The sequence below is a fragment of the Streptomyces sp. NPDC005303 genome, assembly GCF_040607335.1.
Taxonomy (GTDB): Bacteria; Actinomycetota; Actinomycetes; order Streptomycetales; family Streptomycetaceae; genus Streptomyces.
The window spans coordinates 206,124-309,668 of the sequence record NZ_JBEXGM010000008.1 but is presented as its reverse complement, the minus strand read 5'-3'; the positions used below and the strand labels follow the sequence as shown (position 1 = coordinate 309,668).

The 103,545-nt window shown below is 71.1% G+C and carries 86 protein-coding genes and 1 pseudogene (1 of these 87 cut by a window edge); 34 read left to right on the top strand and 53 right to left on the bottom strand.

Annotated elements, in window-relative coordinates; all coding sequences use genetic code 11:
- Window positions 1-222: 222 nt before the first annotated feature.
- The gene (locus tag ABZT93_RS15630; protein WP_356104238.1) at window positions 223-3,012 is read right to left on the bottom strand and encodes a BTAD domain-containing putative transcriptional regulator; all 2,790 of its coding nucleotides are present in this window, start codon (window positions 3,010-3,012) and stop codon (window positions 223-225) included.
- 976 nt (window positions 3,013-3,988) lie between these two features.
- Here ABZT93_RS15630 and ABZT93_RS15625 point away from each other — a divergent pair.
- Window positions 3,989-5,362, top strand: coding sequence for an alpha/beta hydrolase (locus ABZT93_RS15625; protein ID WP_356104236.1), 1,374 nt, complete (start codon window positions 3,989-3,991; stop codon window positions 5,360-5,362).
- Between the two features lie 66 nt (window positions 5,363-5,428).
- On the opposite strand, the gene ABZT93_RS15620 is transcribed toward ABZT93_RS15625, so the two are convergent.
- Window positions 5,429-5,896 (bottom strand): MarR family winged helix-turn-helix transcriptional regulator, encoded by a 468-nt coding sequence (locus ABZT93_RS15620; RefSeq protein ID WP_356104233.1) that lies wholly within the window; start codon window positions 5,894-5,896, stop codon window positions 5,429-5,431.
- A gap of 208 nt (window positions 5,897-6,104) precedes the next feature.
- Here ABZT93_RS15620 and ABZT93_RS15615 point away from each other — a divergent pair, with 208 nt between their 5' ends.
- Entirely contained in the window at window positions 6,105-7,589 is a 1,485-nt protein-coding gene (locus ABZT93_RS15615) for a ricin-type beta-trefoil lectin domain protein (protein WP_356104230.1), read from the top strand.
- 314 nt (window positions 7,590-7,903) lie between these two features.
- Here ABZT93_RS15615 and ABZT93_RS15610 read toward each other — a convergent pair whose 3' ends face one another.
- A complete protein-coding gene (locus tag ABZT93_RS15610; RefSeq protein ID WP_356104227.1) occupies window positions 7,904-8,650 on the bottom strand; it encodes a hypothetical protein in 747 nt (248 codons plus the stop codon).
- Between the two features lie 183 nt (window positions 8,651-8,833).
- On the opposite strand from ABZT93_RS15610, the gene ABZT93_RS15605 reads away from it, so the two are divergent.
- Entirely contained in the window at window positions 8,834-9,541 is a 708-nt protein-coding gene (locus ABZT93_RS15605) for a response regulator transcription factor (protein WP_356104225.1), read from the top strand.
- On the top strand, window positions 9,522-10,967 hold the full coding sequence (locus tag ABZT93_RS15600) for an ATP-binding protein (protein ID WP_356104223.1): 1,446 nt from the start codon (window positions 9,522-9,524) through the stop codon (window positions 10,965-10,967). Before ABZT93_RS15605 ends, ABZT93_RS15600 begins: the two co-directional genes overlap by 20 nt.
- A 58-nt stretch (window positions 10,968-11,025) precedes the next feature.
- On the opposite strand, the gene ABZT93_RS15595 is transcribed toward ABZT93_RS15600, so the two are convergent.
- The 3 genes from ABZT93_RS15595 to ABZT93_RS15585 all read right to left on the bottom strand — a co-directional run bounded on the left by ABZT93_RS15595 (window position 11,026) and on the right by ABZT93_RS15585 (window position 17,662).
- Complete coding sequence (locus ABZT93_RS15595; protein ID WP_356104220.1) at window positions 11,026-14,769, bottom strand: hypothetical protein; 3,744 nt, start codon at window positions 14,767-14,769, stop codon at window positions 11,026-11,028.
- Window positions 14,766-15,068 (bottom strand): trypco2 family protein, encoded by a 303-nt coding sequence (locus ABZT93_RS15590; protein WP_356104217.1) that lies wholly within the window; start codon window positions 15,066-15,068, stop codon window positions 14,766-14,768. The genes ABZT93_RS15595 and ABZT93_RS15590 overlap by 4 nt, the downstream gene beginning before the upstream one ends.
- A 125-nt stretch (window positions 15,069-15,193) precedes the next feature.
- Entirely contained in the window at window positions 15,194-17,662 is a 2,469-nt protein-coding gene (locus ABZT93_RS15585) for a SpoIIE family protein phosphatase (protein WP_356104215.1), read from the bottom strand.
- 132 nt (window positions 17,663-17,794) lie between these two features.
- Between ABZT93_RS15585 and ABZT93_RS15580 the strand changes: the two genes are divergently transcribed.
- Window positions 17,795-19,258, top strand: coding sequence for an aldehyde dehydrogenase family protein (locus ABZT93_RS15580; protein WP_356104212.1), 1,464 nt, complete (start codon window positions 17,795-17,797; stop codon window positions 19,256-19,258).
- A gap of 80 nt (window positions 19,259-19,338) precedes the next feature.
- Here the strand turns inward: ABZT93_RS15580 and ABZT93_RS15575 are convergent, their stop codons facing one another.
- A complete protein-coding gene (locus ABZT93_RS15575) occupies window positions 19,339-19,743 on the bottom strand; it encodes a hypothetical protein (RefSeq protein WP_356104209.1) in 405 nt (134 codons plus the stop codon).
- A 553-nt stretch (window positions 19,744-20,296) separates the two neighbouring features.
- On the opposite strand from ABZT93_RS15575, the gene ABZT93_RS15570 reads away from it, so the two are divergent.
- Window positions 20,297-21,706: a PLP-dependent aminotransferase family protein gene (locus ABZT93_RS15570; protein WP_356104206.1), complete on the top strand. Its 1,410-nt coding sequence runs from the start codon at window positions 20,297-20,299 to the stop codon at window positions 21,704-21,706.
- Window positions 21,707-21,990: 284 nt separating this feature from the next.
- Here ABZT93_RS15570 and ABZT93_RS15565 read toward each other — a convergent pair.
- The 5 genes and pseudogenes from ABZT93_RS15565 to ABZT93_RS15545 form a co-directional block, all read right to left on the bottom strand.
- A pseudogene (locus tag ABZT93_RS15565) lies at window positions 21,991-22,330 on the bottom strand (LysR substrate-binding domain-containing protein); the annotation flags it as partial.
- Between the two features lie 174 nt (window positions 22,331-22,504).
- Window positions 22,505-23,341, bottom strand: coding sequence for a hypothetical protein (locus tag ABZT93_RS15560; RefSeq protein WP_356104204.1), 837 nt, complete (start codon window positions 23,339-23,341; stop codon window positions 22,505-22,507).
- 155 nt (window positions 23,342-23,496) lie between these two features.
- On the bottom strand, window positions 23,497-24,513 hold the full coding sequence (locus tag ABZT93_RS15555) for an FAD-dependent monooxygenase (protein WP_356104202.1): 1,017 nt from the start codon (window positions 24,511-24,513) through the stop codon (window positions 23,497-23,499).
- Window positions 24,510-25,049: an isoprenylcysteine carboxylmethyltransferase family protein gene (locus ABZT93_RS15550; protein ID WP_356104200.1), complete on the bottom strand. Its 540-nt coding sequence runs from the start codon at window positions 25,047-25,049 to the stop codon at window positions 24,510-24,512. The genes ABZT93_RS15555 and ABZT93_RS15550 overlap by 4 nt, the downstream gene beginning before the upstream one ends.
- Window positions 25,050-25,073: 24 nt before the next feature.
- Window positions 25,074-26,150: a 3-oxoacyl-[acyl-carrier-protein] synthase III C-terminal domain-containing protein gene (locus ABZT93_RS15545; RefSeq protein ID WP_356104198.1), complete on the bottom strand. Its 1,077-nt coding sequence runs from the start codon at window positions 26,148-26,150 to the stop codon at window positions 25,074-25,076.
- Window positions 26,151-26,298: 148 nt separating this feature from the next.
- Here ABZT93_RS15545 and ABZT93_RS15540 point away from each other — a divergent pair, with 148 nt between their 5' ends.
- On the top strand, window positions 26,299-27,165 hold the full coding sequence (locus tag ABZT93_RS15540) for a UbiA family prenyltransferase (protein ID WP_356104195.1): 867 nt from the start codon (window positions 26,299-26,301) through the stop codon (window positions 27,163-27,165).
- A 155-nt stretch (window positions 27,166-27,320) separates the two neighbouring features.
- On the opposite strand, the gene ABZT93_RS15535 is transcribed toward ABZT93_RS15540, so the two are convergent.
- Window positions 27,321-27,494, bottom strand: coding sequence for a hypothetical protein (locus ABZT93_RS15535; protein WP_356104192.1), 174 nt, complete (start codon window positions 27,492-27,494; stop codon window positions 27,321-27,323).
- Between the two features lie 30 nt (window positions 27,495-27,524).
- The gene (locus tag ABZT93_RS15530) at window positions 27,525-27,881 is read right to left on the bottom strand and encodes a PRC-barrel domain-containing protein (RefSeq protein ID WP_356104189.1); all 357 of its coding nucleotides are present in this window, start codon (window positions 27,879-27,881) and stop codon (window positions 27,525-27,527) included.
- 199 nt (window positions 27,882-28,080) lie between these two features.
- Between ABZT93_RS15530 and ABZT93_RS15525 the strand changes: the two genes are divergently transcribed.
- Window positions 28,081-28,629 (top strand): SigE family RNA polymerase sigma factor, encoded by a 549-nt coding sequence (locus tag ABZT93_RS15525; RefSeq protein ID WP_356104186.1) that lies wholly within the window; start codon window positions 28,081-28,083, stop codon window positions 28,627-28,629.
- Window positions 28,626-29,318 (top strand): hypothetical protein, encoded by a 693-nt coding sequence (locus tag ABZT93_RS15520; protein WP_356104184.1) that lies wholly within the window; start codon window positions 28,626-28,628, stop codon window positions 29,316-29,318. Before ABZT93_RS15525 ends, ABZT93_RS15520 begins: the two co-directional genes overlap by 4 nt.
- Before the next feature lie 14 nt (window positions 29,319-29,332).
- Here the strand turns inward: ABZT93_RS15520 and ABZT93_RS15515 are convergent, their stop codons facing one another.
- The 3 genes from ABZT93_RS15515 to ABZT93_RS15505 form a co-directional block, all read right to left on the bottom strand.
- Complete coding sequence (locus ABZT93_RS15515; protein ID WP_356104181.1) at window positions 29,333-30,865, bottom strand: APC family permease; 1,533 nt, start codon at window positions 30,863-30,865, stop codon at window positions 29,333-29,335.
- A gap of 163 nt (window positions 30,866-31,028) precedes the next feature.
- Window positions 31,029-31,607 (bottom strand): hypothetical protein, encoded by a 579-nt coding sequence (locus tag ABZT93_RS15510; RefSeq protein ID WP_356104178.1) that lies wholly within the window; start codon window positions 31,605-31,607, stop codon window positions 31,029-31,031.
- Window positions 31,608-32,181: 574 nt separating this feature from the next.
- Entirely contained in the window at window positions 32,182-32,853 is a 672-nt protein-coding gene (locus ABZT93_RS15505; protein WP_356104176.1) for an ANTAR domain-containing protein, read from the bottom strand.
- 343 nt (window positions 32,854-33,196) lie between these two features.
- Between ABZT93_RS15505 and ABZT93_RS15500 the strand changes: the two genes are divergently transcribed.
- Window positions 33,197-34,126, top strand: coding sequence for an anti-sigma factor RsbA family regulatory protein (locus tag ABZT93_RS15500; protein ID WP_356104173.1), 930 nt, complete (start codon window positions 33,197-33,199; stop codon window positions 34,124-34,126).
- A 276-nt stretch (window positions 34,127-34,402) separates the two neighbouring features.
- Here ABZT93_RS15500 and ABZT93_RS15495 read toward each other — a convergent pair whose 3' ends face one another.
- Window positions 34,403-35,497: a Gfo/Idh/MocA family oxidoreductase gene (locus ABZT93_RS15495; RefSeq protein ID WP_356104170.1), complete on the bottom strand. Its 1,095-nt coding sequence runs from the start codon at window positions 35,495-35,497 to the stop codon at window positions 34,403-34,405.
- 643 nt (window positions 35,498-36,140) lie between these two features.
- On the opposite strand from ABZT93_RS15495, the gene ABZT93_RS15490 reads away from it, so the two are divergent.
- Together ABZT93_RS15490 and ABZT93_RS15485 are read left to right on the top strand one after the other, a co-directional pair.
- Window positions 36,141-36,785, top strand: coding sequence for a ScbR family autoregulator-binding transcription factor (locus tag ABZT93_RS15490; RefSeq protein WP_356104167.1), 645 nt, complete (start codon window positions 36,141-36,143; stop codon window positions 36,783-36,785).
- A 276-nt stretch (window positions 36,786-37,061) separates the two neighbouring features.
- A complete protein-coding gene (locus ABZT93_RS15485; protein WP_356104165.1) occupies window positions 37,062-37,940 on the top strand; it encodes an alpha/beta hydrolase in 879 nt (292 codons plus the stop codon).
- Window positions 37,941-38,460: 520 nt separating this feature from the next.
- On the opposite strand, the gene fxsT is transcribed toward ABZT93_RS15485, so the two are convergent.
- From fxsT to ABZT93_RS15460, 5 genes are all read right to left on the bottom strand, one after another.
- The gene (gene fxsT / locus ABZT93_RS15480) at window positions 38,461-42,381 is read right to left on the bottom strand and encodes an FxSxx-COOH system tetratricopeptide repeat protein (RefSeq protein WP_356104161.1); all 3,921 of its coding nucleotides are present in this window, start codon (window positions 42,379-42,381) and stop codon (window positions 38,461-38,463) included.
- The gene (locus ABZT93_RS15475; protein ID WP_356104158.1) at window positions 42,378-43,706 is read right to left on the bottom strand and encodes a TIR-like protein FxsC; all 1,329 of its coding nucleotides are present in this window, start codon (window positions 43,704-43,706) and stop codon (window positions 42,378-42,380) included. The genes fxsT and ABZT93_RS15475 overlap by 4 nt, the downstream gene beginning before the upstream one ends.
- An 89-nt stretch (window positions 43,707-43,795) precedes the next feature.
- Entirely contained in the window at window positions 43,796-44,647 is an 852-nt protein-coding gene (locus tag ABZT93_RS15470) for an AAC(3) family N-acetyltransferase (RefSeq protein ID WP_356104155.1), read from the bottom strand.
- Entirely contained in the window at window positions 44,644-46,833 is a 2,190-nt protein-coding gene (gene fxsB, locus ABZT93_RS15465) for a radical SAM/SPASM protein FxsB, inactivated metallohydrolase extension form (RefSeq protein WP_356104153.1), read from the bottom strand. The genes ABZT93_RS15470 and fxsB overlap by 4 nt, the downstream gene beginning before the upstream one ends.
- Window positions 46,834-46,987: 154 nt before the next feature.
- The gene (locus ABZT93_RS15460) at window positions 46,988-47,140 is read right to left on the bottom strand and encodes a hypothetical protein (protein WP_356104150.1); all 153 of its coding nucleotides are present in this window, start codon (window positions 47,138-47,140) and stop codon (window positions 46,988-46,990) included.
- A 205-nt stretch (window positions 47,141-47,345) separates the two neighbouring features.
- Between ABZT93_RS15460 and ABZT93_RS15455 the strand changes: the two genes are divergently transcribed.
- Window positions 47,346-48,260, top strand: a complete 915-nt coding sequence (locus ABZT93_RS15455) for a DUF4231 domain-containing protein (RefSeq protein WP_356104147.1) — start codon at window positions 47,346-47,348, stop codon at window positions 48,258-48,260.
- Between the two features lie 358 nt (window positions 48,261-48,618).
- On the opposite strand, the gene ABZT93_RS15450 is transcribed toward ABZT93_RS15455, so the two are convergent.
- From ABZT93_RS15450 to ABZT93_RS15380, 15 genes are all read right to left on the bottom strand, one after another.
- Entirely contained in the window at window positions 48,619-49,116 is a 498-nt protein-coding gene (locus ABZT93_RS15450) for a hypothetical protein (protein WP_356104266.1), read from the bottom strand.
- 167 nt (window positions 49,117-49,283) lie between these two features.
- On the bottom strand, window positions 49,284-50,321 hold the full coding sequence (locus ABZT93_RS15445) for a rod shape-determining protein (RefSeq protein WP_356104145.1): 1,038 nt from the start codon (window positions 50,319-50,321) through the stop codon (window positions 49,284-49,286).
- A gap of 177 nt (window positions 50,322-50,498) precedes the next feature.
- On the bottom strand, window positions 50,499-52,046 hold the full coding sequence (locus ABZT93_RS15440; RefSeq protein ID WP_356104143.1) for a carboxyl transferase domain-containing protein: 1,548 nt from the start codon (window positions 52,044-52,046) through the stop codon (window positions 50,499-50,501).
- Complete coding sequence (locus ABZT93_RS15435; RefSeq protein WP_356104141.1) at window positions 52,039-53,487, bottom strand: acyl-CoA synthetase; 1,449 nt, start codon at window positions 53,485-53,487, stop codon at window positions 52,039-52,041. Before ABZT93_RS15435 ends, ABZT93_RS15440 begins: the two co-directional genes overlap by 8 nt.
- A gap of 76 nt (window positions 53,488-53,563) precedes the next feature.
- Window positions 53,564-54,436 (bottom strand): hypothetical protein, encoded by an 873-nt coding sequence (locus ABZT93_RS15430; protein ID WP_356104139.1) that lies wholly within the window; start codon window positions 54,434-54,436, stop codon window positions 53,564-53,566.
- Between the two features lie 86 nt (window positions 54,437-54,522).
- Complete coding sequence (locus ABZT93_RS15425; RefSeq protein WP_356104137.1) at window positions 54,523-55,122, bottom strand: hypothetical protein; 600 nt, start codon at window positions 55,120-55,122, stop codon at window positions 54,523-54,525.
- On the bottom strand, window positions 55,088-55,921 hold the full coding sequence (locus ABZT93_RS15420; protein ID WP_356104135.1) for an FkbM family methyltransferase: 834 nt from the start codon (window positions 55,919-55,921) through the stop codon (window positions 55,088-55,090). Before ABZT93_RS15420 ends, ABZT93_RS15425 begins: the two co-directional genes overlap by 35 nt.
- Complete coding sequence (locus ABZT93_RS15415; RefSeq protein WP_356104134.1) at window positions 55,918-56,175, bottom strand: Trm112 family protein; 258 nt, start codon at window positions 56,173-56,175, stop codon at window positions 55,918-55,920. Before ABZT93_RS15415 ends, ABZT93_RS15420 begins: the two co-directional genes overlap by 4 nt.
- Complete coding sequence (locus tag ABZT93_RS15410) at window positions 56,172-57,077, bottom strand: hypothetical protein (protein WP_356104264.1); 906 nt, start codon at window positions 57,075-57,077, stop codon at window positions 56,172-56,174. Before ABZT93_RS15410 ends, ABZT93_RS15415 begins: the two co-directional genes overlap by 4 nt.
- 24 nt (window positions 57,078-57,101) lie before the next feature.
- Entirely contained in the window at window positions 57,102-57,839 is a 738-nt protein-coding gene (locus tag ABZT93_RS15405) for a class I SAM-dependent methyltransferase (RefSeq protein ID WP_356104132.1), read from the bottom strand.
- Entirely contained in the window at window positions 57,836-59,227 is a 1,392-nt protein-coding gene (locus tag ABZT93_RS15400; RefSeq protein WP_356104130.1) for a condensation protein, read from the bottom strand. The genes ABZT93_RS15405 and ABZT93_RS15400 overlap by 4 nt, the downstream gene beginning before the upstream one ends.
- On the bottom strand, window positions 59,224-63,423 hold the full coding sequence (locus ABZT93_RS15395; protein ID WP_356104261.1) for an alpha-(1->3)-arabinofuranosyltransferase family protein: 4,200 nt from the start codon (window positions 63,421-63,423) through the stop codon (window positions 59,224-59,226). The genes ABZT93_RS15400 and ABZT93_RS15395 overlap by 4 nt, the downstream gene beginning before the upstream one ends.
- A complete protein-coding gene (locus ABZT93_RS15390; RefSeq protein WP_356104128.1) occupies window positions 63,420-64,145 on the bottom strand; it encodes a class I SAM-dependent methyltransferase in 726 nt (241 codons plus the stop codon). Before ABZT93_RS15390 ends, ABZT93_RS15395 begins: the two co-directional genes overlap by 4 nt.
- 11 nt (window positions 64,146-64,156) lie before the next feature.
- On the bottom strand, window positions 64,157-65,341 hold the full coding sequence (locus ABZT93_RS15385; RefSeq protein WP_356104126.1) for a glycosyltransferase family 4 protein: 1,185 nt from the start codon (window positions 65,339-65,341) through the stop codon (window positions 64,157-64,159).
- A 193-nt stretch (window positions 65,342-65,534) separates the two neighbouring features.
- Entirely contained in the window at window positions 65,535-66,524 is a 990-nt protein-coding gene (locus ABZT93_RS15380) for a DUF3068 domain-containing protein (RefSeq protein WP_356104124.1), read from the bottom strand.
- Between the two features lie 221 nt (window positions 66,525-66,745).
- Here ABZT93_RS15380 and ABZT93_RS15375 point away from each other — a divergent pair, with 221 nt between their 5' ends.
- The 4 genes from ABZT93_RS15375 (at window position 66,746) to ABZT93_RS15360 (ending at window position 69,898) form a co-directional block, all read left to right on the top strand.
- Window positions 66,746-66,898, top strand: coding sequence for a hypothetical protein (locus ABZT93_RS15375; RefSeq protein ID WP_185092818.1), 153 nt, complete (start codon window positions 66,746-66,748; stop codon window positions 66,896-66,898).
- A 3-nt stretch (window positions 66,899-66,901) separates the two neighbouring features.
- On the top strand, window positions 66,902-68,125 hold the full coding sequence (locus tag ABZT93_RS15370) for a helix-turn-helix domain-containing protein (protein ID WP_356104122.1): 1,224 nt from the start codon (window positions 66,902-66,904) through the stop codon (window positions 68,123-68,125).
- Between the two features lie 154 nt (window positions 68,126-68,279).
- Window positions 68,280-69,053, top strand: a complete 774-nt coding sequence (locus ABZT93_RS15365; RefSeq protein WP_356104120.1) for an IclR family transcriptional regulator — start codon at window positions 68,280-68,282, stop codon at window positions 69,051-69,053.
- On the top strand, window positions 69,050-69,898 hold the full coding sequence (locus ABZT93_RS15360) for an SMP-30/gluconolactonase/LRE family protein (protein ID WP_356104118.1): 849 nt from the start codon (window positions 69,050-69,052) through the stop codon (window positions 69,896-69,898). The genes ABZT93_RS15365 and ABZT93_RS15360 overlap by 4 nt, the downstream gene beginning before the upstream one ends.
- Here ABZT93_RS15360 and ABZT93_RS15355 read toward each other — a convergent pair whose 3' ends face one another.
- The 3 genes from ABZT93_RS15355 to ABZT93_RS15345 are packed head-to-tail and all read right to left on the bottom strand — an operon-like array spanning window position 69,899 to window position 73,117.
- The gene (locus ABZT93_RS15355) at window positions 69,899-71,302 is read right to left on the bottom strand and encodes an FAD-dependent oxidoreductase (RefSeq protein ID WP_356104116.1); all 1,404 of its coding nucleotides are present in this window, start codon (window positions 71,300-71,302) and stop codon (window positions 69,899-69,901) included. It lies immediately after the preceding gene.
- On the bottom strand, window positions 71,295-72,527 hold the full coding sequence (locus ABZT93_RS15350; protein WP_356104113.1) for an MAB_1171c family putative transporter: 1,233 nt from the start codon (window positions 72,525-72,527) through the stop codon (window positions 71,295-71,297). Before ABZT93_RS15350 ends, ABZT93_RS15355 begins: the two co-directional genes overlap by 8 nt.
- Window positions 72,524-73,117, bottom strand: a complete 594-nt coding sequence (locus ABZT93_RS15345; protein WP_356104112.1) for a toxin-antitoxin system, toxin component family protein — start codon at window positions 73,115-73,117, stop codon at window positions 72,524-72,526. Before ABZT93_RS15345 ends, ABZT93_RS15350 begins: the two co-directional genes overlap by 4 nt.
- A 179-nt stretch (window positions 73,118-73,296) precedes the next feature.
- On the opposite strand from ABZT93_RS15345, the gene ABZT93_RS15340 reads away from it, so the two are divergent.
- The 5 genes from ABZT93_RS15340 to ABZT93_RS15320 all read left to right on the top strand — a co-directional run bounded on the left by ABZT93_RS15340 (window position 73,297) and on the right by ABZT93_RS15320 (window position 79,787).
- Window positions 73,297-74,646: an extracellular solute-binding protein gene (locus tag ABZT93_RS15340; protein ID WP_356104110.1), complete on the top strand. Its 1,350-nt coding sequence runs from the start codon at window positions 73,297-73,299 to the stop codon at window positions 74,644-74,646.
- The gene (locus tag ABZT93_RS15335; protein ID WP_356104108.1) at window positions 74,643-75,593 is read left to right on the top strand and encodes a sugar ABC transporter permease; all 951 of its coding nucleotides are present in this window, start codon (window positions 74,643-74,645) and stop codon (window positions 75,591-75,593) included. Before ABZT93_RS15340 ends, ABZT93_RS15335 begins: the two co-directional genes overlap by 4 nt.
- The gene (locus ABZT93_RS15330; RefSeq protein WP_356104106.1) at window positions 75,590-76,450 is read left to right on the top strand and encodes a carbohydrate ABC transporter permease; all 861 of its coding nucleotides are present in this window, start codon (window positions 75,590-75,592) and stop codon (window positions 76,448-76,450) included. Before ABZT93_RS15335 ends, ABZT93_RS15330 begins: the two co-directional genes overlap by 4 nt.
- 832 nt (window positions 76,451-77,282) lie before the next feature.
- Window positions 77,283-78,248 (top strand): arabinan endo-1,5-alpha-L-arabinosidase, encoded by a 966-nt coding sequence (locus ABZT93_RS15325; RefSeq protein ID WP_356104104.1) that lies wholly within the window; start codon window positions 77,283-77,285, stop codon window positions 78,246-78,248.
- 21 nt (window positions 78,249-78,269) lie between these two features.
- Window positions 78,270-79,787, top strand: coding sequence for an alpha-N-arabinofuranosidase (locus tag ABZT93_RS15320; protein WP_356104102.1), 1,518 nt, complete (start codon window positions 78,270-78,272; stop codon window positions 79,785-79,787).
- An 18-nt stretch (window positions 79,788-79,805) separates the two neighbouring features.
- Here the strand turns inward: ABZT93_RS15320 and ABZT93_RS15315 are convergent, their stop codons facing one another.
- Together ABZT93_RS15315 and ABZT93_RS15310 are read right to left on the bottom strand one after the other, a co-directional pair.
- Complete coding sequence (locus ABZT93_RS15315; protein ID WP_356104100.1) at window positions 79,806-81,656, bottom strand: endo alpha-1,4 polygalactosaminidase; 1,851 nt, start codon at window positions 81,654-81,656, stop codon at window positions 79,806-79,808.
- 51 nt (window positions 81,657-81,707) lie between these two features.
- Window positions 81,708-84,695 carry a beta-galactosidase gene (locus tag ABZT93_RS15310; protein ID WP_356104099.1) on the bottom strand — a complete coding sequence of 996 codons (2,988 nt, stop codon included), beginning with the start codon at window positions 84,693-84,695 and terminating at the stop codon, window positions 81,708-81,710.
- Between the two features lie 110 nt (window positions 84,696-84,805).
- Here ABZT93_RS15310 and ABZT93_RS15305 point away from each other — a divergent pair, with 110 nt between their 5' ends.
- Both ABZT93_RS15305 and ABZT93_RS15300 read left to right on the top strand, forming a co-directional pair.
- Window positions 84,806-85,264 carry an Rrf2 family transcriptional regulator gene (locus ABZT93_RS15305; RefSeq protein WP_356104097.1) on the top strand — a complete coding sequence of 153 codons (459 nt, stop codon included), beginning with the start codon at window positions 84,806-84,808 and terminating at the stop codon, window positions 85,262-85,264.
- Between the two features lie 194 nt (window positions 85,265-85,458).
- Window positions 85,459-86,109: a DUF4360 domain-containing protein gene (locus ABZT93_RS15300; RefSeq protein ID WP_356104095.1), complete on the top strand. Its 651-nt coding sequence runs from the start codon at window positions 85,459-85,461 to the stop codon at window positions 86,107-86,109.
- A gap of 44 nt (window positions 86,110-86,153) precedes the next feature.
- Here ABZT93_RS15300 and ABZT93_RS15295 read toward each other — a convergent pair whose 3' ends face one another.
- Window positions 86,154-86,939 carry an intradiol ring-cleavage dioxygenase gene (locus ABZT93_RS15295; RefSeq protein WP_356104092.1) on the bottom strand — a complete coding sequence of 262 codons (786 nt, stop codon included), beginning with the start codon at window positions 86,937-86,939 and terminating at the stop codon, window positions 86,154-86,156.
- A 186-nt stretch (window positions 86,940-87,125) separates the two neighbouring features.
- Between ABZT93_RS15295 and ABZT93_RS15290 the strand changes: the two genes are divergently transcribed.
- Together ABZT93_RS15290 and ABZT93_RS15285 are read left to right on the top strand one after the other, a co-directional pair.
- Entirely contained in the window at window positions 87,126-87,431 is a 306-nt protein-coding gene (locus ABZT93_RS15290) for a hypothetical protein (RefSeq protein ID WP_356104089.1), read from the top strand.
- A gap of 188 nt (window positions 87,432-87,619) precedes the next feature.
- On the top strand, window positions 87,620-88,165 hold the full coding sequence (locus tag ABZT93_RS15285; protein WP_356104258.1) for an N-acetyltransferase: 546 nt from the start codon (window positions 87,620-87,622) through the stop codon (window positions 88,163-88,165).
- Window positions 88,166-88,170: 5 nt separating this feature from the next.
- On the opposite strand, the gene ABZT93_RS15280 is transcribed toward ABZT93_RS15285, so the two are convergent.
- Both ABZT93_RS15280 and ABZT93_RS15275 read right to left on the bottom strand, forming a co-directional pair.
- Entirely contained in the window at window positions 88,171-88,353 is a 183-nt protein-coding gene (locus tag ABZT93_RS15280) for a DUF397 domain-containing protein (RefSeq protein WP_356104086.1), read from the bottom strand.
- Entirely contained in the window at window positions 88,350-89,135 is a 786-nt protein-coding gene (locus ABZT93_RS15275; RefSeq protein WP_356104083.1) for a helix-turn-helix transcriptional regulator, read from the bottom strand. Before ABZT93_RS15275 ends, ABZT93_RS15280 begins: the two co-directional genes overlap by 4 nt.
- Before the next feature lie 169 nt (window positions 89,136-89,304).
- Between ABZT93_RS15275 and ABZT93_RS15270 the strand changes: the two genes are divergently transcribed.
- From ABZT93_RS15270 to ABZT93_RS15235, 8 genes are all read left to right on the top strand, one after another.
- Window positions 89,305-89,805 carry an ATP-binding protein gene (locus tag ABZT93_RS15270; protein WP_356104079.1) on the top strand — a complete coding sequence of 167 codons (501 nt, stop codon included), beginning with the start codon at window positions 89,305-89,307 and terminating at the stop codon, window positions 89,803-89,805.
- A gap of 511 nt (window positions 89,806-90,316) precedes the next feature.
- Window positions 90,317-90,661, top strand: a complete 345-nt coding sequence (locus tag ABZT93_RS15265) for a DUF1330 domain-containing protein (RefSeq protein ID WP_356104076.1) — start codon at window positions 90,317-90,319, stop codon at window positions 90,659-90,661.
- Window positions 90,662-90,738: 77 nt separating this feature from the next.
- Window positions 90,739-91,266, top strand: coding sequence for a hypothetical protein (locus ABZT93_RS15260; protein ID WP_356104074.1), 528 nt, complete (start codon window positions 90,739-90,741; stop codon window positions 91,264-91,266).
- A 137-nt stretch (window positions 91,267-91,403) separates the two neighbouring features.
- Window positions 91,404-92,099: a hypothetical protein gene (locus ABZT93_RS15255; protein WP_356104071.1), complete on the top strand. Its 696-nt coding sequence runs from the start codon at window positions 91,404-91,406 to the stop codon at window positions 92,097-92,099.
- On the top strand, window positions 92,096-92,905 hold the full coding sequence (locus tag ABZT93_RS15250) for a hypothetical protein (protein WP_356104069.1): 810 nt from the start codon (window positions 92,096-92,098) through the stop codon (window positions 92,903-92,905). Before ABZT93_RS15255 ends, ABZT93_RS15250 begins: the two co-directional genes overlap by 4 nt.
- Entirely contained in the window at window positions 92,898-93,452 is a 555-nt protein-coding gene (locus ABZT93_RS15245) for a hypothetical protein (protein WP_356104066.1), read from the top strand. Before ABZT93_RS15250 ends, ABZT93_RS15245 begins: the two co-directional genes overlap by 8 nt.
- A 48-nt stretch (window positions 93,453-93,500) precedes the next feature.
- Window positions 93,501-94,031 carry an SUKH-4 family immunity protein gene (locus ABZT93_RS15240; RefSeq protein WP_356104064.1) on the top strand — a complete coding sequence of 177 codons (531 nt, stop codon included), beginning with the start codon at window positions 93,501-93,503 and terminating at the stop codon, window positions 94,029-94,031.
- Between the two features lie 190 nt (window positions 94,032-94,221).
- The gene (locus tag ABZT93_RS15235; RefSeq protein WP_356104061.1) at window positions 94,222-95,178 is read left to right on the top strand and encodes an arabinan endo-1,5-alpha-L-arabinosidase; all 957 of its coding nucleotides are present in this window, start codon (window positions 94,222-94,224) and stop codon (window positions 95,176-95,178) included.
- A gap of 19 nt (window positions 95,179-95,197) precedes the next feature.
- Here the strand turns inward: ABZT93_RS15235 and ABZT93_RS15230 are convergent, their stop codons facing one another.
- From ABZT93_RS15230 to ABZT93_RS15200, 7 genes are all read right to left on the bottom strand, one after another.
- The gene (locus ABZT93_RS15230; RefSeq protein WP_356104059.1) at window positions 95,198-96,913 is read right to left on the bottom strand and encodes a histidinol-phosphate transaminase; all 1,716 of its coding nucleotides are present in this window, start codon (window positions 96,911-96,913) and stop codon (window positions 95,198-95,200) included.
- Window positions 96,914-97,088: 175 nt separating this feature from the next.
- Entirely contained in the window at window positions 97,089-98,237 is a 1,149-nt protein-coding gene (locus ABZT93_RS15225; protein WP_356104056.1) for an aldose epimerase family protein, read from the bottom strand.
- Window positions 98,238-98,298: 61 nt separating this feature from the next.
- The gene (gene mmsB / locus ABZT93_RS15220) at window positions 98,299-99,543 is read right to left on the bottom strand and encodes a multiple monosaccharide ABC transporter permease (RefSeq protein WP_356104053.1); all 1,245 of its coding nucleotides are present in this window, start codon (window positions 99,541-99,543) and stop codon (window positions 98,299-98,301) included.
- Window positions 99,540-101,090, bottom strand: coding sequence for a multiple monosaccharide ABC transporter ATP-binding protein (gene mmsA / locus ABZT93_RS15215; protein WP_356104051.1), 1,551 nt, complete (start codon window positions 101,088-101,090; stop codon window positions 99,540-99,542). The genes mmsB and mmsA overlap by 4 nt, the downstream gene beginning before the upstream one ends.
- 46 nt (window positions 101,091-101,136) lie before the next feature.
- Window positions 101,137-102,243, bottom strand: coding sequence for a multiple monosaccharide ABC transporter substrate-binding protein (chvE, locus tag ABZT93_RS15210; protein ID WP_356104049.1), 1,107 nt, complete (start codon window positions 102,241-102,243; stop codon window positions 101,137-101,139).
- Between the two features lie 144 nt (window positions 102,244-102,387).
- Window positions 102,388-103,359, bottom strand: coding sequence for a hypothetical protein (locus tag ABZT93_RS15205; protein WP_356104046.1), 972 nt, complete (start codon window positions 103,357-103,359; stop codon window positions 102,388-102,390).
- Window positions 103,360-103,468: 109 nt separating this feature from the next.
- Window positions 103,469-103,545 carry the end of an alcohol dehydrogenase catalytic domain-containing protein gene (locus tag ABZT93_RS15200; RefSeq protein ID WP_356104043.1) on the bottom strand. It continues 928 nt past the right edge of the window, so only the last 77 of its 1,005 coding nucleotides appear in the window; its start codon lies beyond the right edge, outside the window; it ends in the stop codon at window positions 103,469-103,471.

Here is a 103,545-nt window from a genome sequence, read left to right as displayed (position 1 = left end):
CCCCGCCGGGGGGCCCGCCGTGCGGACACGCTGCCTGTCGTACGCAGGCCGAGGGCCGGGCCGGGCGACCCCGGCCCGGTCCACGCGGAGGCCCTGGCCGAAGGGGCCGGGCGGGAGCCTTCCTTCGGAACCACTGGGCCCACGGCCGGCCGTGAAAAGATCCGGGCGTTCGCGCAGGCCCGTCGGTCGGCTGTCGGCTCAGAGGATGCCGAGGGGGACCTGTCAGGGGCCGGCCGGCAGGCCGAGGCGGCGCAGCCGGGCGCGGATGCCGTCCGAGTCCGGGACGCCGAGTTCGTCGAGGATGTCCGCGGCGCGCCGGGCGGCCCGCCGTGCCGCGTCGGCCTCGCCGGCGGCCCGGTTGCTCTCGCTGAGGTGGGCGAGTACGTCGGCCTCGTAGTAGCGGTCCCCGAGACCGTGGAACAGCGCGACGGCGTTGTCGTAGCAGGCCGCGGCCCGGCGGTGGTCGCCGAGGTGGTGGTGAGCGTAGCCGAGGCTGTCCCAGGTGTCCGCCTGCCCGTCGCGGACGCCGAGTTCGGTGAAGAGCTCCAGCGCCTGCCCGCAGAACGCGAGGCACTGGCGGTGGTCGCCGAGCTGCGAGTGGTACCAGCCGACCGAGTTCAGGGCCCGGGCCTGTCCGGTCCGATGGCCCAAGGAGGTGTACTGGTCCAGGGCCTCCTGGGCACAGGCCAGGGCTTCGGGGTAGGTGTCCCGTCGGGCGTGCAGGCGGGCCAGGTCGAGGTGGGTGTGGGCCAGCTCGGTGCGGTTGCCGAGGGCTTGGTGGAGATCCAGGGCGCGGGCGAGGTGGGTGAGCGCGTCGTCCAGTCGCATCAGGCGGGTGCAGGCACGGCCGAGGCCGCTGCGGGCCTCGGCCTCCCCGGCCTCGGCCTCCCCGGCCGGGGAGGCCGAGCGCAGTGCGGCGTCCAGCGCGGCCTCCTGGGCCGTGGCCCAGTCGGACCAGTGGCCGCGGCGCTGTAGAAACGTGGTCAGGGCGCGGGTCAGCTGCCAGGTCGGGGCATCCGGCCCCTGCGTGGTGATGCCCGACCGGTGCGCCACCGCGAGGAGCACGGGGTGCTCGGCTGTGAACCAGGCAAGGGCCTCTCCGTGGTCCGCGGCGTGTTCGGGGGAGACGCCGGGGACCGGGGGCGGCAGCGCGATCGGGTCGCGGTGCGGATCCAGCATGCGGTCCGCGGAGTGGGCGGAGTGCAGATAGTGGCCGAACAAGCGGTCTTCCGCCGCTTGCGTCTCGTCCGCGGCGTTCGCGGTGCCGGCGAGTTCGGCGGCGTACATCCGCAGCAGGTCGTGGAGTACGTATCTGCCGCGCGAGTGCTCCGTGACCAGACAGCTGTCGGCCAGTACGGTCAGCAGTCGGCCCGCGTGCCGGACGGGGAGCCCGGCCAGGCTCGCGGCGGCGGGCACGCTGATGTCCGGGCCGGGGTGTACGCCGAGCAGCCGGAACACCCGGGCGGCCTGAGCGCTCAGGGTGCCGTACGACCAGGAGAACACGGCCCGTATGTCCGCCCGCGTGTCCTCGTTGCCAAAGCTGTCCAGCCCGTCGGGGGAGTCCTGGGCGTCCCGGAGTTCGGCGGCGAGCCGTGCCAGGCCGAGCCCCGGCTCGATCGCCGCGCGGGCCGCCACGACCACCAGGGCCAGCGGCAGCCGCGCGCAGCGGCTCACGATCTCGTCCACCGCCAGCGGTTCGGACATCACGCGCTCGGCCCCTGTCCGGCGAGCGAGCAGCCGCCGGCACTCCGTCGCGGGCAGCACATCCAGGACAAGACTCCGGGCGCCTTCCAGGGCGATCAGGCCGGAGAGCCGATTCCGGCTGGTCACCAGGGTGAAGCACCCCGGACTGCCGGGCAGGAACGCCCGTACCTGTTCGGCGTCCCGTGCGTTGTCGAGCATCACCAGCATCCGTCGTCCCGCCAGCAGGCTCCGGTACAGCCCGGCCTGCGCCTCCGGGCTGACCGGCATGTGCTGTGGGAGCACGCCCAACGTCTCCAGCAGCCGGGGCAGCGCCTCCGCCGGGGTCACGGGTGGCCGCGAAGGCTCGAAACCATGGAGGTTCACGTAGATCTGGCCGTCCTCGAACCAGTCGGCCACCCGGTGTGCCCAGTGGACGGCCAGAGCCGTCTTCCCTACACCCGCGGTCCCGGAGAGGGTCGAGACCACCGCCCCCGCAGGGCTGCCCAAGCCCTCCGCGAGGATCTTGTCGAGCTGGGCCAGCTCCTCCTCCCGGCCGGTGAAAGCGGGTACGTCCATGGGCAGACGCGCCAGAACAGGCGCGGACCGCGGACGTGTTGAGGGCGGCGGATCCGTGACCTCGGCCGGCTCGGGGGCACCCCGCAGGATCGACCGGTGGAGTCGCCGGAGCTCGGTCCCCGGATCGGCGCCCAGTTCATCGGCCAGCCGCTTCCGGGTCTCGGCGAAGCACTCCAGAGCCTCGGAACCGCGCCCCGCCTCGTACAGTGCCCGCATCAACACGGCCACCAGCGGCTCCACGAGCGGGTGTTGGTCGATCAGCTCGGGCACCCGGTCGATCACCACCGCGTGGTTGCCCACTGCCGTCTCCGCGTTGGCCCACGCCGTGACCGCGTCCAGCCGCTGCCGTTGCCAGGTGTCGCGCATCCGCGACACCCACTCCCCGGACAGTCCCGCGAGCGGCTCCCCGCGCCACAGGTCCAAGGCCTCGCGGAGTATCGTCACCTGTTCGGCGTCGCCCCGGCCGGCTCTGCGGGCATCGGCGACCAAGCGGTGAAACCGGTGGAGGTCCACGTCTTCGGAGTCGATGTCCAGCAGGTAACCGCCGTTCCGCCGAAGCAGGCCCGGCGTGCGAACGGCCCCGGTGGCTGCCAACACCCGTCGGATACGGGCCACATGTGCGTACAGCGCCTGACGGGCCCCCTCCGGCGGATCCTCACCCCACACACGCCTCATCAGTGTCTCAAGCGGCACTGCCCGGCCGGCGTCCACCGCGAGCGCCGCCATCACGCTCCGCCGCTGCGGAGGACCCACGTCGATCGGGCCTCGGCCCCATAACTCGACGGGCCCGAGAAGTCTGAACGTCACCACGACAACCCCCGGTGATCAGACGCGCAACGCGCTCCGCACCTTCGCCTGGCGGGTCAGCCCCTTCACCGATGTCGCCCTGGCGACACCTCACAGGCACCAGGCCACGACACACGCTACGCGCGCGGAAGACAGCCCCACAAGGTTCGGCCCACCCAGGTCTTCTCCAAAACCGGGCAGGCCCACGACCCTCAAGTCGGCGTCGGTCGCACCGGAAATTCGTCGGCGGTGGGCAGCGACTTCGTAGGGATCTCGTCCGCGCTCTTCGTGCCACGTTTCGGAGCGAGAGGCCGGGTGGCGCCGCTGTGCTTTCGGGGCCCGACCCGTGGGCGGGTGCGCTGTCGTGATCCGGCGGAGCAGGAGCACGACCGGTTCCGCCGACTGCTGTCGCGGCGTTCGGTCCCGGCCGGATGGAGCGTCTGCGTCCGGCCGTGGGGGCGGTGGTGACACGGTGCCTGGAGGAGCTGGGCGCCGCGGACCGGCTCGCGGACGGGGCCGCCGGCGCGATCAGCGGGTACGGCGGCCCGCGCGGCGGACGCTGCACGGACCGGGCGGGCCGCCCTGCTGGAGTACCTCGCCTCCTTGGTGGAGCAGCGGTCCGGCGATCTCGGTCCGGACAGTCGGTCTCCTTGTGGGAGACGCCGGTCAGGACGCGGATCCCCGGTCGTCGGGGAGCAGGCCGGACGGAGGGGACCGGGGTGGGATCCGTACCGGGCTGGAGCCTGTCGACCTCGTCCGGGCCAATTCCGGCGCCTCCATCGGCCGCCGTCTTCGGATCATGTCGCATGCCCGCCATGGCCGGTGTCGCTGCGGCCAAAAATGCACAGGAATCCTGTACATCTCTGTTGATGGTGTGTCACGGTGGCCGCGGTCTCATCGGCACGCGGGGCGCGTACAGCGGCTCGCCGGAAGGGAGTTGTCCATGCGACGGTTGGGTTCGCGATGGGCGAGGGCGGCGTGCGTCACGGCCGTCGTCGGGGGCGTGGTGTCGCCGGCCGGGGCGGCTCAGGCCGACACGGCGCCCCAGAGCTACAGCGGCACGTTGGCCGACGGCGCCACCTGGGTGGCCGATGTCCCGGCCAACTGGAACGGCACCATGATCCTGTTCAGCCACGGCTACTCCTCGATGGTGGCGCAGAACGCCCCGAACCCTGCCACCAAGAAGGACCTCCTCGCCGCGGGCTACGCGATGGTCGGGTCTTCCTACTCGGGCCCTTCGCTGTGGGCCCTGTCCTCCGCGGTCGACGACCAGTTCGGGTCCCTGGAGGCCATCGGAAAGATCGTCGGCGAGCCGCGTCGCACGATCGCGTGGGGGCAGTCGATGGGCGGCCTGGTCAGCGCGCTGGAGACCCAGAAGGCCCACGGCCGGATCGACGGCACGCTGACCACCTGCGGCCTGGTGGCCGGCGCGCTGAACCTCAACAACTACCAACTCGCCGGTGAGTACGCGGCATCGCGTCTGCTGTCCCCGAAGCCGATCCAGCTGGTCGACTACAAGAACGCCGACGACGCCACCGCCGCAGTCGCCGCCCTCAACCAGGTCACCACCGACGCTCAGAAGACCCCGCAAGGGCGTGCCCGGATCGCCCTGGCCGCCGCCCTCGTCAACGAGCCGACCTGGTACACCGGCGCCGCCGCGCCCGGTCCCCGCGACTACGAGGCCCAGGAGGTTCAGCAGCAGCAGGCCCTGGTCGGCCCCGGGTGGAGCCGCTACGAGGGCGCCCGGCCGCAGATCGAGCTGGCCGCCGGCGGCAACAGCTCCTGGACCGCCGGTGTGGACTTCGCCGCGGCCCTGGCGAGCAGCACGCACGCCGACCAGGTGCGGGCCCTCTACCGGGCGGCAGGACTGGACCTGCGCGCGGACCTGGCGACCCTGACCCGGGACGCCGACATCCACGCCGACCCGAAGGCGGTGGCCACGCTGGCCCGCACGTCGATGGTGACCGGGCACCTGGCCGTGCCCGAGCTGAACATCCACACCATCCATGACCAGTTGGTGCCGGTCGAGCAGGAGAACTGGTACGCCCGACAGGTCAAGCGGGCCGGAAGCGGGAGTCTGCTCCGGCAGGCCTACATCAACGGCACCGGCCACTGCGCGTTCCAGCCGGCCGAGACCATCACGGCCCTGCACGCGCTGGAGCACCGTCTGGACACCGGCCGTTGGGGCGACATCACGGCCCCGGCCGAGCTGAACGCCGCGGCAGCCTCGCTGGACCTGGCCGACAGCACCGCTGCCCGCTACGTGCCCTTCGCCGTGCCGCGCCTGGTCGGGGGACTGGGCGAGCCCGGCCGGTGACACTCCTTCCGAGCCGGCCGCGGGTGGCGGGCGGACGACAGCCCGCCCGTCACCCGTCCGGGACGGTCACTGCGGAGGCGTGCTGGACAACGCGGACCGGCAGAGGGTGACGTAGCGGCGCAGATCCGTGTGTTCGTCCGCGGTGAGTGGGGAGAGCATCGCCGCCTCGACGCCCTCCACGTCCTCGCGCACCTGGTCGAGCAGTTCCCGTCCCGCGCCGGTCAGCCGCAGGACACGTCGGCGGCGGTCCCGCGGGTCGGGTACGCGTGTGACGAGGCCGCGCTCCTCGATCACGGCGACCATGTCCGCCGCGCTCTGATCGGTGACGAAGGAGTTGCGGGCGAGCTCCGCGGTGCTGAGATCGGAGCGGCGCTCGAGGACGGTCAGGGCCGCGTACTGCGGCGGCGTGATCGACACCGGCCGCAACACCTCGTCCAGCCGCGCGCGTACGGCCAGTTCCAACTGCTTGACCAGATACAGCGTGGTCGGCGGCGCGGGGGCGTCGACCTCGTGGGACGCGGCAGACCTTGTCATGCAGGCCATCTTCCACTGTCAGGGGTCTTGTCACTCGCGGGGGCGCTGTGCCAATCTCCGCCATGGTTACGTAAACATGGCCGGTTCTGACGGGGTCCAGGTCTGCACCCGGACCCAGGTTCATCAGGTTCATCAAATTCATCAGTGCCTCGGCTCAGGTGACGAACCCGCACTCCGCCCTCCACGTTTTCCCGTCACTGGAGACGACATGACAAAGACCCCGACGAGGTCGAGAAGACTGGCCACCGTCCTCATGGCCGGCCTCGGCGCGACACTCATGCTGCTGACCACCCCCGGCCCCGCCCTCGCCCAGCAGGCTCCCGAGACCCAGGCCGCCTCGCCCGCGTCGGTGCAGCCCACGTCGAAGGGCGGCACCAGTGACTTCCGCGGAGTGAACTGGGCCGACCCGCGCGACAACTACGCCAGTGACGCCGTGGTGCCGAGCGGGCTGTCGGTGACCGACGACTACCGCACCGTGTACCGCACCACGGACAGGATGGTGCGCGGCTTCAAGAAGAACCTGGGCGCCAACACGCTGCGACTGCCGATCAACCCGGCCACCGTGGGCACCACCTGGTGGAAGTCGTACCGGGCGACGATCGACTCGGCCACGGCGCACGGCGACAAGGTCATCGTCAGCTACTGGGAGGCCGACTCCAGCAAGGACGGCCTGGTGGACGACCCGGCCGCCTGGAAGACGATGTGGAACACCGTGGTGCGGGAGTACAAGCACAACCCACGGGTCTACTTCGAGCCCATGAACGAGCCGCACGGCTACACCCTGGACCAGTGGGTGTCCGTCACCGGCGGCTGGCTGGCCCAGCACAAGGACGTCCCGCGCGGCCGTGTCGTGATCAGCGGTACCGGCTACAACGACAACGTCACCGGCGTCGGCGCGGCACGCGAACTGCGCGGAACCCTGCTGTCGTTGCACTTCTACGGGTTCTGGAACAGCTACACCCAGCAGTCCGACTGGACCGCCGACCTCGAAGCCCGGATCGGCAAGTACGCCGAGCGGACCATCATCGACGAGGCCGGCTCCCCGATGACCATCGGCCTGAACTACGGCGCGTGGAACGGCAACATCTACACCTCGTACCTCGCGTCCGTGGCCAACACCGCCCGCAGCAAGGGGATGGGACTGGTGTACTGGCCGGGCCTGCGCTTCGGCGACTCCTACTCGATCGAGTCGCTGGACTCCGAGGGCAACCTCGTGGACAACAGCGCCACCGGAGTCGCGCTGCTGCGCTGGGGTTACGGCTTCGGCAAGACCCCGCCGGTCAACGACCTGCCCCCCGCGCCTCCCGGTGAGGTCCTGCGCGGAGTGGGCTCGGGCCGCTGCGTCGACGTGCCCGGCTTCAGCACGGCCAACGGCACCCAGCTCGACCTCTGGGACTGCAACGCCGGCGGCAACCAGTCCTGGAACTGGGACACGAACAAGCAACTCACCGTCTACGGCAACAAGTGCCTGACGGTCGGAGGTACCGGAACCACGGCGGGAGACCCCGCGATCATCACCGACTGCACCGGTACGGCGGCACAGCAGTGGAACGTGAACGCGGACCTCTCCGTGACCAGCGTCGCGAACCCGGCGCTCTGCCTGGACGCGGCCGGAGCGGGCACCGGCAACGGCACGTCGGTCGACGTCTGGTACTGCAACGGCGGCAGCAACCAGCAGTGGACCAGGAGCTGACGCCGGCACCCGGCCGCCTCGGCCACCGGCTCTGAACACCAGCACCGTCGCGCTTCGCCTCACGGCGAGGCCGGCGGCGCCGGTGCTCGACCGGGACGGCGTCGAACACCTCGTGGTACACGCGGACTTGAGCCGATCCCGCGAGGCGTCCGATCAACGCCCGGTAGCGGTCCGGGACGTACGGCGGTTGGTTGCTCAGGCAGGAAGGCGTCGTACCCGTCCCAGCCCAGCGACGGGCGACTGCACGCCGCGTCGCCCCCGCTGCGTGCCGAGCCGGCCCGGCTGTTCGAGCGCCGGGTCCGGTCCAGCGGGTCCTAGCCTCTGACAGCGGTCAGTACGTTCTCCTCGAAGGGGCCGCCCTTGACGGTGACCTCCTTCACGGTGCCGATGCCCTTGACGTAGTACTTGTTGTCCACGACGCCGGGCTCCAGCGGTGTCCATTCCTTCGTGCGCAGGGCCCCGGTGAATGTCTTGTACGGGACGGACACCCGGGAGGTCAGGTCCAGGACCTGGAAGCGGTCCTCGGCCTGGCCGGGGTAGTACTCCTGCTGTCCGGCGGCACCGGGGACGGGGTGGGCGGGCAGGAAGATGCCTGGGCGGGCGCCGTCACGGCCGGCGTGCCAGGTGCCCTCGGTGGAGAGCATGTTGCCGTGGGCGTCGAGTTCGGCGGTGTCCTCGCCGAAGTACCAGACGTTGCCGGTGGCGTCCTGTGCGTAGTAGTCGCGGGTGGCCTCCTGGAGGCTGTGGCCGGTGTAGAGGCGGTCCTCGACGACGCGGCAGGGGATGCCGGTGATCTTCTCGGTCTCGCGGGTGACGGTGAGGTACTCCGTCGACTTCTCACCGTCCTTGATACCGCTGTAGACCAGCGTCCGGCCGGGCGGCAGCGGGAACCACGGGTTGTCGACGGTCGCCGAGAAGCTGCGGGGATCCGGGCTGATTCTCGTCGTGGGCGCCGAGGGCTGATGGCCCGGGCTTCCGGAACCGGATGAGCAGGCCGTCAGCGCGACCGCGACCGCGGCCGTGCAGCCGGCGGCGGTGCGGACCAGTGCTCTGCGTGTCATGCCCTTGCCGATCATCGGGGACTCCCTCGTCGAACTGTGGCTTCGAGCCTGCTCGCGAGTGGCTAAGGAGACGCTGAAACGGTCTCCGCGGGTCCCGGGGTCCGCTCGGACGGACTCAGCGTCCCCTTAGCCACCCCCCACTACGCTGGACACAAGCAGGGTCTGCGCGAGGAGGCGGGCGCCATGCGGATTCTCGTGGTCGAGGACGAAGCACCCATGGCGGAGCTGCTGCGGCGCTGCCTGGCGGAGAACGGTTTCGCGGTCGACGTGGCCGCCACCGGCGAGGACGGCCTCTGGTACGCCGGGGAGACCGACTACGACGTGATCGTCCTGGACGTGATGCTGCCGGACACCGACGGATTCGGGGTGCTCCGTGAGATCCGCGCCGGCGGCCGGTGGTCGCCCGTCCTGCTGCTGACCGCACGGGACGCCGTCGAGGACCGGGTGCGCGGCCTGGACCTGGGCGCGGACGACTACCTCGTCAAGCCGTTCGCGCTGGCCGAACTGCTGTCCCGGCTGCGTGCGCTGATGCGCCGGGGTGCCCGCGAACGGCCCGCCGTGCTCACCGTCGGCGATCTCACCCTCGATCCCGCAGCCCGTTCCGTGGCCCGGGACGGCTCGCCGATCACCTTGACGGCCAAGGAGCTCGCGCTCCTCGAGTGCCTGATGCGGCGGCCCGGACAGGTGCTGTCCAAGGCCGAACTCATCGAACACGTCTGGGACTTCACCTTCGACGCGGACTCGAACGTCGTGGAGGTGTACGTGGGCTACCTCCGGCAGAAGATCGACCGCCCCTTCGGACGGCAGTCGCTGCGCACCGCCCGCGGCGCCGGCTACTGGCTGAGAGACGACCGCAAGGACCACGCGGATCATGCGCACCCTGTTGGCTAGGCTCCCCGTCCGGCTCCGCCTCACCCTCGCCTCGTGCCTGGCGATGGCGGTGGTGCTGACCGCCCTGGGCGCCTTCCTCTACACACGGATGGGCACCGAACTGACCCGCGCCGTCGACCTCGACCTGAGGGCACGGGCCGCGGCCACCGTCAGCGCGCTGGACCGGCGCGAACGGGCTCCGCTGGACGCGGGCCGTGGACTCATCGACGCCGACGAGTCGTTCGGCCAGATCCTCACGCCGTACGGTGACGTCGTCGAGACGACCCCGGCCGTCGCGGCCGCGCCGATGCTGCCCCAGGGCACCACACGGACCGTCACCGAGCCGGTCTTCCTCAGCCGTCATGTCGTGGGCATCGACGACCCTGCCCGGCTGCTCGCGCTGCCCGTCCGTCTGCCGGGGACGGTCGCACAGCCCGCCGTCCTCGTCGTGGGCGCGCCGCTCGGCGACCGTGCGGAGGCACTGGACCGACTGCTGCTCCTGCTCCTCATCGGCGGCCCGCTCGCCCTGGCGGCGTCCTCGTACGCGGGCTGGCTGCTCGCGGGCGCTGCCCTGCGTCCGGTCGAGCGCATCCGCCGGGAGGCCGCCGCGATCTCCGAGGCCGAGCCGGAACGGCGCCTGACCGTCCCGCCGACCGGGGACGAACTGGCCCGGCTCGCGCACACCCTCAACGCCATGCTCGCGCGCCTGCAGGAGGCGCTGGAGCGCGAGCACCGCTTCGTCGACATGGCCGGACACGAGCTGCGCACCCCGCTGGCACTGCTGCGGGCCCAGCTCGAACTGGCCACGGCACGCCCGCGCGACCGCACGGAACTCGATGCCGCCCTACGCTCCGCCGCCGCCGAGACCGACCGGCTCGTCGGTCTCGCCGAGGATCTCCTTGTCCTCGCCCGCACCCGACAGGGCCGGCTGCCGCTGCGCCGCGAGCCGGTGTCCCTGCCGCGGCTGCTCACGGACGGGGCCGAGGCCTTCCGCGTCCGCGCGACCGCCGAGGGCGCGACGATCGTCGTAGAGGCTCCCGGCGGCCCCGAAGCAACCGCCGATCTCGATCCGGTAAGGCTGCGCCAAGTCCTGCACAACCTCCTCGACAACGCCCTGCGGCACTCCGGCCCCACCGGACCGGGCCGCATCACCCTCGGCGCCGAACACGCGGACGGCGTGGTGCGTGTACGCGTACACGACATGGGCAGGGGCTTTTCGCCCGCCATGCTCGGCCGGCCGCCTACGACCCCCCTCGCCCACGCGCGTGCCGGCGGGCTCGGCCTGGTTATCGTCGGCGCGATCGCCGCGGCCCACGGTGGGCAGGTGAGGCTCGCCAACCACCCGTCGGGCGGAGCCCTCGTCACCGTCAGTCTGCCCACCCGGTCGGCGCAGCCCGGCGAGGCCCCCGTTCATTTTGCTGCCCGTTGTCGGGCAGACGGGTGGTGACCAGGACCGCGCGTATGTCGGCGCGGGTCGCGTCGTCCGGTGCCGGTCCACGGTGGCTTCACCGGTGTCTCCGACGCGCATGTGTGCTCTGACGGCTCCTGAGGCGGGGGTTCGGCTGGTGACGTTTGCGCCGCTTGCCCGACCGGTTCGCCGAGACCTTCGCGCGGGCCTGGACGGGTGGGCCCGCTTGTTTGAGGCTCTCGATGGTGCTCTCGATCTTCCGCACCTCGTCCTCGGCTCGCCCCGGCTCCTCGGTCTCGAGCCGGGCGAATGCTTGCTTGGCCTGCTCGTGCGCGCGCAGGACCTTGCTTCGGGGACGGCCCCGGCCTCCGTACGCCTTGGCCATCACTGCTTGTGCGCAGGCTCTGTCAAACCTGAGCTTCCAGGCGCGTACGTCCAGCTCGTCGTACAGGGACAGGGCCCTCCGTGCTGCGGCCTCGGCCCGCTCGAAGCTCTGCCGGCCGGCGGCCGTGACACCGGACTGGCGGTCCGTGGTGCCGAGCTCGAGCAGTATCTCCGCTTGCAGGCAGCTTGTCCGCGCCTCATGGACGCGGTTGGCCCAGCTGTCCTCTTTGTGCATCTTCTCGTACTGGTCCAAGGCCTGCTTGACGTACTCCAGCGCCTTCTGCAGGTCCTCGTGCCGCATCTCGGCCGGCCGGGAACGCGCGCTGCTCAGGTACGCCTCCGCCAACCGGCCCAGCGCGAGGGCGTGTTGAGGTCGCACGGCCTCGCGGTACTCCCGCTCCAGGGCGTTGTAATGACCGTCCACGGCTTTGCTGAGCTGGGCAACGCACTCCTGCCATTCCTCCCTGGCGGCGTGCTGGACGCCGAGGACGGACAGGGCTTCGGCGACGTCTCGCTTCCACAGGCCGGGATGCCTTTCGCGCAGAGCTTCGTACGTCTCGACGCTCTCGATGGCCTTCGCCACCGCCTGGTCGACATGTCCGCTCGCGCCGAGCTGCCAGGCGTGGACGCGCAACGCGAACGCCTTCATGCCCTGGATCTCGTCCGGCTCGTACTCGGCGTCGCCTTGGCGCGTCTCCGGCAACTGCTCGATCAGTTCACATGCCTCGGTCGCCGCCTGCAAGGCCTCGCGCTGGCGCCCGATGCTGTGGGCTGCCGTGGCCAGGGTGCACAAGGCCTTCACCAGACCGAAGGCGTGCCTGCGGGTCCGATTTTGCTGGAACAGCGCCTCCAGGCGCCGCACGGCGTCACGGGCGCAGTTGTCGGCGTCCTCGAACCGTCCGATGTCCACGAGCCGGTCCGCGAGTTCCTTGAGCGCCTCGGCCAGGTAGAAATCGTGGTCCTCGGACGGACTGAGCTGTTGCAGCGCGTGATAGGTGTCCACGGCTTGCCCGGCGACTTCGTGCGCCCGGATGCGCAGGCCCGAACAGGCCAGGTACAGCGACCACCGTTGCAGGGCCCGAGCCAGTTCTCTGCGGTTCTCCTCCGTGGGCGGTCCGGAGGCGCGCCGGTGGAACTGCACCGCGTGTTCCGCGACGGCGGTTGCCAGCTCGAGCATGGCATCGGGGCAGATCACGTCGAACTCCCGCAGGACCTGGGCGGCGACCTCCTGCGCCGACTCCCTGCGGAGCGTGGAGTCGAGTGCCGCGGCCAGCGATGTGCCGATGGGACGCGCGGAGTCGTCCTGATCCGCGCGTGCGACACTTTTGACCAACCGGACCAGGGCGGCCGCATGCTGATGGAGCGCCGCTGTCAAGGCCTGACGCGCCTTGCACTGTTCCGTGTCCGGCTGCGCCGCCGGATGCGTGTCGTCGGTTCGGTCTGCGGGCCTGTCGTCGTCTGCCATGGTGAACTGCAGCAGTTGAAGCACGTTGAGCACCTGGCGTGCCTGTGCGGCAGGAGTCCGGGGCGTGCCGTCGCAGGTTCTCCCGACATCGAGCAGCTGCATGGCCAACTCCGGGAATGCCGCAATCACCTTGCTTTCCAGGCGATTGGCAAGGCGCATCGGCTGGAGGGTACGCAGGTAGCCCTCCCCGCTGAACTGTGTGTACTGCCAGCGGGCGAACGCGCGCCGACGCCACTCCGGTTCGTCGGCGAGATCAGGCACCAGCCGCAGTCGGCGCGCGGCTTCGCTCTCACCCGCACCTTCTACGGAGTGATCGGTCACTGCCAGGCTGGAGACGGCAACGACACGTTCGAGAAGCACCGGATCGTCATACAGCCCTGCTTGGCGGGCCGTCTTTCGCCACGCTTCCCGCTCCACATCAAGGGCATAATCCAGCAGTGCCGCCCGCAGGGAGATCGGCCGGGGGCCGCCTACGACCGCAGTGCTCTCCTCAATTCCGATACGTGCGCGCGCGTCCACAAGAGCCTGTATGAGGACGAGCAGGTAGCTGGCGAAGGCGGGTTCTTCCAGATTCGGTCCGTCCTCTTGTTGATTCACCTGCTCTTGCGTCGGCCGGGCATTTCCGTTCACTTGGTCGGCGGCTGTCTTCTGTTTTGCTTCCTTCTGCTCGTACCAAGAGGTGAAGGATCCCAGAGCGGCGTCGTAGACAATTTTCCGTTCTTCGTATTCCGGAGCGGTAAGGAGTGGGGGGTCCCGTTCCTCCAGGAGCGCCTCGTACCGCCGTCTGAGCGCCTGCCACCATTGGTCGTCCCTGTGGGCAATAGCCAGTATCCGCAGGGGATGGCTACTTCGATCTTTCATGGCCTCGTCGAGGAGGGTTTTCAGTTGGCCGGTATATGCATCGGCGTCGTCGACGACCACCAGCCGACGTTCCGGCAGGTCCAGGAGCTGGGAGAAGCCAACGCGCAAAAGATCGACGGGATCTATGATTCCCGCGATCCAGCCCTTGTCGCTCATCCGACGGCACAACTCCCGGGCGAGACGGGTCTTGCCCACCGCACCGTCCCCGGACAGCAGCCGCGCGTACACGCGCCGCTCGGTGTTTCCCTGGCACCATTCGATCAGCTCCCTGAGCTGTTCCTTCCGGCCCCGGAAAGGCACGACATCGTGGCGGGCCCGCAGGAGGTCGGCCTCCGACCACTGGTACCGCATCGGCATGGGCTCGTAAGGCGGTCGCAGAACGTCACCGCCTGCCCATACGGGGTCCGGCTTCACGGGTGTCGCCGGTTCGAGCCCGAGTGCCCGGTTGAGGCACTGGTTCGCGTCCGGGCGGCCCTGCTCGCCGAATATCCGGCCGGCAGGGACGGCATGCAATCGACCGTTCATGGCTGCGCGGTCTTCCACGATGACACCCACGAGGTGGTCGCCGCTGAACAGGGCCGAGCCGGACATGCCACTCCACAGGGATGCTCCCGGACGGCTCGTCGGCGCCCCGGTCTCGACCTGGAAGTTCAACCTCTCTGTCAAGACGCCGGAATCACTGGCCGAGCGGGCGCCGGCCAGCGGACGAATGGTGCCGCGGGCGTCCTCGACGTTCATGCGGCTCGATCCGACCTGCGCCCTGGGGAAGCCCAAGGCCTGTGCCGGAACGGCGGCCATGCCGACGAGACGGCCCAGTCGTACGTCGTCGGACGAAGTGCTCTCACCTATGGCGAACGGATCCTCGTCGGTACTGGTCAGCAGCGCAAAATCGACTTCTTGTTCGCCTGGGGAGCCGTTCTCGCCATTCACCTCGACCCGGAAGGTGCGCGGGTGTGTCAGGCCGTACAGACCGTCCGCGTGGCGCTCGAACCTCTTGACCTCGACCTGGGTGCCCGCCGACTCGACGCAATGCCCTGCCGTCAGGACGAGGTTGGGTGCCAGCAGGTAACCGGAACCGCGTTGTTCGGCTGTCTCGACGCACACCAGACACTCGGCATTCATACGCGTCATTGCACGTTCCCCTTGGGGTCGGCGATGCGCAGACCGTTGGGTACGGTCAGATCCAGCTTGATCCGCTGGCTAGTGGAATTACCGCTCGTTCGGCCGCCACCCGCCTCGATGACCCAGAACTTCACACCGCCCTTTCCTTCCCACTCCTTGGATACCTGGACGGTGGCTTCGACTTCGACGCCAGAAATGCCGAATCGCAGATTTGCTTCTTCCGCATTCTGCTGGGCCAGTTCAAGTTCGTCGCGGAGTGCCGCAATCATCTGGGAGAGCTGCAAGCCGCTCTCTTGGGCATCTGCCATCACCGTCACCCCTTATGCGACTCCGCGGGCTGCAACGACGGGATCGTCAGTCTCTGTATTCCACTTTCCCACTCGTGTAGCGAAGGGCAACTTGGGCAACTTGGGCAACAGGACTGCCGTACCGGTCAGTCCGTCTCCGTCGACGGTGGGGAATGCGGGGAGAGGGTCTGTTCGGCCCAGATCGTCTTGCCGGTGTACGTCTGGCGGGTGCCCCAGCCCTGGGTGAGCTGGGCGACCAGGAGCAGGCCGCGGCCGCCTTCGTCGAAGGTTCGCGCGCGGCGCAGGTGGGGGCTGGTGTTGCTGGCGTCGGAGACTTCGCAGATGAGGTTGCGGTCGCGGATGAGCCGGAGCTGGATGGGGGCGCCGCCGTAACGGATGGCGTTGGTGACGAGTTCGCTGACGACCAGTTCGGTGACGAAGGCGGCCTCGTCCAGGCCCCAGGCGGTCAGCTGCCGGGTGGCGTTCTTGCGCGCCGCGGCGACCGCTGCGGGATCGGGCGGCACATCCCAGGTGGCGACATGGGCCGCGTCCAGGGCGCGGGTGCGGGCTATCAGCAGCGCCACGTCATCGGCGGGCTGGTCCGGGAGAAGAGTCTGGAGCACGGTGTCGCAGGTGCTCTCCAAGGACCGGGCCGGCCGGGCCAGGACCCCGCGCAGTGCGTCGAGGCCTTCGTCGAGGTCGCGGCCGCGGGCCTCGATGAGGCCGTCGGTGTACAGCGCGAGAACGGTTCCTTCGGGCAGCTCGATCTCGGTGACTTCGAAGGGCAGGCCGCCCAGCCCCAGCGGAGGGCCCGCAGGGACGTCGGGGAACACCACCTCGCCGTCCGGGGTCGCCAGCGCGGGTACGGGGTGGCCCGCGCGAGCCATGGCGCAGCGCCGGGAGACCGGGTCGTAGACGGCGTACAGGCAGGTCGCGCCGATGTCGCCGGCGGTGCCGACCTCGCTTTCGGTCTCGGCGGACAGGCGAATGACCATGTCGTCCAGGTGGGTCAGCAGTTCGTCGGGAGGGAGGTCGACATCGGCAAGGGTGCGCACGGCGGTACGCAGTCGTCCCATGGCAGCCGACGCCTGGATGCCGTGGCCGACGACGTCGCCGACGACGAGCGCGACCCGGGCGCCGGACAACGGGATCACGTCGAACCAATCGCCGCCGACACCGGCCTGCGTACTGGCCGGGAGATAGCGGGAGGCGACGTCGACGGCGGCCTGCGGGGGCAGCCGCATCGGCAGGAGACTGCTTTGCAGGGTGAGGGAGGTGCGGCGCTCGCGGGTGTAGCGGCGGGCGTTGTCGATGCAGACAGCGGCCCTGGCGGTGATCTCCTCGCCCAGGAGCAGGTCGTCCTGCTCGAAGGGTTCCGGGCGCCGGTGGCGGGAGAAGGTGGCCACGCCGAGGGTGATGCCGCGGGCGCGCATCGGCACGGCCAGCACGGAGTGGAAGCCGTAGCGCCGCATCCGCTCGGCCCGGTCCGGGGTCTGGCTCGCCACCCGGTCCATCGCGGAAGCGGTCACGTTCTCGATCAGCGGCCGGCCGCTGGTCAGGCACCTGGCCGCAGTCGAATCGTCCGGGTACGCGGCCACCGTTCCGCGCTTCACCACGACTTCGGGGCAGCCCTCCAGCACGGACTGGTAGGCGACACGGCGCAGCATGACGGGGCTGGGTGGCGAGCCGGCGCGCGGGTCGTCGCCGCCTTCGATGGCGGGAAGCAGGTCGACGGTGACGAAGTCCGCGAGTTGGGGGATGGCCACATCGGCGAGTTCCTGGGCGGTCCGGGCGAGGTCCAGGGTGCTGCCGATGCGGATGCTGGCCTCGTTGAGCAGGGCCAGGCGCTGTTTGGCCAGGTGTTCCTCGGTCACGTCGTGTGCGGAGAGGAGCACCCCCCGTATCTCGCCCTCGGCGTCCCGTACGGGGGTGAGCAAAGTCGTCCAGACGGTCTGGCTTTCGTGGCCCGCCAGGTGCAGGGACTGCTGCAGATGCTGCTGTTCGCCGGTCTCCAGCGCCCGCCGCATGCACTGTTCCGTCCGGTCGCTCTCCGGGTCGACCACGATCTCCGATACGCGCAGACCCTGCATCGCCGCCTCGGGCAGACCCATCACCCGCTCCATGTCCGCGTTCGCCCGCCGCAGCCGCAGGCCGGTGTCGTAGAGCGCCGTCGTGAACGGGGAGCGGGTGAACGCCCACATCACCAGCGCATCGTCGTGGAGCGGCGACGGCGACCGGGCCAGGGGGGAGACCAGGAGCCACTCGCCGCGTCCTGCGTCCTCGCCGTCGGGCTCCCGGCGGTGGGCCAGAAGGTCTACCGCGAGGTGGTGGCCGTCCCGATGCAGGAGAGTCGCCGTCCCGTTCCACCTCGGCAGCGTTTTCAGGGAACGAAGCGTCTCGGCGGGAGCCTCCCTTGCCAACAGCGAAGCCGCGGGCCGGCCGATGACTTCGGATGACCGGTATCCGAGCAGCCGTCGTGCTCCCTCGCTCCACCGGGTCACGATGCCGTTCGAGTCCACGCCGGCTCCGGCCGTGGCCGACTCGTCGATGGGGTCGTCCGGCCGCCACGCAGACCGGTCGTCGCCGCCGGTGTTGGAGCCCGTCATCGTGTTCATGCGCCCTCACTTCGGTCTCTCCACCGTGCGTCCCGGCCCGGCCACGAGCAACAGATGAGAGGTAGTGGGACATATATCCTGATTAAGGATATGTAACGAAGTATCCATGCACCGGGGCTGGAGGGCCGTGCCATGACTGTCACCGGCGAGGAGACATGGCCGGACGCGGCCGAATGGACCGGAAAGATCTACAGCGGCGGTTGGCGGCAGTCCGAGGGCGGGGTTCAGCAGGTGAACGAACCCGCCACGGGAGAGCGGCTGGCAGAGGTGGGTGTGGCAGCGCCCGCGGATGTCGCCCGGGCCGGGGCCATGGCCGCCCGAGCTCAACGGGCCTGGGCCGAGAGGGCACCGCAGGAGCGCGCCGAGGTCCTGCTCCGCGCCGATCGGGCACTGCGCGACCATCGCGGGGCGATTCGTGAGTGGATCGTCAGGGAGTCCGGAGGCGTCCCGGCCAAGGGCGACTACGAGATCGCGGCCGGACACAGCCAGCTGGCGCAGGCCGCCGGACTCGCGTCGCTGCCCCGCGGCGAGATCCTCAGCCCGCCGGCACCCGGCCAGACCAGTTACGCATGGCGGGTACCGCTGGGGGTGGTCGGAGTCATCAACCCCTGGAACGCCCCTCTGTTGTTCGCCATGCGGGCCCTGGCGCCCGCGCTGGTGCTGGGCAACGCCGTTCTGCTCAAGCCCGATCCCCACACACCGGTGTCCGGCGGTGTCGTCGTGGCGCGGCTGTTCGAGGAGGCCGGACTGCCCGAGGGGCTGCTCCATGTCCTGCCCGGAGGCCCCGGCACCGGTGAGGCGGTCGTGGCTGATCGGCATGTCGCCATGGTCGTGTTCACCGGCTCCACCGAGGCTGGGCGGGCGGTCGCTCGCGCCGCGGGCGACGGGCTCAAGCGGGTGGCCCTGGAACTGGGTGGCAAGAACTCGATCGTCGTGCTCGACGACGCGGACATCGACTCCGCCGCGGCAGCCGGTGCGATGAGCTCCTTCGGCTATCAGGGACAGGCCTGCGTCGCCGCCGGACGTCACCTGGTGCACGCCGACCTCGTGGCGCCGTACACCGAGGCGCTGATCAGGCAGACCGAGGCGCTGCGGGTCGGCGACCCCCGCGAGGAGGGTGTGGCCCTCGGGCCCGTGATCAGCGAGCGCCAGGCCGTGAGGATCGAACGCATCGTGGACGAGAGCGTGGCCGCCGGGGCGCGGGTGCTGACGGGCGGACGCCGGGACGGGCTGTTCTACCCGCCCACCGTTCTGGACCACGTCGAGCGGACCATGCCCGCCTTCACCGAGGAGATCTTCGGGCCTGTCGCCCCTGTCGTGGCGTTCCGCACCGACGAGGAGGCCGTCGAGATCGCCAACGACACGGAATACGGCCTGACTGCGGCTGTGCACTCCCGTTCGGTGTCGCGGGCCGCGGTCGTCGCCGAGCGGTTGCGCACCGGCATGGTGCACCTCAACGACGTCTCCGCCAAGGACGCCGCGAACGCCCCGTTCGGCGGGATGGGAGCATCGGGCAACGGCTCCCGCATCGGCGGCACCGCCAACCTGGAGCAGTTCACCCAGTGGCGCTGGATGACGGTTCTGGGTGCCGGGTAGCTGCGCGGTGACGGTCGGAGCGGTTCCTCCCACTCACCGGTTGGGCGCCGCCCGGTCGGCCGGACCGGCATGCGGGCCCGTCACCGGTGCTGCGCCGTGCCCAGTTCGTCGGTGTACCGGGCGAGGGCGTCCTCGGCCGTGGGTACGGGGCCGAACAGCTGCTCCTGGCGGCGGGATTCGGCGACGTAGCGGCCGACGGTGGCTCCTGCGGCGCGGGTGACGGCGGAGGGCACGGCCCGCACCTTGATCTTCTTTCCGGCTCGGTTGCCCATCAGGTCGGCCACCTCGCGCATGCTGACCGGACGGTCCCAGCCGATGTCGACGCGCTTACCGTTGTCTGCCTCGGCGTCGACGGCGGCCGCCAGGTACGCCGCGAGCTCGGAGGTGTGGACGAAGGTCAGCGGGACGGTGGCCTTGGCCATCCAGATCAGGCGGCCCTTGTCGAGCGGGTTGCCCGCCATGGTCGCGATGCTTCCCGTGTCCATCGCCTCGCCGAGTCGCGGAGCGCCGTAGGTCAGCTCAGGCCCGCGTCTCGCGCATCGAGTGGGGGCGGCCGGAGTGCGGAGAGGTCGACGCCCTGGCTGTCCACGTCGAGGCGCTCGGCGGCAAGTCGAGGGAGCACGGCCCGCTCACGGCATGGCGGCACACCGGCACGGCCGTAGCCGTCCGGTGCGCGGCGACTCCAGGTCCTTCCTGGAGTCAGAGTCAGTCGATGTCCTCGCTCGTCACCCTGTGCGACCCCATCCCGGTCGGGACGGCGCCCACGCCCGACGAGCCCATCGGGTCGGCCATCGCGACCTCACGGCCCGCTCCGGCCGGGAGCCGTCCGGCACGACGGGCGCTTCCGGCAGTGCCGAGAAGGCACCGGCCTTCGCGTACCAGTCCTCGAACACGGGACGGAACAGGGGGTGGGCCGGGGTTGAACGCCTCACAAGAGCCACCGCGTCCTCCTCGAGTGCTTGTCGATGCCGACTGGTGGTCCCCGGTGTCGGCCATTCCAAGCTACTGAGAAACGGCTCGCTGCTACCGTCCAATAGCGTGCAGGTATCACAGACCAATTTGGCCGGGGAGCTGTTGCTCAACCTGGGTCGGCCCGGTGACGGACCGTTGCATGAGCGGGTGAAGCGGGCGCTGCGGTCGGCGATCCGGGAGGGCCGCATCGAGGTCGGCACCGCCCTGCCGCCCAGCCGACAACTCGCCGGCGACCTCGGCTGCTCCCGGTGGGCGGTGACCGAGGCGTACGGCCAGCTCGTCGCCGAGGGTTACCTGGAAGCGCGCAGCGGTTCCGCCACCCGGGTGCGGTGGTCGAACGACTCGGGTACCGAGGCCGAACGCCCCGCGGACCGCCATGCTCCCGCTGCCCGGTTCGACCTGGCACCGGGCCTGCCGGATCTACGTGCCTTTCCCCGCCGCCGGTGGGCCGACGCCGTCCGCGACCAGCTGACGAACGCGGCCTTCACGGAGTTCGGCTACCCGCCACCCGGCGGCCACCTCCGGCTCAGGCGGCTGCTCGCCGAGTACCTGGGCCGCTCCCGAGGCGTCATCGCAACGCCGCGGGACGTGACGGTGTGTGCGAGCGTGACCGATGGGGTGAGGCGCATGTGCCAGGCCCTGCTGGCCGACGGCATCACCGCCGTCGGATGTGAGGAACCGGGCTGGACTCGGCTGCGCGAGGTGATCCGCGCCACGGGCGTGGAGCCGGTGCCCGTCCGCGTGGACGACGGCGGACTGCGCGTCGACGATCTCACCGGGCGCCCGGGCCTGCGCGCCGTGCTTACGGCTCCGGCGCACCAGTTCCCCCTCGGAGCCGTGCTCGTCCCCGAGCGGCGTGCGGCCCTGCTCGACTGGGCCCGCCGAGTGGACGGTGTCGTCCTGGAGGACGACTACGACGCGGAGTTCCGCTACGACCGTCGCCCGGTTGCTGCCGTTCAGGGCATGGACCCGTCTCGAGTCGTCCTGTTCAAGTCGCTCAGCAAGACCCTGTCCCCAGCACTCGGCATCGGCTGGATGGTGGCACCCCCGCGCTGGACCGACCAGCTGCGCCAGATCGACCAGGTGGCCACCCAGCCGTCGACCACCGACCAACTCGCCTTCGCCTCGCTGCTGGAATCAGGCGCCTACGATCGCCATCTTCGAGCCTGTCGGCACCGGTACCGCAACCGGCGCGACACACTCGTCCGGGCCCTCACCGCTCAGCTCCCCGGTGCCTCGATCTCCGGCATCGCGGCCGGTCTCCATCTCATCCTTCGCCTGTCGACCACCGTGGACACCTCGGCCGTGGTCACAGCCGCGGCCGCCCGGTCGCTGCGCGTCGCCGACCTCGCCGCCTATCACGCCACCGACGACCGCGCCGATCACGGACTGGTCCTTGGCTACGGCAACCTCGCCGACAGCATGGTGAACGAGGCTGTCCGACACCTCCGCGAGGCGGTCGAGGAGAGCCGATAGAACTCGGCGCCGGGCCTGCCGGATCGGCTCCGACGGCGGTAGGCGACGGGCGGCACCGCCGTCTGCTCCTCGCGTGGCCGAGGCTGGTCAGCAGGAGTGCGGCAACGACCGTCTGGATGGCGCATCGCGCTTTCAGGGACGCCGCGATGAGGTGTCGCGGTAAGCGGGCCGCCCACCGGAGAGCACGGCGAACGGCAGGGCCGGGTGCGTGGCGCTGCTCGGGGTCGAGGACGGCCTGGATGGCAGGGGCGAGGCCGACTTCGATCCCAGGTGAACGCGGCGCTTCATCGCCCCGCGGCCGCCGCGCTGTCGCGCAGGAAGTCCGCGAAGGCTTCGGCGGCCGGGGTCAGGGCGTGGTCGCTCATGCGTACCAGGAGGATGCGGTGCACCGGGGGCGGGGGGCAGGAGCGGCAGGACGCCGACCCCTCCTCGGATGCCCTCCAGTGCCAGGGTGGGGGCGGGGGCGACGCCGATGCCGGCGGCGACCATGGCCTGGGCCTCCTGGTAGTCGTGGGCCTCATAGGCGATCTGCGGCTCGAAACCGGCCGAGCGGCAGCTGCGGGTGAGGGCCTCGGCCACCGGGTGGTGGTCGGCACGGGTGATCCAGGCGTCGTGCTGAGCGAAGCCATCAACAGGCCCGGCGCGGAGCAGGACCCTGCCGCACAGGACCCGGACGCACTGGTCACGCTCGTCATCGACACCCTCCTGCACGGCTCGGGGCCACGCGGCTGAGCCGCAACGCGGCCCTCCAGTGGGTTCGTGTGCGCTGCCGGCGTCAGGGTGCCTGCCGCTGCCGCCTCAGGGGCGGGGCAGCGTGTCCAGGAACCGGTGGAGGGACGACGTCATGCTCTCCACGAAGGAGTCGCGGGTCCGTTCGGGGACCAGGTCCAGGGACAGGTACGGGTTGAGGTCCTCCAGCTCGACGAGAAGCAGTTCGCCGTCCTGGGTGCGGCAGGCGTCCACGCGCTGGATGCCGTGCTCGAGGGTGTTCCAGTCGATGAAGCGCCGGGCGAAGGCGAGGTCGGCGTCGACGGGCTCGTAGGGTTCGAGGACCCAGCGCCGCGCGGGGTCGGGGGCGTGGAGGGCGTACTGGAAGGCGTCGTCGACGAAGTAGAAGGACACCTCGTAACGGAAGTCGACGCGCGGTTGGACGAGGACGTCGCCGTACGTGAGGTCGTCCAGTTGCTCCCGGGGCAGGAAGGTCAGGCCGATGGAGTCCGCGCCTGCCTTCGGCTTGACCGCGTACCGGCCGACCTCGGGCAGCAGATGCAGGTCCTCGGGCCGGTCGACGGTGGGGATGACCGGGTATCCGGCGACGGTCAGGTCCAGCAGGTACTGCTTGCCGGCCATGTCGCCCCGGCCGGACAGCGGGTTGTAGATCCGGGTGCCGCGGGCCGTGGCCTGCTCCCGGAACGCGTCGTACTCCTTCTCGTAGTGCAGTACAGGTCCGCTGTTACGGACCACCACCCCGTCGAAGGCGTCCATCAGTGAGGCGGCGTCCAGCGGGTGGCACAGGGCGATGTCGAAGGCGTTCCGCAGCCGGGAGGTCAGGAAGATGTCCTCGTCGCAGTAGCGCCGCCCCCGGGCCTGGTACGCGAGGTCGGTCACGAACAGAACCTTGCGGCGGTCGGGCATCGGGGATCTCCTCGGGTCGTGCGAAGAATTTACGGGGGTGCGGGTGTACGACCACTGAGCACACCCGCCCCTATGCGTCGAGGAACCGATACTCCTGGCTCGCGGCCCGGATCAGCACCGTCCCGCCGCGGACCTGCCACTCGCTCATGCCGTCGCTATTGAAGCGCGTGCACGGCGGCCGAGAACAGCGGGGGGAGCCGGGACGACGCGGGGACGATGAGGCGGGCGGTGCCCGGTCGGCCGGCGGCGGCCAGGAGGGCCCCGGTCAACAGCCGGTGGCGGCGGGTCAGCCGGGCCCAGGCGCGCTCGTACGCGTCCGCTCGCCCGGTGGCCAGGCAGCGGACGGCGGCTCCGGCCGTGGCCAGCGCGAGCGCGATGCCCTCGCCGGTGAGGGCGTCCACGTAGCCCGCGGCGTCGCCGACGAGCAGGACCCGGCCGGCGACTCTGCGCCGCACCCGCTGCCGCAGTGGTCCGGCGCCGCGTACCGCCGTCGTCACCGGGCCGCGCAGAGATGCGGCGAGGGCCGGGAAGGCGGCCAGGTGGTCGTCGTACCCGCGACGGACGCGGCTGAGGATCGCGACGCCCACCAGCTCGTCGCCTACCGGTGTCACATAGGCCTCGCCGTGCCGGGACCAGTGGACCTCCACGAAGTCCGTCCACGGTTCGACGCGGTAGTGCCGGCGCAGTCCGTAGCGGCCGTGGGGGCGGGCCGGCAGCTCCAGCCCCAGGCCGCGGCGCACCGGGGAGTGCAGGCCGTCGGCGGCGATCAGCCAACGGGCCGTGGTGCCGGCGGCGGTGACCGTGTCCCCGTTCTGGCGGACCTCGCCGACCTTGCCCGACAGCACGCGCACGCCGAGGCCGAGGGCGCGCTCGTGCAGTGCGGAGTGCAGCGTCGTACGGCGGACTCCGAGCCCACCACCGCCACGGAAGGACGCCTCGGCGTGGGTGGTGCCGTCCAGGTAGCGGATGCCGCGCAGTTCGCGGCCGGTGACGCCCTCGACGCCCAGGGCCCGCAGCGCGGTGACACCACTGGGCATGAGGCCTTCTCCGCAGGCCTTGTCCACGGGCGAGGCGCGGGGTTCGACGACGACGGCCTCCAGGCCGGCGAGCGCGGCGTGGATGGCGGCGGCAAGGCCCGCCGGTCCGCCGCCGGCCACCAGTACGTCGATCACGCCGGAGCCGACATGGTCGGCGTGGCCGCCGCGGCGAGTGCCCGGTTCTCGCAGCGGATGCGGACGGTGAGCAGGGCGGCGTCGAGCACCGTGAACACCGCCGCGGTGATCCAGGCGGTGTGGACCAGTGGCAGGGCCAGCCCCTCCGCGACCACGGCCACGTAGTTCGGATGCCGCAGCCACCGCCACCGGTAGGGGCCGTTCGTCACCAGCGGCAGGCCGGGGACGACGATCACCCGGGTGTTCCAACGGGGCCCCAGGGTGTGGATGCACCACCACCGCAGCGCCTGGGCGGCCGCCAGCACGGCCAGCATCGGCCAGGCCAGGGCGGGCAGGAAGGGCCGGCCGGCGAGCCACACCTCGGCCGGGCAGGCGACCAGCAGGCCGGTGTGGAGGGCGACCATCGCCGGGTAGTGGCCCTGCCCGCTCACGGTCGCGCCGCGGGCGGTGCTCCACCGTTCGTTGCGGCGGGCGACGACGAGTTCGGCGACGCGCTCGCCCGCTACGGCGGCCACCAGCAGTAGGTACCAGATCATGTGTCGTGTGTCCTTGTGTCCGAACTACCAGCGCAGCAGGACGAGTTCGCAGGCGAAGCCGGGACCCATGGCCAGCAGCACACCGGGCGTCCCGGGCGGCGGACGGCGTTCGGCCAGGGTGTCGCGCAGTACGTGGAGCACCGACGACGAGGACAGGTTGCCCACGTCGGCCAGGTGACGCCAGGTCACGTCGAGCGCCCCCTCGGGCAGGTCGAGGGCCTCGGTGACGGCCTCAAGGACCTTGGGGCCGCCCGGGTGGCACACCCAGGCGGTCACGTCCTTCGGTTTCAGCCCGTGGTCGCCGAGGAACCCCTCGACGTCGTCCGCGAGGTGACGGCGCACCACATCGGGGACCCGCGGGTCGAGGACGACCCGGAAGCCGGAGTCCTCGATGTCCCAGCCCATGACGCGCCCGGTGTCCGGATACAGGTGGCTGCGGGTGTCCACGATCGTCGGGCCCGAGGTCCCGTCCGGGTGTTCCGGGTGCTCCCTGCGGCCCGCGCCGCACGCGACGACCGCGGCGGCGCCGTCCCCGAACAGTCCGGTGGCGACCAGGTTGGCCATGGAGGCGTCGTTGCGCTGGAAGGTCAGTGAACACAGTTCGACCGACAGCAGCACCGCCACGTGGTCGGGCCGGCCCAGCAGGTAGTCGTGCAGTCGGGACAGACCGGCGGCGCCACCGGCACAGCCCAGACCGAACAGGGGCACCCGTCTGACGTCCGGCCGCAGCCCGAGGCGGCCGACCAGCCGCGCGTCGATCGAGGGGGTCGCGATGCCGGTGACGGAGGTGAAGACCAGCAGGTCCACGTCGGCCGCGGACAGACCGGCCGTGTGCAGGGCGTCCCGGACGGTCTTGGCGCCCAGGTCGGTGGCGGCGGTGATGAAGACGTCGTTGGAGGCGCCGAACCCGTCGAGTTCCCCGTACCGTTCGAGCGGCAGAGTCATGTGGCGCGAGCCGACCTTCGCCCTGTGGTGCAGCCGGTCCAGGACCCGCCGGTCGGTCCCCTCCGGCAGGCAGGTGCGGGCCACCATGTCCGTGATCTCGTGCTGGGTGTGACGGTGCGGTGCGAGGGCGCCGTGAACGGCGGCGATCCGCGTCATGTGGTTCCCGTCCGGTGACCGACTGGGTGGGCTGTTCCCACATCTTCCCCCGGACCGGGGACATCGCCACCATGGGTCGCCCGTACGGCCGTTCCCTCCGGGGCGTGTGTACCCGCCGGGCGGGGTCCGGACGCCTACGATCGGCCGGGTGGGGACTCCCGAGCAGTCGACGGCCGGCGTCCCGGCCGCGAGGTGGGCCGGTCGGGCGAGAGGGCTGGCCGGGGCGTGCCATCCCGGGCCGGTCGTGGCGGTCACCGCGCTGACGGCCGCGCTGGCCGTGACCGCGGGCCAGGGCGCCGCGCGCAGTGCCCTGACCGCCGCCGCCGTGCTGACCGGGCAGTTGTCCGTCGGCTGGTGCAACGACGCGTTCGACGCCGCCCGGGACACCGCGGCCGGTCGCCGGGGCAAACCCGTCGTCGTCGGCACGGTCGGTGCGACGGAGGTGTGGGTGGCCGCCTATGCCGCGCTGGCGCTGTGCGTGCCGCTGTCGTTCGCGTGCGGCCTGGGTGCGGGCGCCGTTCACCTGACCGGGGTGGCCGCGGCGTGGGCGTACGACCTGCGGCTCAAGGCGACGGCATGGTCCTGGGCGCCGTACGCGGTGGGCTTCGCCGCGCTCCCCGCGTTCGTGGCGCTGGGGTTGCCGGGGCAACCGTGGCCGGCCTGGTGGGTCGTCACCGCCGGGGCGCTCCTCGGGGTCGGAGCTCATCTGGGTGACGTACTGCCGGACATCCGAGGGGATCTGGCGACGGGTGTACGGGGATGGCCGCACCGGCTGGGACCGGACGGCGTGCGGCTGCTGCTGCCGGTGCCGCTGGTGGCGGCGTCCGCGGTTCTGGTCCTGGGTCCTGCCGGACCGCCTGGCAGCCGGGGCGTGGCGGCGCTCGCGCTTGCCGTCCTGGTCGCGGTGGCCGGGGCGGTGCTGGGGCGCCGCTGGGAGCGGTCGGCGTTCGCGGCAGCGGTCTGCGTGGCGGTGGTGGACGTGACGCTGCTGCTGCAGGGCACCGGGATCGCCTGACCGCCCTCGCCGGGTCCGGCGGGTCTACGGCCGGGGCGCAGGGGTGGACCTGCCGGGCCCCGGGTGCTCACCGGCGGCATCCTGGAGCCTCATCGTGCGCCGGTGCGCAACTCCCCGACGCGTCGCCCTCGCCTACGTCGGTGCGCTCGCACGATTCAGCGCACCGGGCGCCGGTGCCGGCCCGAGCGGCCGATGCGCATGCCGAGGTAGACCAGGGCCACGAGGAACACCGCGATGCCGATGATCAGCAGATAGAGCAGACCCTTGACGGCGACGCCGATGATGCCGAGCACGATCGCCGCGAGGACGAGGAGCAGGAAGAGCGTCATGACGTGAAAGCACCTCCTCGACAGGGCCGGTCAGCGGCGGGCGAGCTGCCGCTCGCCGTTCGCGCCGGGCTGGTACGGCAGGCCGTAGTGCGCGAACACCGCGGCCTCGTCCTCGGCGGGCAGCACATCGTCCGTGCCGATCGCCGGACCCTTCCTCACCAGCGACCGGTCGTAGCCGACCTTGACGTAGCCCGGCCCCACGACCGCGTCGTGCAACGGGACGAAGACCAGCTGACGGCGGGTGGGCAGCCCGACCTGGACCGTACCCATGGCGGGCTCGTCGGTCCTGGTGTCCACGTAGACGGCCTCCAAGGTGCCGATCTTGTGGCCGTCCGCGTCGACGACGTCGTGAGTGCGCCACTCACGGATATCCGCACTCTGGATCATCCTTGGGTCCCTTCGTGCCTCGGTGTACCCGGAGAAGGCACTTTTCCGCGTTCCCGTATCAGCCCTGGTGACACCTCCGCGCGCAGCGGCGCGAGCGCGGGCGCCGACCCTGACCCCATGGCCCGAGAAAATCCGGCCGGCAGGGCAGTCGAACGTCCTTCAGCACCCGTCTCTACAGGGGAACGAGGGAGGGCACACATTGAACGCCGACGAGGAACGCCAGTTCCGCGAGTTCGTGGCGGCGCGGTCGAGATCGCTGCTGCACACGGCCTATCTGCTGACCGGGGACTGGGAGCAGGGCCGGGACCTGCTCCAGACCGCGCTCGCCGCCACCGCTCGGCGCTGGTCGAAGCTGCGCGACCGGGAGCAGCCGGAGATCTATGTGCGACGGGCGCTCTACCACGCCCAGGTGGACCGCTTCAGGCTGCTCAGCTGGGGGCGTGAGACGGTCACCGACAGGCTCCCGGACCGGCCGTCCGCGCAGGCCGGCGACTGGGCCGACACCGTGGTCCAGCGTCAGGACATCATGACCGCGCTGCGGCGGCTGCCCAAGCGCCAGCGCGCGGTGATCGTGCTGCGCTACTTCGAGGACCGGCCGGACAGCGAGATCGCCGCGATCCTGGGCGTCGCCCAGGGCACGGTCCGCAGCCAGACCCACAAGGCCCTCGCCTCTCTCCGCACCACCCTGGCCGGGGCGGGGTCGTCGGCCGCCTCCTCCACTGCCTCCGGAAAGGGCGCCGTCGCATGAACGACTCGATCGAACACCCGCTGCACGACGCCCTGCACGCCCATGTCCGGGAGAGCGACGGCGAGGCCGGTGCCCATCTGGTCGGGCTGGCCGACGGCGCGTTGCGGACCGCCCGGCGGCGGCAGCGGCTGACCCGCGCCGGGGTCGGCGTCGTCGCGGCCGTCGCGGTCGCCACCACCTGGGTGGCCGTCGCGGACGGAGCGACCCCGCGTGCGCACGTGGTTCAGCCGGGGGCGGGCAACGGTACCGGGAAGGCGGCCCTGATCTCCCTCCTGCCGGTCACGTCCGCCGACCAGCAGGCGTGCGCCCGCGGCAGCGGTGGCTACACCGTGCCCGCGAGCGCGACCCACCCGGAGTCGTGCGTCCGGGCCGACCGGGCCGCGGGCATGACCGACGTGCGGGTCACCTCCGCCAAGGCCGGGAAGAGCAAGGGCATCTGGCAGGTCACGGTGAGCTTCGACTCCACCGACCGGGAGCGGTTCGCCGCACTCACCGGCTCCCTGGCACCAAATCCGTACCCGCGCAACGCGGTGGCCATCGTCATCGACGGCAAGCTCTGGGGCCTCCCCTACGTGAACACCTCGATCACCGGCGGCCGTGTCGAGATCGTTGGGCCGTTCGGCGGAGACCTCACCAGCGCCACCGCCCATGACCTGGCCCAGCGGCTGGATCCCGGCTCCCGGTCGTAGGAGACCCGCCGGGTTCACTCCGCCACGTCGGCCGCCGCCCTGCGGGTCGGCGCGCCCAGGGCCCAGAACAGCACGCCGAGGAGCATGAAGCCGAGGAGGGGGAGGGCCTCGGTCAGGAGGTACTTCACCCGCTCGTCGTGATGCCAGCCGTCCGGCGCGTAGTCCTGGCTGAACCAGTGGTCGCCGAGGCCCGGGGCGACCAACTGGACGCTCGCGAAGAGGACGAGCGCGGTGAGGACCACGCTGATGGCGAGGGGCGCGGGTGCCTTGTACGGGCGGGGCACGTCCGGGGCCTTGCGGCGCAGTACCGCGAGGGCGGGGAAGATGCCCAGGTAGCTGACCAGGGTGGTGGAGACGGCCAGGCCGAGGACCGCGCCGAAGAGCTTCGCCGCGCTGCCGCCGGTGAGTTGGTGGGCCAGGATCAGGACGGCCGTGGAGACCAGGCCGCTGAGGACGTTGACGCGGACCGGGGTGCCGAAGCGGCTGGAGATGACGCCGAGGAAGCGGGGGGCCGCGCCGTCGTATCCGGAGACGGCGAGAGCGCGGTCGGAGCCCATCACCCACGTGACGCCGGACGACAGCACGGTGAGGATGAACAGGATCGCGGCCAGGTCCCCGAGCACGCTCCCGGCCCCGCTGAGGGTGGCGGTGCCGTCGCCGGCGACATGGCCGCCGTAGACCGTGAAGACCTGGCGGATCGCGTCGAGGAAGCCGCCGAGGCCGGTGATGGCCTTGACGGGCAGGACGAGCAGGATGCCGAGGATCGGCAGGGCGTAGAGCAGTACGGCGAGGCCGGCACTGCGGAAGACGGCGTACGGCACGTCCTTCTGGGCGTCGGTCATCTCGTCGCCCGCGGTGCTGGGCAGTTCGAAGCCGACGTAGTTGAACATCAGGACGGGCACCAGGCCGACGAAGCCCGCGTAGGTGGGGGAGAAGTCGCCGAGTCCGAAGCCGTGCAGGCCGTGCCGGGCGGCGTAGATCACGCCGGTGACGGTGAACAGGCCGAGGAGGAGGAAGCGGCTCCACGCGCCGAGGGTGGGGATCCACTTGCCGACGTCGAAGGAGAGGATCGCGGCGAGGACGCCGACCCAGACGAAGGCGAGGGTGAAGAGGTAGAAGGCGGGGGTGCTCAGGTCCTTGCCGTCGTTGAAGAAGGTCGTGTACGCGGTGACGGCGGAGACGGAGAGGGTGCCGCCGAGCCAGACCGGATTGGTGATCCAGTAGAGGAAGTTGTTGACGGCGCCGGCCAGGCGGCCGAAGGCCCGGCTGGTCCAGATGTAGGGGCCACCCTCGTCGGGGAACGCGGCACCGAGTTCGGCGGTCAGCAGGGCCGAGGGGACGAAGAACACGACGGCCAGCACGATGAGCCAGGTGAACGCCTCGGCGCCGGAGGAGGCCACCGTGCCGATGGTGTCCACGCCGACGATCGTGCACAGCAGGAAGAACAGGATGTCGAAGCGGCCGAAGTGCTTGCGCAGCTTCTGGCGTTCCGACCGGGCTGCCGGCGGCGCGTCGGCCGGCTCTGAGGTGATGGGGCCAGCGGTCACCGGGAACTCCTGCGGATGAGCGGCGGTACAGGCGGAATTCGGCCATGATCGATGCCGTCGCACAAGCTCACAAGCATTCTTTGGGAACTCTTGACCGGTTATTGCCGAAAACGACAGGGTAGTGCCGAAAGGCAGGCCGACGTCGGCCATGGGCGCCCTACCGTCAGGGGAGCTCCGTGCGCAGGGTGTCGCGCAGCCGGCGCAGGTCGTCCGCGGGTCGGCCCAGGCCGTTGAGGCGCAGCCGGGCCGCCTCGGTGCGGTCGACGGGGCGGGCGGTGAAGGCCAGGTTCATCGAGGCGCGCAGCATCCACAGGTCGTAGGCGAGCAGCCGGGCGGCGCGGGCCTGTGCCGCCATCAGGTCCGGGTCGGTGGTCCGCAGGTCCTGGAGCCGGGTGCGCAGCCGGTGCAGGGTGATGCTCTGCAGCCCGCAGTCGCGTGCCGTCCCGCGGGAGAGCGGGCCGGGCTCGCCGCACGCGGCCACCGCCTCGTCGGCCGGCGTCTGCGCCGCCACCGCCTCGTCCAGGACCGCGACGAGCGCCCGCAACTGGTCCGGCCGCGACGGACCGGCCGGGGCCGGGCGCCGGTGGGGGCGCACGAGGGGGCGCAGGAGAGGTGCCACGGCCGCGAGCAGCCGTACGGCGCGTACGGCGGCGAGGCACCGCCGGACACCGGACCACCGCGGGGCACCGGGTCGGCGTGCGGCTCGGGGCGCGGGCGCGTCCGGAGCTGTGCCTGTGCGCATGGCCCCTCCTGGCGAACGAGGCGAACGACGCGTCCGTGACGGCGTCGGCGGCAGGCCACCGCCCGCCGCCTGAGACCCCGCCAACGGTCCTGGCGGGTGCGGAGAACCGGCTTCCGGCTGCCGCGTCCCTCCAGTGTGCGCCTCGTGCGCGGCCGGGTGTTCCCGCGCGTCCTGCCGACAAGGCTTGATCGGGCGTTCTCAGGGGTAGTTGTCCTCCCCCGGGAGTAGCGGGAGGCGGTTCGGTCGTCCCGGGGAGGCAGGGCAGGTGCCTCCGTGGGCACGATGTGCGGGCGGGTCTCGGGGACGAGGCTGGTTCGTGTCGGGGAACAGCAATTGAGGCCCTGGGAGGGCGCCATGAACCGCCAGATCCGTGTTCGCGTCAGCCGTCGGCCCTCGTCCTCCCGTGACACCCGGCAGCCCGAGATCGACCGCAGGACCCCTTCGGGACGGCTGCTGCCGTACTGACGCCGGTCCGCACGAGCGTCGGTACCGCTGCTCGCCAGCCGGCAACCGCCAGCCGCCAGCCGGCCGCCGGCCTCTTCGGGTCATGGCCGGCCCGGCCCCCCGCCGGTGGTCAGTTCAGACAGCGGTCGATCGCCGTCCGCAGCGCCCGGCGCAGTTCGGGCGACGGCGGCGGGCCACCGCCTTCGGCACCGGCCGTCACCTCCGCGGCGACCTTGCGCAGCTTGGTGTTGGAGAGCTGGGAGGCCTCCCGCAGGACGTTCCACGCCTCGTCCGAGGAGCAGGCGTGGGTGGCCATCAGGATCCCGCGCGCCTGGTCGATGACCGGGCGGGTGGCGATCGCCTGCCTCAGCTGCTCCACCTCCGTGCGCAGCCGGTCCAACTGCTCGGCGCGCTCCAGGACCACGACGGAGGGCACGGACTCCCGGCGCGTCCCGGGGCCGTGCAGCGGATCGTCGGGATCCAGGCCGGCCAGCTGAAGGACGCGGCGCGGCTGGTCGTTCCAGCCGGTCGCCGTCACCCGCACGCGACGGCGGCGGGCGTAGGTGTCGAGGACTTCCAGGAACTGCAGTCCCGTCGTGTCCATGAAGGACACCTCACTCATGTCCAGGTCGACCCGGTCGGTGTCGTCCGGCAGTCGCGCCAGGGTCCTGGCCAGGGTGTCCGCACAGCCGTGGACCAGATCGCCGTGGGGGACGAGCACGGCGCCGCCCCCCTCCACGCCGCTGTCGATGATCAGGGTGTTCAGCCGCCCTGTGAGTGAAGTGTGTGTCGCTGAGCTCATGTCCGCCTCGCTGCTCCCCACAGTCGTCACGACGTTGAGTCACCGATCGCCGCCGGACTCCGGCTCCGAGCACGGATGTGGCCGTGCGGAATCCGCCGGTGCTGGGATGCGCCTGCCCGGCCCGTCGGGGAGTACACCCGGCCCGGCGGGGAGTGACGGGCGCACTCCGGGGGTAAACGCGGTCTCGTGCAGGTCTTGACAGGAGACGTTTCGGGAGGGGAGACGTATCGGAAGGGGCAGGATGGGGTCAGCAGTGGGGAGTCGATGTGAGGAGCCGGTACGAGGCGTCACGACGCGGCGGCTTTTCGGTGCGCGGGAACTCGGTGACACCGCGGTGAACGCCGTGGCCGAAGCCGCGGATCCGTTCGTGCATCCCGCGCTCTTCTACCGCGACGAGCGGGAGTACCTGGCCGCGGTGGTGCCCTTCGTGCACAAGGCGCTCGCCGCCGGGGAACCGGTGGCCGTGGCCGTGCCCACCGAGAACCTGCGGTTGCTGGAGAAGGAGATCGGCGCCGAGAAGGACATACGGTTCCTCGACATGCGGGAGGCCGGGCGCAACCCCGGCCGGATCATCCCGGGGGTGCTGCGCGCCTTCGCCGACGCCCAGCCGCCCGGCACCCGGGTTTGGATCGTCGGCGAACCGATCTGGGCCGGCCGCTCGGCCACCGAGTACCCCGCCTGCGTCCAGCACGAGGCGCTGATCAACGCCGCCTTCCAGGGCCGCGAGGTCACCATCCTGTGCCCTTACGACACCCGGCGCCTCGACCCGCAGGTCGTCGCCGACGCCCACGCCACCCACCCCGTCGTCGTCGACGCCGGCTCGGGGCGGGAGGAGGAGAGCGGACGGTACGACTTCGAGGCCGTGCACGCCCGCTACAACGCCCCGCTGCCCCCGGCCCCGGACGTGGCCGCCCACGCCTTCGTCTCCGACGTGCTCGGCGAGATCCGGCACCTGGTGACCGACGCGGCCGAGCGGTTCGGGCTCGTACGGCCCCGGCTCGACGACCTGGCGCTCGCCGTTGCCGAACTGACCACCAACAGCGTGGTGCACGGCGGCGGTTCGGGTCTGCTGCGGGTCTGGGCGGAGGCCGGGCACGTGGTGTGCGAGGTCCGCGACCGGGGACACCTCACCGACCTGCTGGCAGGGCGCCGGCCGCCCTCCCGGGACCGGCTGGGCGGCCGGGGCCTGCTCATGGTCAACCTCGTCGCCGACCTGGTCCGCGTGCACACCGGGCCCGAAGGCACCACCGTCCGCTGCTGGTTCGCCCTCTGACCCGCGCGGGTCAGCGGGGCCTCGGGGATCCCGGCGGCGCCCGGCGACCCTGCGGTCCGCCATCGGCAACTGACGCCCCATCAACTCCCCGCCACTGAAAGGCGACCCGCACCTGACGGTCGCCGACGACCACGCCGGCACCCCGTCCCGTCGAGCAGCCGTGCCGCCGGGCTGCCCCGTGCACCAGGGCCTCCAGGACCCCTTCTGCGAGCCAGTCGCCACCGACCTGCACCAGCGCCAGGTGCGCCTGGAGACGGCCCCCTTTTGCCGTGCCGGTCAGAGCAGGGGGACTCGGCTGCCCGTCCGCGCCGAGGTCCTGATCGCGTCCAGCAGGCGGTGGGTACGGACCGCCGTCGAGAAGTCCGGGGCGAAGTCGCCGCCCGTGCGGATCGCCCGGACCAGGTCCGTGTAGACCTGGGCCACGTTGTTCACCGGGGACGGGGTGCCCAGGAGCGGCCGGTAGGTGTCCGGCAGCGGCACCTGCTGTGCGGGCGTGCCGTTCGCCGTCCCGTGGGTCAGGGTGAAGCGGGGGCCCACCAGGGAGTCGTCGGACGAGACCAGGACCAGCCTGCCCGCCCGGCCGTGCACCTCGACGCGGAAGCCGTCGCCCCTGGGCCCGCCCGTCATGAAGTGGGCCGAGGCCGTCGCGCCCGACTCCAGCACGCCGTGCAGCGCGATCTGGTCCGGCGAGGTGACCTCGATGCGCTCGCCGCTCTCCTCCATGGTGACGCGGTCGATACGGGTCGCCAGGGTCGCCGACACCTCGGTGAGGTTCCCGACGGCGTACTGGAACATGTCCAGGGAGTGCCCGCCCACCACGGCGACGTGGTTGACGCCCTTCGTCTCGTCGAACAGCGCCGCGTACCGCGTCGACCACACCTCGGCCGTGGACAGCGAGTACAGCAGGGTCACCGACAGCACCTCGCCGATCAGCCCCTGCGCCAGCAGGTCCCGCAGCAGCCGTACTTCGGGATGGTGCCGGCTCTGCAGCCCCACCGCGTGCCGTACGCCGGCCGCCCGCGCGGCCACCTCGAAGTGCTCGGCGGTCGCGGCGTCCGGAGCCAGCGGCCACTCGCTGTAGACATGCTTGCCGGCGGCGATCGCCGCCTCCATCAGACCGTCCCGGGAGGGCAGTTGAACGGCGATCGTGACCAGGTCGACGTCCGGGTCGGCCATCAGGGCCCGCGCGTCGGCGTACGCCTTCTCCGCGCCCCACACCGCCGCGGCCGCCCGGGCTCCTTCCCCGCTCGTACCGGCGACCGCCGTGATCTCCACGTCGTCGAGCGCCTGGAGCGCCGGGAGATGGATATGGCGGCCCCACCCCCGTTCGGCATGTGCGCCGACCACTCCCACTCGGATCCTGTCCGCCATGTGTGCCACCCCTCGATCGCGTCTTTTTGGGTCGCTGGTCCGTCAGATGTGTCCGGACGTGGGCGCCGCCTCGGGCGTCACCTCGACCGATTCCACCGTGGCCGCCCCCGGCTGCTCGGTGTCCCGCGGCACGAAGAACGTCACAGACCGGCGAGAAAGACCTTCGTCGTGCCGAGCAGGTCACCGAGCCGGCCGGACGGCAGCAGCAGTCCGGCGAAGGCGATGAGGTAGGAGTTCACCACCCAGGACAGGCTTCTTTCGTCGCCACATCGGGATCGGGTCTCGGGGCCACGCGGCGTCACCGGACGTCGAGCGGAACACGTACGTGTGAGGCCGCACCGCACCCCGTGCGCCCCGATGCCGTCCGGACACGCGCCCGGGGTGCCCTCGGCGTGGTCGCCCGGTCGGCGCCCGCGGGCAGCACCGGCGGTCCGGGCTCGTCGAACGACACGGAATCCGTCTGGTCAAGGAAGGGGGAAACGCGCATGAGTGACTCCTGGGGGGAAGTGTTTGAGCAGAACAACGTCGAACTGGACGTACTGGAGGCCCGATTGAGCGCCGCGCCGAAACAATACCAGGCGGTTGGTTTTCTGTGAGGGGAGAAGGCAAACTGGTACCGGTTCACGGTGAAGGGGTTGGTGGCATGGCCAGACAGGAACGCGCAGAGGTCACTCGGGCGGCCATTCTCGACGGGGCGGCACGGGCCTTCGACGCGGAGGGGTATCACGGGACGACACTCGGTGACATCGTCAAAGAGGCGGGGGTGACGAAGGGTGCCCTCTACTTCCACTTCGCGTCGAAGGAGGACCTTGCCCAGGCCCTCATCGACGAACAGTTCTCCGTCCTGGATCCGACGGCGGGCGACGAGAAACCCGGGGTGCAGACCGTCATCGACACGCTGCACACCATGGCGCGGCAGCTCGTGGACGACGTCCGCGTGCGGGCCGGTATCCGGTTGGTCATCGACCAGAGCTCCAAGACGGGCATCGTCAGCGAGCCGTACACCCGGTGGATCGAGCTCTTCCGGGGCTGTCTGGTCCACGCGAAGGAGCGCGGGGACGTCAAGGCGGACGTCGACCCCGGCCGGGTGGCCCGGCTCATCGTCGGTTCCTGGACCGGACTCCAGCTCAGTTCCCAAGTGCTCACCGGTCGCGCGGACTTGAGTGAGGAGACCACCCTCATGTGGGATCTGCTGCTGCCCAGCATCGTCCCGCCGCGCAGGCTGTCCCGCTTCCGCTCGGAGGGCAGTGTCCGCGGCGGCGTGCGCGAACTGGTCGGTGTCGAGTAGCGGCGATGCGGTACGCGGAGGCGGGGGTGCCGGATCCGTCCCGGGCTGCCGAGGAGGCTCCGGTTCGCCCCCCACGCCACCGGCAAACGGCATCATCCCGGCGGGGGACATGCCACGCCTTCGTCTCCGACCTGCTCGACGAGATCCGGCTGAAGTGCACCGTTATCCGCGGCCCTTGGCCCCGCTTGACCTGCGTGTTCGTTTCGCCGTACGCCCGCCTGGGCAGGGTTCGGGCAGCGTGGCCCGGTCAAGGCCTCGGGTGGGGGGAGCGCGGCTGTGCCCGACCAAGTGCGTACGGCGGACGGACGACGGTTACGGGTGGAGGTCTCGGGGGATCCGCACGGACGCCCCGTGTTCCTCCTGCACGGCATGCCGGGCAGCCGGGTGGGGCCCAAACCCCGCTCGATGTTCCTCCACCAGCGCGGCGCGCGTCTCATCAGCTACGACCGGCCGGGATACGGCGGTTCGGACCGTATGCCGCGCCGGCGGGTCGCGGACGTGGCCCAGGACGTCGCCGACGTCGCCGACGCCCTTGAACTGGACCGGTTCGCGGTGGCCGGCCGGTCCGCCGGCGCCCCGCACGCCCTGGCCTGCGCCGCGCTGCTGCCCGACCGGGTCACCAGGGCGGCGGCGCTGGTGGGCTTGGCGCCGCGCGACGCCGAGGGACTGGACTGGTACGCGGGCATGGCGCCGTCCAACGTCGCCGCCCTGAGTACGGCCGCCACCGACCCCGAGCGTTTCGCCGCCGGCATCATCCCGCGCTCCGCCGCCATCCGCAGCGATCCCGCGCGCCTGCTGGAGGAACTGCGCGAGGACCTCACCGCCGACGACCGGCTGATCGTCTCGGACAACACCATCCGCTCGATGCTGCTGCGCAACTACCGCGAGGCGCTGCGCACTTCACCGTACGGCTGGATCGACGACGCCCTCGCCCTCACCGCGTCCTGGGGCTTCGACCCGGCGCGCATCAAGGTGCCGGTGCTGTTGTGGCACGGCAAGGACGACGTCTTCGCCCCGGCCGCGCACGGCTCCTGGCTCGCCGACCGCATCCCGCGTGCCACTGCCGTCCTGGAACCCACCTCGGCCCACTTCGCCGCGCTCCGCGCCCTGCCGGCCGTCCTGGACTGGCTGCTCACCGACGCGATGGCGCACTGACGGGCGCACGAACGGCCCCGCGGACGTGCGGGTGCCTTGCGATGCGGGGCGTCTGCCTGTGCGGGGGCGTCGGCGGGTGGGCGCGGACGTGCGGGTGTCTTGCGATGCGGGGCGTCTGCCTGTGCGCCGGCGGGTGGGCGTATGGAAGCGAGGGTGCATGGCTGTGCCGGGGGCGGCTGACCGTGCGCGTGGGTGGGCGGACGTGCGGGTGTACTGCCGGGCGGGGCGTCTGCCCATGCGCCAGTGGGTGGGCGTATGGACGCGAGGGTGTATGGCTGTGCCGGGGGCAGCTGGCCGTGCGCGTGAATGGGAGTGTGCCGGGCAGCTGACCGTGCGCGTGAATGGGAGGACGTGTGGGTGCGGCGCCTGCCGGGCCTGCGCGTGTGGGCGCGTTGGCCGGCGGGCGTGCGGCCACACGCGTGTGTGGCCGCCCGGGTGCGCTGACACGCGGGCGCGCCGCCGAACCGGTGCGCGGCGACGGGCGGCGCCGACTCGGTCGGTGGCGCCGCCCCGCCCCGGATCACACCGACAGGGGCTCCAGGTCCCGGTAGATCCGCCGCTCCCGGCTCGCCAGCAGGGTGATGCCGTTGTCCTCGCCGAGCAGCAGGCGCAGTTCCGCCATCGCCTCCACGCGCAGGGCACGGGCCTCCGCCTCCCGGCCCAGGGCCCGCAGGCTGAGCCCCAGGTTGGTGACTACGGCGAGCGTCTCGGGGTGGTGGCCGCCGAGGGCCTCGCGCAGCACCGGCAGCGCCGCCTCGTCCCGTTCCCGCGCCTCCTCGAAACGGCCCTGGTCGTAGAGGACGTTGGCGTAGTTCACGCTGCAGAACACGGCGTGCGGATGATGCTCGCCCAGCACCTCCGCCATACGGGGCAGCACCCTCAGGAACACCGACTCCGCCTTGTCCAGGTCCCGGCAGCCCCAGTGGAAGATGGCCAGGTTGTTCAGGGCCGCCTGGGTGTACGGGTGGGCCTCGCCCGGCACCTTCATGTACTCGGCGAGCACCTCCCCGGCCAGCTCCCGGGCCCGCTCCCGTTCGTCGGCCGCGAACAGGTCCGCCGCCAGGTTCAGCTCGCAGGCCAGCGAGTCGGGGGTCGGCGCCGCGTACTGGTCCTTGTACTGCTTGCGGGTCGCCTCGGTCAGCCGGCGGGCGTCCTCCAGCTGGCCGTTGCGGCGCAGTGACACCGCCAGGGACTTGGCGCAGCGCAGGGTGCCGGGGAAATCCACGGTCAGGATCCGTTTGTGGGCCGCGTATGTCCGCGACAGGATCGACACCGACTCCGCGTAGCGTCCGACCTCCCGCAGGTCACGGCCGAGGCACTCGGCCGAAGCCAGCGTGTACGGGTGGTCGGGACCGAGGATGGCCATGCGCCGGTCGAGCGTGTCCTGGTCGATGCCGCGCGCCTCGCTGTAGTTGCCCACCATCCGCAGGGCGAGGGCGAGGTTGTTGGCCGCGCTGAGGGTGCGCCGGTGCGACTCGTGGAAGATCTCGCTGAAGCCGGTGTGCGCCTCCTTGGCCAGCTCGACCGCCTTCGTGTACTCACCGAGCGCCGCCAGGTCGCTGGAGAGCCCGGACATGGTGGCGTACGTGTGCGGGTGCTGCGCGCCCAGTTCCCGGCGCTGCCGCTCCAGCAGGTCCTCGCCGATCTCCCGGGCCTCCACGTAACGCCCTTGCGAGCGCAGCACGTTGGCGAGATGGAAGCGCAGGTAGAGGTAGTAGACGTCGTCCTCGCCGAGCACCGGCCTCCAGTGCTGGAGCAGGTCCTCCGCGAGGCGCCTCGCGGCCAGGAAGTCACCGCGTTTCCACTGGTAGCGGACCCGGTCGATGAGCAGTCGCCGGGTGTCGGCCTCACGGCAGTTGCGGGCGTCGGAGGCGGACAGGTGCGGCCAGATGACGCCGAACCGGGGCCAGGTGGTCGGGTCGTCGATGGGTTCGTCGCCGTCGGGCCGGGCGCCCGCCAGGACGGTGTGCACGACGTGCCGGGCCTCCTGCTGCTTCTCCTCGGGCATCTGGGAGCGGATCACCGCCTGCACCAGCCGGTGCACCTGGAGGCTGTTGGTCTTCTGGTCGACCTTGGCGAGCGCGAACCGGCCGATCTCCCGGATCACCCGGCCGAGCAGCAGACTCTCCTGGAGAGAGGGGTCGTACGGCTTGAGCGCCGTGAGCATCTCCTTGCTGTAGAGCAGCTGCTGGGAGATCGGCTCGGGGGCGAGGAAGGCGCACAGCTGGAGCAGCCGTACCGCCGCGGGTGATCGCTTCTCCAGCTGTTCGATCGAGACGTTCCAGGTCGCCGCGACCGTCCGCGGGTAGTCCGGCGGCTGGTTGAGGTCGAGGACCTCGGTCGTCTGCCGGGCCAGCTGCCGCAGATAGTCCTCGATCGGGGTGGCGGTCTCGGCCAGCCAGGCCGCCGCCTGTTCGACCGCGAGCGGCAGATCACCGACGGCCTCCGCCACCCGGTCGGCGTCCTCGGCCGTCAGACCGCCCTCGGTGCGCCGGGTCAGGTGCTCGATGCTCTCCTTGCGCTCGAAGACGTCGATCTGCTGGGACGCCCCGTGCTGCGACCAGGCCTGGTTGCGGGAGGTGACGACGATGTGCCCGCCGTCCCCGGTGGGGAAGTAGCGGGCCAGCTCCGAGGGATCGCCGGCGTTGTCGAAGACCAGGATCCAGCGTTTGGTCGGCAGCCCCCGGGACAGCCGCTGCACTGCTTCCTGGCTGGCCTTCGTCATGTCCTCCTCGGTGCCCGTCGCCCCTATCAGCGGGGCGAGTTCGGCCAGCGAGGCGACCACGTCGTCGATGTGCTCGGCGGACATCCACCAGACCAGGTCGTAGTCGGCCATGAACCGGTGCACGTACTCGATGGCCAGCTGGGTCTTGCCCACGCCGCCCAGTCCGAACAGCGCCTGCGGCAGCGGCGGGCCGGACAGCTCGCCGAGCTGGGTGCGGATCCGGTCCATGATCGGCGCCCGGCCGGTGAAGGTCGTGTTGCGCTGGGGGGCGTTCCAGATGCTGGGGGTGATGCCGGGGAAGCGGGGGGCCGTCGGGCTGTTCTCCGCCTGCTGCAACGGGAGTTCCAGCGCGCGCTGGAGGGCGGCCACGCACTCCGTCTCGTCGAGCCGGTGCAGGTCCGTGCAGGGCTCCGGGAGCGGGACCTCCTCCACGCGCAGCGGTATCACCGAGCCGCGGGCGCTGTCCGGGGGCCGCTCGCCGAGGGCACGCCAGACCGAGTCGGCGTACCGGGACTCCTGGAAGGTCTTCGACAGCAGCACCACGGTGTGGGCGGTCGTCTCCGCGGGCTCGACCGGACCGGTCGATATCTCGTGCAGCGTGACCTCGCAGCCGGCCCGCTTGAGGAGGTACTCGACCCAGTCCGCCCACATCCGCTTCTCCGCCGCGTACGCGACCACGATGTCGGCCACGCTGGTCAGCGGCCGGCGCCTGAGGTACGCGTCCCGGCACCGCAGCCGGACCGGTTCGGGGATCTGCGGCAGCGAGGTGACCTCGCGGTCGGAGATCACGGCGGTGAGCCGCTCGAAGGCGGACAGCAGCGAGTTGGCGATGCCGCTCTCGTCCCCGACGGTGGCGAGGGTCTCCTCGTAGGCGTAGTACGGGCGGTAGGGGATCTCGACGTTGCCCCAGTAGGCGCTGAGCTCCTCCTGGCTCAGCGGCCGGCCGTCCGCACCCTTCGGCAGCCCCTCGAAGCGCATCCGGGCCAGCGCGCGTCCGGCGTCGACCTTCTCCTTCTCGCCCTCGTCGATGCGCATCGGCACCGGCAGGACCCGTATCCGGCGCGGCCGGTAGCCCTCCTCGACACTGCGGGCGACGACCGCCGCGCCCTCCAGTGCCTGGTCGCTCAGGGTGAAGCAGTCCACCAAAACGTCGGGCATCTCCATCGTGCAGATGTCGGCGTTGTCCGACAGGCCCGTACGGCTGTCGATCAGGACGTAGTCGTACGTCGCCTTCATGCTGGCCCGCAGCGCCCTGAGGAAGGTGCCGCCGCCCAGCCGCTCGTAGAAGTTGTCCCATTCGAACGAGGTGACCGCCGCCGAGTAGGCCCGGTCCTGGCGGCCCGCGGAGAGGAAGTCCAGGGAGCCGCCTTCGGGGAAGTGCAGGTCGAAGCGCTCTGGGCGGATGGACACGGCGTGCTGCTCGACCTGGGCGTAGGACAGGTGCCAGTCGTCGGGGCGCTGGACATTGGTGGTCGCGGCCCAGGCGTAGTCCTGGATGATGTTGATGACACCCGGGGTGGCGGACAGCGCTTTGGGATCGAGGAACGGGTGGAAGAAGCGGTGCAGGCCCGGCGCCTCCAGGTCCCAGTCGACGGCGAGGACCCGTTTGCCGTTGGCGGCCAGGATCCAGGCGGTGTTGGCCAGCGCCATGGTGCGCCCCGTGCCGCCTTTGTACGAATAGAAAGTGATGACACGTCCGTCGCGCGGGCCCGTCATGCTTCTCCTCCGTGGTCGGGTCCGCCTTCCGGGTACGGCGGCTGGATGGGGCCCAGCAGACGGGGCCTGGGCACGTGCGGACCCGGCGGCGGATGGGCCTCCGCGTGTTTCAGGTACTGCCGGGTGGTGTGCGCCACGACGGCGGGCAGCACGTCGGTGAACGCCTTGAGGGTGGGGACGCCGTTGACCGCGGTACGGCAGTCGGTGCGTCTGCCGCGCTCCAGCAGCAGCGGGAGCGTGCGCTCGAACTCCGTGGTCAGGCGCTGTCCCTCGTCGCCGTGACACTGCAGGTCGGCGCGGTTCCACGGGACGACCGCGCTCACCCAGGGCTGGGCCTGTGCGTCGAACGCCCGTAATCGACGCCGCCGTTCCTCGTCCATCAGCGTCCAGCGGTCGACGAGCAGGATGCGCGGTTGGCCCGTCTTGCCGCCCTCGTCGTCGGCGCCGGGGGAGAGGGGGCCGTCGGTGTCCTCGTCGTCGAAGGAGGAGACCGTGGGCCGGTAGTCCAGCGACCGGATGAGCTCCTCCGCCAGGGCGGGCAGCGGGCGCGTCGACTCGGAGTGGTACGGGTTCCAGTCCAGTGAGTTCTCGCCGTACGGGCGCGGGTCCCGGTCCTCGGGAACGCTGTCGAGGGTGGGCGCGGCCACCGTCAGATGGATGTGCCGCGGCTCCTCGCCGCGCGGCCGGAACGCGCTCGGGGTCGTCTCGTAGTCGCGCGGCCGGCCGGGCGGCAGCGGCGACTCCTCGGCCACCTGGACGATGCGCTGGGCGAGGGTGAGGACGGTCTCCTCGTACTCGTCGCGCAGTCTGCTGAGCTTGATGAGCCCGTAGAAGCCGTTGGTCGCGTAACGGTCGCCGAAGGTCGTGCGGTCCAGGTGTATGTGGCGTATGGAGTCCGGCAGTTGATGGAAGTCGACGCGCGTCCACAGGGCCGGGACGATGGCGGACACCTCGCGTCCCCCGGCGGCCTTGGTGTGCAGGAGGCGCTCGTTGAACGCGAACAGCTCCCGGCCGCACATCTCGCTGGTGAAGTAGCGCGGGGACAGCAGCGGTACGAAGACCCGGCAGCGTGCCAGGTTCTCGCTGAGCTTTCGCGGCCAGCCGACGCCGGAGCCCATCTCCCGGTCTATGAAGCCGACTTCGGCGCCGGCGGGCAGGTCGGTCAGCGCCATGATGTGGTTGCACAGGTCCCGGTAGAGCTGGTGCACCCAGTGGTCGGGGTCGCCACCGCCCGACCCCCACGGCGGGGTGTGGGCATAGCTGAGGAAGAAATAGGGCTGCCCCTCGGCGGAGGCCTGCCCCCACTCTCCGTCAGGTGTGTCCAACACGCCCCCCTGCGCGTCGGTGACCCCTTAGCCGGAGCCACCTGGAACCGGAAGAACAATGTGCCTGACCAAGGGCCCGGGCGGTTCACTTAATTCAGGTCATTTCGGAGGCGATATCTGGACAGTTGATCGCGTACGTCGTCGACGGCGGCCCGCATTCCGAACAGCGTGACGGGTTTTCCGGACCATTCCCGCCGTACGAGGAGCTCATCCGGAAGCCTTGCGCCGGCCTCCGCGAAGTCACCGTCGTACAAGGTCAGATCCTCGTACGTGATCCAGTTGCCCTTGCCGCCCACCACGCAGCGGTACAGCCGCTGAGGCGGTCTCGGGGTCATGCGGTACTCGGACAGGTGGAAGGCGCTGCACACCTCGAACCCCACGCGCAGCAACAGCACTTGGGCGTCGGCGGCGTACAGCCGGGCCAGCGGTGAGCGCTCGCCGAGGTGGCAGTGCGGGTCGTGCCCGGCGAGCAGTTCGCCCGCCCGCGGACCGATCGCGGCGAGTGAGGTCTGCGGATGGTCGCTGCGCACGGCCCCCGGAGTGGTCCGCACACACTCGGCCAGCGCGCCCATCGTCGGGCAGGGGGTGGCGTCCGGCTCGAAGGGGGGCATCGACGCACGGAACTCCTCGGTCTCCTGAGCGCTCAGGTGCGCGACGAGGGCCCGGTGGGCGGTGGAGCTGTCCGAGTTCTCGGGCGTGAAGGCGGGCACGACGAGCGTGCCCCGGGGGCCTAGCGCGTCGAGCAGCGCGTCACGGACCTGGGTGGGGGACAGGCCGGTACCGCTCAGGGAGGCGTGGACCATGAGGGGTGCTTCGGGGTTGATGGGCAACTCGGCCAGGAGGTCGCCCAGTTGGGGGGTGCTGGTTCGTGGGGTGGCGGCCGGGCGGGCGTCGCCGCGTCCGTTGTTCGCCACGGCCGCCCGGGTAAGCGTCTCCGTCACGATCGCCCCGCGATCGCCGTCCACTCCGCCCGTAGCTCCGCGGCCAGTACCTCGCCGCTCTCGGTGAGGTCGCCGTCGGGCAGTTCGGTCAGGGCGGTCAGGGCGCGTCCCGCCCGGGCCAGGGCCTGGAGGCCGTCCGGGGTCTCACAGCCCCAGTACGCCACGTCACCCAGTCCCTCGACGGCCTCGGTGAGCAGCCGGCCGGCCTGGTTGCCCGGCACATGCAGATCGGTCGTCGCGCGCAGTGCGGCCAGCCGGGCACGGCGTCCGAGACGCGGCAACTCCCGCACGAACGCGGTGGGTTCGAAGTCCACGGCGACGCCGAGACCGCCGAGACCGTCGGTGGCGAGCCGTACCCCGGCCCCGGCGACGAGCGGGGTGACGGCGTCGACCCGCAGGGCGTTGCGATAGTCCTCCGCCGCGGCCCCCTGCTCCGCCCGGAGCTCGTAGGTGGTCCGCAACCGCTCGCGGAACGCGGCGAGATCGTCCGGCGCCAGCGGGGCGGTGACCGGGGCGGGGTAGACCGCACGGCGGGGGTCGGCGTCGTCGATGAGCAGCGGTTCGCTGTCCGCCACCTTCAGGACCGTCAACGGTCTCCAGAATTCGGTGGGTTGATCACCGACGGTGAGCCGCGTCCCGTCGGCGGTGCGGACTTCGAGACCCCGGGCGCTCACCAGTGCCTCCACCCGTCCCGGCGCGGGCAGGGTCAGGGTGCCCAGCGTCGGCAGGTGCAGTTCCCGCTCCGGCTGCTCCCAGGTGAGCCGCAGCGGGGCGTGCGCGTGGACGGCCGCCGCCACGGCGACGCGGGCGAAGCGGGCGGCCGTGATGTGGGCCGCCTCGGCATGACGCAGGGCGGCCCGCAGATAGGGGTGGGACAGCACCCGGTTGAGGTGCTCCGCGGTGTTCCGGTCCGCGTCCAGCCGGAGCAGGGCCGGCCAGGTCGCGTCCCAGTCGGGGTGCCCGGCCAGCCGTTTGTTGGCGTAGGCGAGGAGGGCCCGGTCCAGCTCCTGCCGGGCGAACCGCAGGGCCTCCGGGTCGAGGACGGCGGGCGACAGGGCGCGGTCGGTGATCCGCTCGGCGATCCCGTCGACGAGGGCGCGCAGGTCGGCGCAGAACACCGACGGGTTGTCGAACTCGCGTTCGCTGCTGTAGCGGTGGGCGTAGAGACCGCCACCGCAGGACTCGACCACCGGGCACTCACGACAGGTCTTCGACAGCCCCAGCAGACCGCGTTGCCGGGCCTGTACGCCGGGATGGTGTGCCACCTGCTCGAAGGTGTGCTCGTCGACGTGATAACCCGTGGCGGGTGCGCCGTCGTAGGCCGTCTTGAGCGAGTCCACCTGCTCGAAGGAGCCGTCCGTCTCCACGACCGCCAGGTCGGAGGGGGCCAGGCCCATGGCCTCGGTCAGACTGGGCCCGCCCCGCAGCGTGCTGAGCACCGAGTCGAAGGTCCGCACCCGCACCTTGCGGCCCTGTTCCGTCCAGCGGTCGAACACGGCGAGGAGCCAGTCGGCGTACGGCGTCGCCGAACCGGAGGAGCCGCGCGGCGGCGGGGTGTCCCAGGTGGAGTGGGGCAGCAGGTAGTCGATCCGGGGCGGTGCGAGGGCCGACAGTGTGTCGTGCACGACGACGGGATCGTTCGCCACGTCCACCGTGCAGAGCAGTCCGCCGTACAGATGCCGGTACTCCTCGGTGCGCAGCAGGTCGATCCCGCGCAGGACGCGGTGGTAGCTGCTCCGGTACCTGCGGTCGAGCCGGTGCCGGTCGTTGGCGGCCTGGTCGCCGTCGAGCGAGACGCTCACGAGGACGCCGTACTCCCGGAAGACGTCCAGGTGACGGCGGCTCAGCTGTACGCCGTTGGTGTGGATCTTCAGCTCGAGTTCGGTGACACCGGCCAGCGCGGAGCTGAACTCGGCGCAGATGGACCGCAGCCGGGCGGGACCGGCCAGCAGGGGCTCACCGCCGTGCAGGATGACGGTGACGGAGGCGAGGCCGTGCTCGCGCGCGTACGTGGCGAAGCGGGTCGCGGTCCGACGGACCGTCTCCTGACCGATCACGACCGGGCGGGTCTTCCAGCTCTTGTCCGCGTGCTCGTACACGTAGCAGTGGTCGCACGCCAGATCACAACGACTGTGGATCTTCAGGACGAGTTGCTGGAGTGGGTGGTCCCCCAGAGAAACGGTCACTTAGCACACGCTACCGCGCGCCGTCACTCCCGCACGCCCTGAATCGGCCAATTGGGTTACCGCACAGGTGTGTTGTGGTTTCGGACCGCCCCCCGGCGGATCGACCGCGCGCGCCGTCGTGGACGGCGTGCGCGGCCAGGCCGGACTGTCCGCCCTACAGGGCGGAGTTGAACCTTCCCGGGCCCCCCGTGACCCGGTCGGCGGCCTTCGTGGTGGCAGTGGAATTGATCGCACCCAGCGGGGTGTGCTGACCCTCGGGGGCGGAACCGGCGGCCGTCGCGCGTTCCGTGACCGTCTGATCCTTCATCTGTCTGATGTCTCCTTCCATGGGGGCCGGCGTGTCCCCGGCCCAGGGAGGCCAGAGGCCCGGTGTCGGAAATCGAACCATGAGACAGAGACAACCCGGTTTTAGGCGGACGATACCCCAGCCGAAGGCTTCCGGAGCATGGCTAGGGGGCGCGTGCGCGTCCATACTCGGATGTCCGGGGGAGCGGGCTGTCGGGGGGTGGGCCATGAGGGTCGGTGTTCCGGGGCCAGGGGTCACATGGAAGGACGACGATCTTCCCCCGCTCTTCCGAATAAACGATCAACTCGCGATCGCCCATCAGAGTGAGTCGTTCCGCGCCGTCCGTACCCAGCTGATCGTCCTGCTGGCAGCCACCACCTCGGCGATGCTGGCCGAACGCCTGGACAGCCATGTCCCGGCGCTCCTGGCCGCGCTGCTGTACGCCCTGACCATCGGCATCGGTCTGCGCATCACGCGCCGCCGGGCCCGCGCACGCTGGCAGGCCCACCGTGCCGTCGCCGAGCTGCTGAAGTCCCTGGCGTGGCAGTACATGGTGCACGGGGGCGCCTTCCACTCCCAAGTGGCCAACGCGGACGCGCTGTTCGCCGAGCGCGTCGAGGATCGGCTCAGGGAGATGCGCAAGGTGGGCTGGGAGGACTCCAGGAACGGCGCCCACGCCCGCGGCGAGGGCCAGATCACGCCGGTGATGCGGCAGGTGCGGGCGAAGCCCTTCCCGGTGCGGCGGGACGTGTATCTACGCGAGCGGATCATGGAACAGCACGCCTGGTACCGGCGTCGCGCCGCGCAGGCCCACCGCGCCTCCGTGCAGTGGTCGTCCGTGACCGCCGTACTGACCCTGCTGGCCCTGCTCGCCGCCGTGCTCAGGGCGGCCGGGATGCTCGGCGGCTGGGACCTGACCGGGGTGTTCAGCGCGTCCGCGGCGGCCGGGGTGGCCTGGCAGGAGGTGCGCCGGCACCGGCCGCTGACCTACGCGCACTCGCTCGTCGAGCAGGATCTGGAGACCCTGCGGGTCGAGATGAGCACGACCGTGACTGAGGACCGGTGGGCCCTCGCGGTGGCGGAGGCGGAACGGCTGGTGTCGCCGCAGCACTCCGACTGGCTGGGCCGGTTCGGCAGTTGACGGAGGGTCGGAGGCCGCCGCGTGTGAGGGCCGGCGTCAGTTGACGGCGGGTCGGAGGGCGGGCCTCAGGGCTTGTGACAGTCGAACGGAGGGTCGGAGGCCGTCGCGGGTCAGGGCTTGTGGCTGTTGACGGCGGGTCGGAGGGCGGGCATCAGGGCTTGCGGCAGTCGAGCGGAGGGTCGGAGGCCGTCGCGGATCAGGGCTTGTGGCTGTTGACGGCGGGTCGGAGGGCGGGGCCTCAGGGCTTGCGGCAGTCGACGGAGGTTCGGGAGCAGCGGGCAGGGCTGACGGCATCTGACGGGGGTCCGGCGTCGGGCGTCAGGGTCTGTGCAGTTGACGGGCGATCAGGGGCCGGGTGTCAGGGCTCGCGGCGTACGTCCGGCTCCCACAGGACGCTCACCGGGACCCCCGTCCGTCGCGCGTAGGCCACCACGTCGCCGGTGCCTCCCAGGCCCCGGGCCGGGCGGCCGTCCCACACGGCGATCAGACGGTCGCAGTGGTCCACGAGCCAGCGGCCCGCCGCGAAGTACGCCTCCTCGTGCGTCGGCTCGGGAGGCAGCTCGATGCGGTTCGCGCAGACGCCGAGGATCCTGCGGTACCCGGCGCGTGCCGCGTCGTCGTCGAGGTGGGCCTCGTAGTCCATGCCCGGGATCACCGCCGTCACGGGGACTCCGCAGTCCAGGGCGATGTCCGCGAACAGCTGGTCGGTGCCGGCCGCGAGACAGCTGAAGGCCTCCAGGGCACCGCCGAGGTGTCTGCGCATCTCCGCCCGCACGCCCGGCAGGACCGGGGCCGGGATGCGGCGGTGCCCCGTCACGCCGATCCGGGTGACGGAGGTGAGAGCCGGTGCGGTCACGGGGGAAGAGGTGCCGGCCTGTCGGGTCGTCGCGGTTCCGCTCGTCACCAGAGAGCCTCCCACAGCCGTCGGAGACTACACCGTAGCGCCCTCGGCGGGGAGCACACAGGGGCGCACCTGCTCACACCGGGCGGCCAAGGATGACGGGGCCTCGGGCACGGGGGGCCTCACGTCGCCAGCGGGTCGAGCGACAACGGCTCGATCCGGCCCTCCAGCATGTACCCCAGCCCCTGGACGGCGCAGACGTCGGGCCGCTCGGCGATGTGCACCGGCATTCCGGTGGCCTGCCGCAGCATCTGGTCGAGGCCGGGGAGCAGGGCGGAGCCGCCGACCATCATGATCCCGCGGTCGGCGAGGTCGGCCACCAGGTCGGGCGGGCAGTTGCGCAGCACCCTGCCGATGCCGTCCAGGACGGCGGTCAGCGGGGTCTCGATCGCGTCCCGCACGGCGGCGGTGTCGACCCGCACGGAACGGGCCAGACCGGTGGCGACGTCCCGGCCGTGGATCTCGGTGGAGGCGGGCCCCTGCGGGGTGAGGCCGTTGCCGGACAGGGCGAGCTGCAGCGGGCGTACGGACTGGCTGGGCAGCATCAGTTCGTGCTCGTGGCGCAGGTGCTGGACGATCGCGTGGTCCACGGCCTCGCCGCCGACCGGAACGCGCTCGGCGGTCACGATCGACCCGAGGGAGAGCACGGCGACCTGGGTGGCGGCGGCCCCGCACACCATGATCATGGTGGCCTCGGGCCGCTCCACGGGCAGTCCGCAGCCGACGGCGGCGGCGATGAGCGTGTCGACGAGCTCGACGCGCCGGGCACCGAGGCCGACGAGGGTCTCGATGGCGGCGCGCTGGGCCAGCGGGTCGGCGTCGTGCGGGGTGCAGGCGGCGGCCCGCAGGATGGGCTTGCGGCGCAGCGCGCGGCGGATCTTGTCGCCGAGCAGATGGCGCAGCATGCGCTGGGCCATCTCGATGTCGACGACGGTGCCGCCGGAGACGGGCCGCACGACCCGGATGTAGCCGGGCGTACGCCCCGTCATCTTCTCGGCGAACTCGCCGACCGCGATCAGCGCGCCGGTCTTGGTGTTCACGGCGGCTGCCGACGGCTGGTCGACGACGAGCCCCGCCCCCTTCACGTACACCCGCGTCCTCGCCGCGCCCAGGTCGACGGCGAAGTGGCAGCGGCGCAGCTGCTCCAGACTGGCGGTCATCGCAGGTCCTCCCGAGAGCACAGACCGTGGGGGCCGCGCCGGGTGGCGGGGCTTAGTGGCATCGTGCGGGCGTCGGGCAGGAAACGCCTTCATTAGGGGGCCGGGTGGGGCGCGGCCGAATGGGGGTTTGTTGCTCATGCCCCAGGGAGGTTCTTCATGACGTCGCCTGATCCAGGGTCAGGGGCGTACGACCACCCCGAGTTCCACCAAGTCCTGCGGCCGGATACGAAGCTGGTCCGCCGTCGCCTCGACCTCCTCCGGCGAGCGCTTCAGGATCGCCGCCGCCGGCTCCGGTGCGATCACGGAGAAGTAGCTGTCCGGTGTGGCGTACGTGGCGCCGGGCGCCGCCAGGGCCAGCGCGCCGCCGGAGCCGCCCTCGCCGATGAGGAGGGTGGTGATCGGGGTGCGAGCGGAGGCGACCGTGGTGAACAGGTCGGCGATCGCCGCGCCCGCGCCCTGGCGTTCGGCCTCCGCGTCGTTGGCCGCGCCCGGGGTGTCCACCAGCGTGAGCACCGGGATGCCGAGCCGGTCCGCGAGGCGGATCAGACGGGTGGCGGTGCGGTAGCCGGCGGGGCGGGTCGCGGTACCGGTCTGGGCGGCGTAGGCGAGGGTGCGGCCGCCGTGCTCGCCGAAGCCGCACAGCATGCCCGGATCGGTGCCGCCGCAACGGTCGCCGGAGACGACCGCGCGCTCGGTGAAGTAGGCGTCCAGGTACGCCTCCGCGCGCGGGCGCTCGGGAGAACGGGCGCGTCGGACCGCGTCCCATCCGGTGGCGGGCAGGTCGGTGGTGCCGAGCGGGGCCGGGACGGGCGCGGGTTCGACGGGCGGTACGGGGTGCGCGGCACCGGTTGTGTCGGGGCTCCGGGGGTGCGCGGCACCGGACGTGGCGGGGGTTCCGGGGTGCGCGGCACCGGACGTGTCGGGGGTTCCGGGGAGCGCCGCACCGGGCGGGCCCGGGGTTCCGGGGACGGAGTTCTCGGGTGCCGGCCGGTCAGGGGCGGGCGCCGAGTCGGCGGTACGACCGGCCGCGGCTCCCTCGCCTGCGCCGGCCGACGGCCTCGCCAGCAACCGCAGCCACCTCCCCAGCGTCTCCCGCAGCTCCTCCGGCCGTACGACCGCGTCCGCCGCGCCCGCCGCCACCTGAGCCTCCGCGGTGTACGCCGACGGGTCCGCGTCCGGCGGCCGGACCCGGGAGCCCGCGAAGCCGACCTGGGCGCCCGGCAGGGCGAGGATCACGTCGGCGCCCGCGCCCAGGGTGGCCCAGCCGCCGCCCGTGGTGGGGTCGCGCAGTACCGCGATCTGGGGGAGGCCCGCCGCCCGGGTGAGCGCCGACTGCCGTGCCACGCGCTGGAGTTGGGTCAGTGCGAGCATGCCCTCCTGCATACGGCTGCCGCCGGTGGCCACCAACGGGACGACAGGCAGGCGGTGTTCACGGGCGTAGGTGTACGCCGCCTCCAGCCGGTCACCGGTGCGTTCGCCCAGTGAGCCGCCGAGGAAGCCGAACTCGAAGGCGATCAGGACGGCCCGGGCGCCCTCGACGTGCGCGGTGCCGCAGATGACCGACTCCTGCTCGCCGGTGCGTTCGGCGGCACGGGCGCGCGAGGCGTCGTAGCCCTGCCAGGCGAGCGGGCCGTCCGGCCTCGACCGCCGTTCGGGGTACGGGATTTCGCAGAAGTCGTCGGCGAGCAGCCCGACCATCGCGCGGGCGGACAGGCGCTCAGCCATGCAGCGCCCGCTTCATGATCTTCCCCATGTCGTTGCGGGGAAGGAAATCCAGGTGGTGGACGACCCTGGGGCGCTTGTGCGGGGCCAGGCGCCCGGCCACATGGGCCGCCAGCTCGTCCAGCGGAGGCGGCGATTGTGGGTCCACCGGAACGATCCACGCCACGATCCGCTCGCCCAGGTCCAGGTCCGGCTCCCCGGTCACCGCCGCCTCCCGCACCCCCGGGTGCTCCAGCAGCGCGTTCTCGATCTCGCCCGCCCCGATCTTGTAACCCCCGCTCTTGATCAGGTCGGTGGCCTTCCGGCCGACGATCCGGACGTACCCGTCCGCGTCCCGCACCGCCATGTCCCCCGTACGGAACCATCCGTCCGCCGTGAACGCGGCCGCCGTCGCGTCGGGCCGGTTGAGGTACTCGGTGAACAGGTTGGGCCCGCGCACCTGGATCTCGCCCACCGTCTCACCGTCGTACGAGGTGATCGGCGAGCCGTCCTCCTCCACCAGCCGCAGCTCCACGCCCGGCAGCGGCACGCCCACGGTCCCGGCGCGCGGCTCGCCGTCCGCCCGCACACTGGTGTTCATGAGGGTCTCCGTCATGCCGTAGCGCTCGACCACCCGGCGGCCGGTCGCGGCCGTGATGCGCTCGTGGTCGTGCACGGGGAGCGCCGCCGAACCGGAGACGAGCAGCCGGGCACCGGCCAGCGCCTTCACCAGCTCCGGGTCCTGGGACAGGGTTTCGGCGATGCGGTGGTACATCGTGGGGACGCCGAAGAGCATGGTCGCGCCGTCGTTCAGCTCCCGGGCCACACCGTCCGTGCTGAAACGGCCGAGGTGACGGACCGAGCCGCCGCGGCGGAGCGGGCCGAGGATGCCCAGCACCAGGCCGTGCACATGGAACAGGGGCAGGCCGTGCACCAGGACGTCGGCCGAGGTCCACTGCCAGGCGTCGGCGAGGGCGTCCAGAGTGGTGGCGACGGCCCGTCGGGGGAGCACGGCGCCCTTCGGGGGGCCGGTGGTGCCGGAGGTGTAGACGACCAGGGCGGGGTCGTCGCCGTCCCGCGCCGGACCGTCGGGGGTGGTGCCGCCGGTGGCGTGCACGTCGATGTCGAGGCGCTCCAAGTCGCCGACCGCTGCGGGGAGTTCGGCGCCGGGGGCGGTGAGCAGCAGGCCCGGCGCGCTGTCGCCGAGGATGTGCCCGAGCTCCTTCTCGCCGGACTTCGGGTTGAGCGGCACCGCGGCGACACCGGCCTCCAGCGCCGCCACCACGGCCACCGCGGTCTCCAGCTCCGGCGTCGCCCAGACGGCCACGCGGTCGTACCGCGCGAGACGACCGGCCAGGGCGCCGGTCGCCGCGGCGAGTTGCGCGTAGGTGAGCGAGCGGTCGCCGAACCGCAGGGCGGGACGGTCCGCCGTGGCGCCCTTGAGGGCAGGGAAGAGAGAGGTCACGCTTCACACTCCTGAGGTGTTGTCGCCTGTCGGTCCTACCCGAACCCCGGCACGACCATCACCAGCCACACCCGATCTACGGCCGGGCGGCCGCCAGCACCGCCTCCACCACCGGCCGCAGCGATCCGGGATGCAGGAACAGGAACAGGTTCGGCTCGACCAGCTCCAGTTCCATGACCCGCGGCTGCCCGTCCTCCCCGTCGACGAGGTCCACGCGCGCGTACAGCAGCTCCGGAGCGTCCGGTACGGCGGCCAGGGCGCGCTCGGCGACAGCGTGTTCGGCCGGGGTCGGCGTCCAGGGCTCCAGGTCCGGATGGGCGACCTTGGCGGCGTCGAAGGCCGTACCGGGGGCGAGGACGGCCCGCTTGCGGCTGGCGTGCAGCAGCCGGCCCCCGAAGAACTGCAGCGCCCGCTCACCACCCGTGTCTATGCCCCGCATGTAAGGCTGCACCATCGCGGTCAGCCCCTCCGCGTGCATCCGCTCCAGGTGCCGTACGGCACTGTCGCGCTGCTCCGGCGTGTACCGCGCGGCGTACCGGGCGCCCGCCCCGGAGGTGGGCTTGACGACGTACTCGTGGTCGCCGGGCAGGTCGGCCGGGTCGCCGGGCGCCAGATAGCGGGTCGGCACCACCGGTACGCCCGCCTCCGCGAGTTCCCCGAGGTACCGCTTGTCGGTGTTCCAGCGCACGACCTCCACCGGGTTGGCGAGCCGCGTCGCCTTGCCGCACCGCTCGGCCCACGCCACGAACTCGTCCGCGCGCCAGCTGTAGTCCCAGGTGGAGCGGATGACGGCCAGGTCGTAGCCGGCCCAGTCGACGTCCTCGTCGTCCCAGAACACGGCCTGTGCGTCGGCCCCGGCCTCGCGCAGCGCCGCCACCAGCACGGGCAGGTCGGCGTCCTTGCTGGGCTCAGGCTGGGGGTCGTAGGTGACTAGGGCGATTCGGGGCACGGCGGATTCCTTTCCCATGAGGCTCGACCGGCAGGCTAACCACGGCGGACGCAACCGCCACAATCGCTTTACCTTCCCCGGGGCGGTCAGCGCACGGTCAGCCGCTGCAGCAGACCCCACGTGAACTCGGCGACCACCTCTCGCCGTACGCCCGTCTCGTCCGGGGCCGTGAATGCCAGGCCCCAGCGCGTCGGGGCCGTGCCCTCCAGGGGCCGGGCCGGGGGAAAGGCCCGGGCCACCTCGTCGACCGTGCAGGACCAGGGGGTGAGGTCTGCCAGGGTGCGTAGGACGGGGCCTTCGGCTTCCGGTGCTCTGACCAGCCATTCGTTCCACACCGTCGAGCCGTTCGGGGCCAGGAGCGCCTCGAAGCGGAGGTCGGGCCAGAGCGTGACGGGCCAGAGCCAGGCCTCGCACTCCAGGTCGCCCACCTTGCGGGTGAGGACGGTCTCCGGGGCGCCGAGGACCGAGCGGTACCGGGACGCGGCGGCGCGGGCCCGCGGGGAGCGGACCATCGCCTGCCAGCGCCTGTTGGCCTCCCGCATGTCCGCGATCGACACGCCCAGCGCGTGCCGGGCGTCCTCCACCAGGCCGGGATTGTGGTCGGCCATGCGGCGCAGCAGGACCAGCTGGAAGTCGTGGACGGTGAAGGGGCTAGCCGGGGGCTTTCCGGAGGGCATGGTCCCCATCGTCCCCCACCGCACTGACACCGGGCCGGCGGCCGTCGGGGAGGAAGAGCACCGAGTTGATGTACCGGGGGCGGTCGAGGAAGGGCAGGACCCGGCGGAGCAGGCCCTGGCTGACGACGTACGAGGACGTCTCCTGGTGGGCCTCCAGGGGGAAGCCGGACAGCGGTACCCAGGCGTGGCGGGGCAGCACCCAGCCGTCGTAGCCGAGGAGGGAGAGGTAGGTCACCACCGGCGCGATCGGCTGGATCCTGGACTCCAGTTCGACGAAGAGCGCGGGCCGGTCACGCGCGAGGATTCCCGTCGCCCCGCGCAGCACCGCCAGCTCGCTCCCGTCCACGTCGATCTTGATGAAATCGACGTCCTTCAGGCCCAGTTCGTCCAGCGTGACACAGCGGACGTCCACCGCCCGGCCGTGGATGTCGCGCCGGACCAGCGAGGACACCCCGCGGTCGCCGTCGTCGCCGGGCGGCAGCCAGAGCCGGGCGGTGCCCGGGCTGTCCGAGGCGGCCGCCTGGACGACCCGGACGTTCGCCGGGACCGCCGAGGTCAGCAGCCGGGCCAGATGGGGGACCGGTTCGACGGTCACCACCTGCCGCGCCCGCCCGGCCAGTCGGCGCGTCCACGGCCCGTACCAGCCGCCCACGTCCACCGCCGTCCGGCAGTCCGCCGGGCACAGGTCGGCGAGGCGTGCCAGCTCCGGTTCGAAGCGTGGGTACACCGCTCGGGCGGCCGCCGCGACGAGCCGGGTGGGCAGCAGGGGGGCGACCCGCGCCGCCCAGGTACGAGCCGGTCGGGTCATGGAGTCATCCCGGGGGTCTGGGGGGAACCCCCGGTGCAGCGCCGCAGGAAGTCTTCGTGTTCGTCGTCACTCACCTGTTCGCCGGAGGCCGGCAGCAACTGCGGGATGCCGTCGACGATCGGATAGCGGCGGCGCAGCCGCGGGTTGTACAGCGCTTCCTCGACGGACAGCGCCGCGTCCGGCGGTATGAGATGCAGGGGCCCTTTGTCGAGTGGGCAGGCCAGTATCTGCAACAGCGGGTCGTCGGGGTTCATGGGGGCGTCAACTCCTTGGCACCGATGGCAGGTTGGGGCGCCGGATCATGCTTGGGCATGCTCAGCAGCACGGCGACGGCGAGCACCGTGCCCGCGAGACGCAGCGCGAGCCGCAGCGGGTCGTGGGGCAGGGACTCGCCGAACGAGAGCGTGCCGAGCACCGCGGTGTACAGACAGGTCACCGTCGTGCACACCGGCACGATCAGCGAGGCCCGGCAGCGCTGCAGCGCCGCCTGCGACATCACCAGACCGAAGGCCCCGGTGAACAACAGGAGGTACGGATACGGGGAGCCCAACAGCTCAACTACCGCACCACCAAGCCCACTTGATGTCAGGTAACTCGACACGCCCTTGATCGCGAGTGAGCTGACCCCGTACAGCAGGCCGACCGCCACGCCGTACTCGACGCCGGTCGTGGGCATGCGGTGCCGGTGCCTCGTGCGCCGCTCGGCGGACCCGTACAGCCACACGCCCGCCGCCAGCGACGGCACGCACACCAGCAGGATCAGCTGGTAGGGGGCGTCCCGGCTGACCCGGTCCGAGCCCTCCTTCAGCGACAGCACGACCATGAGGAGCGCGGCGAGGATGGCGCCCAGGGCGTACCGTTCCCGCCCGGTCGTCCGCTCGCCGAGCAGCCGCGCCGACAGCAGGACGAGCAGTACCAGACCGGAGACGAAGATGCCCTGCGCGGCCGCGATCGGCAGCGTCCGGTAGACCGCGAGCTGCGCCCCGAACCCGGCGGCCAGCGAGAGCGAGCCGCCGATCCAGAGCGGACTCCTGAGCACCAGCCCGAGCAGCCGGACGGGTTGCCGGATCGTCACCTCGGGCAGGGAGGTGAGCGCCCGTTTCTCCAGGACGAATCCGACGCTGTACAGGGTGTTCGCCAACAGGGCCGCCGCCACTCCCCACCACATGGTCCACGCCCCCTAGGTCTTGCGCGCGTGCAGCAGCAGGATCGACGCGAGCGAGGGTCTGGCACACGCCAGCCGGTCCAGTGCGCGCAGCGGACGCGGCACCCCGTGGAAGGGCGCCCCCGCCAGCCGTACGACCTCGAAGCCGGCCGCCGCGACGAACTCCCGCAGCGCCCGCGCCGTGTACAGCCGCAGATGCCCTACGACCTCCCGCCCCGGCCGCCCGTGGATCGCCCGCAGGCTCACCTCCGAGAACACCGGCTGGACGCCGGCCAGCAGCAGTCCGCGGTTGTACCAGGCGGCCAGGTTCGGTGTGGACAGCATGAGATGACCTCCCGGGCGCAGGATGCGGCGGATCTCGTCCAGCGCGGCATCCGGGTCGACGAGATGCTCGACCACCTCGCTGAACAGCACGGCGTCGACGGAGGCGTCCTTGAACGGCAGCCCCGCGCCGCTGAGTTCACCGCGAATGGCGTACGGCAGCCGGGTGCGGGCGCGGTTCAGGGCGTCCTGGGACCAGTCGACGCCGACGATGCGGTGACCGGTGAGCAGGGGGGCGGCGGTGGCGGCCGCGGTGCCGTCGCCGCAGCCGATGTCGAGGACGGTACGCGGGGCTGTTCCGGCCGTGCCGAGCGCCGTGGCCAGCATGCGGGCCTGCCGCAGGGAGCGGGGGGTGCCGGAGGCGACCGGGACGGCCGGGTCCTCGTAGAAGTCCCTGAGGCCGCCGCGGCGCGGGGGCGCGGTGGTGTTCACGGGGCCACCTCCGTGGTGTGCAGGTAGTGCTCGAACAGGTCCCGCAGATGGGCGCCGTCGCCGTGCCCGAGCAGGGCCCGCGACCAGCGCAGGGCGAGGTGCAGCCGGCCCGCGGTCGAGGCGGTCGTGACGGTGAGGCCGCGGGGCATCCTCGCGGGCGCCGAGAACCACACGGCGTGCGCGCGGCCCGCCTCCTCGCCGAAGTCCAGGGGGTAGGGGACGCGCCCGATGTTGCTGAGGAGGGTGGTGGAGGTCCAGGGTGCGGCGGCTCTGCGCAGGCCCCGGGTGAGGGCGGCCCGCCAGGCCACCGGGGTGACCGGGGCGGTGAGCAGGCCCGCGCCATGGCCGAGTTGGGGGCGGGGGAGGGATTTCAGGGCGCGGGTCCGCTGGGCCGTGCGGCTCAGGAACTCGGGCATGTCTGCGGGGTCGTGCGGCAACTCCTCGGGCGAGAAGGGGACTTCGACCAGGCGGGTGCCGTTGCCTATGGGCATGGTCGTGTCCCTCGGGCGGTCGTCCACGGGCATGGTGATGCGCAGGGGGCGGGGGGCTTCCCCGTGCTCCCTGTTCCAGTGGGCGATCGTCAGGGCGGTGGCGGCCATGAGCTGGTCGTTGACCGTGTAGGGGGAGCCCTTGGGGCGGTGGGGGAGGGGGAGTTCGGTGACGAGGAGGCCGTTGCCGGGGGAGTTCTCGGGTGTGCCATGCGCTACGCGGGCTGGGCGGGTCCAGTTGGAGGGGGTGTTCTCGGGGGGTGCGGGGGGTTCTTGGGTGCGGGTGGGGGGTGCGGTGGGGGAGTTGTCCTTGCCGCCATAGATCTCTGCGGCTGTGGCCAGGATGCGGAGGCAGGCGGGGCCGTCCAGGGCTGTGTGGTTGATGGTGAGGAAGAGGACGGTGGACTTTTGGCTGCCGGTCGGTGGGGGCTTGTCGCGCCCCGCGGCGGAGCCGCTGATTGATGCAGCCCCGCGCCCCTGAAAAGGTGGGTGCAGGCCGACCATGTCCGTGGCCTCGCTGCCCTCTGCTGGGCCCGCTCCCTCCACCACCTCCAGCCGGATCGGTGGGGACAGCGAAAGCGGAGGGGCCTCCATCAGGGCCCTTGTCCTCGCGTCCCGCAGCGCGTTCCGTTCCGGACTCGGAAAGCTCACCACCTCCACGTCCGGCTCCGCCGTCAGCTCCCACTCGTAGCGGCGGCGGTACCAGCCGCCCGGGGCCTCCCGCATCAGGATCCGGGGGTGGCGGTGCAGGGCCTCCAGGAATGCCTTGCGGAGCCGGGACCGATCCAGTCGCCCAGGCAGATGCACCTCGATGTGGACCGTCTCCGGTTCCTCCTCCTGGAGGCAGTGGCGGGAGACCTCGTCGACCACCGGGAACGGGATGCGTGTCGATGGGGTCATGTCGGTTCCGCCCTCCCCTTGCTCTCGACCGGCGGCAGTTGCTGTGTCGGTGCCTCGGAGCCGGGAGGTGCCTCGGCCTCGCGTTCACGCACGCTCACCAGCGCCGCGAACAGCCCGATCAGGGCCAGCAGTTGGGCCACGTGGCCGAACGCCCCGTGGGACGCACCCACCGGTTCACCCGCCCCCACCGCCGCGGCGATCCCCGCCCCCGCCGACGCCACGAAGGCGATCGGCACCAGGAGGTCATGCCGTCGGGACGCGAGCAGCGCCAGCGCCGGGACAAGCAGCGCGAACCACCCGGCGATCACCACGCCCACCAGCGTGAGCGCCACCACCCCGAGCCACACACCCGGCGCCGGAGGAACCGGCTGCGGCTCGTCGGGGTTCGGGGACCGCCTGCGCCACAGCACCAGGCCCACCAGCACCGCCAGCGCGACCGCGCTGCCGATCAGCGCGCCGTCGTACGTCGTCGCGGGCTCGTACGACAGCTTGACCGTGCCGCCCGCCCCGGCGGGGACCCGCCAGCCCTGCTGCCACCCGTCGAGGCGCAGCGGGGAGAGCGACTTGCCGTTCAGCGTGGCCTTCCAGCCGTCGTTGTAGTTCTCGTAGGTCGTGAGGTACGAGGCGGCGCCCGACCCCACGGTCACCTCGCGCCGGTCGCCCAGCCAGTCCCGTATCCGCAACTCCCTTGTGAGGGAGGCCGGTTCGGCGATCGTGCCGCGGGTCAGGGTGATGTCGGTCAGGGCGAGCGGTCCGGCGTCCCCGCCCTCGACGACATGCTCACCGGAGGCCAGGGACAACTCCGCCTCCGAACGACCCTGCTGACAGAGCGTCACCTTCAGTTCGCGGCGGTCGGTCAGGTCCCGGATGCGGCCCGACACGCCCGTCTGGTAGAGCTTGCCGTCGATCGCCAGCACCGGTCCCTTGCCGCACGGCAGGGAGAACGTCCGGGTGGCCTTCGGCTGCGGGGTCCGGTACTGGTCGAGGGCCGGGATGTAGGCCTCCGTCAGTCCCACCGGCAACTGGAGATCCTCGTCGGCGACCGGGTTGTGCAGGACCAGCGGGGCCGTCTTGGTGATCGTGATGTCGAGGCGGTCGGTCGTGATCGGAGGGAAGCGCACCGCGCCGTTCTCGTCGACCCCGGCGACGGTCGCGCCGTCCGGTGAGGTGATGTCCACCTCGGTGGGCCGGGTGGAGAGGCCGCCCGCGGGCGCCAGCACCAGCTCGGATATGGGCTGTGCACCGTTCCAGCTGAGGTGGATGGTGGGGCGGTCGCCCGCGATCCAGGCCGTCGTGAGGTCGCCGTCGGTGAGGTTGCGGGCGGACAGCCCGGTGCCCAGGGTCGCTGTGGAGTCGGCGGTCGCGGTGATGCGGTTGCGCTGGTCGGGGGCGACCTCGTACAGCAGCCTGTCGAGCTCCTCCCCGGTCACCGGCACCGCGCTCGCCCGCACCGCGTACGTCCCCGAGGCCGCCGTGGTGAAGCGGCGGTGCAGGCCGGCCTCCGTGCCGGTCGGGGAGATCCCGGCCGGGTCGGGGACCCGGTGCAGGGAGACCACCTCGGCGGCGGAGTCCGTACCGTCGGCGTCGGTCGGCAGCCGCAGCAGCCGGGTCACCTGCACGTGCGGCAGGTCGATCTCGGAGAACCCGGCGCCGGCGAGACCGGTGCGCCGCGCGACCGAGTCGACGATCGTGAGTTTCATCCAACTCGTCGCCCCGGGCGGGGCCTTGACGCTCTGCGTCGATCCGTCCGCGCGCAGGAAGCTGGTCCGTGACCCGCGCTCCGTCTCCACCCGCACCTTGGTCGCCGCCGACCGCACGCTCTCCTGGGGCAACGGCGTGACCTTGAACGACGACGGCATGTCGTACGCGGGATCGGACAGCCCGATCCGCAGCCACTGCCCGTCCGGCGAGCCCGCGACACCCTCCGCCCAGGCGGTGTCCGGGTTGCCGTCGAAGGCGCCCACCGGGTCGAACTGCGGGAGGTGGAACAGCCAGTTGCCGTACGAGGAAGCCGTCACCGAGCGGGCGCCGCGCAGTTCCGCGACCGTCTGGTGCGCCTGACCCGTCGTCGGCAGGATCTGGTGCGGTTTCTCACCGGCGTCCTGGGCGGCCCCGGAGGCGTTGCGCTCGTCCTCGGTGTACGTGTACGACGTGTTCGCGTTGACGAGCCCGAAGCGGGTGTCCGCGCGCCGCAGTCCGTCGCCGACGATCTGGAGCGGTGGGGTACCGAGACCGGGGTGGTTGTCGCCGGTCAACACCGTTGCCCGGCCCCGCAGTTCGGTGGCCAGCGGCAGCAGCGCCTCGGGTCCGCCGGACACCTGGGCGGTGTCGGCGACCGGCAGCAGACCGGCCTGTCCGGGCCGGGGCACCCCCGAGGACTCCACCGGGCGGTAGATCTCCACCGCCCGCTGCCTCGGGTACAACCCCTCGATCTGCAGCGGGGTGTCGTGCGCGATCTTCCCGCCCGTCATGAGCGGCCCGAGACCTGTCACCCGCTCGTAGCCGGACTGTTCGAGGGCCCGCTTGACGACCGACGACGACACGGCGCCGATCTGGTCGGGGTCGAGGTCGTTGCGGACCACGACGTAGTAGACACCGGCCCGGCTCAGGTAGTCGGCCAGTCCCGGGATCTCACCGCCGGTCATCAGCGCCTGCTCGACCGCGTCCGTCGCCCGCCGGTTGCCGGGGGTGCCGAAGGGGACGTAGTCGCGTTGCGCCCAGCGGGACTCGGCGAGGACGTCGAGGGGCTGGTCGATGGGGGAGCCCCAGGTGTAGATGCCGTGCGCGGTCGCGGGGACGACGAGGGCGCGCGAGTCGGGTGAGTACTTGTCCAGCCAGCCGGCCGTGGTGTGCCAGTACTTGGGCAGCTCCTGGAAGGAACCGGGGTTCAGGATCGAGCCGTTGAGGTACGGCCACAGCAGCCCGGGGAGGATGAGGACGGCCGCGACGAGCGGGGCGTACCGGCGGCCCCTGATCTCTCTCGCCCCGCGCGGCTCGGCGGCCACACCCACCAGATGGGCGAGGCCCAGCACCAGGGCGAGTGCCAGCCCCGGCTGGAACTTGTAGATGTTGCGGAAGGGGGCGAGACCGCCGTTCAGCCAGTCCTGCACCAGCCCGTGGAAGGGGGCGCCGAACGCGCCGCCGTACCCCGCGAGCAGCATCAGGACGGCCGTCAGCACGGTCAGTACCAGCCACCGCCGCTCCGGCATGTCCCGCCGCGCCAGGCCCGCGAGGCCGAGCCCGGCGGCGAACGCCGAGCAGAGGATCACGATCACCGAGGAGGCCACGGTCCAGCCGGCCGGCAGCCACGCCTCCCCGAGGTGCAGATAGGCGACCCAGTTCCCGGCCCCGCGCAGCGCCTCCGTCGCCGACATCGTCTCGGTGGTGGTCCGCGCGCTCTCGACGTACGGCAGGAAGTTCTCGCCGTAGAACCCGAGCAGCAGCAGGGGGATGACCCACCAGGCGGTCGCCAGGATCACGCCCGGCACCCACCAGACGATCAGCTTGCGCTGCCGGGGCCCGGGTGGCCGGGAGAGGAGATACAGCCCGACCGGGAGCAGACAGGCCAGGGTGGAGGCCGCGTTCACCCCGCCCATGAACGGGATGACCAGCGCCGATCTCAGGGCGGCGATGCGGGCGCTGTAGCGCTCGTTCGTCAGCGGCAGCAGCACCCAGGGCAGGAAGGCGCCGGGCAGCGCCGCTGCGGAGGTCGAACCGATCACGATGGTGAAGGTCGGCCACAGGGCGTACGCGACGGCGGCGAGCAGCCTTCCCGGGCCGTTGCCGACCCGCAGCCGCTCGGCGAGTCTGAGCGCGCCCCAGAAGGCCACCGACACGATCAGCGACAGCCACAGCCGCTCCACCAGCCACACCGGCAACTGGAGGGCGTGGCCCAGCCAGTAGAACGGCAGCATCGGCCACAGATAGCCGACGTACTGGTCCTGGATCCCGCCGAAGGACCCCTGGTCGTGCCAGAGCTGCCCGAGGTCGGCGAGGAAGCGCCCGGGGTCCGTGGTGACGCCCAGCTTGGTGTCGAAGGTCTGCCGGCCCGGGTGCACCGCCAGGAACAGCACGAGGACCACGGCCCAGAACCCCAGCAGCCAGCTCCGCGACCGCGGGCCCTCCGGGGGGCCCGACATGATCGCGGTGGTGGGGACGGCGGCTGGAGGAGGGGCCTGGACCGTGGACGTCGTCATGGTGGACACCGCCGGAGGATGAGGAGGAGGTTCCAGGTGGCGACCTCGCGGATGCCGGGGACCCGGACGACGGTCTCCGCGAGGAAGGGCCAGTAGCGGGAGCGCGCCGAGACGACCGTGATGTCGTCCCGGGCACGCACCTGCCTCAGGGTCGGGCCGATGTGCACGGCGAACAGGTTCGCTCCGAGGGTGTGCTTGGCGGCCTTTCCGGTACGGCGCCGATAGCGGGCGCGGGCCCGCTCCGCACCCAGGTAGTGCCAGGGCGCCCACTCGTGACCGCCCCACGGGGAGAGCCAGTTGGTGAATGACACGTAGATCAGCCCACCGGGCCGGGTGACCCGTACGAGTTCGCTGAGGAAGATCTCCGGATCGGCCACGTGCTCCAGCACGTTGGAGGAGAAGGTGACATCGGCGGCGGCGTCCCGCAGGGGGAGCAGGTAGCCGTCGGCGATCACCGTGGAGTCGGGCGGCTTCTCCCCGAGTTCGGTGGGATCGGGCTCGAAGAGGAACGCGTCGGCGCCCCGTCTGCGGAACTCCTCGGTGAAGTAGCCGCTCCCGCCGCCGACGTCCACGACCGTGCGGCCGGCGACGGGGCCGTCGTAGGCCTCGACCTGGTCCACGGCGTCGCGGGCGAGCAGCGCGTAACAGGACTCGGGGGCCTCCTGCTCCCGCAGGAAGGCCCGGAAGAGAGTGACGGAACGCCGAAGGGAGGGATCCTTCATCCGGGGCCGCGTCACGGTCCCCAGCCCCTCACCGCCTCGGCGGCCACGGCCCGGAACTGTCTGACCGTCCGGTGCCAGCGATAGCGGGCCGCGCGGTCCCGGGCGGCCTTGCCCATCAGCTCACGGCGGTGCCCCGACAGGGCCAGCGTGCACCAGGCGGCGGCGAACGAGGACTCACCGCGCGCGAGTACACCGGTCTCCCCGTCGACGACGGAGTCCCGCAGCCCGGGCACGTCGAAGGCGATGGTCGGCGTCTTCCGGGTGGCGGCCTCGGTGACGACCAGCCCCCACCCCTCCACGGCCGAGGGATGGAGCAGCAGCCAGGCCTCGCACAGCAGCCGGTGCTTCTCGGGCTCGGCGACATGTCCGGTGAACTCCACGCCGGGACCGGCGAGTTGCTCCAGTCGGGACCGCTCGGGCCCGTCCCCGACGATCACCAGCCGGCCACCGGTCACCGGCCGCACCCGCTCCCAGAGTCTCAGCAGCAGATCGATCCTCTTGTACTCGACGAGCCGGCCCACGGCCACGAAGAGCGGTTCCGGCGAGCGGCGGACCAGGGGTTCCGGTTCCTCGACCCCGTTGTGGACGACCCGGATGCGGTCCCGCTCGACCCCGATCGCGCGCAGGGCGTGAGCGGTTGACGGAGACACGGCGACCAGCAGGCTCCGGTGTCTGGCCGCCGCACCGGCCAGCGCCCAGTGTTCGAGTCTTCGGCCGATCCGGGCCGCCGGAGCCAGGGGCCCGCCGAACCGCATCTTCCACAGGTCGGTGTGCACATGGTTGACCAGGCACAGCGTGGGGCCGCGGTGCCACAGGGGCGCGAGGTACGGCATGCCGTTGCACACCTCGACCAGCAGGTCGGTCTCGCCGACCTGGCGGGCGAAGGCCGTACGGGCCCGCAGGTAGTGGCCGAACTCGCCGCCCGCCGACACGACCCGGTAGTCCCGGTAGGAGGCCGGGCCGCCGCACAGCAGGGTGACCTGGTGGCCCAGGCGGGTCAGTCCGTCGGCGAGCCGGTCGACGAGGAGCTCGGAGCCGCCGGCGGCCGGATTGTCGAGGTCACGATGGGCGAGAAAAACGATTCGGCGTGGAGGTGGGGGGAGCGCCGAAGGGTGGTGCGGGCTGTGCGATGAGGGTTGCAGCTGCGACGCCTGGGGAAGCGCGGCACGCAGCTGGTGGGGCACGTGCTGGGGCATGGGTGCTCCAACTCGTCTCAGGGTGCGGAACTCAGCAGTGACTTCCAGGCTGGTTGTGGGGGGACTGAGTGCTTCCTAGGAGGGGGGTGTGGACGGGTTGTGCTCGGGTGGGGTGGCACAGTTTTCGCTCACCCGTACTCCGTGGCTACTCACGCACGTGACAATTTCCGGGCTTATTAGAGCTGACGTCCAGTCACATCGTGAGAACGGGCTCGGGCGTATCGCTCATATCGGTGGACTCGGGGCGCCTGCGTCCCCGTACCACCAAAACGCCCCCCACGGCAGCCAGTACGAATCCGGCCACAGCCGCCCCGATGGGCAACGTCTCACCCACCGCGCGCAGTTGGCCGCTGTCCCGCTTGGCCAGCCGCACCGCGTCCTTCTGGGTCGCGGTGGTGAACGCGATCTTCCGGCTGTCCAGCAGGACCACGGCGTCCTTCTTCGCGCCGGGCGCCCGCAGGGTGCGCTTCGGACCCACCTGTGCGTAGACCACCCGGCCGGTGCGCTGATCGACGACCAGCTCGATGCCGTGGTTGGAGTACCACTCCTCGGCCAGCACCTGCGGCCGTCCGGGCTCGTCCACGATCGTGCCCGGCACGAGCCGTGTCCCGACCTTCGCCGGGGCGACCGTGCCGGTGAACCGGTAACCCGTGTACCCCTGAACCTTCTTCGTACCCTGGTAACGCAACGTCACCGTGGAACCAAGGGAGTTGTCCCACCACTGGTAGGAGCGTCGCTGCACGTCGAAGGGGAACTTCAGATAGGCCTCGCCCTCGATGTACGGCTTCTCGCCGCAGCAGTGCACCGGCTTGGTGGTCTTTCGGTCCATGACCCAGCGGTGCGGGACGAACTCCAGGGCGTCGTGCGGGTCGGAGGCCGGCAGCGACTTGTCGGTGTCGACGGTGGTGGTCACGTCCCACACCGCGGCCCGGCCGCTGCGCTCACTGTCCTCGACGTTCCCGCGCACCCGCTGGGTGACGGTGATCCGCTGTCCGGGGACCGTCTCCAGCTCCTCGGTGTCGAAGACGCTGCCCGTCCCTCTGTAGACGGCGGTCTGGTCGATGTTGATCGGGTTCACGGCGGCGCGCGGTTCCACATACCAGGCGAGCAGAGGCGCCAGTACCAGCAAAAACGTGCCGAGTCCCAGCAGAATCAGGGAGATTGGAGAGGCTGTACGGCGCATCCGGACACTCCTGGGGCGTGAGATGACGGAGTTCGGGCCGCTCTATGGGCCGGGAACCGTAGGCGTTCATTGACGGAGTGTCAACGTCTTGACGGGGCATCGGTGTCCTGTCGACACTGGGCCGACAGGCAGGGTGGGTACCGGGTCGGGATCCGACGGATTCCACGTTCCGGGTGGGGACGTACGCCGGATCGAGCCGCTCGAGAGAGGCTGCCCCTGCGATGTCCAGACTGCTCGCCGCCGCACTGACCGTCGTGGCCGCCGCGTTGCTCGCCCTCGGTGCCGCCCTCGGCATCGTCGCGCTGCTGGAGGCGACACCCGAGCAGCCCAACACACCCTTGATCACCTATGAGCAGACGGACCAGGGGAGTTGACCCGTGTCCGCCCGACCGGCAGCCCTGAACGCCCGCTCGGCCTGGCACGACGTCCCCCGCCTCCAGGTCCGCCGCTTCGCGGCCATCGCCATGGCCGAGGCGCCGGCCCTCGCGGAGGAGATCCTGCGCGAGATCCGCCGGGAGTACCCCCATCTGCCGGTCGTCCTGGACGAGTCCGGCGAACCGATGGCCCTGGTCGGCATCCGCCGCGCGATCGAGGTCTTCGTTCAGCACCTGGAGACGGCCGAGGGCCGTCCGACGGTCCCGCCGGGCGTCTTCCAGGAGTTCGGCCGCGGCGAGGGCCTGAACGGCCGCAGCCTCGACTCCCTCCAGGCGATCTACCGCATGGGCGTACGCCTGGCCTGGCGCCGTTTCGCCGACATCGGCCAGCGCGTCGAGATCCCGCCGCCGGCGATGTACGAACTGGTGGACGCGGGCTACGAGTACCTGGACGGCCTGGTCGACCAGTCGGTCCGGGGCTACGCCGAGGCCGCGGCCCGTCAGGCGGGCGAGCGGCTGCGCCTCCAGCGCCGCCTGATGGAGTTACTCCTGGCCGAACGCCACCGGGGCGACCCTGCGGACGCGCTGACCGAACGCGCGGCCCGCGTCGGCTGGCCCCTCCCGAAGAAGGTGGCGGTCGGCGTCCTGATCCGCCCGGCCCGCGAGGCGGTACCCCCCGCGGTGGGCCAGGGAGTCCTGCTGGACATGGACTACGAACAGCCCCGCATGGTCGTTCCGGAACCGGACGCGGCGGGCCGCCCCGAACTCCTGCACCGGGCCCTGACCGGTTGGGCCGGCGCGATAGGACCCCCGGTCCCCCTCACCGACGCGGCCAAGTCCCTGCGCTGGGCCGAGGCCGCCGTACGCCTGATGGAACGCGACCTGCTCCCGGCCGGGGACGTGCTGTACTGCACCGAACACACCGAGGCGCTGGTCCTGCTCCAGCCCGAGGAACTGATCGACGACCTGGCCCTGCGCTGCCTGGCCCCCCTGCGCCACTGCGGCCCCACCCACGGCCGCCGCCTCGCGGAAACCCTGCTCGCCTGGCTGGAGACCCGGGGCGGGGCCCCGGAGGTGGCCGCCCGCCTCGGCGTACACCCCCAGACCGTCCGCTACCGCCTCCGCCAGATCCGCGAACTGTGGGGCGACGAGATCGACGATCCTGATCGGCGGTTCGAACTGGAGCTGGTGCTGCGCGCTCGGCGGTTGCGGGGGGAGCTGGCGTAGCGACCCAGTGTGACGTGCCGCACACGGAGTGGGTCTACCCACCCCTTGCCCATTGCCGGAGGAAACAGCATGTCGCTAGCCTGTGTTCGTCATGCCGATCGTCTGTTGAAATTTCGAACGCAGACGCCTTAGACGTAAAGAGAGGGGGCCGGTTGTGGGACGCCTAGTACCTGCCGTGACCCGGGCTCTCGACATTCTCGAGCTTTTCCTCGACGGGGACGGGACGCTCTCCGCCCCCGACATCGTGCGCAAGCTCCAGCTGCCGCGCACCACCGTGCACGAGCTGGTGACCACTCTCGCCGCCCGGTCGTACATCGTCCAGGTCCCCGGCCAGCCGGGACGTTACCGGCTCGGGGTGCGGCCCTACCAGCTCGGCAGCCGGTACGCCGAGCAGCTCGACCTCGCCGCCGAGGGCCAGCAGGTCGCCCGGTCCGTCGCCGAGACCTGCGACGAGACCGTACATGTGGCGATCCTGGAGGGCACCGACGTCATCTACATCGCCAAGGTCGACTCGACGCACGCGGTGCGGATGGTGTCGGCCGCCGGCCGGCGGCTGCCCGCGCACTGCACCTCCGTCGGCAAGATGCTCCTCGCCTCCCTCCCCGAGTCGCAGCTCGCCTCCCGTATCCCGGAGGACACTCCGCTCGTCGGCATGACGCCCAACAGCATCACCGACCCCGGCGCCCTGCGCGAGGCCCTCGACCAGATCCGGCAGCGCGGGGTCGCCGTCGAGAACCGTGAGTCCAACCCGGACGTCTCCTGCGTCGCCGCTCCGGTCCGCGACCGCACCGGCCAGGTCGTCGCCGCGCTCTCCATCTCCGTGCCGATGATCCGCTGGAGCGACGACCGCCGCGGTGAGCTGGAGCAGCTGGCCGCCAAGGGCGCCGCCGAACTGTCCGAGCGCCTCGGCCACCGGAGCGTGGGATGACCCGCTACACGAAGTTCGACGTCGCCGTACGCGCCGAGGCCACCCTCGGTGAGGGGCCCACCTGGGACGGCGAGCGGCTGCTGTGGATCGACATCCTCGGCGCCCGGCTCCACACCTACGACCCGGACTCCGGCCACCGCACGGTCCGCGTCCTCGACCAGCACATCGGTGCCGTCAAGCCGCGCGCGGGCGGCGGACTCGTCCTGAACCTCCGGGACGGCGTGGCCCTGCTGGACCCCGACGGCTCCTTCCGCTGGCTCCACCACGAGCCCGTCCCCGGCCGCCGGGCCAACGACGCGGCCGTCGCTCCCGACGGCTCGCTGTGGGCGGGCACCATGCGCTACGACGAGGCACCGGGCGGCGGCAACCTGTCCCGGATCACGGGTGACGGCACGCACCACACCGTCCTCGACGACGTGGCCGTCAGCAACGGCACCGGGTGGAGCCCGGACGGCCGGCTCATGTACTACGTCGACTCGCCCACCCGACGTGTCGACGTCTTCGACCATGACAGCGGGCGGATCTCCGGCCGCCGGCCCTTCGTCGGGATCGAGGACGGCGCCGGGTTCCCCGACGGCCTCACGGTCGACGCCGACGGCTGCGTCTGGGTCGCGCTGTGGGACGGGGGAGCGGTCCGCCGCTACACGCCCGACGGCGAGCTGGACCGGGTGATCACCCTCCCGACCCCGCGCGTCACCGCGTGCGCGTTCGGCGGCCCGGACCTGACCGACCTGTACATCACGACGGCTCGGGTGGGGCTCACGGCCCCGCATCCGGTGGCGGGTTCGCTGCTGGTGGTGCCCGGAGCGGGGAAGGGCCTGACGCAGCCGGCGTTCGCCGGCTGACTACTGGAGCCCCGCCCTCTTCAACTCCTCGGCGGTCAGCGGCGGCGCGGTCAACGGTGGCTTGAGCGGCCCGGCCAGCGCCGCCAGCAGGACGGACGGCCCCAGCAGCACCTCCGCCCGCCGCTCCAGTGACGTCACGTCCGTCACCCGGCGGGCGACGCGTCCGTTCCCGGTGGCCGTGTGCATGAGCCGGGCCACGTACGCGGCCACGAGCCGGTCCCGCCGGGTCGGCCCCTCCTGCGTCGCCCCCGGGTAGAAGACGTCCTGTCCGGCGGCGAGATCCCAGGCCGCCCCGACGGGCCGCGCGACCGCCTTCTGGACACGGCGGGACAGGCCGGTCGAGCCGAAGCCGTGACGCTCCGTCAACTCCCTTAGCAGCAGGGCGCTCTGCGCTCCCACGGCCAGCCCGTGTCCGTAGAGCGGGTTGTACGCGGCGACCGCGTCACCGAGGACCGTGAAGTGCTCTGGCCAGGCCGGCATCCGCTCGTAGAAGTGTCGGCGGTTGACGGTCGTACGGGTGACGGCGACGTCGGACAGCGGCTCGGCGCGGGCGATCAGGTCGCCGATGAGCGGGTGCCGCAGTTTCTCGCGGGCGAACGGAAGGAAGGCGTCCGCGGCGGAACCCGGTTCGCCGCCGCGGGTGCCGTTGAGGGTGACGATCCAGCGGCCGTCCTCGATGGGCAGCAGGAAGCCCGCCCGGCCGGGGCCGCCGTCCCGCGGGTCGGACTGCACGTTGACCACCGGGAAGCCGTCGCGGGCCTGCTCGGGCGCGAGGTAGAGCCGGCTGGCGTACGCGAGGCCGGAGTCGATCTCGCGCCGCTCCGGCGCCGGCAACCCGAGGCCGGCGAGCCAGCGGGGCGCTCCCGAGCCCCGGCCGGTGGCATCCACGACCAGGCCGGCCGCGATGGTCCGCTCCCGGCCGTCCCGTTCCCGCACCCGGACCCCGGTGACCGCCCGCGCGTCGCCCGTGAGCCCCAGGACCTCCGTGCCCGCGAGCAGCTCGATCCGGTCGTCGGCGAGGACCCGGGCCCGGACCGTGGCGTCCAGCAGGTCGCGGCTCGCCAGGATCACATGGTGCGACTCGGGCCAGCGGCGGAACCAGCCGTGCGGCGAGAGGACGACCATGTCCGTGGTGACCGGGGCCCGGCGCGCCCCCGCGTCCAGGAGCGCACGGGTGATGCCCGGCAGCAGTTGCTCCATCGCCCGGACGCCGCCCGACCAGAGCATGTGGGCGTGCCGGGCCTGCGGGAGCCCCTTGCGGGGCGCGGGCGCCACGGGCAGCTCGTCGCGCTCCACGACGACGACCCGGTCGGCGGGGCCGGCCAGGGCCCGGGCCGCGAGCATGCCGGTGTGGGATCCCCCGAGGACGACGGCGACTCTGGCGGGGGAGGGAGGTTCAGTCATGCGTGGAGACGCTCTCTGCCGGGACGGCCGCGCGGACACGGACCGCCGAGATCTCGTCGGGGCGCCCCAGGGCCTCGGACACGGCCTGGATCTCCTGGAGCAGGTACGTGGTGTCGGCCTCGCACCGGCCCTCGCCGTCCGGAGCGCGCCCGCGGGTTTCGACGGCGTCCACGATCGTCACCGCGGCGGCCAGTTCCTGTGCCCGGCCGCGCTCGTGGCCGAGGGCGAGGGCGGCGCCGTAGGCACGGCGTTGCAGGTCCTCGTCGAGGAAGCGGGACAGGTACAGCAGCGCGTCGCGGATGTAGGTCTCGCGGCGGATCAGGCGCATCTCGGCGGTGGCCCGCAGCGCGAGCGGTTCGCGGCCGCCGGCGACGGTCCGCAGCAGCCGGGCGAGCGGCTTCAGGTTCCGGTAGCGACGGCGCACCAGCCAGCGGTCCTGAAGGTACTGCCCGGCGTGCGGGACGATGAATCCGATCGCGACGAAGGTGGCGGCGATACAGGCGGCCGAGGGCGCGATGTTGGTGTTCAGCCAGTCCAGGTCGTGGCCGGTCCAGCGGGCCACCACGGCGGTCAGCTTGGCCGCGCCGAAGAGCAGGTTCGTCGCGTAGCCGATGCCCAGCAGCCTCAGGCCCCAGCGCAGCCAGCCGTCGAGGCCGTCGGTGCGGATCCAGTTCCATACGAGCCGGGTCGTGATCGTGCAGGCCACGAGGTGCGCGAGGAGGTAGAGCAGGATCTCCTCGCGCATGAACGGCGTGCTCGCGTAGTAGGTGTCCAGGTCCCGGATCTGCTCCACGGGCACGTCGGCGAGCGCGAACAGCACCCACAGCGCGACGACCACGCCCGCGTAGACCGAGACCACCCAGCGGGTCGCGCGCCGCGTCTGCTCCCGGCGAGCGGTGTGGCCGTTGCGCCAGTGCACGACCAGCAGCAGCCAGGACGCGGACAGCGCGGTGAGCAGGGAGTACACCCAGGGCGCCGCGATGTTGGGCACGCCGGTGACGCGGTTGGTCCAGGCGATGGTGCCGGGGGCCGCGAAGACGAACACCGCGCAGGCGAACAGCAGCAGGCCGCCCACGGCCCGCAGCAGCGGGTCCCGCCACAGTTTGAGGATGCTGGGCAGCTTGATCACCAGGGCCGCGGTCAGGACCACGGCGGGCAGCCAGAAGGAGATGTACAGCCCGGTGAAGAACCCACCGAGACCTGCGGCCAGGGGGAGGTGGGTCACAGTGTCCTGCCTCCGGGTCGGCGGTAGCCGAGGGACCGCTGGACGGGGTCGGGAGCGGTGCCACCCCTTCCGGTCGCGTAGGGCCGGAAGGCGGCCGCCAGCCGGTGACCGAAGTCGTCGGCCTCGGCCTCGTCGGCCTCCCGGGAGCCGTTGCGGGCGGCGACGGTCAGGGCGACGGAGTCCCAGCCGGGCCGTTTGGCCAGCGCGTCCGCGGCGGCCGCGTGATGGTGGGCGTGGCCCGCGTGCAGGTGCCACAACTCATGGCCCAGGATGACCAGTTGCTGCATCTTCTCGGCCCGCTCCTCGACGATGACGAGGTCGAAGTCCTCGAACTCCACCCACAGTCCGGTCACCGCGATCTCGTCGGGGAACCGCTCGAAACGCAGGTCGACGGGCCGCCCGCCGCGGCGCGTGCTCATCTCCTGGCACAGGATCCGGCACAGCTCGGGCAGGTCGGCCGGGGGGCGGGGTCCGGCCCGGACGGCGTCGGTGAGGTCGGAGACCAGATCGCGCATGGCCGGGGTCGCACGGGTGCGCCGTAGCGCCGAGGCGATCCGGGCCGCACTCCTGCGCGCACCCGCGATGTCCATCCCACCCCCTGAACTCTCCCGCCGTCGTAGGACGGGCTGTTCGAGACTACGCGCCCCGTCCGGTCCCGTCACGCGATCCTTTTTTGCTGCGCACCCCATTGACTGGAAAGCGCTTCCTGCCTACGGTCCCGTTCGAAGTTACGAGCGCAATTCGAGATCTCGAACAGATAGGGCAGGGAATGGGACGACCTGACCTGAGCCGCAGGCAACTTCTCGCCGCGGCCGGCGGATTGACCGTCGCCGCCAGCTTCGGCTTCGCGGCCCTCGGCACCGGCGCCGACGCGCTCGCCTCCGGCGCGGACACCCGGGTGCGCTACTGGAACCTCTTCAGCGGCGGCGACGGCGCCAACATGATCGCGATGCTGGACGCCTTCCGAAAGGCCCATCCGGACATCGACGTGAAGGACTCCACCCTCCAGTGGGGCAACCCCTTCTACACCAAGCTCGCGATGGCGGCCGCGGGCAACCGCGCACCCGACCTCGGCGTCATGCACATGGGCCGGGTCACCGGCTTCTCACCGGGCCGCCTCCTCGACCCGTGGGACGTCGACCTGCTCGCCAAGTACGGCGTACGGGAGCAGGACTACAACCCCGCGCTGTGGAAGCGCGGCGTCATCGACGGCAAGCTCTACGCCCTTCCCCTCGACATCCACGTCCAGCTCTGCTTCTACCGCAAGGACGTGCTGAAGAAGGCCGACCTGCTCGGCGACGACGGCCGGATGATCCCGGTCACCTCCACCGACGAGTGGTTCGACGTCCTGAAGAAGGCCAAGGCAGTCCAGAAGAAGGGGCTCCAGACGATCGGCCTGTGGACCAACGACCAGAACTTCCAGTGGTGGTTCTTCGTCGCCTTCTACACCCAGCTCGGCGGCAAGTGGTTGAACGACGCCAACACCGAGGTCCTCTTCGACCCCGACAAGGCCACCCAGGTACTGGAGTTCCTCCGCAGGCACGTCACCGACGGGTACGTCATCCCCGGCGCCCCCACCGGCGAACAGTTCATCAACGGCGCCCCCTTCACCTGGGAGGGCAACTGGTCCGTGCCGGTCTTCTCCGGCGCCAAGCTGGACTACGGCGCGACCCCCTTGCCGCCCGTCTTCGGGCGGCCCGCCACCCACGCCGAGTCCCACGCCTTCGTCCTGCCCCACCAGGCGGGCCGCGGCGGCGCCACCAACGAGGGCGCGCACGAACTCGCCGCGTACGTCGTCACCCACGCCCTCCAGTGGGCGGCCGGCGGCCACATCCCCGCCTACACACCGACGCTCTCCACGGCCGCGTACAAGAAGCTCACCCCGCAGAACGAGTACGTGAGCGCCATGGACCACCAGGCCACCGAGCCGAAGGTGTGGTTCGCGGGCTCCACCGGCGTGCTCGCCCAGGACCTCGGCCCGGTCGTCGTCTCCTCGACGATGGGCTCCGCAAAGCCCGCGTCGGTCGCGCAGACGATGAAGAAACACCTCACCAAGCTCCTCGCCTCGAAGAACCCGATGGACGGCACTACCGCCGCGCAGGGAGGTGCGGTCGCATGACGACCAGCGCTCACATGACGACCGGAGCCGTCGCCGCACCGGCACGCGCCAGGACCGCGACCGCCGCCGCGACCGTCCGCCGCAAGCAGGGCTTCCAGCACGGGGGCTGGTTCGTCGCCCCGTTCCTGGCGCTCTTCGTGCTGTTCGTGGTCTGGCCGCTGCTGCGCGGCATCTACCTCAGCTTCACGGACGCCAACATCTCCGGCGAGGGCGCGAGCTTCGTCGGCCTCGACAACTACCGCGAGGCCCTGCACGACCAGGCGATGTGGGACGCGCTCGGCCACAGCGCGTACTTCACGCTGCTGGTCGTCCCCTGCATCACGGTCCTAGCCTTCCTGCTCGCGATGCTCGCCCACCACATCGAGCGCGCCAAGTGGCTGTGGCGGCTCTGCTTCTTCGTGCCGTTCCTGCTGCCCTCGACCGTCGCCGCCAACATGTTCCAGTGGCTTTTCACCCAGGGCATCGGCCTGATCAACGAGACCTTCGGGCTCGACACGCCCTGGCTGACCGACAAGTCGTACGCGATGCTCGCCATCGTCATCGAGACCCTGTGGTGGACCGTCGGCTTCAGCTTCCTGCTCTACCTCGCCGCCCTCCAGGGCATCCCCGACCACCTCTACGAGGCCGCGAAGCTGGACGGGGCGAACGCCTGGCACCGCATGGTCCACATCACGCTGCCGATGCTGCGCAACATCACCGGCCTGGTGATCGCGCTCCAGATCCTGGCCTCGCTGCAACTCTTCGACCAGGCCGTCGTGATGATGGACTTCGGGCCGGGACCGGAGCTCAGCACCCGCTCCTTCGTCCAGTACACCCTCGAACAGGGCTTCACCAGTTACCGCGTGGGCTACGCCTCCGCGATGTCCATCATCTTCTTCGTGATCATCGCAGTCGTCGCCCTGACGCGGATGTGGCTGCTGCGCAACCGTGAGGAGGGCGGCCGATGACCACCGCCGTACAGATCCGCAAGCGGACCCGCAAGCCCTGGACACCCAGCCAGATCGTCCTCACCCTCCTCGGCGTCGCCGTCTCCGCCGTCTTCGTCGCACCGATCGCGGCCGCGCTGCTCACCTCGCTCAAGTCCGAGGCGGAGGCGGCCGAGATCCCGCCGCACTGGATCCCCGAGGTGTGGACGGCCCAGGCGTGGAAGTCGCTGTGGGAGACCGGCAACGTCACCAACTGGTTCATCAACTCCCTGGTGGTGTCGGTCTGCGTCACCTCCGTGGTGCTGACGGTCAGCGCCCTCGCCGGATACGGCTTCGCCCGCACCGAGTTCCGCGGCAAGAACGTGCTCATGGGCATCGTCATGTCGGGCCTGATGGTCTCCCCGGCGGTCCTGGGAGTACCGCTCTTCACGACCGTCCAGCAGATGGGGATGGTCGACACCTACTGGGGCATGATCCTTCCCCAGTGCGCCCCCGCCGCCATGGTCTACATCCTCTACAAGTTCTTCCAGGGCGTCCCACGCGAACTGGAGGAGGCCGCGTTCATCGACGGCGCGGGCCGCTGGCGGGTCTTCTTCACGATCGTCGTCCCGCTGGCCCGGCCCTCCCTGGCGGCGGTCGGCATCTTCACCTTCATCGCCTCCTGGAACAACTTCCTGTGGCCCTACATGGTGACCAACAACCCCGACCTGATGACCATGCCGAACGGCATCGCGACCGTCATGAACTCCTACGGCATCCAGTGGGCCCAACTCATGGCCGGCGGCCTCATGGCGGGCCTCCCGCTGATCATCGTGTTCGTCTTCTTCCAACGCCAGATCGTGGCAGGCGTGGCCCACACGGGCCTGGCGGGCCAGTGACCCGACATCGGTGTGACGGGGGGAGGACTGCGTGCCGCCCGGGACCGGCGGCGGTTGGCCGCCCCCGTCTCGGCGACCACCGAGGGGATACGGCCGCACATGTTGCCGGCGGGCCGGCGACCCGGTCGCGGCGCGGCATGGGTCTGTTCGCCGACAGCGAGTCAGCGGCGGCAGTCCGGTCGCTTCGCACCCGCCGAGGGGGCGGCCCCCTGCGCGCGCCTGGCGGGCCGGTGACCCGGCCGCGGTGGGGCGTGTGTCTCGCCACCGACGGTGACCTGGTGGTCCGACCGGCGTCGGTGGCCGTGGGGCGGTCGCTCCACCGCACCCGCAGTGGGGGCGGGTCATTGATCCGACCTGGGTGTGTGGTGGGCCTGGTGCTCGGCCGTGCCCTCATGGCACCCCCGCCTGGGGCAGTGTCGGCCGGTCGGTCCTTTCCTCCCGGGCCCAGAGAGAACGAGGCGGCATCGGCCCTGTGCGCCTTTGGCGGGCCTGCGATGCCGCCGTGGCGCGGTCCGGGGCTCGGCGGCTGGGGCGCGACGGTGGCCGAGTCCGGGGCCGTGGCGGGCAGGTGGCCGTCTGTTCGCGGTCGCCGCGGGGAGGTGACCGCGGCAGCCGTACGCGGTCCCCGCGCGCCCAAGGTCCGGCCGCGGCATGGCCTGGGCTCCGCCTCGGTTGTGGTCCGGGGGCGGTCGGTCCCAGTCGGCCGAATGACGGACCCACACCAGGCGGGTCCCGTTCTGCTCGCGGGCGGTCCTTCGGGGTCGGCCGCGTGGCCTCGTCGCGCTCATCGCATCCGGCCCCCACGGGCCGTCACCGACGTAGGGAGCCCAAGTTGAAGCGCCTCAGACTTGTCACCGTCCTGGCCGCCGCCGTCATGGCTCTGCTGCCGGGCACGGCACAGGCGGACACCGGTTATCCCGACCCGCTTCCGATCAGCGGCCAGCAGATCATCCATGATCCGACCGTCAGCCGGCTCAAGTCCGGCGGCTACGTGGCCTATTCGACCGGTGGGGTCATCGGCGCCCGGCTGTCCAGGGACCTCACGCACTGGACCGACGCGGGCAACGCCTTCGCCGAGCCGCCGAGTTGGTGGTACGAGTACAACGACACCGGCGACCCCTGGGCCCCCGACCTCTCCTACCGCGCGGGCCGCTACTGGCTCTACTACGCCGTCTCGTCCTGGGGCACCAACCACTCCGCGATCGGCGTGGCCACCTCCCCCTCCGGTCTCCCCGGCACCTGGACCGACCACGGCAAGGTCTTCACCTCCGAGACCACCGACTCCTTCAACGCCATCGACCCGGCGATCATCCGGGCGGACGGCAGGTTGTGGATGTCGTTCGGCTCGTACTGGACCGGCATCCGCATGGTGGAGCTGAACCCGAGGACGGGCAAGGCCGTCGAGGGCGCCACCGTCCACCACCTCGCCACCCGCCCGGACGCCCCGTACGCGGTCGAGGGCCCGTCCATCGTGAAGCACGGCCGCTTCTACTACCTCTTCGCCTCCTACGACGCGTGTTGTGCGGGAGTGAACTCCACGTACAAGATCAGGATCGGAAGATCCACCACGGTCACGGGCCCGTACATCGACAGCACCGGCAAGCCGCTGCTGGAGGGCGGCGGTGACCTGCTGCTGGCAGGACACGGGAGGTACATCGGCACGGGAGGCGAGTCGGTCTTCCGCACCCGCGGCCAGGACTGGCTGGCGTACCACTACTACGACGCAGAGGACAACGGCACACCGAAGCTGGGCCTGAACAGGCTCGGCTGGGTGCGTGACTGGCCGGTTGTCAAGTAACCCCGTTCCTGAAAGGTCTCCATGAGCAAGCCCACCGCCCGCTTCACCCTCGACCCCGCTTTCACGGTCGGCCAGGTCAATCCCCGTCTCTTCGGCTCCTTCGTGGAACACCTCGGCCGCTGCGTCTACACCGGTGTCTTCGAACCGGACCACCCCACCGCCGACGAGGACGGCATCCGCACCGACGTCCTGGACCTCGTCCGGGAACTCGGCGTCACCGCCATCCGCTACCCCGGCGGCAACTTCGTCTCCGGATACAAGTGGGAGGACTCCGTCGGCCCCGTCGAGGACCGCCCCCGCCGCCTCGACCTCGCCTGGCGCTCCACCGAGACCAACCGCTTCGGCCTCTCCGAGTACATCGCCTTCCTGAAGAAGATCGGCCCCCAGGCCGAGCCCATGATGGCCCTCAACCTCGGCACCCGGGGCGTCGCCGAGGCCCTCGAACTCCAGGAGTACGCCAACCACCCCGCCGGCACGGCCCTGTCCGACCTCCGTGCCGCGCACGGCGACAAGGACCCCTTCGGCATCAAGCTCTGGTGCCTGGGCAACGAGATGGACGGTCCCTGGCAGACCGGTCACAAGACCGCGCAGGAGTACGGCCGGATCGCCGCCGAGACCGCCCGCGCGATGCGCCAGATCGACCCCGGGGTCGAACTCGTCGCCTGTGGCTCCTCCAGCCAGGCCATGCCGACCTTCGCCGCGTGGGAGGCGACGGTCCTGGAGGAGACGTACGACCTCGTCGACCACATCTCCCTGCACGCCTACTACCAGCCCGAGGACGGCGACCTCGCCTCCTTCCTGGCCTCCGCCGTCGACATGGAGTCCTTCATCGAGAACGTGGTCGCCACCGCCGACCACATAGGCGCCAAGCTGAAGTCGAAGAAGAAGATCAACCTCTCCTTCGACGAGTGGAACGTCTGGTACATCTCGGAGTGGCACGAGATCGAGAACTCCGGCGCGCGGGACTGGGCGGAGGCCCCCCGCCTCCTGGAGGACAACTACAGCGTCCTGGACGCGGTCGTCTTCGGCTCCCTCCTCATCGCCCTGCTGCGGCATGCCGACCGCGTCACCGTCGCCTGTCTGGCCCAGCTGGTCAATGTGATCGCCCCGATCATGACCGAGCCGGGCGGCCCGGCCTGGCGCCAGACGACGTTCTTCCCGTTCGCGCAGGCCTCGAAGCACGGCCGCGGCGAGGTCCTCGACGTACGGGTCGACTCGCCGACGTACGAGACGAGGAAGTACGGCGAGACGGACCTCCTGCACGCCACCGCGATCCGGGCCGAGGACGGCACGGTCACCGTCTTCGCCGTCAACCGCAGCCAGAGCGACCAGCTGCCGCTCGAAGTCGCCCTGAACGGGCTCGACTTGACGAGTGTCGTCGAGCACAGCGTTCTCGCCGACGCCGACCCGGACGCCCGCAACACCCTCGACGCCCCCGAGCGGGTCGCCCCGCACCCGGCCGAGGGCACCGCGCTGACGGACGGCACCCTCACCGCCGTACTGGAGCCGCTGTCCTGGAACGTGATCCGGCTGGCCTGAACAGGGACCCCGAGGGCGTCAGCAGGTTTCGCGCAGGAACCCGTCGGCGCCCTCGGGCACGACCTCCTCGTCCCGGCGCACCACGCTGAGGGTGTCGCTCCAGCCGGCGCACGCCTTGGTCAGGCCCTTCTTCGTGTACTCGACCATCAGGACGTGGTCGTCGAAGGCGTCGGCGAACGTGCCGCACTCGTCGTACTCCGCGCACTCCTCCACGATGGCGAAGTCCAGGCCCAGGGAGGCGCGGTCGGAGACGAGCTCCGCGGTGTTCTTCTGCGCGACCGCCAGCCCCTTGGCGTGAGCGTGCGTCGCCAGCAGCTTCATCAGGGCCTCGGCCTGGGCGGCCTTGAGGTACGACGGGAAGCGGGTGAAGGAGTCGTAGTTGTCCGGCTCCACGGCTTGGTAGCCCTTCGCCGCGCAGGCGTCGATCCAGGTGTCCAGTTTGGCGGCGATGCGCTCGCGCTTGGCGGCCGTACGGATGTCCAGGACGGCCTCGTCCCAGTCCTTGTCGTAGACGACCTTCCCGCCGGTGCCGCGCAGCAGCAGGTCGGCGTCCCAGTCGTGCTCCTCGTCCGACTCCGCCTGGAAGGCGTTGATGTTGCAGATGTTGTAGAGGCCGGGAGCGGGAGCGTCCTCGTAGCTGCGGCTCACCACCCGGACACCGGCCGCCGGAGGGTACGCGCCGCCGATCTGGTAGTCCCAGGGCACGTGCTGGGGCGGGAGCGTCACCGCCGCGGGGGCGGAGGACGCGGGCGAGGTGGACGGCGGCTCGATCGGTGACGGCAATGCGCTCTCGGCGTCCGACACTGCCCGCACCGCCGCGATGCTCAGCCCGCTGACGGCCAGGGCCGCGACCAGACCGACGAGGACCCGCCGCCGGGATCCGCGGCCCTTCCGACCGCCCCGGCCCGCCCGGGCGCCGTCCGCATCCGTCACGGCAGCCGTCCCGTCGTGGGCCGCGTCCGGTGTGTCGGGGCGGGCTCGGGAAGCCTGGTGGTGGGTCGCCGTGCCGCCGGACGCCCCCGGCGGAACCGGTACGGCCGACGCGCTCGTGGACGGCGCAACGGTGTCCGGCAACGCCCGCAGCAGCTCGCGCAGTTCACCGAGTTCCGGCCGGGCCGCCGGGTCCTTGTCCAGGCAGCGTTCGGCGATGCCGCGCAGCGGTTCCGCGACCCCCTCCAGGGCCGGCGGCTCGTACATCACCTGGTAGCCCGTCAGATACGGGCTGCTGCCGTCGAACGGGCGGCTGCCGGTGGCCGCGTAGACCAGCAGCGACCCCAGCGAGAAGACGTCCGAGGCACCGGTGACCTCGCGCGGCGCGGCGAACTGCTCCGGGGACATGAAGGGCGGGGTGCCGATCAGCCGCCCGGTCATGGTGAGCGCCTCGTTGTCGACGGCGTACGAGATGCCGAAGTCGATGACGCGGGGCCCGTCCTCGGCCATCAGAACGTTGCTCGGCTTCAGGTCCCGGTGCACCATGCCGACCCGGTGGATGTCCCGCAGCGCCTCGACGAGGCCCAGCGCGAGCACCCGCAGCGCGCTGCCGCGCAGCGGGCCGTCCTGGGCCACGATGTCCGCGAGGGTGCGGCCCGGGACGTACAGCGTCGCCATCCACGGCTGTGAGGCGTCCGGGTCCGCGTCCACCACCGGGGCCGTGAACGCCCCGCTCACCCGGCGGGCGGCCGCGACCTCCTGCCGGAACCGGGTGCGGAACTCCTCGTCCAGCGCGTACGCGGGATGCACGAGCTTGACCGCGACCTGCCGCCCGGAGTCCGAACGGCCCAGGTAGACGACCCCCATGCCGCCGCTGCCGAGCCGGTCGACCAGCGTGTAGCCGCCGATGGACTCCGGATCGCCGGCGCTCAGCGACATCGCGGGTCACCCTTCCCGAGTACGGGTGGTCGAAAGTTCAAGGACATCAGGCTAGCGGCCGGGGGAGTCCACCGGAGTGACGGGTACACCTCCGGCCGAAGTCCCCAGCAGCCGCAGCCGTACGTCCCCGGGCCCGGACTCCGTCGTCCCGTCGGACAGCACCGCCAGCGCCAGGGTGTTGGTGCCCCGGGTGCGCAGGATGCCGTTCGGCAGGACGAAGGTGTGCTGCGGGCCCACGTCGTTGACGTACTGGCCCATGTTCCAGCCGTTGAGGAAGATCTGGACGCGGTAGGCGCGCTTCGGGTCGTCGTCGAGGGTGAGGCCGACGGAGGCGTCGATGCCGGGGTCCACGGCGAGCCGGAACGTCGTCCGGTACCAGGTGACCCCCTGGCGCCGGTCGGCACGCGGCAACTCCGTGTCCTCCCAGTGCTCTTCGTCGAATCCCGGCAGATGCCAGCCCTTGCGCTCCCCGTACAGTCCGCCGTTGTTGAGCGGCCCGCGCACCGGGTCGGGTGCCGTCTCGCCCTGGATGCGCCAACTCGCCTTCGGTGAACCGCCCTTGAAGGTGACCGACGTCAACCCCCGGGCCACCTTGTGGGTGTCGGCGGACCCGCCGTCCATGTCGTGCGCCATCCGCCGTACGAGGACGGACAGGACGCGGGGCGAGCGACCGGAGGGCGGCGGCACGTCAAAGGTGGCCGTCGCCGCCCAACTCCCCTTGCGCACGCTGCTCTTGTCCGGAACCGGCATCCGGTGCGTGCCCAGTGGCTCACCGTCCAGCCACGCCATCAGCAGCCCCTGCGTGCCGGTGCTGTAGGACAGCGACACCGACTCCAGCTCGTCCGCGCCCGTAAGGCGACCCCGGTACCAGACGTCGCCGTAGTGGAAGCCGTAGTCGTCGGCGAACAGGACCGGCTGCCCCTTCGGAACCGGAGTGGTGCTGTACGAGCTCGTGCGGACCGCCGTCGCCCAGCCGGAGTCGTCGTAGTCCGGGAGGGACTCGAAGTTCTCGGTACGGCGCCGCCAGCCGCCCAGCGTGGGCAGCCGCACCTCGCCCACGGCGGGCAGGGGAAGCTGTCCGGGCGTGGCCGGCATCTCGGCCCGCAGGCTGCCCATGGGGCTGGGGGAGGTGCGCACCGGGCGTCCGTTCCAGGTGATGCGGCCCATGCCGCGCGGCCCCCACACCTCCATGCCCGTCCCCCGGACGGTGTCGCCGGTCAGATGGGCGGTCTCGCCGTCCAGGGTGGCCCCGCGCACCAGCGACGGCCCGTACACCAGCACCGGCCCGGTCGGGGTGTCCACCGGGAACAGCCGCAGCGACCAGGCGTCGTCCGCGAAGAGCAGCAGCAACGGGGTCTCGCTGCCCCCGGCCTCGATCCGCACCCGGGCCAGGCCCCCGACACCGACCGGAGTGGTGATCCTGAGGACGCCGAGGTCGTAGTTCCACGCGGGTTCCGCGTCACCCCGGGTGACCAGCGGCTCCTCCGGGCACTCGAGGAGGACCTGGGCCATCTCGCCGTGCGGGGCCGTGAACACGGCGACGTCCATCCGGCCGATCTTGAGGCACATCATGGGCTGCGCGGTGGCGAACTTGAGCGTGCGGCCGCCCAACCGCAGGTTGGTGGTGAGCAGTCGGGCGTCATGGGCGGCGACCGTGAACGCCACGTCGATCCCGGCGTCCGGGACGGTCGTCGTGATCGGCGCGTCGGTGTCGTTGCGGACGACGTACACATGGGAGCCGGTGTCCGGGTTGGTCAGGTGGTACACCTTCAGCCGCTCGTCCGTGGCCCGTACCGCGTCGGCCCGGTCCAGCTTGGCGAAGTCCGGCACGGTCTTGAGGAGATGGCCGAGCTGGTGCACCGGGGCGAGCTTCGGCGTCTGCCGGCGGGCCTCGTCGATCGCCGCCCCGTAGTCGTACGACGTGTAGACCTGCGGTGCGGGCAGCCAGCCCCACGAGGTGCCGCCGAAGGTCATGTAGACGTTGTGCACGGTGATGCCGTTGGCCAGGTTGGTGAGCTGGAAGCGCCGCTCGTAGGCCGCGTCCCGGGTGTGACGTGCCTGTGCGTACCCCTTGCCGTCGAAGGTGGCCCCGCCCCAGGAGTCGAACCAGCCCCCGCCGAACTCCGGCATGAACCCGGGCGTGCCGGGACTGGCCGTCGCCCCGCCCTTGAGCCCGCCCTCGCCGAAGTCCCCCCAGTCGGGCGGCACTTCGGACGGCACGGGATACCCGTCGAAGCCGTAGAGCCAACCGCGCTCCTCACCAGCGGTGTTGAAGGAACCGGGGGTCCAGTAGCCGTTCCTGCCCTTGTCGTTGTGGAACAACGGGATGTCGATCCCGTCGGCGCGCACCTTCTTGTACAGGTGGGACATGTAGTCGCGGCCGAGGCTCTCGTCGACGAAGGCGTCGTACTCGTTCTCGATCTGGTAGAGCAGGACCGTGCCCAGGCCCTTGGTGAACAGGTGCCGGGCGGCGATGGCGTCGACCTCGGTCAGCCATTCGTCGACGTACGACAGATAGGCGGGGTCGAAGGTGCGGGCCCGGCCCGCGGTCGCCGCGAGCCAGCCCGGGAAGCCGCCGCCGTCGACCTCGGCGTTGATGTACGGGCCCGGACGCAGGATCACGTACAGGCCGGTCTCGGTGGCCGTGCGCAGGAACAGGTCGAGGTCGCGGACGCCGGTGAAGTCGTACTGGCCGGGGCCGGGGGAGTGGTAGTTCCAGGCCACGTACACGCTCACCGCGTTGAAGCCGTGGGCGCGCATCTTCTGCAGGATGTCCCGCCACAGCGACGGGCTCGGCAGCCGGAAGGGGTGCATCTCGCCGGACCACAGCACCAGGCGGCGGCCGTCGACCAGCAGCGAGTGCTTGTCGTAGCCGACCTTGTGCCGGACCCGGTCGGCGGCGGGCGCGCCGGGTGCGGGACCGGTGGGCACGCTGTGGGAGGCGTAGGCCCGGGTGGTCTCCCCACCACTGCCGCTCAGCGCGAAGCCGAGCGCCGTGGTGCCGGCGAGGGCGCTGAATGTACGTCTGCTCAGCTCCAAGGGAGCGCCTCCTGGTGGTGCCGTGCTAGCGCCAGTCCGTCCGGGGGTGTGGGTGGTGTGCCTATTGTGGCGTGGCCATTGTCCCCGGCCGAACGCCGCACAATTGTCGTATGAGGATCTCTGCACGGGCGGACTACGCGGTACGGGCGGTGCTCGAGCTTGCCGTGAGGCAGGACAAGGAGCCGGTGAAGGCCGAGGCCATCGCCGCTGTCCAGGAGATTCCGCACAAGTTCCTGGAAGGGATTCTCGGCGACCTCAGGCGTGGCGGGATCGTCGACAGCCGGCGGGGCGGGGGCGGCGGGTACCGGCTCGCCCGCGAGGCCTCGGCCATCACGGTCGCGGATGTCATCCGCGCGGTCGACGGGCCGATCGTGTCGGTGCGCGGTGAGCGGCCCACCGGTCTGGAGTACACGGGCTCCGCACAGCCCCTGCTCCCGCTGTGGATCGCCCTGCGGGCCAATGTCCGCAAGATCCTGGAGGGCGTCACCATCGCCGACATCGCGGGCGACGCGCTTCCCGAGCCGGTCCAGCGGCTCGCGGCCGAACCGGCCGCGTGGGAGAACCCCTGATCCCCTGATTCCGTGATCCCGTAATTCCGGGGTCAACTTCCTTTGTTTACACGTGCGTTCGGCCATCACTGGAATGGCTGGAGTTCGCCCTGGCGGGGTCACAGGGTGCTCCCTACGATTCGATCGCCGCGGTGCTTCACAGAAACCACACAGGTTCTCCACGCTTCAACGACAGCGCAGAGGAGAGACCCCCCATGGCAAGTGGACTTCTTCTGGGCGGCGCCATCGCCGCTCTCGTCACCGCGGCGGTGCCCGCGCACAACCCGTCCGGCGGGTTCGTCGACCCGCCCCCGGACAAGATCGTCATCAACGTCGCCACGGTGAACGGCTCCGGCTGTCCCGCGGGCACCGCGGCCGTCGCGGTCTCCGAGGACAACACCGCGTTCACCGTCACCTACAGCGACTACCTCGCCCAGGTCGGCGGCAACTCCGACCCCACGGCGTTCCGCAAGAACTGCCAGCTCAACCTGGTCGTCCACGTCCCCTCGGGCTTCACCTACGCCATCGCCGAGGCGGACTACCGGGGCTTCGCCTCGCTCCAGTCCGGGGCGAGCGCCGTGCAGAGAGCCTCGTACTACTTCCAGGGCTCCTCGCAGACGGCCGCCAAGACCCACCCCTTCACGGGTGCCTACAACGACAACTGGCAGGCGACCGACACCACCGACTGGGCCCAACTGGTCTGGGCGCCCTGTGGAGTGCAGCGCAACTTCAACATCAACACCGAGATCCGCGTCAGCGCGGGCAGCTCGTCGCCGTCCAAGGTCAGCTTCATGACGATGGACTCGACCGACGGCGACATCAGCACGGTGTACCACATGGCGTGGAAGGAGTGCCCGGGCAGGTGAACGAGTGTCGCCCGCCGCTCTTGTGGGCGGCGGGCGACATGTGATCAGCGTTCGACGCCAAGGGTCAGGGTGCCGGAATAGCCGGCGGAGGGGCTGCTGCCCAGGGCGGTCAGGGTCAGGAGGCCGGACGCGGCGCCGCCGTCGTCGTAGATCCCGTCCTGGGCGAGGGTGGTGCGGCGGACCGTGTTGGCCGAGTACGGCGAGAGGGCGCCGACCTTGGCGGTGACCGTCTCGTTGAAGAAGAGCTGGCCGGTGTGGAGTTCGGTGCCGCCGGTGAAGGAGCCGTCGGCGGTGAGGGTGACGTTCACGTGCACCTTCACATGGATGTGCACGCAGCGGCCGACGTACCAGCCCGGGTAGACCGTGGTGATGGCGGCGACGCCCCTGGAGTCGGTCAGGACGCCGCCGCGCAGGAAGGTACCGCTGTCGGGCTCGCTGTGGCCGTTTTTGCCGACGTAGCCGGAGTACTCGCCGAGCGCGTCGCAGTGCCAGATCTCGACGAGGGCGTTGCTGATCGTGGCGCAGGTGTCGTCGTCGACCACGGTGAGGGCGAGTTTGAGCGGGAAGCCGGTCTTGCCCTCGGTGATGTCGGAGCGGACGTACTGGCCGTCCAGGTAGTAGGGGCCTTCGGTCATCTCCCTGGTGAGGGTGCAGACCGCCGCGGCGGCCACGGGTGCCGTGTCGGCGGTGTCGGCCGTCCGCGCGGCCGGGGCGCCGGACACGGCGGCGCCCACCGCGAGGGTGGCGGCGGTGGCGCCTGTGGCGACGAGGACCGTCCGGCGGGCGAGGGCGTCTCTCGCGGGGGCGCCGGTCGTGGGGGTCTCATTCATGGGGGTCTCATTCATGGGGGTGTCTGTCATGAACACGACACCATAAGGGTCATTGCTGTAGGTGAGCTGTCAGTTCGGCAAAGTGAGGGACCGTCAAGATTCTGACGAGTCAGATTGCCGTGTCGGGCGGGGTGGGCGCGGTACGGCGCGGTACCGTATCAGGGCGTATGCCGACAAGGAGGGTAAATGGGGCTTACCGTGCGGGTCGAACGGCGCATCGCGGAGGACTTCCCGGGCCGGGAGGGCGAGGTGGTGGGTGATCTCCTCACCGAGCTGGTCAACCACCTGACCGACCGCGGCGACCAGGAGGACAAGGAGCGCATCGCCGCCGCGACCCTGCTGTGCGGACAGGGCCGGGTGGACCGGATCCTCGACGCCGTCCAGCTGGCCAAGGAGGACTGGCGGGACGTGCTGGTGGGGGCGGGGCTGGCGGACGCCGGGTGGAGGGAGCGGCTGGAGGCGGACTTCGGACCGGCGGCTTCCGCCGGCTGACCGCGGGTGCGGGCCCGCAGCGGCTGTCGAACCTCCGGGTTCGTACGCGGCTGCGGGGCCGCGCGCCACCACGCCGTCGCGGGACGCAATTGACTCGCGTACGACTCGCCCCGCGACCTACGCTCGCGGCCATGACGTCACACGATGTGCCCGAAGGCTCCCGGGTCGCTTCCGCCGGCTCCGGGCCGGTGATCCGGCAGGAGACCGCCGCCGATCACCGGGACGTACGCGAGGTACACACGCGCGCCTTCGACGACGGCGAGCATGTTCCCGGGCTCGTGGAGGCGTTGCGCGTCGCGGAGGCCGCGTCGGCGCCGCTGTCCTTCGTCGCCACCGTCGACGACCGGGTCGTCGGCCATGTCCTGCTGAGCGCGGCGCGGCTGGACGCGCCGCGCCGGATCGTGGACGTTCTCACCCTGTCACCCCTGGGTGTGCTCCCGGAGTTCCAGCGTCGGGGCATCGGCACCCGGCTCGTCGCGCACGCCCTCGCGGCGGCCGACAGCCGGGGAGTGCCGCTGGTGTTCCTGGAAGGCTCGCCGCACTACTACGGCACCCGCGGCTTCGAGCGGGCCGACGCGGTGGGGTTCCGTTCACCGTCCCTGCGGATTCCCGAACCCGCCTTCCAAGTGGCCCGGTTGTCCGCCCACGAGCCGTGGATGACGGGCACCTTCGTCTACTCGGAGGTCTTCTGGGCCTTCGACTGCGTCGGCCTGCGCGACCCCGAGCTCCCCTGATCGGCTCACTTCTTGAGATGGGTGAGGAAGTCGGTCCAGGGGGTGGGGGTGGTGGTGAGGTGGGGGGCTTCGGGGTTCTTGGAGTCGCGGATGTGGATGCGGGTGGGGGTGCGGGCGATCTCTACGCAGTCGCCGGAACCGCTGCTGCTGTAGCTACTCTTGAACCAGGCCAGTTCGGAGGTGCTCATAGATCTCCTCGCATCCGTCGCAACAGGCTTGCCGAGTCCCTGATGGTGAGCGCCTGTGAACGCATCCTGGCATACCTGCTCTGGAGCACGCTGACCCCTTGGGGATCGGAGACGAGCTGCCCGCTGTCCGGTGCCTCCAGGTAGGCGAACCACCTGTTCTGCGGGGTTTCCAGCAACTGCATGGGCCCGTGCAGACCTGCGTGCGACTCGCAGACCAACGGCATCACCTGGATCTCGACGTTCCGCAGCTCGGAGACCGCAAGCAGGTGATCGACCAGCCCTCGCGTCGTCTCCGTTCCGCCCGTGCGACGCAGCAGCAGGTGTTCCTCGATGATGAAGCTGTAGGCGGTGTTCGGCCGTTCCCGTAGCAGCCGTTGCCGCTCCGCACGGGCCGTCCACTGTGCCTCGATCTGTTCGTCGTCCAGGGGCGGCAACTCGTCGACGAACAGCTGCCGCGCGTACGCCTCCGTCTGCAAAAGCCCCGGAATCAACCGGCATTCATACGTGTACAGAGCGATCGCGCTAGCCTCCAGCCCCGCCCACTGCCGGAACCACGCTGCCAACCCGGGTTGTCGAGCCAGTTTCGGGAACGACCTCCGCAACGCCCCCGTGTTCCCCGTCGCCTCCTCCCCCCGCTCCACGAGCACCAGATCCGGCATCCGGCGCCCCAACTCCACCGACGCCACCGTGTGTTTGGAGAACCCCACCAGATCCCCGAACTCCTCCCGGCTCAACCCCGAGTGCTCCCGCAGGGCTTGCAGCACCGCCCCGAACGTCCGCATGCTGTCCGACGCCTCCGGCTCACCGCCACCATCGACCACAGTCGGTCACCTCCCGCGCTCATGGTCACGTTCCGTCACGCGTACTGTCCAGTCCGTGACCGCGTACTCTGTCGCGGCGTACGCGGTGTCGACCTGGAGAAGTTGGGCTCGGGGGCGCCAGATTGGGCCCATGACAGCACCTTCCACCCCCCGACCTCCGGTCACCGTACGTACGTTCACCCAGCGCCTCAGCGCGACTCCGCGAGGCGCCCGCCTCGCCCGCCACCTAGCCCTGAACCAGCTGCACGACTGGGGCATCCCGCACGACACCCCGACCGCTGAGAACGTCGAGGTGATCGTCGCCGAACTCGCCGCCAACGCCGTCACCCATGGCCGTGTCCCGGGGCGGGACTTCGAGCTACGGCTCTCCCTCGTCACCGGCAGCGTGCGCGTGGAGGTCACCGACACCCGAGGTGAGCCCTTTGCCGCCGTACCGCCATCGGGTCCCCTGGAGGACGGCGGCCGAGGTCTCCTTCTCGTCGACGCCCTCGCCGACCGCTGGGAGGTGCTGGACCGGGAGCCGCCGCCGGGCAAGACGGTCCGGGCCGAGGTGGATCTGCCGCTGCGGCGCCGTGGAGTGGGACCGGGTATGGGCCGGGCCCTGCCGGCCAGTGAGGAGTCGTACCGCTGAAACCGGGTCGCCGGTCTTCGCAGGGCCGGGTACGTTCGGCCCATGTGCCATTACGCCGGGAAGGCCTACAAGCTGCACTACGCGTGCGTGCCCTGCCGTGTCGCGTTCAAGCGGCATCCTGGTCCCGGTGAGCACCGGTGTCCCCGTTGCTCCGGGCCGATGAGCTGCGCCGGGCGCGACTTCGCGGCGCCCCGGAGGCGGGACCTCAAGGCATGGAGCGTGGTGGCGGCCGTTCTCGGCGCCGGTCTGCGGTACGAGGGGCGTGAGCCCTGCGGCTGTGGCAGGGAACCAAAGTTCCGACCCCGCACCCGGGCCCAGCTGCGGGCGCGGCGGATCGCGGCGGTGCGCAGCGGGGGTCCTCTCGCGGAAGTGCTGGGGCGTCCCGACCCGGAGGTCCCCGACTGCCGAGCCGCCCGGCTCCGCTGACCGCCTACCTCTCGGGTAATCGACGCCGGTTCGCCCCGGGTGCCAGGCTCGTCGGCGTACGGAGCCCAGCGACCGGGAGGACACCATGACCGCCTACGCCATAGCCCACCTGCGGGAAGCCGCGCCGCACCCGGAGATCGCCGAGTACATCGAGCGCATCACGGCCACCTTCGAGCCGTACGGCGGCCGCTTCCTCGTGCACGGCGCGCAGCACGAGGTGAAGGAGGGCGGCTGGCCGGGACATGTCGTGGTGATCGGATTTCCCGGGATCGCCGAGGCGCGGGCCTGGTGGGACTCCGCCGCGTACCAGGAGATCGCGCCGTTGCGGGCGCGGCACATCCCGGGCGACATCGTCCTCGTCGAGGGTGTGCCCGACGGCTATGACCCTGCGGTCACGGCGAAGGGGATGCGGGACGCGCTCGCTTCCTGAGGACGTGCTCCCGACTCCCGTGACACACGAGGCTGTTGGATACTGGGGCGACTGGCGCAGGGAAGGGGGAGGTTCGCGTGCCGGACGGACGTGAAGTGGACCAGGGGGAGTTGCTGGGCGTCGCGAAGGACGAGGAACGGGCCCGTAGCCTGCTCCGCGCGCTGCGCACCCTGAGCACCGGTCCCGACCCGAAGCTGCGGGAGATGGCGCGCGGGGTGCTGCGCGGCGACCTCACCGCCGAACAGGCCTTCACCGACCCGGAGTACACCGCAGCCCTGTTCTCCGGCGCCGACAAGATCCGCCGCGCGGGGGAGCTGCGTACCGAGTCCGAGGCCCGCGAGGCGGGCGAACGGTTCGGCGCCTGGCAGCAGGCGCGTGGCACCGAGGACGAGCGCGAGGCTCAGGGCGGCGAAGGTCAGGACACCGAGCGTCAGGACACCGAGGGTCGGGGCGCCGGGGGTCACGGCACGCCACAGCCCGACGCGGCGCCCCGAGCGGCCTCCCCGCAGCCGTCCGGGCCTTGGCGGCACCCAGGCGCGGGCGAGGTGGGCGGACCGGGTGGCCTGGGCGGCGCCCGCCCGGCGGGCCCCTTCGGCCGCCGCTGACCACCGCGCCTGCCCCTGGCTCCTCGCCCCGGAACCCGGCCCCTCCAACACCACCGGCAAATCCCGCCCCCCGTAGTAAAGTTCGGCCGTCGCAAGCGTGACCTGAAATGGTCCTGCCAAGACAAGGGGGAACGGACATGGGCGTCGTGCTGCCCGACGAGGCGGCCTGGGTGCTGGACCTCATCGGCGTCGAGTGGCCCAACGTCGACGAGGACGACTACCGGGACATGGCCGACGGCCTGCGTTCCTTCGCCTCGCAGATGCGGGAGGGCAAGGACGCCACGGCGAGCGTCGTCCGGGAGTTCCTGGAGGGGAACGAGGGCATCGCGACAGCGGCCTTCCAGCAGCACTGGGGCAAGGTCAGCGACGTACACCTGGAACGGCTGGGCGAGGCCGCCGACCTCGGGGCGATGGCCCTGGACGGCGCCGCCGTCGCCGTGGCCGGTGCCAAGGTCGCCGCCATCGTCCAACTGGGCATCCTCGCCGCCGAGATCATCGCCGCCCAAGCCGCCGCCCCGTTCACCCTCGGGCTCTCCGAGGTCGGCGCGCTCGGTGCCACCCAGGCCACCCGGCTCATCGTGCGGCGGCTGCTGAAGGAGGCCGAGCAACTCCTCATGGAGGAGCTCATGTCCGTCGCCATGGGCCCGGTCTACTCCGCGCTCGGCAACATGGCCACCGACCTCGTCCTCCAGCTCGGCGCCAACGCCGTGGGCCTGCAGGACGGTTACAGCCCGGGCAAGACCCTGCACGCGGGCAGCGAGGGCTTCTCCGAGGGGCTGGACGCCGCCACGGGGACCACGGGCACCTTCACCTCGAAGGGAGGCGCCGCGTGAGCGACACCGTACGCAGCGACAAGGACCTGCACGACCGGCTCGCCGACCGGATCACCTCCCAGGCCGACGAGCACGAGTCCGGCGCCCGCCCCCACCTGCGCCGCAGCCGGGCCGGGCTGAACCGGACCCGGGGCAAGGGCGCCCTGGCGGCGGCCGTCGAGACCGGGGCCGAGAAGATCCTCAAGGCCATCGAGGAGGCCGAGGACCAGCTCCACAAGCACCTCCAGGACGTGTCCAAGGGCGTGCGCGCCATGGGTGACAACCACGCGCGCAACGACAAGAACATCGAGACGATGCTGCAGAGCATCGTCAAGCGCTCCCGCGACCAGGACACCGTCCGCGACGGCGGCGGCATCGGCAAGGACCGGCCGGACACCACCAGGGATCCGCACACCGTCACCCTGGAGTGGAAGCCCGGGATGCCCAAGCAGGCCTTCGAGCGGAAGGCGCGGGCCCTGCAGCGGCTCGGCGAGGAGGGCAAGCTCTTCAAGTTCAAGGGCAAGACCGAGGACTACCGCGACAAGCAGATCACCGCGCAGTACAAGGGCGCGCTGGAAGCACTGATCCGCAGGAACCACAAGGAGGACCCCGACTTCGCCGAAGAGGCCGCGGTGGCCGCCCGTAAAATGCAACCCGATCACGTCAACGAGCTCCAGACCGGTGGTCCGGACGCGTGGCGTAACCTGCGGATGCTCGACCGGACGACGAACTACGACATCGGCACCCAGCAGATACGCCCGCAGATCAGGGATCTTCCGGACGGCAATCCCATCAACATCGACATCAAGTGGTGGCCAGATGACTAGCGCGAGCCCGGCGTCGTCCCGTCTTGTCGCGACGGTGGACGCCCTGCGGACGGCCCTTGCGGAGAGCCCGGACGTGCTGTCGTTCACGCTCGGCGGGACGATCGACGAGGAGACGGCCGCCGCCGCGGAGGCGGACGGGGTACCGCGGGAGTTCCTGGACTTCTGCCGTGTGCTGGACGGCGCGAGCTGCGGGCCGTCCGTGCAGCTCTTCGGCCTGGAGGAGGCCGAGGAGCACCAGTTCTACTGCGAGCCCGTGGTCGACTCGCCGCTGCCGCTCTCCCCGGAGAAGCTCTACTGTGTCGGGATGATCCAGGAGGCCCCGGTCTACCTCGACCGCGCGGGCGGCGGCGTCCTCGGCGCCCCGGACGCAGGCCCCGACTGGGTCGACGCGGAGCGCCTCGACGAACTCGCGCCCGGCCTCGGGACGTTCTTCCTGGAGCGGCTGGCCACTGCCGCCGAGTACCAGCGGCTCGCCCTGGTCGACGACGAAATGGTGGAGTACGACGACTGGCTGAAACTGCTGCGACGGGCCGGTCTCGCCGACTGAACCGCCGGCCCGGCCGGATGTGTGCACGAAGAAGGGAAAGCAGGACGCATGGCCACCCATGACGAGATGACGGAGCTGTTCGGCGCGGACCGCGTGGTCACGCTGGACCGGGCCGTGGCCGAGGAGCGCGGACTGTCCGAGGCCGACGCCGAGGTGCTGTGCGAGGTCGGTGTGCCCGTCTTCGTCGACGTGCTGTTCACCCTCGACACCGCCGAGGAGGGACCCGATCCCTTCACCGTGGTGCCGGTCGCCGCGGGCGGCGAGGAGACCCACATCCTCGTCCTGGGCGGCCCCACCGACGACCCGGCGATGCGGTACTGCCTCGACCTGGACCGCGGCTACGTCATCCTCATGTCCTTCGACGCCGAGCCGCGCGCCGAGATCGTGAACCGCACCCTCGCCGACCTCGTCGAGTTCCTGTACCGCTTCGCCCTGCGGGCAAGGCACCTGGAGCGGGCCGCCCCCCAGGACCGCGCCCCGTACACCGACAAGCTCGTCGAGTACCTCAAGGCCCGCGACCCGTACGCCTTCGCCCAGCCGGACAGCTGGTGGTCGATGGTGTTCGAGCAGGTCGCCTGAGCCCCAGCACGGCTCAGGCCCGGGAGTCCGTGAGGAACTCGGCATCGGCCACTGACCACCACTGAGGTGTGCGCGGACCATTGACGCGCAAGGGGTTCGATTCTACGGTCCCGTCCGAAGCTCTGATCGGCGATCGGTATATCGAACATCCCCCCACTCGCGTCCCCCCACTCCTCGAAGGAGCGTCAGCGTGCGCCGCACCTCACTTCTGGCAGTTCCCGTCGCCTTCCTGCTGGCCCTGATCCCGGGCACGGCCTCCGCGTACCCCAACCCCGGGACCGTCACCGGTGCCACCACCATCCACGACCCGACGATGATCCGTACGTCGGCGGGCCGTTACCTGCTGTACGGCACCGGCGGTGGACTCGGCTACCGCACCTCCACCGACCGGATCGCGTTCACGGCCGGCAGCGACGCCTTCTCCACCAAGCCGGGCTGGTGGTCGTCGTACGCCACCGAGGCCTGGGCGCCCGACATCTCCTACCAGGGCGGCAAGTACCTGATGTACTACGCCGTCTCGACCTTCGGCTCCAACAAGTCGGCCATCGGCCTGGCCACGTCGAGCACCGGCCTGCCCGGCTCCTGGAGCGACCAGGGCACCGTGTACACCTCCACCACCTCCAGCGACTACAACGCCATCGACCCGAACCTCTTCGTCGACGGCGACGGCAAGTGGTGGCTGTCGTTCGGCAGTTGGTGGACCGGCCTGAAGATGATCCAGCTCAACCCGTCCACCGGCAAGCAGCTCTCCACCAACACGACCCGGTACTCCATCGCCTCCCGCCCGACCGGGACCAAGGCCGTCGAGGCGCCGTACGTCGTCAAGCGGAACGGCTACTACTACCTCTTCGCGTCCTACGACACCTGCTGCGCCGGCACCAGTTCGACCTACAAGGTCAAGGTCGGCCGCGCGACCAGCGTCACCGGGCCGTACGTCGACAAGAACGGCGTGTCGATGATGAACAACGGCGGCACGCCGGTCCTTGAGTCGCACGGCCGGTACATCGGCCCCGGCGGCCAGTCGATCATGAACGACTCCGACGGCGACCTGATCGTCTACCACTACTACGACGGCAACGACAACGGCACACCCAAGCTCGGTATCAACCTTCTGAACTGGAGCAGTGGGTGGCCTGTCGCCTACTGATACCGCCTGCCTGAGCCGCTCAGCCGGCCTGGCCCATCCCCGCCGCGTTCGGCCAGCTCTGAGCGTTGGGCCAGCCGGTGGCGGGCGCCTGGGACAGCTCCTGCGGGGCCCCCGGCGCCGGTGCGGTCATCCCGCGCACCTGCGCTGCGGTGAGGCCGCCACGGGCCGGCACCCCCGGGGGGGTCGGCCCGAAGGGCGCCGGAGCCGGCGGGGCTGCGGGGACGGGCACGGGCACAGGGGTCGGCATCGGGGCGGGCGCCTGCATCGGGGCGGGCGCCTGCATCTGGGCCGGCATCGGCATCCCCGCCCCCATGGAGCCGGCCGCCTCCATCGAAGCAGCCGCCCCCATGGAACCGGCCCCGCCCATGGAAGCGCCCCCGCCCATGGAAGCGACCGCCCCCATCGGCGCCGCCGCGGCCACCGCTGCCGGCTGGGCGACCGGCATCGGCATGCCGACGCCACCGCCCATCCCTCGTGAGCCCATCCCCCCACCGCCGACGGCCATCGCCGCCAGGTCCTGCATGCCCGCCCCGTTGGTCTGGCCGACGAGGCGGTCCACTGCCGCCGTACCCGAGCTGTAGCCGGTCCCTTGAGCGAGCTCGGGCACGGCGGCTCCCCTCCTGGTCCCGTAGAGCACCTGTTCCAGGCCGGACACCAGGCGACGCACGTCCACCTGGGGGCGCACCACGAGCCGCAGGAAGCGGCTTGAAGAGCCGATCTTGTTGCCGCACTCGCGGACGAGGATCCGGTGCTCGGTGAGCATCCGGTCCCGGACCACGGTGCCCTCGGCGCCGACGGGCAGGCGCACGAAGAGGAAGTTCCCCTGGGAGGGGTAGACGGTCAGGCCGGGCAGCGCGGCGAGCTGGCTCGCCATGTCGAGGCGGTCCCGGCGGACCTGGTGGAGGCTCTGCGCGTACTCGGCGCCGTGCTCCTTGAGCATGAACACCACGTACTCGGCGAAGGCGTTGAGGTTCCACTTCGGCAGCATCGAGCGGACCCGGCCCGCCAGCGAGGGGTTCGCGACCATGTAGCCGAAGCGGATGCCGTGCAGGCCGAAGTTCTTGCCGAGGCTGCGCAGGACGATGACGTTCGGCCGGATCATCGCCTCCTGGACGACGCTCGGCTCGGCCTCCGCGTCCGCGAACTCCAGGAACGACTCGTCGATGATGATGAGGTCCAGGTCGGCCATGGCGTCCATGAACTGCACGAGCGCGTGCTTGTGGAGGAAGCCGCCGTCGGGGTTGTTCGGGTTGCAGATGACCGCGACCCGCGTGCCCCGGGTGCGTATGAACTCCGCGTACTGCGCGAGGTCCAGGGCGAATCCGCTGGACTCCTGGAGCGGGAACATGTCGACCCGCTTGCCGGTCTCCATCGGCTGGTCGGTCCAGCGGCCGAAGGTGGGGACCGGGACGGCGAGGGACTCGCGGACCAGCAGGTGGTCGATCCAGGTGATCAGTTCGGTCGAGCCGTTGCCCATCGCCACGGCCTGCGGCGGGAGTTGGAGCAGGTTGCACAGCTCGGCGGTGATCGTGTCGGCGCTGCTGGGGTAGTAGGTGATGATGTCCTTCAGCCGCGCGGCCATGGTGTCCATCATCGCCGGGGTGGGAAAGTAGGGATTGCAGGGGATACAGAAGTCCACCGGCCCCGTCCCGTCTCCGCCTTCGCGCGCCAGCGCCGCCATGGACGGGCTGTGCGCAGCCGTGCTGCGGAACAACGAGGTGACGTTGTCGGCCATCGAACCTCCGTATGGGGCGGACCCGGCGGGGACGACCGGGTCCGTCGTCATTGGGTGGCCCGCGCGGGGGAGCACGGGCCGCCCTTACATACGGATACCTGCGTGGCGCTGTTCAACGGGTGTGAAAGAAGTGTGAGTTCGGGAACCCCGGGCCCGAACTTCGCATCAGACCAGGTCAGGCACCGAACGAGTGGATCGTCGTCGACCGGTATGTCTGGCCCGGACGCAGCACCGTCGAGGGGAACGACGGGTGGTTCGGCGAGTCCGGGAAGTGCTGCGTCTCCAGGCACAGCGCGTCACCCTGGCGGTAGGTGTGACCGCTGGTGCCGGTGAGGGTGCCGTCGAGGAAGTTGCCCGAGTAGAACTGCAGACCCGGCTCGACGGTGGAGATCCTCAGCGTGCGGCCCGAGGACGGGTCGCGCAGGGTCGCCACGTGCTCGGGCTTGGCGGTGATGCCCTTGTCGAGCACCCAGTTGTGGTCGTAGCCCTTGGCGAGGACCTGCTGCTCGTGGCCGGCCCGGATGTCCCGGCCGACCTGCTTGCCCTTGCGGAAGTCGAAGGGGGTGCCCGCGACCTTCGCCAGCTCACCGGTGGGGATCAGACCCGAGTCGGTGGGCGTGTAGCGGGAGGCGGCGATCCTGAGCTCGTGGTCCTCGATGGTGCCGGTGCCCTCGCCGCCGAGGTTCCAGTACACGTGGTTGGTCAGGTTGACCACGGTGGCCTTGTCGGTGGTGGCCTGGTAGTCGATCCGCCAGTCGCCGTGCCGGGTGAGGGTGTACGTCACCTTCACCTTGAGGGTGCCCGGGTAGCCCATCTCGCCGTCTACGGACGTGTAGTGCAGGTGCAGGCCGACGTCCGAGCCCTTGGTGAACGGCTCGACGTCCCACACCCGCTTGTCGAAGCCCTGGGTGCCGCCGTGCAGGCTGTTGACCCCGTCGTTGACGGAGAGCTGGTAGCTCTTGCCGTCCAGGGTGAACTGGCCCTTGGCGATGCGGTTGCCGTACCGCCCGATCAGCGCGCCGAAGTACGGGGTCTTGGCGACGTAGTCCTCGATGTTGTCGAAGCCCGCCGAGACGTTCGCGTGGTGGCCGTGCCGGTCCGGGATCTCCAGGGACTGCACGACGCCGCCCCAGGACAGGACCTTCATCCGCGTGCCGCCGTTGGCCAGCGACCAGATGTAGACCTTCGTGCCGTCGGCGAGCTTGCCGAAGAGCTTCTTGGTCGGTGTCTTGCTGCTGGACGCCTCAGCGGTGCCCCCGAGCGTCGTCGCGGCGATTCCCGCGGCCGCGGCACCGGCGATGACCGTTCGTCTGTTCAGTTCCATCTAGCGGCTCCTGTGAAGGAAGCGGGCCCCGCCGGTTTTCTCCGACGGGGCCCGAGATGACTTACGAACCGGACTTGCGCTTGTTCCACACGTCGAACCCGACCGCGGCCAGCAGGGCGAGGCCCTTGATGACCTGTTGCCAGTCGGTGCCGACGCTGAGGAGGTTCATGCCGTTGTTCAGCACACCGAGGACGAGACCACCGATGATCGCGCCGAGGACGGTTCCCACGCCGCCGCTCATGGACGCGCCACCGATGAACGACGAGGCGATCGCCTCGAGTTCGAAGTTCAGGCCCGCCTTCGGGGAGGCCGCGTTCAGGCGGGCTGCGACCACCAGACCCGCCAGGGCCGCGAGCACGCCCATGTTCAGGAAGACAAGGAAGGTGACCTTCTTGTCCTTGACGCCGGACAGCTTCGCGGCCGGCAGGTTGCCGCCGATCGCGTAGATGTGCCGGCCGAAGACCGCGTTGCGCATGACGTAGCCGTAGCCGACCACCAGCACACCGAGGACGAGGAGGATGATCGGCGCGCCCTGGTAGCTGGCGAGCAGCATCGTGACCGCGAGGACCGCGGCGGCGATCGCGACGAGCTTGAGCAGGAAGGCGTTCCTGGGCAGCACGTCCAGCGCGAACTCCTGCTGGCGCTTGCGGTCGCGGACCTCCTGGTAGACCACGAAGGCCAGCAGCGCGAAGCCCAGCAGCAGGGTGAGGTTGTGGTAGTTCGTGTTCGGGCCGACCTCGGGCAGGAAGCCGTTGCCGAGCTTCTGCAGACCGTTCGGGAACGGGCCGAGGGTCTGACCCTCCAGGAGGATCTCCGTCAGACCTCGGAAGAGCAGCATGCCCGCCAGGGTGACGATGAACGACGGTATGCCGAGATACGCGATCAGATAGCCCTGGACCGAGCCCGCGACCGCGCCCACCACCAGGGTCAGCACCAGCGCGACCGGCCAGGCCACGTCGTGCTGCACGGTCAGCACGGCCGCGAAGGCGCCCACGAACGCGGTCAGTGAACCGACCGACAGATCGATGTGCCCCGCGATGATCACCAGCATCATGCCGATCGCGAGGATCAGGATGTAGCTGTTCTGGAGCACCAGGTTGGAGACGTTGCGCGGCAGCAGCAGGTCGCCGTCGGTCCACACCGCGAACAGCGCGACGATCAGGCCGAGCGCGATCAGCATGCCGTACTGCCGCATGTTGCGGCGCAGCCCGTTCACCATCAGCTGGAGCAGGCCCTCGCCGGAGGACGACCCCCCGCCCTTGCCAGGCGGCGCCGCGGCCGGAACCTTCGTCACATCGGTGCTCATCGCGTTACCTCTTTGTCCTTCGTCATCTGGCGCATCAGCACTTCCTGCGTGGCCTCGGCCCGCGGAACCTCACCCGTGAGCCGTCCGGCGGCCATGGTGTAGATGCGGTCGCACATCCCGAGCAGCTCCGGCAGCTCGGAGGAGATGAAGACGACCGCCTTGCCCTCGGCGGCCAGCTGGTCGATGACCGTGTAGATCTCGTACTTGGCGCCCACGTCGATACCGCGCGTGGGCTCGTCCAGGATCAGCACCTCGGGACCCGCGAAGATCCACTTGCTGAGGACGACCTTCTGCTGGTTGCCGCCGGACAGCCTGCCCACCGTCTCGAAGACGGTCGGGGCCTTGATGTTCATCGACTTGCGGAAGCGCTCGGCGACCTTCCGCTCCTCGTGCTCGTCGACCACACCGCGCTTCGCCACCTTGTTCAGAGCGGTCAGCGAGATGTTCCGGTTGATGTTGTCGATGAGGTTGAGGCCGTAGTGCTTGCGGTCCTCGGTGACGTACGCGATGCCGTGCTCGACCGCCTCCGCGACGGACTTCGTACGGATCTCCTTGCCGTCCTTGAAGACCTGGCCGCCCGCGTGCCGGCCGTAGGTGCGCCCGAACACGCTCATCGCGAGCTCGGTGCGCCCCGCGCCCATCAGGCCCGCGATGCCGACGATCTCCCCACGCCGCACATGGATCGACACGTCGTCGACGACCTTGCGCTGCTGGTCGATCGGGTGGTGAACGGTCCAGTTGCGGATCTCCAGCGCCGGGGCCGCGTCCGCCTCGCCCTCGTACGGCGTGCGGTCGGGGAAGCGGTGGTCGAGGTCGCGGCCCACCATGCCCGAGATGATCCGGTCCTCGGTGGTCTCCGGGGCCTTCACGTCGAGGGTCTCGATCGACTTCCCGTCGCGGAGGATCGTCACCGAGTCGGCGACCCGGCGGATCTCGTTGAGCTTGTGGGAGATGATGATCGAGGTGATGCCCTGCTTCTTCAACTCCAGGATGAGATCCAGGAGTTTGCCGCTGTCCTCGTCGTTCAGAGCCGCGGTCGGCTCGTCGAGGATGAGCAGCTTCACCTTCTTGGAGAGCGCCTTGGCGATCTCCACCAGCTGCTGCTTGCCCACACCGATGTCGGTGATCCGGGTCTCCGGGTGGTCGCTCAGACCCACCCGGCGCAGCAGTTCGGTGGCGTGCTTGAGCGTCTCGTTCCAGTTGATGAACCCGCCGGAGGCGTGCTCGTTGCCGAGGAAGATGTTCTCCGCGATCGACAGGAACGGCACCAGGGCCAGTTCCTGATGGATGATCACGATGCCGTGCTGCTCGCTCGCGCGGATGTCCTTGAAGGAGACGACCTCTCCCTCGAACAGGATGTCGCCCTCGTACGTGCCGTGCGGATGGACGCCGGAGAGCACCTTCATCAAGGTGGACTTCCCGGCGCCGTTCTCACCGCAGATGGCATGGACCTCGCCCTGACGGACGGTCAGTGTGACGTCCGACAGCGCTTTGACGCCGGGAAAGGTCTTGACGATCGAGCGCATTTCCAGGACGGGTCCCGCCATGGTCGTGCCTTTCAATCAGGGGGATGGGCCGACAGGGAGGGGCTGACTAGTTGAGCTCGCTCGCCTTGTAGTAGCCCGTGTCGACCAGTTCCTTGGTGTAGTTGCTCTTGTCGACGCTCACCGGCTGCAGCAGGTAGGCGGGGACGACCTTGGAGCCGTTGTCGTACGTCTTGGTGTCGTTGACCTCGGGCTTCTTGCCGTTGAGGACGTCGTCCACCATCGTCGAGGCGACCTCGGCGAGCTTGCGGGTGTCCTTGTAGACGGTCTGCGTCTGCTGGCCCGCGATGATCGACTTCACCGAGGCGAGCTCGGCGTCCTGGCCGGTGATGACCGGAAGCGGCTTGCTGGCGGAACCGTAGCCGTCCGACTTCAGCGCGGCGATGATGCCGATGGAGATGCCGTCGTACGGCGACAGGACCGCGTCGACCTTTCCGCTGCCGTACGTGGAGGTGAGGATGTCCTCCATGCGCTTCTGGGCGGTGGCGCCGTCCCAGCGCAGGGTGGTGACCTGGTTGATCTTGGTCTGGCCGGACTTGACGACGAGCTTCTTGCTGTCGATGTACGGCTGCAGCACGCTCATCGCGCCGCCGAAGAAGTACTTGGTGTTGTTGTCGTCGTTGGAGCCGGCGAACAGCTCGATGTTGAAGGGGCCCTTGCCGCTCTTGAGGCCCAGCTTGTCGACGATGTAACTGGCCTGCAGCTCACCGACCTTGGTGTTGTCGAACGACGCGTAGTAGTCGACGTTCGGCGTGCCGAGGATCAGACGGTCGTAGGCGATGACCGGGATCTTGGCGTCCTTGGCCTGCTGGAGCACGTTGTTCAGCGACTTGTTGTCGATGGCCGCGACGATCAGGCCCTTGACGCCCTGCGTGATCAGGTTCTCGATCTGCGAGACCTGCTGGTCGGGGTCGTCCTCGCCGTAGACCAGCTTGGTCTTGTAGCCCTTGGACTGGAGGTTCTTGACGACGTTGTTGCCGTCGGCGATCCAGCGCTCGGAGGACTTGGTCGGCATCGCGATGCCGATGGTGCCTCCCTTGGCGCTGCCGGTCGACTCCTCGCTGCCGCCCTTGCTGTCCTGGCCGCAGGCGGTGAGGGTGAGGGCGAGGGAGGCGGCGCCTGCTATGGCGGTGAGTGCGGCTCGACGAGTACGCATGATCATCATCCTTGATGTCGGGGCGGTTTCGGTCTGGCGGTGCGGGACGCTCTGGCAAGGAGGTGCGGGCTCTGACCGAGGAAAGGGGCGTGTGGGATTGTGTGTGACTGCGTCTGCTTTTGTGAAGGGAGTCGGTCCGAAACGTTATGAGGGTGTTTCGAAACGCTTCAGCGCCCCCGGCAGCCGCGAACCGAGCGGCGCCATGTCGCCGTCCGCTCCGTGCCGTGCCAGCAGGTCCAGGGCGAGCCGCCCCCGCCGCACCCGTTCCCGGGCCGTGTTCAGGGTCAGGTCGCGCATGTGGTGGCCGTACGGGTAGATCCCGGGGGCCTTCGACAGGCCGAACTTCAGATAGAGCGGCGCGCCGCGTCTGATCAGTTCGGCGACCTCGTACATCCGTACATAACCGCCGAGGTCGTCGGGCGCCTCGATGTACATGTCCATCGGAGCGGCCGACACCCGCCGGATCTCGGTGAGATGATCGAGCGTCAGATCGCTGGGCACGTTGATGGAGTCGGCGCCCAGGTTCTCGTAGACCGCGTACGCGGCCGGGTTGACCGGACCGACGAGCGCGCTCAGCTTCAGGGTGGTCTCGGCCGGGATGATCCCGGCGGCACGCGCCCGGTGCAGCGTCCACAGCACGCCCTCGTCGGCGACGAGGAGGCACTGGACGCCCAACTCCGTCGCGCGGACGGCGTCTTCGACACAGCCGGCCACGGCGTCGAGGCCCCGGGCCCGCAGGCCCGCGCCGCGCGAGTCGGTGCGCGTCGAGCCGCCGATGTCCCAGGTGCCGCGCGGGCCGGTGAACAGGCAGAGCTCGATGTCGCGTTCGCCCGTCGCCTCCACCATCTCGGTGATCTCGGCGTCGGTCAGCATCCACACACCGCTGCCCTGGCTGATCCGGTGGATCGGCACGTCGAGCCGCGAGGCTTCCTTCAGGACGACGGCCAGCGCCTCCGGCCCCTCGCAGGAGGGGATCTCGGTGCGCCAGCGGCCGCCGCCGGGGAAGGTGTGCGGTGAGGCGTCGGCGGGATCGAGGGCGGGCGCGCCCAGGCCGAGCGCGGTGAGCGCCTGCTCACCGGGGCGGCGGGCCGCCGGGGCGGAAGCGTCGGTCGTCACAAGCTGTCCTTTGTGTTCGATATGTCGGACAAGGTTCGCGGCTCAAGTCGTGCGGGGCTTGGGTGTACGCCGGTACGGGGTGGTCAGGTCACCCCGTACCGGCGTACGTCTAGGGGCGGAGCAGCACCTTCCCGACCTTCGGATCACCGGACCCGACCAGCTCGATCGCCTCCGGGAACCCGTCGA

Coding starts and splice junctions, on each gene's coding strand:
- ABZT93_RS15625 (WP_356104236.1), top strand. CDS start 3,989: ATGCGACGGTTGGGTTCGCGATGGGCGAGGGCGGCGTGCGTCACGGCC.
- ABZT93_RS15620 (WP_356104233.1), bottom strand. CDS start 5,896: ATGACAAGGTCTGCCGCGTCCCACGAGGTCGACGCCCCCGCGCCGCCG.
- ABZT93_RS15615 (WP_356104230.1), top strand. CDS start 6,105: ATGACAAAGACCCCGACGAGGTCGAGAAGACTGGCCACCGTCCTCATG.
- ABZT93_RS15610 (WP_356104227.1), bottom strand. CDS start 8,650: ATGACACGCAGAGCACTGGTCCGCACCGCCGCCGGCTGCACGGCCGCG.
- ABZT93_RS15605 (WP_356104225.1), top strand. CDS start 8,834: ATGCGGATTCTCGTGGTCGAGGACGAAGCACCCATGGCGGAGCTGCTG.
- ABZT93_RS15600 (WP_356104223.1), top strand. CDS start 9,522: ATGCGCACCCTGTTGGCTAGGCTCCCCGTCCGGCTCCGCCTCACCCTC.
- ABZT93_RS15595 (WP_356104220.1), bottom strand. CDS start 14,769: ATGACGCGTATGAATGCCGAGTGTCTGGTGTGCGTCGAGACAGCCGAA.
- ABZT93_RS15590 (WP_356104217.1), bottom strand. CDS start 15,068: ATGGCAGATGCCCAAGAGAGCGGCTTGCAGCTCTCCCAGATGATTGCG.
- ABZT93_RS15585 (WP_356104215.1), bottom strand. CDS start 17,662: ATGAACACGATGACGGGCTCCAACACCGGCGGCGACGACCGGTCTGCG.
- ABZT93_RS15580 (WP_356104212.1), top strand. CDS start 17,795: ATGACTGTCACCGGCGAGGAGACATGGCCGGACGCGGCCGAATGGACC.
- ABZT93_RS15575 (WP_356104209.1), bottom strand. CDS start 19,743: ATGGACACGGGAAGCATCGCGACCATGGCGGGCAACCCGCTCGACAAG.
- ABZT93_RS15560 (WP_356104204.1), bottom strand. CDS start 23,341: ATGCCCGACCGCCGCAAGGTTCTGTTCGTGACCGACCTCGCGTACCAG.
- ABZT93_RS15550 (WP_356104200.1), bottom strand. CDS start 25,049: ATGATCTGGTACCTACTGCTGGTGGCCGCCGTAGCGGGCGAGCGCGTC.
- ABZT93_RS15545 (WP_356104198.1), bottom strand. CDS start 26,150: ATGACGCGGATCGCCGCCGTTCACGGCGCCCTCGCACCGCACCGTCAC.
- ABZT93_RS15535 (WP_356104192.1), bottom strand. CDS start 27,494: ATGACGCTCTTCCTGCTCCTCGTCCTCGCGGCGATCGTGCTCGGCATC.
- ABZT93_RS15530 (WP_356104189.1), bottom strand. CDS start 27,881: ATGATCCAGAGTGCGGATATCCGTGAGTGGCGCACTCACGACGTCGTC.
- ABZT93_RS15520 (WP_356104184.1), top strand. CDS start 28,626: ATGAACGACTCGATCGAACACCCGCTGCACGACGCCCTGCACGCCCAT.
- ABZT93_RS15510 (WP_356104178.1), bottom strand. CDS start 31,607: ATGCGCACAGGCACAGCTCCGGACGCGCCCGCGCCCCGAGCCGCACGC.
- ABZT93_RS15505 (WP_356104176.1), bottom strand. CDS start 32,853: ATGAGCTCAGCGACACACACTTCACTCACAGGGCGGCTGAACACCCTG.
- ABZT93_RS15495 (WP_356104170.1), bottom strand. CDS start 35,497: ATGGCGGACAGGATCCGAGTGGGAGTGGTCGGCGCACATGCCGAACGG.
- ABZT93_RS15490 (WP_356104167.1), top strand. CDS start 36,141: ATGGCCAGACAGGAACGCGCAGAGGTCACTCGGGCGGCCATTCTCGAC.
- fxsT (WP_356104161.1), bottom strand. CDS start 42,381: ATGACGGGCCCGCGCGACGGACGTGTCATCACTTTCTATTCGTACAAA.
- ABZT93_RS15460 (WP_356104150.1), bottom strand. CDS start 47,140: ATGAAGGATCAGACGGTCACGGAACGCGCGACGGCCGCCGGTTCCGCC.
- ABZT93_RS15455 (WP_356104147.1), top strand. CDS start 47,346: ATGAGGGTCGGTGTTCCGGGGCCAGGGGTCACATGGAAGGACGACGAT.
- ABZT93_RS15445 (WP_356104145.1), bottom strand. CDS start 50,321: ATGACCGCCAGTCTGGAGCAGCTGCGCCGCTGCCACTTCGCCGTCGAC.
- ABZT93_RS15440 (WP_356104143.1), bottom strand. CDS start 52,046: ATGGCTGAGCGCCTGTCCGCCCGCGCGATGGTCGGGCTGCTCGCCGAC.
- ABZT93_RS15425 (WP_356104137.1), bottom strand. CDS start 55,122: ATGGGGACCATGCCCTCCGGAAAGCCCCCGGCTAGCCCCTTCACCGTC.
- ABZT93_RS15420 (WP_356104135.1), bottom strand. CDS start 55,921: ATGACCCGACCGGCTCGTACCTGGGCGGCGCGGGTCGCCCCCCTGCTG.
- ABZT93_RS15415 (WP_356104134.1), bottom strand. CDS start 56,175: ATGAACCCCGACGACCCGCTGTTGCAGATACTGGCCTGCCCACTCGAC.
- ABZT93_RS15400 (WP_356104130.1), bottom strand. CDS start 59,227: ATGACCCCATCGACACGCATCCCGTTCCCGGTGGTCGACGAGGTCTCC.
- ABZT93_RS15395 (WP_356104261.1), bottom strand. CDS start 63,423: ATGACGACGTCCACGGTCCAGGCCCCTCCTCCAGCCGCCGTCCCCACC.
- ABZT93_RS15390 (WP_356104128.1), bottom strand. CDS start 64,145: ATGAAGGATCCCTCCCTTCGGCGTTCCGTCACTCTCTTCCGGGCCTTC.
- ABZT93_RS15385 (WP_356104126.1), bottom strand. CDS start 65,341: ATGCCCCAGCACGTGCCCCACCAGCTGCGTGCCGCGCTTCCCCAGGCG.
- ABZT93_RS15380 (WP_356104124.1), bottom strand. CDS start 66,524: ATGCGCCGTACAGCCTCTCCAATCTCCCTGATTCTGCTGGGACTCGGC.
- ABZT93_RS15375 (WP_185092818.1), top strand. CDS start 66,746: ATGTCCAGACTGCTCGCCGCCGCACTGACCGTCGTGGCCGCCGCGTTG.
- ABZT93_RS15360 (WP_356104118.1), top strand. CDS start 69,050: ATGACCCGCTACACGAAGTTCGACGTCGCCGTACGCGCCGAGGCCACC.
- ABZT93_RS15355 (WP_356104116.1), bottom strand. CDS start 71,302: ATGACTGAACCTCCCTCCCCCGCCAGAGTCGCCGTCGTCCTCGGGGGA.
- ABZT93_RS15345 (WP_356104112.1), bottom strand. CDS start 73,117: ATGGACATCGCGGGTGCGCGCAGGAGTGCGGCCCGGATCGCCTCGGCG.
- ABZT93_RS15340 (WP_356104110.1), top strand. CDS start 73,297: ATGGGACGACCTGACCTGAGCCGCAGGCAACTTCTCGCCGCGGCCGGC.
- ABZT93_RS15335 (WP_356104108.1), top strand. CDS start 74,643: ATGACGACCAGCGCTCACATGACGACCGGAGCCGTCGCCGCACCGGCA.
- ABZT93_RS15330 (WP_356104106.1), top strand. CDS start 75,590: ATGACCACCGCCGTACAGATCCGCAAGCGGACCCGCAAGCCCTGGACA.
- ABZT93_RS15320 (WP_356104102.1), top strand. CDS start 78,270: ATGAGCAAGCCCACCGCCCGCTTCACCCTCGACCCCGCTTTCACGGTC.
- ABZT93_RS15315 (WP_356104100.1), bottom strand. CDS start 81,656: ATGTCGCTGAGCGCCGGCGATCCGGAGTCCATCGGCGGCTACACGCTG.
- ABZT93_RS15305 (WP_356104097.1), top strand. CDS start 84,806: ATGAGGATCTCTGCACGGGCGGACTACGCGGTACGGGCGGTGCTCGAG.
- ABZT93_RS15300 (WP_356104095.1), top strand. CDS start 85,459: ATGGCAAGTGGACTTCTTCTGGGCGGCGCCATCGCCGCTCTCGTCACC.
- ABZT93_RS15295 (WP_356104092.1), bottom strand. CDS start 86,939: ATGAATGAGACCCCCACGACCGGCGCCCCCGCGAGAGACGCCCTCGCC.
- ABZT93_RS15290 (WP_356104089.1), top strand. CDS start 87,126: ATGGGGCTTACCGTGCGGGTCGAACGGCGCATCGCGGAGGACTTCCCG.
- ABZT93_RS15280 (WP_356104086.1), bottom strand. CDS start 88,353: ATGAGCACCTCCGAACTGGCCTGGTTCAAGAGTAGCTACAGCAGCAGC.
- ABZT93_RS15275 (WP_356104083.1), bottom strand. CDS start 89,135: ATGCGGACGTTCGGGGCGGTGCTGCAAGCCCTGCGGGAGCACTCGGGG.
- ABZT93_RS15270 (WP_356104079.1), top strand. CDS start 89,305: ATGACAGCACCTTCCACCCCCCGACCTCCGGTCACCGTACGTACGTTC.
- ABZT93_RS15265 (WP_356104076.1), top strand. CDS start 90,317: ATGACCGCCTACGCCATAGCCCACCTGCGGGAAGCCGCGCCGCACCCG.
- ABZT93_RS15255 (WP_356104071.1), top strand. CDS start 91,404: ATGGGCGTCGTGCTGCCCGACGAGGCGGCCTGGGTGCTGGACCTCATC.
- ABZT93_RS15245 (WP_356104066.1), top strand. CDS start 92,898: ATGACTAGCGCGAGCCCGGCGTCGTCCCGTCTTGTCGCGACGGTGGAC.
- ABZT93_RS15240 (WP_356104064.1), top strand. CDS start 93,501: ATGGCCACCCATGACGAGATGACGGAGCTGTTCGGCGCGGACCGCGTG.
- ABZT93_RS15230 (WP_356104059.1), bottom strand. CDS start 96,913: ATGGCCGACAACGTCACCTCGTTGTTCCGCAGCACGGCTGCGCACAGC.
- ABZT93_RS15225 (WP_356104056.1), bottom strand. CDS start 98,237: ATGGAACTGAACAGACGAACGGTCATCGCCGGTGCCGCGGCCGCGGGA.
- mmsB (WP_356104053.1), bottom strand. CDS start 99,543: ATGAGCACCGATGTGACGAAGGTTCCGGCCGCGGCGCCGCCTGGCAAG.
- mmsA (WP_356104051.1), bottom strand. CDS start 101,090: ATGGCGGGACCCGTCCTGGAAATGCGCTCGATCGTCAAGACCTTTCCC.
- chvE (WP_356104049.1), bottom strand. CDS start 102,243: ATGCGTACTCGTCGAGCCGCACTCACCGCCATAGCAGGCGCCGCCTCC.